The 113,048-nt window shown below is 65.4% G+C and carries 106 protein-coding genes and 4 pseudogenes (2 of these 110 cut by a window edge); 62 read left to right on the top strand and 48 right to left on the bottom strand.

Going from position 1 to position 113,048, the window contains the following annotated elements; all coding sequences use genetic code 11:
* Both rlmKL and CA260_RS06905 read right to left on the bottom strand, forming a co-directional pair.
* Positions 1-130 carry the 5' end (the start) of a bifunctional 23S rRNA (guanine(2069)-N(7))-methyltransferase RlmK/23S rRNA (guanine(2445)-N(2))-methyltransferase RlmL gene (gene rlmKL / locus CA260_RS06910; RefSeq protein ID WP_111981663.1) on the bottom strand. Its footprint begins 2,066 nt before the window's first position, so 130 of the gene's 2,196 nt are visible here — the first part of the coding sequence; its start codon is at positions 128-130; its stop codon lies beyond the left edge, outside the window.
* Positions 127-654 (bottom strand): alpha/beta hydrolase, encoded by a 528-nt coding sequence (locus CA260_RS06905; RefSeq protein ID WP_111983042.1) that lies wholly within the window; start codon positions 652-654, stop codon positions 127-129. The genes rlmKL and CA260_RS06905 overlap by 4 nt, the downstream gene beginning before the upstream one ends.
* 84 nt (positions 655-738) lie before the next feature.
* Here CA260_RS06905 and CA260_RS06900 point away from each other — a divergent pair, with 84 nt between their 5' ends.
* The 4 genes from CA260_RS06900 (at position 739) to CA260_RS06885 (ending at position 3,506) form a co-directional block, all read left to right on the top strand.
* The gene (locus tag CA260_RS06900) at positions 739-1,299 is read left to right on the top strand and encodes an N-acetylmuramoyl-L-alanine amidase (RefSeq protein ID WP_111981661.1); all 561 of its coding nucleotides are present in this window, start codon (positions 739-741) and stop codon (positions 1,297-1,299) included.
* 45 nt (positions 1,300-1,344) lie between these two features.
* The gene (tesB, locus tag CA260_RS06895) at positions 1,345-2,208 is read left to right on the top strand and encodes an acyl-CoA thioesterase II (RefSeq protein ID WP_111981659.1); all 864 of its coding nucleotides are present in this window, start codon (positions 1,345-1,347) and stop codon (positions 2,206-2,208) included.
* A gap of 93 nt (positions 2,209-2,301) precedes the next feature.
* On the top strand, positions 2,302-2,694 hold the full coding sequence (locus CA260_RS06890) for a putative signal transducing protein (RefSeq protein ID WP_111981658.1): 393 nt from the start codon (positions 2,302-2,304) through the stop codon (positions 2,692-2,694).
* A 101-nt stretch (positions 2,695-2,795) separates the two neighbouring features.
* Complete coding sequence (locus tag CA260_RS06885) at positions 2,796-3,506, top strand: arginyltransferase (protein ID WP_111981656.1); 711 nt, start codon at positions 2,796-2,798, stop codon at positions 3,504-3,506.
* A gap of 148 nt (positions 3,507-3,654) precedes the next feature.
* Here CA260_RS06885 and adhP read toward each other — a convergent pair whose 3' ends face one another.
* The 3 genes from adhP to purT form a co-directional block, all read right to left on the bottom strand.
* Positions 3,655-4,692, bottom strand: a complete 1,038-nt coding sequence (adhP, locus tag CA260_RS06880) for an alcohol dehydrogenase AdhP (RefSeq protein ID WP_111981654.1) — start codon at positions 4,690-4,692, stop codon at positions 3,655-3,657.
* A gap of 134 nt (positions 4,693-4,826) precedes the next feature.
* A complete protein-coding gene (locus tag CA260_RS06875) occupies positions 4,827-6,347 on the bottom strand; it encodes an FMN-binding glutamate synthase family protein (RefSeq protein ID WP_111983041.1) in 1,521 nt (506 codons plus the stop codon).
* Positions 6,348-6,506: 159 nt separating this feature from the next.
* A complete protein-coding gene (gene purT, locus CA260_RS06870) occupies positions 6,507-7,688 on the bottom strand; it encodes a formate-dependent phosphoribosylglycinamide formyltransferase (protein WP_111981651.1) in 1,182 nt (393 codons plus the stop codon).
* 147 nt (positions 7,689-7,835) lie between these two features.
* On the opposite strand from purT, the gene CA260_RS06865 reads away from it, so the two are divergent.
* The 5 genes from CA260_RS06865 (at position 7,836) to CA260_RS06845 (ending at position 11,562) form a co-directional block, all read left to right on the top strand.
* Entirely contained in the window at positions 7,836-9,353 is a 1,518-nt protein-coding gene (locus tag CA260_RS06865) for a transglutaminase-like domain-containing protein (RefSeq protein ID WP_111981648.1), read from the top strand.
* Between the two features lie 64 nt (positions 9,354-9,417).
* Positions 9,418-10,287 carry an SPFH domain-containing protein gene (locus CA260_RS06860; protein ID WP_111981645.1) on the top strand — a complete coding sequence of 290 codons (870 nt, stop codon included), beginning with the start codon at positions 9,418-9,420 and terminating at the stop codon, positions 10,285-10,287.
* Positions 10,288-10,527: 240 nt separating this feature from the next.
* Entirely contained in the window at positions 10,528-10,722 is a 195-nt protein-coding gene (locus CA260_RS06855; RefSeq protein WP_111981642.1) for an Arc family DNA-binding protein, read from the top strand.
* Between the two features lie 99 nt (positions 10,723-10,821).
* Positions 10,822-11,019, top strand: a complete 198-nt coding sequence (locus tag CA260_RS06850) for a hypothetical protein (protein ID WP_111981639.1) — start codon at positions 10,822-10,824, stop codon at positions 11,017-11,019.
* A 78-nt stretch (positions 11,020-11,097) separates the two neighbouring features.
* The gene (locus tag CA260_RS06845; RefSeq protein WP_111981637.1) at positions 11,098-11,562 is read left to right on the top strand and encodes a DUF1203 domain-containing protein; all 465 of its coding nucleotides are present in this window, start codon (positions 11,098-11,100) and stop codon (positions 11,560-11,562) included.
* Between the two features lie 6 nt (positions 11,563-11,568).
* On the opposite strand, the gene CA260_RS06840 is transcribed toward CA260_RS06845, so the two are convergent.
* Positions 11,569-11,955 (bottom strand): DUF423 domain-containing protein, encoded by a 387-nt coding sequence (locus CA260_RS06840; protein WP_111981635.1) that lies wholly within the window; start codon positions 11,953-11,955, stop codon positions 11,569-11,571.
* A 49-nt stretch (positions 11,956-12,004) separates the two neighbouring features.
* On the opposite strand from CA260_RS06840, the gene CA260_RS06835 reads away from it, so the two are divergent.
* Positions 12,005-12,643 (top strand): SCO family protein, encoded by a 639-nt coding sequence (locus CA260_RS06835; RefSeq protein ID WP_111981633.1) that lies wholly within the window; start codon positions 12,005-12,007, stop codon positions 12,641-12,643.
* The gene (locus CA260_RS06830; protein ID WP_111981631.1) at positions 12,640-13,113 is read left to right on the top strand and encodes a copper chaperone PCu(A)C; all 474 of its coding nucleotides are present in this window, start codon (positions 12,640-12,642) and stop codon (positions 13,111-13,113) included. Before CA260_RS06835 ends, CA260_RS06830 begins: the two co-directional genes overlap by 4 nt.
* A gap of 38 nt (positions 13,114-13,151) precedes the next feature.
* Here the strand turns inward: CA260_RS06830 and CA260_RS06825 are convergent, their stop codons facing one another.
* The 7 genes from CA260_RS06825 to CA260_RS06795 all read right to left on the bottom strand — a co-directional run bounded on the left by CA260_RS06825 (position 13,152) and on the right by CA260_RS06795 (position 21,840).
* A complete protein-coding gene (locus CA260_RS06825) occupies positions 13,152-14,048 on the bottom strand; it encodes a cytochrome c oxidase assembly protein (protein ID WP_111981629.1) in 897 nt (298 codons plus the stop codon).
* 49 nt (positions 14,049-14,097) lie between these two features.
* Positions 14,098-16,005 carry a GldG family protein gene (locus CA260_RS06820; protein ID WP_111981627.1) on the bottom strand — a complete coding sequence of 636 codons (1,908 nt, stop codon included), beginning with the start codon at positions 16,003-16,005 and terminating at the stop codon, positions 14,098-14,100.
* Positions 16,002-16,736 (bottom strand): ABC transporter permease subunit, encoded by a 735-nt coding sequence (locus CA260_RS06815; protein WP_111981625.1) that lies wholly within the window; start codon positions 16,734-16,736, stop codon positions 16,002-16,004. Before CA260_RS06815 ends, CA260_RS06820 begins: the two co-directional genes overlap by 4 nt.
* Positions 16,733-17,665, bottom strand: a complete 933-nt coding sequence (locus tag CA260_RS06810) for an ABC transporter ATP-binding protein (RefSeq protein WP_111981623.1) — start codon at positions 17,663-17,665, stop codon at positions 16,733-16,735. Before CA260_RS06810 ends, CA260_RS06815 begins: the two co-directional genes overlap by 4 nt.
* A gap of 165 nt (positions 17,666-17,830) precedes the next feature.
* Entirely contained in the window at positions 17,831-19,186 is a 1,356-nt protein-coding gene (locus tag CA260_RS06805) for a polyketide cyclase (protein ID WP_111981621.1), read from the bottom strand.
* A gap of 630 nt (positions 19,187-19,816) precedes the next feature.
* Entirely contained in the window at positions 19,817-20,458 is a 642-nt protein-coding gene (locus tag CA260_RS06800) for a response regulator (RefSeq protein ID WP_026635939.1), read from the bottom strand.
* A gap of 152 nt (positions 20,459-20,610) precedes the next feature.
* Complete coding sequence (locus CA260_RS06795) at positions 20,611-21,840, bottom strand: sensor histidine kinase (protein WP_111981619.1); 1,230 nt, start codon at positions 21,838-21,840, stop codon at positions 20,611-20,613.
* A 201-nt stretch (positions 21,841-22,041) separates the two neighbouring features.
* Between CA260_RS06795 and CA260_RS06790 the strand changes: the two genes are divergently transcribed.
* From CA260_RS06790 to CA260_RS06745, 10 genes are all read left to right on the top strand, one after another.
* Positions 22,042-22,665, top strand: coding sequence for a GNAT family N-acetyltransferase (locus CA260_RS06790; RefSeq protein WP_111981617.1), 624 nt, complete (start codon positions 22,042-22,044; stop codon positions 22,663-22,665).
* Positions 22,662-23,441: a septum site-determining protein MinC gene (minC, locus tag CA260_RS06785; protein ID WP_111981615.1), complete on the top strand. Its 780-nt coding sequence runs from the start codon at positions 22,662-22,664 to the stop codon at positions 23,439-23,441. The genes CA260_RS06790 and minC overlap by 4 nt, the downstream gene beginning before the upstream one ends.
* Positions 23,442-23,484: 43 nt before the next feature.
* Entirely contained in the window at positions 23,485-24,300 is an 816-nt protein-coding gene (gene minD / locus CA260_RS06780) for a septum site-determining protein MinD (RefSeq protein ID WP_111981613.1), read from the top strand.
* 5 nt (positions 24,301-24,305) lie between these two features.
* Positions 24,306-24,572 (top strand): cell division topological specificity factor MinE, encoded by a 267-nt coding sequence (gene minE / locus CA260_RS06775; protein WP_111981611.1) that lies wholly within the window; start codon positions 24,306-24,308, stop codon positions 24,570-24,572.
* Positions 24,573-24,645: 73 nt separating this feature from the next.
* Positions 24,646-25,158, top strand: a complete 513-nt coding sequence (locus CA260_RS06770) for a hypothetical protein (RefSeq protein ID WP_111981609.1) — start codon at positions 24,646-24,648, stop codon at positions 25,156-25,158.
* 249 nt (positions 25,159-25,407) lie between these two features.
* Positions 25,408-26,766: a nodulation protein NfeD gene (locus CA260_RS06765; protein WP_338065722.1), complete on the top strand. Its 1,359-nt coding sequence runs from the start codon at positions 25,408-25,410 to the stop codon at positions 26,764-26,766.
* Positions 26,767-26,789: 23 nt separating this feature from the next.
* A complete protein-coding gene (locus CA260_RS06760; RefSeq protein WP_111983039.1) occupies positions 26,790-27,545 on the top strand; it encodes a slipin family protein in 756 nt (251 codons plus the stop codon).
* A 69-nt stretch (positions 27,546-27,614) separates the two neighbouring features.
* Positions 27,615-28,169: a YaeQ family protein gene (locus CA260_RS06755; protein WP_111981607.1), complete on the top strand. Its 555-nt coding sequence runs from the start codon at positions 27,615-27,617 to the stop codon at positions 28,167-28,169.
* 8 nt (positions 28,170-28,177) lie between these two features.
* Complete coding sequence (locus tag CA260_RS06750; RefSeq protein ID WP_111981605.1) at positions 28,178-29,440, top strand: TIGR03862 family flavoprotein; 1,263 nt, start codon at positions 28,178-28,180, stop codon at positions 29,438-29,440.
* Between the two features lie 99 nt (positions 29,441-29,539).
* On the top strand, positions 29,540-30,571 hold the full coding sequence (locus tag CA260_RS06745) for an HDOD domain-containing protein (RefSeq protein ID WP_238149631.1): 1,032 nt from the start codon (positions 29,540-29,542) through the stop codon (positions 30,569-30,571).
* A gap of 292 nt (positions 30,572-30,863) precedes the next feature.
* On the opposite strand, the gene CA260_RS06740 is transcribed toward CA260_RS06745, so the two are convergent.
* The 3 genes from CA260_RS06740 to CA260_RS06730 form a co-directional block, all read right to left on the bottom strand.
* Entirely contained in the window at positions 30,864-31,856 is a 993-nt protein-coding gene (locus tag CA260_RS06740) for an LLM class flavin-dependent oxidoreductase (RefSeq protein ID WP_111981603.1), read from the bottom strand.
* 351 nt (positions 31,857-32,207) lie between these two features.
* Positions 32,208-33,383, bottom strand: a complete 1,176-nt coding sequence (locus CA260_RS06735; protein ID WP_111981601.1) for a YncE family protein — start codon at positions 33,381-33,383, stop codon at positions 32,208-32,210.
* Between the two features lie 46 nt (positions 33,384-33,429).
* A complete protein-coding gene (locus tag CA260_RS06730) occupies positions 33,430-34,239 on the bottom strand; it encodes a creatininase family protein (protein WP_111981599.1) in 810 nt (269 codons plus the stop codon).
* A gap of 191 nt (positions 34,240-34,430) precedes the next feature.
* Between CA260_RS06730 and CA260_RS06725 the strand changes: the two genes are divergently transcribed.
* Positions 34,431-35,513, top strand: a complete 1,083-nt coding sequence (locus tag CA260_RS06725; RefSeq protein ID WP_111981597.1) for a linear amide C-N hydrolase — start codon at positions 34,431-34,433, stop codon at positions 35,511-35,513.
* 215 nt (positions 35,514-35,728) lie between these two features.
* On the opposite strand, the gene CA260_RS06720 is transcribed toward CA260_RS06725, so the two are convergent.
* The 4 genes and pseudogenes from CA260_RS06720 to CA260_RS06705 all read right to left on the bottom strand — a co-directional run.
* Positions 35,729-35,941 carry an oxidoreductase-like domain-containing protein gene (locus tag CA260_RS06720; RefSeq protein ID WP_111981595.1) on the bottom strand — a complete coding sequence of 71 codons (213 nt, stop codon included), beginning with the start codon at positions 35,939-35,941 and terminating at the stop codon, positions 35,729-35,731.
* 4 nt (positions 35,942-35,945) lie between these two features.
* Positions 35,946-36,713: a class I SAM-dependent methyltransferase gene (locus CA260_RS06715; protein ID WP_111981593.1), complete on the bottom strand. Its 768-nt coding sequence runs from the start codon at positions 36,711-36,713 to the stop codon at positions 35,946-35,948.
* 88 nt (positions 36,714-36,801) lie between these two features.
* Complete coding sequence (locus tag CA260_RS06710; RefSeq protein WP_111981591.1) at positions 36,802-38,199, bottom strand: M20/M25/M40 family metallo-hydrolase; 1,398 nt, start codon at positions 38,197-38,199, stop codon at positions 36,802-36,804.
* Positions 38,200-38,309: 110 nt separating this feature from the next.
* A pseudogene (locus CA260_RS06705) lies at positions 38,310-38,828 on the bottom strand (2'-5' RNA ligase family protein); the annotation flags it as partial.
* A 253-nt stretch (positions 38,829-39,081) separates the two neighbouring features.
* On the opposite strand from CA260_RS06705, the gene CA260_RS06700 reads away from it, so the two are divergent.
* The 3 genes from CA260_RS06700 (at position 39,082) to CA260_RS06690 (ending at position 40,603) form a co-directional block, all read left to right on the top strand.
* Positions 39,082-39,483, top strand: coding sequence for an ExbD/TolR family protein (locus CA260_RS06700; protein ID WP_111981589.1), 402 nt, complete (start codon positions 39,082-39,084; stop codon positions 39,481-39,483).
* A 200-nt stretch (positions 39,484-39,683) separates the two neighbouring features.
* Positions 39,684-40,043 (top strand): hypothetical protein, encoded by a 360-nt coding sequence (locus CA260_RS06695; protein WP_111981587.1) that lies wholly within the window; start codon positions 39,684-39,686, stop codon positions 40,041-40,043.
* Between the two features lie 32 nt (positions 40,044-40,075).
* The gene (locus tag CA260_RS06690; protein WP_111981585.1) at positions 40,076-40,603 is read left to right on the top strand and encodes a Spy/CpxP family protein refolding chaperone; all 528 of its coding nucleotides are present in this window, start codon (positions 40,076-40,078) and stop codon (positions 40,601-40,603) included.
* A 46-nt stretch (positions 40,604-40,649) separates the two neighbouring features.
* On the opposite strand, the gene CA260_RS06685 is transcribed toward CA260_RS06690, so the two are convergent.
* Complete coding sequence (locus tag CA260_RS06685; protein WP_111981583.1) at positions 40,650-41,309, bottom strand: 2'-5' RNA ligase family protein; 660 nt, start codon at positions 41,307-41,309, stop codon at positions 40,650-40,652.
* 98 nt (positions 41,310-41,407) lie between these two features.
* On the opposite strand from CA260_RS06685, the gene CA260_RS06680 reads away from it, so the two are divergent.
* The 3 genes from CA260_RS06680 (at position 41,408) to CA260_RS06670 (ending at position 43,765) form a co-directional block, all read left to right on the top strand.
* Positions 41,408-42,856: a phytoene desaturase family protein gene (locus tag CA260_RS06680; protein WP_111981581.1), complete on the top strand. Its 1,449-nt coding sequence runs from the start codon at positions 41,408-41,410 to the stop codon at positions 42,854-42,856.
* 103 nt (positions 42,857-42,959) lie between these two features.
* A complete protein-coding gene (locus tag CA260_RS06675; RefSeq protein ID WP_111981580.1) occupies positions 42,960-43,424 on the top strand; it encodes a YqhR family membrane protein in 465 nt (154 codons plus the stop codon).
* A 65-nt stretch (positions 43,425-43,489) separates the two neighbouring features.
* Entirely contained in the window at positions 43,490-43,765 is a 276-nt protein-coding gene (locus CA260_RS06670; protein ID WP_111981579.1) for a GIY-YIG nuclease family protein, read from the top strand.
* A gap of 63 nt (positions 43,766-43,828) precedes the next feature.
* Here CA260_RS06670 and CA260_RS06665 read toward each other — a convergent pair whose 3' ends face one another.
* Positions 43,829-46,135: a transferrin receptor-like dimerization domain-containing protein gene (locus CA260_RS06665; RefSeq protein ID WP_111981577.1), complete on the bottom strand. Its 2,307-nt coding sequence runs from the start codon at positions 46,133-46,135 to the stop codon at positions 43,829-43,831.
* A 219-nt stretch (positions 46,136-46,354) separates the two neighbouring features.
* A complete protein-coding gene (locus tag CA260_RS06660; protein ID WP_111981575.1) occupies positions 46,355-47,809 on the bottom strand; it encodes an alkaline phosphatase family protein in 1,455 nt (484 codons plus the stop codon).
* 201 nt (positions 47,810-48,010) lie between these two features.
* Here CA260_RS06660 and CA260_RS06655 point away from each other — a divergent pair, with 201 nt between their 5' ends.
* Together CA260_RS06655 and CA260_RS06650 are read left to right on the top strand one after the other, a co-directional pair.
* Positions 48,011-48,631, top strand: a complete 621-nt coding sequence (locus CA260_RS06655; protein ID WP_111981573.1) for a hypothetical protein — start codon at positions 48,011-48,013, stop codon at positions 48,629-48,631.
* 208 nt (positions 48,632-48,839) lie between these two features.
* The gene (locus CA260_RS06650) at positions 48,840-49,553 is read left to right on the top strand and encodes a DUF899 family protein (protein ID WP_111981571.1); all 714 of its coding nucleotides are present in this window, start codon (positions 48,840-48,842) and stop codon (positions 49,551-49,553) included.
* 139 nt (positions 49,554-49,692) lie between these two features.
* On the opposite strand, the gene CA260_RS06645 is transcribed toward CA260_RS06650, so the two are convergent.
* Complete coding sequence (locus CA260_RS06645) at positions 49,693-50,100, bottom strand: VOC family protein (RefSeq protein WP_111981569.1); 408 nt, start codon at positions 50,098-50,100, stop codon at positions 49,693-49,695.
* A 183-nt stretch (positions 50,101-50,283) separates the two neighbouring features.
* On the opposite strand from CA260_RS06645, the gene CA260_RS06640 reads away from it, so the two are divergent.
* Positions 50,284-50,547, top strand: coding sequence for a hypothetical protein (locus CA260_RS06640; protein ID WP_111981568.1), 264 nt, complete (start codon positions 50,284-50,286; stop codon positions 50,545-50,547).
* Between the two features lie 87 nt (positions 50,548-50,634).
* On the opposite strand, the gene CA260_RS06635 is transcribed toward CA260_RS06640, so the two are convergent.
* From CA260_RS06635 to CA260_RS06625, 3 genes are all read right to left on the bottom strand, one after another.
* On the bottom strand, positions 50,635-51,585 hold the full coding sequence (locus CA260_RS06635) for a Dyp-type peroxidase (RefSeq protein ID WP_111981566.1): 951 nt from the start codon (positions 51,583-51,585) through the stop codon (positions 50,635-50,637).
* A gap of 93 nt (positions 51,586-51,678) precedes the next feature.
* A complete protein-coding gene (locus tag CA260_RS06630) occupies positions 51,679-53,148 on the bottom strand; it encodes an alpha/beta fold hydrolase (protein ID WP_111981565.1) in 1,470 nt (489 codons plus the stop codon).
* Positions 53,132-54,088 carry a virginiamycin B lyase family protein gene (locus CA260_RS06625; RefSeq protein ID WP_111981564.1) on the bottom strand — a complete coding sequence of 319 codons (957 nt, stop codon included), beginning with the start codon at positions 54,086-54,088 and terminating at the stop codon, positions 53,132-53,134. Before CA260_RS06625 ends, CA260_RS06630 begins: the two co-directional genes overlap by 17 nt.
* Before the next feature lie 334 nt (positions 54,089-54,422).
* On the opposite strand from CA260_RS06625, the gene CA260_RS06620 reads away from it, so the two are divergent.
* Both CA260_RS06620 and CA260_RS06615 read left to right on the top strand, forming a co-directional pair.
* Positions 54,423-55,187: an SDR family oxidoreductase gene (locus tag CA260_RS06620; RefSeq protein WP_111981563.1), complete on the top strand. Its 765-nt coding sequence runs from the start codon at positions 54,423-54,425 to the stop codon at positions 55,185-55,187.
* A gap of 100 nt (positions 55,188-55,287) precedes the next feature.
* The gene (locus CA260_RS06615; RefSeq protein ID WP_111981562.1) at positions 55,288-56,223 is read left to right on the top strand and encodes an alpha/beta fold hydrolase; all 936 of its coding nucleotides are present in this window, start codon (positions 55,288-55,290) and stop codon (positions 56,221-56,223) included.
* A gap of 75 nt (positions 56,224-56,298) precedes the next feature.
* Here the strand turns inward: CA260_RS06615 and CA260_RS06610 are convergent, their stop codons facing one another.
* Both CA260_RS06610 and CA260_RS06605 read right to left on the bottom strand, forming a co-directional pair.
* A complete protein-coding gene (locus CA260_RS06610) occupies positions 56,299-58,053 on the bottom strand; it encodes an aspartyl protease family protein (RefSeq protein ID WP_238149629.1) in 1,755 nt (584 codons plus the stop codon).
* 161 nt (positions 58,054-58,214) lie between these two features.
* On the bottom strand, positions 58,215-59,012 hold the full coding sequence (locus CA260_RS06605; protein WP_111981561.1) for a TOBE domain-containing protein: 798 nt from the start codon (positions 59,010-59,012) through the stop codon (positions 58,215-58,217).
* 370 nt (positions 59,013-59,382) lie between these two features.
* Between CA260_RS06605 and CA260_RS06600 the strand changes: the two genes are divergently transcribed.
* The 3 genes from CA260_RS06600 (at position 59,383) to CA260_RS06590 (ending at position 61,873) form a co-directional block, all read left to right on the top strand.
* Complete coding sequence (locus CA260_RS06600; RefSeq protein ID WP_146745292.1) at positions 59,383-60,054, top strand: hypothetical protein; 672 nt, start codon at positions 59,383-59,385, stop codon at positions 60,052-60,054.
* A gap of 119 nt (positions 60,055-60,173) precedes the next feature.
* Positions 60,174-60,977, top strand: a complete 804-nt coding sequence (locus tag CA260_RS06595; RefSeq protein ID WP_111981559.1) for a class I SAM-dependent methyltransferase — start codon at positions 60,174-60,176, stop codon at positions 60,975-60,977.
* 215 nt (positions 60,978-61,192) lie between these two features.
* The gene (locus tag CA260_RS06590) at positions 61,193-61,873 is read left to right on the top strand and encodes a MarC family NAAT transporter (RefSeq protein WP_111981558.1); all 681 of its coding nucleotides are present in this window, start codon (positions 61,193-61,195) and stop codon (positions 61,871-61,873) included.
* Positions 61,874-61,937: 64 nt separating this feature from the next.
* On the opposite strand, the gene CA260_RS06585 is transcribed toward CA260_RS06590, so the two are convergent.
* Positions 61,938-62,918, bottom strand: coding sequence for an alpha/beta fold hydrolase (locus CA260_RS06585; RefSeq protein ID WP_111981557.1), 981 nt, complete (start codon positions 62,916-62,918; stop codon positions 61,938-61,940).
* A 103-nt stretch (positions 62,919-63,021) separates the two neighbouring features.
* Between CA260_RS06585 and CA260_RS06580 the strand changes: the two genes are divergently transcribed.
* Positions 63,022-63,921, top strand: a complete 900-nt coding sequence (locus tag CA260_RS06580; RefSeq protein WP_111981556.1) for a helix-turn-helix domain-containing protein — start codon at positions 63,022-63,024, stop codon at positions 63,919-63,921.
* Positions 63,922-63,994: 73 nt separating this feature from the next.
* On the opposite strand, the gene CA260_RS06575 is transcribed toward CA260_RS06580, so the two are convergent.
* From CA260_RS06575 to CA260_RS06560, 4 genes are all read right to left on the bottom strand, one after another.
* Complete coding sequence (locus CA260_RS06575) at positions 63,995-65,314, bottom strand: hypothetical protein (RefSeq protein WP_111981555.1); 1,320 nt, start codon at positions 65,312-65,314, stop codon at positions 63,995-63,997.
* Between the two features lie 140 nt (positions 65,315-65,454).
* Positions 65,455-66,138, bottom strand: a complete 684-nt coding sequence (locus CA260_RS06570) for a methyltransferase family protein (RefSeq protein ID WP_111981554.1) — start codon at positions 66,136-66,138, stop codon at positions 65,455-65,457.
* Positions 66,139-66,141: 3 nt separating this feature from the next.
* Positions 66,142-67,155, bottom strand: coding sequence for an aldo/keto reductase (locus CA260_RS06565; protein ID WP_111983036.1), 1,014 nt, complete (start codon positions 67,153-67,155; stop codon positions 66,142-66,144).
* 13 nt (positions 67,156-67,168) lie between these two features.
* Complete coding sequence (locus CA260_RS06560) at positions 67,169-68,053, bottom strand: EamA family transporter (RefSeq protein WP_111981553.1); 885 nt, start codon at positions 68,051-68,053, stop codon at positions 67,169-67,171.
* Between the two features lie 65 nt (positions 68,054-68,118).
* Between CA260_RS06560 and CA260_RS06555 the strand changes: the two genes are divergently transcribed.
* Together CA260_RS06555 and msrA are read left to right on the top strand one after the other, a co-directional pair.
* Positions 68,119-68,694 (top strand): CGNR zinc finger domain-containing protein, encoded by a 576-nt coding sequence (locus tag CA260_RS06555; protein ID WP_111981552.1) that lies wholly within the window; start codon positions 68,119-68,121, stop codon positions 68,692-68,694.
* 185 nt (positions 68,695-68,879) lie between these two features.
* Positions 68,880-69,392: a peptide-methionine (S)-S-oxide reductase MsrA gene (gene msrA, locus CA260_RS06550; RefSeq protein ID WP_111981551.1), complete on the top strand. Its 513-nt coding sequence runs from the start codon at positions 68,880-68,882 to the stop codon at positions 69,390-69,392.
* An 85-nt stretch (positions 69,393-69,477) separates the two neighbouring features.
* Here msrA and CA260_RS06545 read toward each other — a convergent pair whose 3' ends face one another.
* Complete coding sequence (locus CA260_RS06545) at positions 69,478-70,608, bottom strand: SDR family oxidoreductase (protein WP_238149628.1); 1,131 nt, start codon at positions 70,606-70,608, stop codon at positions 69,478-69,480.
* Here CA260_RS06545 and CA260_RS06540 point away from each other — a divergent pair.
* The gene (locus CA260_RS06540; RefSeq protein ID WP_238149702.1) at positions 70,504-71,310 is read left to right on the top strand and encodes a helix-turn-helix transcriptional regulator; all 807 of its coding nucleotides are present in this window, start codon (positions 70,504-70,506) and stop codon (positions 71,308-71,310) included. The two genes, CA260_RS06545 and CA260_RS06540, sit on opposite strands and share 105 nt — an antisense overlap.
* A 40-nt stretch (positions 71,311-71,350) precedes the next feature.
* On the opposite strand, the gene CA260_RS06535 is transcribed toward CA260_RS06540, so the two are convergent.
* On the bottom strand, positions 71,351-71,749 hold the full coding sequence (locus CA260_RS06535; protein ID WP_111981548.1) for a hypothetical protein: 399 nt from the start codon (positions 71,747-71,749) through the stop codon (positions 71,351-71,353).
* Positions 71,750-72,495: 746 nt separating this feature from the next.
* Here CA260_RS06535 and CA260_RS06525 point away from each other — a divergent pair.
* Complete coding sequence (locus CA260_RS06525; RefSeq protein WP_238149627.1) at positions 72,496-72,867, top strand: hypothetical protein; 372 nt, start codon at positions 72,496-72,498, stop codon at positions 72,865-72,867.
* Positions 72,868-72,952: 85 nt separating this feature from the next.
* Here the strand turns inward: CA260_RS06525 and CA260_RS06520 are convergent, their stop codons facing one another.
* The 4 genes from CA260_RS06520 to CA260_RS06505 all read right to left on the bottom strand — a co-directional run bounded on the left by CA260_RS06520 (position 72,953) and on the right by CA260_RS06505 (position 76,423).
* Positions 72,953-73,498 carry a DUF488 family protein gene (locus CA260_RS06520; protein ID WP_111981546.1) on the bottom strand — a complete coding sequence of 182 codons (546 nt, stop codon included), beginning with the start codon at positions 73,496-73,498 and terminating at the stop codon, positions 72,953-72,955.
* A gap of 8 nt (positions 73,499-73,506) precedes the next feature.
* The gene (locus CA260_RS06515) at positions 73,507-73,722 is read right to left on the bottom strand and encodes a DUF2945 domain-containing protein (RefSeq protein ID WP_111981545.1); all 216 of its coding nucleotides are present in this window, start codon (positions 73,720-73,722) and stop codon (positions 73,507-73,509) included.
* 197 nt (positions 73,723-73,919) lie between these two features.
* Entirely contained in the window at positions 73,920-75,236 is a 1,317-nt protein-coding gene (locus CA260_RS06510) for a metal-dependent hydrolase family protein (protein ID WP_111981544.1), read from the bottom strand.
* Between the two features lie 206 nt (positions 75,237-75,442).
* On the bottom strand, positions 75,443-76,423 hold the full coding sequence (locus CA260_RS06505; protein ID WP_111981543.1) for a GlxA family transcriptional regulator: 981 nt from the start codon (positions 76,421-76,423) through the stop codon (positions 75,443-75,445).
* Between the two features lie 120 nt (positions 76,424-76,543).
* Between CA260_RS06505 and CA260_RS06500 the strand changes: the two genes are divergently transcribed.
* The 3 genes from CA260_RS06500 (at position 76,544) to CA260_RS06490 (ending at position 78,773) form a co-directional block, all read left to right on the top strand.
* The gene (locus CA260_RS06500; RefSeq protein WP_111981542.1) at positions 76,544-77,185 is read left to right on the top strand and encodes an HD domain-containing protein; all 642 of its coding nucleotides are present in this window, start codon (positions 76,544-76,546) and stop codon (positions 77,183-77,185) included.
* A 139-nt stretch (positions 77,186-77,324) separates the two neighbouring features.
* Complete coding sequence (locus tag CA260_RS06495) at positions 77,325-77,792, top strand: DUF1348 family protein (RefSeq protein ID WP_111981541.1); 468 nt, start codon at positions 77,325-77,327, stop codon at positions 77,790-77,792.
* An 84-nt stretch (positions 77,793-77,876) separates the two neighbouring features.
* A complete protein-coding gene (locus CA260_RS06490) occupies positions 77,877-78,773 on the top strand; it encodes a TolB family protein (RefSeq protein WP_111983035.1) in 897 nt (298 codons plus the stop codon).
* Between the two features lie 115 nt (positions 78,774-78,888).
* On the opposite strand, the gene CA260_RS06485 is transcribed toward CA260_RS06490, so the two are convergent.
* The 6 genes from CA260_RS06485 to CA260_RS06460 all read right to left on the bottom strand — a co-directional run bounded on the left by CA260_RS06485 (position 78,889) and on the right by CA260_RS06460 (position 87,161).
* Positions 78,889-80,001, bottom strand: a complete 1,113-nt coding sequence (locus CA260_RS06485) for a glycosyltransferase family 4 protein (RefSeq protein WP_111981540.1) — start codon at positions 79,999-80,001, stop codon at positions 78,889-78,891.
* The gene (locus CA260_RS06480; RefSeq protein ID WP_238149626.1) at positions 79,998-80,729 is read right to left on the bottom strand and encodes a polysaccharide deacetylase family protein; all 732 of its coding nucleotides are present in this window, start codon (positions 80,727-80,729) and stop codon (positions 79,998-80,000) included. The genes CA260_RS06485 and CA260_RS06480 overlap by 4 nt, the downstream gene beginning before the upstream one ends.
* 598 nt (positions 80,730-81,327) lie before the next feature.
* Complete coding sequence (locus CA260_RS06475) at positions 81,328-81,915, bottom strand: 2'-5' RNA ligase family protein (protein WP_111981538.1); 588 nt, start codon at positions 81,913-81,915, stop codon at positions 81,328-81,330.
* 12 nt (positions 81,916-81,927) lie between these two features.
* Complete coding sequence (locus CA260_RS06470) at positions 81,928-85,395, bottom strand: methylmalonyl-CoA mutase family protein (RefSeq protein WP_111981537.1); 3,468 nt, start codon at positions 85,393-85,395, stop codon at positions 81,928-81,930.
* A gap of 219 nt (positions 85,396-85,614) precedes the next feature.
* Positions 85,615-86,544 (bottom strand): alpha/beta hydrolase, encoded by a 930-nt coding sequence (locus tag CA260_RS06465; protein WP_111981536.1) that lies wholly within the window; start codon positions 86,542-86,544, stop codon positions 85,615-85,617.
* Complete coding sequence (locus CA260_RS06460) at positions 86,541-87,161, bottom strand: TetR/AcrR family transcriptional regulator (protein ID WP_111981535.1); 621 nt, start codon at positions 87,159-87,161, stop codon at positions 86,541-86,543. The genes CA260_RS06465 and CA260_RS06460 overlap by 4 nt, the downstream gene beginning before the upstream one ends.
* 175 nt (positions 87,162-87,336) lie before the next feature.
* Between CA260_RS06460 and CA260_RS06455 the strand changes: the two genes are divergently transcribed.
* Together CA260_RS06455 and CA260_RS06450 are read left to right on the top strand one after the other, a co-directional pair.
* On the top strand, positions 87,337-87,660 hold the full coding sequence (locus CA260_RS06455; RefSeq protein ID WP_111981534.1) for a YXWGXW repeat-containing protein: 324 nt from the start codon (positions 87,337-87,339) through the stop codon (positions 87,658-87,660).
* A gap of 144 nt (positions 87,661-87,804) precedes the next feature.
* Complete coding sequence (locus tag CA260_RS06450; protein WP_111981533.1) at positions 87,805-88,161, top strand: YXWGXW repeat-containing protein; 357 nt, start codon at positions 87,805-87,807, stop codon at positions 88,159-88,161.
* Between the two features lie 56 nt (positions 88,162-88,217).
* On the opposite strand, the gene CA260_RS06445 is transcribed toward CA260_RS06450, so the two are convergent.
* Positions 88,218-88,964, bottom strand: a complete 747-nt coding sequence (locus tag CA260_RS06445) for an AraC family transcriptional regulator (RefSeq protein ID WP_111981532.1) — start codon at positions 88,962-88,964, stop codon at positions 88,218-88,220.
* Positions 88,965-89,105: 141 nt separating this feature from the next.
* On the opposite strand from CA260_RS06445, the gene CA260_RS06440 reads away from it, so the two are divergent.
* From CA260_RS06440 to CA260_RS20865, 16 genes and pseudogenes are all read left to right on the top strand, one after another.
* A complete protein-coding gene (locus CA260_RS06440; RefSeq protein WP_111981531.1) occupies positions 89,106-90,047 on the top strand; it encodes a 4-hydroxyproline epimerase in 942 nt (313 codons plus the stop codon).
* Positions 90,044-91,156 (top strand): NAD(P)/FAD-dependent oxidoreductase, encoded by a 1,113-nt coding sequence (locus CA260_RS06435; protein WP_111981530.1) that lies wholly within the window; start codon positions 90,044-90,046, stop codon positions 91,154-91,156. The genes CA260_RS06440 and CA260_RS06435 overlap by 4 nt, the downstream gene beginning before the upstream one ends.
* The gene (locus CA260_RS06430) at positions 91,153-91,398 is read left to right on the top strand and encodes a 2Fe-2S iron-sulfur cluster-binding protein (RefSeq protein WP_111981529.1); all 246 of its coding nucleotides are present in this window, start codon (positions 91,153-91,155) and stop codon (positions 91,396-91,398) included. Before CA260_RS06435 ends, CA260_RS06430 begins: the two co-directional genes overlap by 4 nt.
* Positions 91,391-92,632, top strand: a pseudogene (locus tag CA260_RS06425) (FAD-dependent oxidoreductase); the annotation flags it as partial. The gene CA260_RS06430 and the pseudogene CA260_RS06425, both read left to right, overlap by 8 nt.
* A gap of 313 nt (positions 92,633-92,945) precedes the next feature.
* Positions 92,946-93,851: a dihydrodipicolinate synthase family protein gene (locus CA260_RS06420; protein WP_111981527.1), complete on the top strand. Its 906-nt coding sequence runs from the start codon at positions 92,946-92,948 to the stop codon at positions 93,849-93,851.
* Position 93,852: 1 nt separating this feature from the next.
* The gene (locus tag CA260_RS06415; protein ID WP_111981526.1) at positions 93,853-95,448 is read left to right on the top strand and encodes an aldehyde dehydrogenase (NADP(+)); all 1,596 of its coding nucleotides are present in this window, start codon (positions 93,853-93,855) and stop codon (positions 95,446-95,448) included.
* Positions 95,445-96,653, top strand: coding sequence for a M24 family metallopeptidase (locus CA260_RS06410; RefSeq protein WP_111981525.1), 1,209 nt, complete (start codon positions 95,445-95,447; stop codon positions 96,651-96,653). Before CA260_RS06415 ends, CA260_RS06410 begins: the two co-directional genes overlap by 4 nt.
* Positions 96,654-96,774: 121 nt before the next feature.
* Complete coding sequence (locus tag CA260_RS06405) at positions 96,775-98,529, top strand: DUF885 domain-containing protein (RefSeq protein WP_111981524.1); 1,755 nt, start codon at positions 96,775-96,777, stop codon at positions 98,527-98,529.
* A gap of 152 nt (positions 98,530-98,681) precedes the next feature.
* On the top strand, positions 98,682-100,091 hold the full coding sequence (locus CA260_RS06400) for an amino acid permease (protein ID WP_111981523.1): 1,410 nt from the start codon (positions 98,682-98,684) through the stop codon (positions 100,089-100,091).
* 35 nt (positions 100,092-100,126) lie between these two features.
* Positions 100,127-101,329, top strand: coding sequence for a glycoside hydrolase family 27 protein (locus CA260_RS06395; protein ID WP_111981522.1), 1,203 nt, complete (start codon positions 100,127-100,129; stop codon positions 101,327-101,329).
* A 185-nt stretch (positions 101,330-101,514) separates the two neighbouring features.
* Complete coding sequence (locus CA260_RS06390; protein ID WP_111981521.1) at positions 101,515-103,476, top strand: glycoside hydrolase family 127 protein; 1,962 nt, start codon at positions 101,515-101,517, stop codon at positions 103,474-103,476.
* Between the two features lie 176 nt (positions 103,477-103,652).
* Positions 103,653-106,562, top strand: a pseudogene (locus tag CA260_RS06385) (TonB-dependent receptor).
* Positions 106,563-106,795: 233 nt separating this feature from the next.
* Entirely contained in the window at positions 106,796-107,899 is a 1,104-nt protein-coding gene (locus tag CA260_RS06380) for a Glu/Leu/Phe/Val dehydrogenase dimerization domain-containing protein (protein WP_111981520.1), read from the top strand.
* A 105-nt stretch (positions 107,900-108,004) separates the two neighbouring features.
* Entirely contained in the window at positions 108,005-110,167 is a 2,163-nt protein-coding gene (yccS, locus tag CA260_RS06375; protein WP_111981519.1) for a YccS family putative transporter, read from the top strand.
* Positions 110,168-110,253: 86 nt separating this feature from the next.
* The gene (locus CA260_RS06370; RefSeq protein WP_111981518.1) at positions 110,254-111,411 is read left to right on the top strand and encodes an isovaleryl-CoA dehydrogenase; all 1,158 of its coding nucleotides are present in this window, start codon (positions 110,254-110,256) and stop codon (positions 111,409-111,411) included.
* Positions 111,412-111,703: 292 nt separating this feature from the next.
* A pseudogene (locus CA260_RS20865) lies at positions 111,704-112,258 on the top strand (transposase); the annotation flags it as partial.
* 392 nt (positions 112,259-112,650) lie between these two features.
* Here CA260_RS20865 and CA260_RS06365 read toward each other — a convergent pair.
* Positions 112,651-113,048, bottom strand: the 3' portion of a protein-coding gene (locus CA260_RS06365; RefSeq protein WP_111981517.1) for a class I SAM-dependent methyltransferase. The gene runs 469 nt beyond the window's last position; only the last 398 of its 867 coding nucleotides appear in the window; its start codon lies beyond the right edge, outside the window; the stop codon is at positions 112,651-112,653.

The raw sequence follows: 113,048 nt of genomic DNA, 5'->3' as shown, positions 1-113,048 counted from the left end.
CCGTGGCGAGCGTGCCTGCGAAATGCACGCCGGCCAGCGCCTCGCGCACGTCTTCCGCGCCAAGCGCGACCAGCTCATCGCGCAGCAGGTATTCCAGGCCCTTGGGGCAGGTAGCGAAGAAGGCGCTCATGCCGAAGCCGCCACGGTTTCGAGGAACAGGCGGAACTGTCCGACGATGTGGTCCACGCTCGCGCTCAATCGATGATCGTCATCGACCACCACCAGCGGCAGCCGCTTGCGCTGGGCAAAGGCGAGCACGCCTTCGGGGGGGCAGATGTCGTCCTGCCAGCCGTGGTAGAGCAGCGTCGGCACGCCGGCGCGCAGATCGAACGCCTGGCGATAACCCGGGATGTCGCTGGGCGTAGCCAGCAGGAACAAGCCGGCCACCGGCCGCTGCAACGACGCCAGGCCCGACACGAACGAGCCCATGCTCGAACCCACCAGCACGGGCGGCCGGTCCAGCATATCGACGGCGGCGATCAGGCGCGCCACGCGCGGATCGATCGAGCCCGCGTAGCCACGCCTGTCTTCCTCGCGATAGTCGGGTCGCTGGGTGGTCCAGCCAAGGGATTCCGCGAAAGCGGCCAGCACGCTGACCTTGGTGGCATCCGGGCCCGAGTCCGAGCCGTGCGAAAGAATGATCTGGCCGCCCATCGCGGTCTCCGAAAACTGCATCAAGCCGTGCATCGTAACAGGCGCGGTTCCGGGCCATCGGCCACCGTGCGAGACTTCACGTCCATGACCGTCATCGACCAGCCCCTGCCCTACGTCCACCTGCTGCCCGAGCGTCCCCCCGAGGCCGTGGAAGTGGTGGTGATCCATTGCACCGAGCTGCCCGACCTTGCCATGGCCCGTGAATACGGCGAACGCGTGCTGTACGAAGACCGGGGTACCGGCGCCAGCGGCCACTATTACATCGACCGCGACGGCAGCATTTACTGCTATGTGCCCACCACCCGGGTGGCGAACCACGTGCGCGGGCACAACCCCCATTCCATCGGCATCGAGCTGGTGAACCTCGGGCGTTACCCGCACTGGTGGGATTCACGCAACCAGACCATGACCGAGCCTTATCCGGCTGCCCAGCTCGAGGCCCTGCATGCCCTGCTGGACCAGTTGCGCGAGGCCCACCCGAACCTGCGCCAGATCGCCGGCCATGAGGACCTGGACACGGCCCGACTGCCCGCTTCCGACGATCCGTCTGTCGAGGTGGCGCGCAAGCTGGACCCGGGCCCGCTGTTCCCGTGGAACGAGGTGCTGGAACGCAGCGGCCTGGAACGCACCGGAGCCGGGCACTGACGCCCCGGCTATAATCGCCCGCTAACTTTCGCCCCCGAGTGCCCCATGACGGAAACCAACGTCCGAGAACTGGTCGATCTGCTCGAACTCGAGCGACTTGAGGACAACCTGTTCCGCGGCCAGAGCCGTGACATCGGCACGCACTTCGTCTTCGGTGGGCAGGTGCTTGGCCAGGCCCTGTCGGCCGCCCAGCGCACGGTGGAAACGCCGCGTGAGGCGCACTCGCTGCACGCCTATTTCCTGCGCGCGGGCGACATCAACGCGCCCATCGTCTACAGCGTGGAGCGCACGCGCGACGGCGGCACGTTCTCCTCGCGCCGCGTGGTGGCGATCCAGCACGGCCAGCCCATCCTGAACGGCTCGATCTCGTTCCAGGTGCCGGAGACCGGTTTCGAACACCAGTCGTCGATGCCCGAAGTCCCCATGCCGGAGGACATCGAGCCGATGCAACCGCTGCCGCCGGATCGCCTGGCCAAGCTGCCGGAGAAGCTGCAGCGCTGGCTGGGCGTCGATGCACCGTTCGAATTCCGCCATGTGTGGCCGCAGGACAAGCTGCATCCGGTCAAGCGTCCGCCGTTCCAGCACATCTGGTTCCGCCTGACGGCGCCGGTCGGCGATTCGCCGGAGTTGCACCGCTCGCTGCTGGCCTACGCCTCGGATTTCAACCTGATCGGCACGGCCACCCTGCCGCACGGCATTTCCTATTACACGCACAACGTGCAGATGGCGAGCCTGGACCATGCGTTGTGGTTCCACCGGCCGTTCCGTGCCGACGAATGGCTGTTGTACTCCTTCGACAGCCCGACGGCGCAAGGCGCCCGCGGGCTGGCTCGCGGCCAGATCTTCACCCGCGAAGGCCGCCTGGTGGCCTCTACCGCCCAGGAAGGCCTGATCCGACTTCGCGGCTGAGGGCCCAGGACCCCGTAGTAAAATCGGGAACGGGCGTCATGTCGCCCGCTGATCGGCCGGCTCGGCTCCGGACGGCAAACCAGGGTTTTCTCCATGCGTCAGCTCTATACCTCTCCCCGCCAGGACAATATCGATCGCGTCGCCGCGCTGCTGACCGAGCAGGGCATCGAATGCACCATCGAGAACCGTTCCAACTACAACCGGCCCACGTACCAGCGCTTCAGCTACTCGCAGCGCAACGAAAACCGGGACAACTGGGCCCAGGTCTGGGTGACCCGCGCGGATGACTACACCCGTGCCCGCGCACTGCTGAAGGAGCTGGGGATCGAGCCGGTGGTGCGCCACGGCGAGGAACTGGCCCTGGCCCGCAATCCCACCCCGGAAGGGCGTCGCCAGAGCGTCGCCACCCGCGTTCGCCGCATTGTCATGCTGGCGATGGCGGGTGCCTTCGTCGTCCTCATGTTGCGTTATATGGGCGTGATCTGAACGGTCTCAGCCTGAACCGACAGCCTGATTGGTCACGCTGACCTCATCTATCGGCATTTTCCTACTCACATGACAGGGCTGACCGGACATAGAATCGGTGCATGCGCTCTGATCGTGTCCGCCTATTCCAAACGCTGCCGCACACCTGCGGCTACTTTGCCGAGCGCACGGCACAGAACCTCGTGATCGATCCGGCGGCACCGCAGCTGGACCAGTTGTACGGTCCGGCGCTGGAGCGCGGCTTCCGTCGCGCCGGCGGGCATCTGTACTACCCCTATTGCAGCAACTGCCGCGCCTGCACGCCCTGCCGCATCGACGTGGCGCACTTCGCGCCGGACCGCTCGCAGCGACGCTGTCTCCGCCGCAATGAAGACCTGCAGGTCGTCGAGTCGATGGCCGGCTACAACACCGAGCGGCATGCCCTGTACGAGCGCTACCTGCGCCAGCGACATCCCGGCGGCGGCATGGACGAGGCGGACGCCAGCGATTTCCGACGTTTCCTGACGGCGCCGTGGAGTCCCACGCTATTCCTGGAGTTCCGCCACGGCTCGCGCCTGCTCGGTGTCGCCGTGACCGATCTTTGCCTACAAGGCCTGTCGGCGGTCTACACCTTCTACGACCCGGACGAAACCGTTCGTGGCCTCGGCACCTACGCCATCCTGCAGCAGCTGGCTCTGGCCAAGCGCCGTGGGCTGCCGTGGGTGTACCTGGGTTTCTGGATCGCCGGCCACCCGAAGATGGACTACAAGCGGCGCTTCCGCCCGCTGCAGATCCGCACCAGCGAAGGCTGGGTGGAGATGCCGGAGAGCTAACTCCGGCGATCCCGCCAACCCCTGTAGGAGCGCACCCAGTGCGCGACCGCGGCGCCATGCAGTCGCCGCAGTGTCGGGCTTTCGCCAGCGCATCATGCAGCACACATGTTGCGTTGATCGCGCACAGGGTGCGCTCCATCAGGGTGACTTACGGCGTGCCGATGTCGAGCACCACGCGTCCCTGGATATGCCCTTCGCGCAGCCCTTGCAGCACGTCGTTCACGTCCTCCAGCTTCCGTCGCTCGATCGTCGGTACCACCTTGCCTTCGGCGGCGAAGGCGACGGCCTCGGCCAGGTCCTTGCGCGTGCCGACGATGGAGCCGCGGATGGTGAGGCGCTTGAGCACGACATCGAAAATCGGCGTGGCGAAATCGCCCGGCGGCAAGCCGACCAGGCTCATGGTGCCGCGGCGACGCGTGAAGCTGAGCGCCTGCGAGAACGCCTTCGGCGACACCGCCGTGACCAGCACACCGTGCGCACCACCGCCGGTGGCATCCAGTACTTCTTCGACTGCTTGCGGACTGCGTGCATCGACCGTCGCGGAGGCGCCAAGCTTGCGTGCGAGGTCGAGCTTCTCTTCGGCCACATCCACCGCCACGACGTTCAGGCCCATCGCGGTCGCGTACTGGATGGCCAGATGGCCAAGTCCGCCGATGCCTGAAATGGCGATCCATTCGCCCGGACGCGCCTCGGTCTCGCGAATGCCCTTGTAGGTCGTCACTCCCGCGCAGAGGATGGGCGCCATCGCGGCGTAGTCGATGTCCTTCGGCAGTCGCGCCACGTAGGCGGCATGGCCGATCGCGTACTCGGCAAAACTGCCGTTCACGCTGTAACCGCTGTCGTGCTGTGCCTCGCACAGCGTTTCCCAGCCGGTGATGCAGTATTCGCAATGCCCGCACGCGTCGTGCAGCCAGGCGATACCCACCGGGTCGCCGACCTTCAGGCTGTCCACGGCATCGCCCAACGCGACTACCACGCCGACGCCTTCATGGCCGGGAATGAAAGGTGGTTGCGGTTTTACCGGCCAATCGCCATCCACCGCATGCACATCGGTGTGACAGACGCCGCTGCTGACGATCTTTACCAGCACTTCGCCGCGCCCAGGCGTGGGCACGGGCACTTCCTCGATACGCAGTGGTTCGCCGAAGCGGTGCGCGACGGCGGCCTTCATGGTCTTCGGTGCCATGAGCAATCTCCTTGAGGTCATGGAGCGCAGCTGACCGTCGCATCATGCGATTCGGCGTGGCTGCGCGATGGCTGCCTCAAGATGCCGTCCCCGCCGTGATAGACGGGTGACCTGGATCAGTCAGCTGTGACGCCTCAGGAGTTGACGGCGGCCTGCGGCATGACGGGATACGGATGCAGCTTGACCAATGGCACGGAAATGCCGTCGTCACCCACCACGCGGCAGTGCGTGCGATCGAGTTGCCGTGGCTCTTCCACGCCGCAGCTGTGCGCGATGATGCCCACCTCGTGCATCACGTTGGTGGCGTAGTGCGCCACGCGTTCGCCCTTGTCGGCGACCACCAGGCCGCGCTGCAGTTTCGGGTTCTGCGTGGTGATGCCGGTGGGGCACGTATTGCGATTGCATTGCAGCGACTGGATACAGCCCAGCGCCAGCATGAAGCCGCGTGCGGAATTGACGAAGTCCGCGCCCATCGACAGTGCCCATGCCACGTCGTACGCGGTGATGCATTTGCCCGAGCAGATCACCTTGATGCGTTCGCGCAAGCCTTTCACGATCAGCATGTCCACCAGCATCGGCAAGGCCTCGTGCAACGGCAGGCCCACGCCTTCCATCAGGGTCTGAGGCGCCGCGCCGGTGCCGCCTTCGGAGCCGTCGACGATGATGAAGTCGGGCGCGCTTTCGATGCCGCGCCTGTGCACTTCCTCGCACAGCTCCGCGATCCAGTCGACACCGCCGAAGACAGCCTTGAAGCCGACCGGCTTGCCGGTGAGCTCGCGGATGTGGCGAATCGCATCCATCAGCTCCGTCACGTTGCCAATGTCGAGATGGCGGTTGGGACTCTGCGAATCCTGTCCCACCGGAATGCCCCGGATTTCCGCGATTTCCGGCGTCACCTTCGCCGCCGGCAGCAGGCCGCCCATGCCGGGCTTGGCGCCCTGGCCGAGCTTGATGCTGACCATCTTCACCTGCTTGTGCGCGCAAATCGCCAGCAGCTTCTCGTCATCGAGCTTGCCGTCCGGCGTGCGCACGCCGTACTTGGCCGTGCCGATCTCGAAGATGATGTCGCAGCCGCCTTCCAGGTGATAAGGCGCGAGACCACCCTCGCCCGTGTCCATCCAGATGCCCGCCTTGGCCGCGCCACGCGACAGCGCGCGCACCGCTGGCGCGGAGAGCGCGCCGAAGCTCATCGCCGAGATGTTGAAGAACGCCGCGTGCTGGTAAGGCTCACGCGCATACGGCCCGAGGGTCACCGGACGCGGTTCGAGCTTCCGGTCTCCCAGCGCGGGAAATGGCGCATTGACGAAGAACGGCACGCCTTCGCCACGCAGGTCGCGGGTGGAACCGAACGCGTTGGTGTTGTCGACGTTCTTGGCCGCGCGATAGACCCACATGCGCTGCGCACGATTGAACGGCAGTTCCTCGCGATCGCTGGAGTACAGGTACTGGCGAAAGAACTCACCGAGGTGCAGGAACCAGTAACGGAAGTGGCCGATGACCGGATAATTGCGCAACACCGAGTTGCCGGTCTGGTGACGGTCCACGAACCACACCACCATGACGACGACGGCCAGCAGCACGAGCAGCAGCAGGAACAGGGCGGCGAAGGTTTCGACCACCACGACCAGCCAGCGCGCAAATCCCGACGGTTCCATCATTGCCTCCGGTTGTGATCGTTGTTTGTCCACTTCCCTCGGGCGAACGCGGGAAGTGGACTCTGCCAAGCAAGGGCTTCATCGGAATGCTGGCATCCGCGACGGCCGGCGCTGGTGTCCGCTTCCGATCCTCTCCTCAAAGCGCGCGAAAGGGAAGCGTCACAGCTCCACGCGCAGCATGTTCGCCGCCGCGATCGCCTTGGCCTTGGCCGTTTCGATGTCTTCATCGCGCGCGAGCGTGACCGCCATGCGTCGGCGTCCCTTGACCGTGGGTTTGCCGAAGATGCGCAGCTGCGTATCGGGCTGGCTCAACGCCTCCGCCACGTTGAGATAGCGCGGCGCGTCGCCATCGCCTTCCACCAGCACGGCGCAGGATGCCGATGGGCCCAGTTGGCGAATGGCCGGAATCGGCAGGCCGAGAATGGCGCGTGCATGCAGTGCGAACTCGGAGAGATCCTGCGAAATCAGGGTCACCAGACCAGTGTCGTGCGGGCGCGGGCTCACCTCCGAGAAGATCACGTGGTGACCCTTGACGAAGAATTCCACGCCGAACACGCCCCATCCGCCGAGTGCGCCCGTGATCGCCGCAGCCTGGCGCTGCGCCTCGACCAAGGCCGCATCGCTCATGGGCTGCGGTTGCCACGATTCGCGATAGTCGCCGTCCTCCTGGCGATGCCCGATGGGCGCGCAAAAACTCGCGCCATCCTTGTGCTGCACGGTCAGCAGGGTGATCTCGTAGTCGAAATCGACGAAGCCTTCGACGATCACCCTGCCCTTGCCGGCGCGCCCGCCGGACTGGGCGTAATCCCAGGCAGCCTGCAGCTCGTCTTCATGGCGCACCACGCTCTGCCCCTTGCCGGAAGAGCTCATTACGGGCTTGATCACGAACGGCAGGCCGATCTGAGCGGCGGCGTCGCGATATTCGGCCTCGGTCTCGCAGAAACGGTAAGGCGAGGTCGGCAGCTTCAGTTCTTCGGCGGCGAGACGGCGGATGCCTTCGCGGTCCATCGTGAGCCACGCGGCGCGGGCCGTGGGTATCACGCGCAGGCCGCCTTTTTCCAGTTCGAGCAGCGTCGGTGTGTGGATGGCTTCGATTTCCGGCACCACCAGGTCAGGCTTTTCCGCCTCGATCAGCTGGCGCAGCGCGGCGCCATCCAGCATGTCGATCACATGGCTGCGATGGGCCACCTGCATCGCCGGTGCATTTGCATAACGGTCCACCGCGATCACTTCCACGGCAAAGCGCTGCAGCTCGATGGCCACCTCCTTGCCGAGTTCGCCCGAACCCAGCAGCAGCACGCGCAGGGCGCGGTCGGAATAAGGCGTGCCAAACGGCTTCATTCGGTTTCTCTCCGGGGCGGCAAACACGCATTGTAAGCGGCCTGGACGGGACTCGCGGCGACCTTCGTCGCGACCTGCCGGAAGTCCCATTGACGAACGCCTCGAACCGGCATTGACTGTCATTGCCACCGTCCCCGCGGAACGACTATGCGCAACCGGACTGCCATGCTGTTGCTGGTGTTGTCGTTGTGCCCCTCCCCCTGGAGCACCACCCGGGCCGAGGCCGTGGCGTCGCCGGATACGACCTGGATGACCGTGCTTCTCGGCGGCCGCAAGATCGGCCACCTGGAAATCCGGCACGAGCGCGTCGGCGACGTCGTCACCACGACGCAGGACCTGGTGATCGAGCTCAATCGCAGCGGCAGCGGCATCCCGCTGGGCGTGCTGACCCGCAGCGTGGAAAGCAGCGCGGGCGAGCCGCTGGAGTTCTATGCTCGCAGCACGCTGTCCTCTACCGACACCATCGTGGAAGGCAAACGCCAGCCCGGCGGCGACTTCGCGGTGACCACCACCGTCGACGGCAACGCACGCCAGACCCTGCTGGTCTGGCCGCCCGGCGCGATGCTCAGCGAAGGGCAGCGCCTTGCCCTCGTCAACGCCGCGGGCAAGCCGGGCGAGAACTACACCATGGACATGTTCGACCCGGCCAGCCAGGCCGTCGCGCGGGTGGCGATGACGGTGATCGGCAACGAGAAGGTGACCCTGCCCGAAGGCAGCATGATCCTCAGCCACCAGCGCCAGGTGCTGAAGACTCCCCGCGGCTCGCAGACCATGGACCTGTGGCTGGACGACCAGGGCTACGCCCGCAAGGGCATGCTCGACATGCTGGGCCGAAAGCTGGAAATGCTCGCCTGCAGCCGCAAGTGCGCGATGGCGCCGGTACAGAAGATGGACATGTTCCGCGCCGCGATGGTCGATTCGCCGCGGCTGCTGCCAGCCTATCTGCGCAGCTCGTTCCTGCGTTACCGCGTTCGCGCGCCAGCCGGCGGTCCGCAACCGATCATCGGCACCGACGAACAGCACGTCCTCGACCTGGGGCGCGGCAACTGGCTGGTCGACGTGGGCAATCCCCAGCCCGGTGGCCAGGCGCCTCCGACCGCCGAGGACACGCTGCCCAATGCCTGGGTGCAATCGGATGCACCGGAAATCCGTGACCTCGCCAAGCGGGTGGTGGGCGACGCGCGGGACGACCTGCAGAAGATGCGCCGCCTGCGCAGCTTCGTCAGCGACTACATCACCCAGCACGGGCTCGACGTGGGCTACGCCTCGGCGCTGGAGGTGCTGCGCACCCATGACGGCGACTGCACCGAATACGCCGTGCTGCTCGCTGCGCTGGCGCGCGCCGAGCACATCCCGACACGGGTGGTGACCGGCATGGTCTATGCCGACCGCTTCTCCGGCGCTTCGCGCGTATTCGTTCCCCATGCCTGGGTGCAGTCCTGGATCAACGGACGTTGGCAGAGCTTCGACGCCGCCCTGCGCCACTTCGACAGCAGCCACATCGCCCTGGATACTGGCGACGGCGATCCGTGGCATTTCTTCAATGTGGCCAACCTGTTCGGCCAGCTGCACATCGAGGAAATCACCCCGACGGGCGAACTGGCGGGCAACCTGCCGCCACCGACGGTGGGCGAGCCGCCGGTAAGCGCCGGCAATGGCCGGTGAGCGAAGGCACTTGCCGATAGATATCATTTTGATATCAAATCCTCCCAACTAGGGAGGAATCACCATGAACGAGCGTCAGGGTTTTTCGGTTGCGGGCATACCGATGGTCTTTCTTTGCTTCCTGATGGGCCTGGGAAGCGTCGCGTTGTGGATGGAAACGGCCCGCGGCAGCGTGGGCTATCTTGGCCCGGCGGGCGTGCTGCTGATTGCGCTGGCGCTGCTCATGGTGAAGGGCTTCTTCCAGGTGGCGCCCAACGAGGGCCAGGTGTTGCAGCTGTTCGGCAAGTACGCGGGCACCGTCCGCGCGGAAGGCCTGCGCTGGACCAACCCGTTCTGCACGCGCCGTCGCGTCTCGCTGCGCGTGCGCAACTTCGAGAGCGGCAAGCTCAAGGTGAACGACAGCGACGGCAACCCGATCGAGATCGCGGCCGTGGTGGTGTGGCAGGTCATCGACACCGCCGAAGCCGTGTTCTGCGTGGACGACTACGAAAACTTCGTCACCATCCAGAGCGAATCCGCGCTGAGGCAGATGGCGCAGAACTATCCCTACGACGCGCACGACGACGGCAAACCCGCCCTGCGCAGCCACGGCGACGTCATCAACAACCATCTTCGCGACGAGATACAGGCCCGCCTGGACAAGGCCGGCGTGCGCGTGGTCGAAGCGCGCATCAGCCATCTCGCCTACGCGCAGGAAATCGCCCAGGCCATGCTGCAGCGCCAGCAGGCGAACGCCATCGTGGCGGCGCGCGAGCGCATCGTGGAAGGCGCCGTGGGCATGGTCGCGATGGCGCTCGACAAGCTGCGCCAGCAGGGCGTGGTGGAGTTGGACGAAGAGCGCAAGGCCGCCATGGTGAGCAACCTACTGGTCGTGCTTTGCGGCGATCGCGCCACGCAACCGGTGGTGAACGCCGGCACGCTCTATGGCGGTTAAGCGTCTGCTTTCATATTCCAAGTGCCTCGCGTTGCGCTTGCGCTGCCGCCAGTGGGCAGCGCCAGCCTGGCTGGCTGGCCAAGCCGCGCGCTGCCCACTGGCGGCAGCGCAAGCGCAACCCTTCGGGCCGGGTCTGTTTGCCCGCAGGGCTGCGTCATCGCTCAGTCGTGTATCGACATACACTCCTTCGCTCTTCCTTGCCCTTCGCGCAAACAGGTCCCGGCGCGAGGTACTTGGAATATGAAAGCAGACCCCAAAAAGGCCTACCCACTCCGCATCAGCGCTGCCGTACTCGAAGCCATGCAGCGCTGGGCCGACGATGATCTGCGCAGCGTCAACGCGCAGATCGAGTTCGTCTTGCGCGAAGCGTTGCGCAAGCAGGGGCGCCTGAAGAAGGAAACGGCCGAGCCCGTAGCCGACGACGACGCGGACTGAACACACGCGCCTTCTTCTCGGCGCTTCAACGCGTCTTGCACGGCCGCAGCGCTAGGTTTTCCACTTCCTCACATCGCGAGTGACAGCCGGAGAACTCCTATGGCCACCGATTACGCCCCCCTCCCTGACGGCCCGGTCCTTTGCGACAGCTGCTCCAAGGCGGGCAAACAGGTCGAAATGCAACCGCAGGACATGCTTCCGCCCGACGCGCTCGAGTGGGCGAAGCGGGAAGACGCGGAACTGCAGAGTTACCGTTGCCCCGCATGCGAGACGGTGAACGTATTTCGCGTGGATTGAACGCCGCGTCGCAAGAACCGGATAGTGGAAGCAGGACCTGCGCGGCAAGCTGCATGCACCGTTTCAAGGAGCAATGTCATGCACTTCCGCATCACGGGCCTGCCCGCCGAACCCTTCGCCGAACTGTTTGGCCTTTCCGATGAGGCGCTCGCCGAACGCCGCGCGGTGCGCGTCGTGGCCGACCAGCCGCACGGATACCCCTGCCGCGTCAGCCTCACGGATGCCGAGCCGGGGCAGTCCCTGATCCTGCTGCACTACGAGCACCACCCGGTGGATTCGCCCTTCCGCTCCAGCCACGCCATCTACATCCGCGAAGGCGAACAACAGTACGACCGGGTGGATGAAGTGCCGGACCAGCTTCGCCGCCGCCTGCTCTCCGTGCGAGGCTTTGACGGACAAGGCATGTTGCGTGATGCGGATGTGGCCCAGGGCACGGCGCTGGAACCGCTGATCGAACGCCTGTTCAGCGACACGAAGGTGTCCTACCTGCACATCCACATGGCTCGTCCCGGATGCTACGCGGCGCGGGTGGAGCGCGCCTGATCCCGCCTAGCGGGAAGCACGCGACAACTGCGGTGCCAGCGCAACGCCCAAAGCGAGCCAGCCCGCGATGAACGCCACGCCGCCCAGCGGCGTGATGGCGCCAGACCAGCGCGGTGCGCCCAAGGCCAGGGCGTACAGGCTGCCGCTGAACAGCACGATGCCGAACGGAAAAGCCACCAGCGCCATGCGGCGCGCACGTCCGGGGCTGGCGAACGCCGCAAGCACCAGCGCGAGCGCATGCCAGAAGTGATAACTCACGGCGGTGTGCCACAGCTCGCTGCCGCGCGCATCGAGCACGTCGCGCAAGGCATGCGCGCCAAAGGCACCGAACATCACGGCGCTCGCGCCCACGAGCCCGATGAGCACACCAGTGGCAAAGGATGGGTGTCGCATGGATAACGCTTCCCTCAACGGCCGGCGGCCAGTGTCGTATGCTGACGGGATGATTCCCATCCATTTTCGCACGACGCTTCGCCGGGCCAGTCGCCTGGCCCTGGTGTTCTCGTTGCTGTTCGGAAGCCTGCTGCTGGCCGCTTGCCATCGCGGCGATGACGTCCAGTGGCGGCTCACCGATGTCGCCGGGCACATGCCCGACCTGGATTTCCGGCTGGTCGACGACCAGGGCAAGGCCGTCACCGGGCAGGACTACCGCGGCAAGGTGGTGCTGCTCTATTTCGGCTACACCCATTGCCCCGACGTCTGCCCGTTGACGCTCGCCCAGCTGCACGTGGTGATGCAGCGCCTCGGCCCGCTGGCTGACGGTGCGCGCATCCTGTTCGTGAGCGTGGACCCGGCGCGCGATACGCCCGACATCATGCACGCCTATGTGAACGCGTTCGATCCTCGCGCCGTCGGCCTGTCCGGCACGCCTCGGGAGATCGAGGCGCTGAGCAAGCGCTACCGCTCCGCGTTCACCCGAGAGCCCGACAAGGGCGATGGCCAGTACGAGGTGAGCCACAGCTCGGCCATCTACGTCTTCGATCGCGACGGCAAGGCCCGCCTGCTGGCGACGCCGGGCAATCCGCAGGACGATCTCGTCCACGACCTGCACCTGATGTTGAGCCTGGGGAATCGCTCATGATCGTCCGCATCGCACGCACCCTGCCCTTGTTCGCGGCCGGGTGGCTGTTGGCCCTGTCGGCCTATGCCAACGAAGCCGAACACATCCGTGCCACGCAGGCGTGGATTCGCGTCCTGCCGGGCGACCTGCCCGCAGGCGGCTATGTCGTGCTGGAAAACACCGGCGACCAACCGGCCACGCTGCGCAGTGCAAGCAGCGCGCGCTACGGCAGCGTGATGCTGCACAAGAGCAGCTCCGAAGGCGGCGTCAGCCGCATGGCCATGGTGGAAAACCTGGTGATTCCCGCGCACGGCAAGGCCGAACTGGCCCCCGGCGGCTATCACCTGATGATGAGCAAGGCGAATCCGCCGGTGAAAGCGGGCGACGATGTGAAGCTCACTTTCCACTTCAGCGATGGCAGCGTGCTGGACACGGATTTCGCCGCGCGCCCGGCGAACGCCACCGATGCCGGCGACGCCCACGCGCACTGAGTTCCTGCTGCAGGAGCGCACCCGGTGCGCGATGACGCCTACCGAGGCACGGCAGGTTCGCGCACCGGCTGCGTTGCCGTAACGGGCGACGCAGCCTGGCGCCGCGGCCACGGCTTCCGACGAATGCGCCCCTTGCGCGAAAGGCGCAACCATTGCCGCATGGCCAGCAGGCCACCGATGGATTCGATGATCGCCGCCGGCACCCACATGATCACGCCGCCGACCAGCTGTGCCGTGAGCACGTTGAAGGTGAAGGCGCGCCCACAGATTTCGAAGATCGGGTAGAGATCGGTCTTCGAGAACGTGACGATGGCGCCGGCGAGAATCTGCGGCGTCATCGTGATGCCTGGCGAAAGCACGCGCATGCCCGGCGTCATGCGGCCCGGCGGACGCGGCCGGTGGTCCAGCACCAGCCACCAGTAGCTGAAACCACTGACCAGCATCGACCAGTTCATGAAGCGGTAGATGCGCCAGTCCAGCATCGCCAGCGTCTGCATCGATGGAATCAGCCAGACGAGGATGAAGGCGACAAACAGGACCGTCACGACCGCCGGGTTCAGGAACACGGCACTGAACAACCGCCACGGCCACGACCGCAACACCGGGCGAAGCAAACGGACGCGCCACGTCAAGGACAGGCCCTTGCGCAGCACCGTTCCAGGATAGGACGCAACGATCAGCAGCGGCGCCAGGTGATGCAACAGCACCTGCTGGATACGATGCATGAAGAACTCATGCTCGAAGAAGAAATCCAGATAGGTATGCAGCGACACATAGATCATCGCCATGCCGAGCCAGAACGCGAGTTGGCGGCCGATGCCGACCGGCAGGCGACGACAACCGCGCACGTACAGCACGCCGCAGGCCACGAAGGTCAGCAGGAACACCCAGGAAAACTCCCAGGGCACGATCCACTTGATCACGCTTGCCATCATCGAACGAATCCGCGACTCAACGGCGACCGCACATCATAGCCTGCCCGCCTCAGCCTGAGACCCGGCGACGGCTACGGCGCGAACGACGCCAGCCATAGAGCAGGCCGAACAGCGTCACCAGAGACGGCACCAGCACGATGTTGATGAACTTGAGACGCAGCCCCAGCGCGTCGATCTCGGCATTGAACTGGTGCTGCACGTCGCGCAGCTCCTTGTTGATCGCCAGCTGCCGCCGCAGGAACTGCTCGATCTCCGCTCGCTGTTCCGCGCTCGCGGTGTCGGCGCGCGCGGCCTTGGCGGGCTGCAGCTCGCTCAGGCGGGAACGCGTGACGGCCAGCTCGCGCTGCAGCTCCTGTTTCTTCGCCAGGTACTTCTGGTCGGCCGCACTCTGCAACGCCAGCACGCGCGTGAACGGCCGCTGCGAGCTGACCCTGCCGTGGATGGACAGCAGCGCGGAGGAGCCGCTGAGGTTGTCCGCGATATTGGTGACGAAGTCGCCGTTGTTGGCGAGGGCACTGAGCTGCGGCTGGCCGAGCAGGCTCTGCGTATAGGACACCCACAGGCGATCGCTGAGCAGATCGGTATCCGCCACCAGGATCACTTCGGCATTGTCGCCGGAGACGCCCAGATGGCCTGCGAGCTTGGCCCGTTCCGGAAACGCACTGGCGAAGGTGCCGCGCAGGCGTGCCGCGATCACGTAGTGATTGTTGTCCGGCTTGTAGTTGTCCAGCAGGCCGCCCGGATTGTTGATCGACTCGCGCACCCGCTGACTGGGCACGACTTCCGCGTCGGTCGTGCTCTGCATCAACGGCTGCAGGCGCGAAGTGGTTCCCGGCGAGAGATCGAAGTAGCCGGCGCTGGAGATGTTGATGCGCTGCAGGCTGGCGGTGATCACGTCGTCGTGGCTGAGCTCCTGCTGTCCCAGGCCGAGCATCGCCGGATGACTCATCGAGCTGCTGTCGGCCAGCTCGATGCGCAGCGCGCGCGAGCGATCCAGCACGACCTTCTGGGGGTCGTACTGCACGCCCCAGGTCTCGAACAACTTCGCCAGGTCCGAATTGTGGTCGTCGGTGTTGCCGTTGCTGTCCACGAACGGCGTGTTGTCCATTTCCGCCACCGGATCGACGAACACCACCAGATGCCCGCCGCGCAGCACGTACTGGTCGATCGCATAGAGCGCATCCGCCGGCAGGTGCTTGGGGTGGATGACCAGCAGCGCCTTGATGTCGCTGTCGATGCGGGTGAGCTTGCTCGCATCCAGCGCCTTGACGTCGAACTGCTGCCCCAGCTGGCGCATCACCGTCCACGGCTGCTCGCCAATCACCGGATTGCCTTCCACCGGCAGGCTGGTGATCAGCCCCACGTGCGGCTTGGAGGGCTGGTCCAGCTCATAGAGCAGCTTGGCGATGTCGTACTCGAGGAAGGTTTCGCGCGAGGGATCGAGCAGCGGGATGCTCAGTGTGTTGCCTGGCAGGCGCTCTTCGTTCTCGCTCTCGCTGTCCGCGTTGGCCGGCAAGGTATTGCCCACGAGGCCGAAGAAGACGCGCTCGCCATTGCTGCCGCCGTTGATCGGCGTGAGGCCATAGCCTTCGGCACTGACTTCGTCGTCGGAGTACGGCACTGGATCCACGAACTGCAGCCGCAGTCGCCCGTGCGAGCGGGCCACCATTTCCTGCAGCATTTCCCTGACGCGCTGCTCATAGGTGCGCAGCTGCGGCAGATCGCGCGCGGCATGCTCGGAGAAATACAGCGTGAGCTTCAGCGGCGCACGCAGGTTGTCCACGATGTGGGCGGTGCCGGGCGTCAGCGTGTACAGCCGATCGGACGTGAGGTCGATGCGACCCAGCCGCAGCCACCGGCTGCTGCCCAGGGTGATGGCGACGAATACGACGGCAAGCAGCACCAGCGCGGCAAGCAGCACGAGACGGCGACGGGAATGCACGCGCGTCATGCTCATGGCGTCCGCTTCAGGTCGAGCACCAGCACGCCGGCGGTCAACCAGGCTGCCATGCTCAGCACGAAATACAACAGGTCACGCAGGTCCAGCACGCCACGCGCAATCGCCTCGAAGTGGCGAAGCATGCTCAGGTGCGCAAGACCGTTCACCAGCTTCCGCGGCAGCGCGCCCTGGAAGAATTCCATCACCTGCGGCTGCCCCACCAGGATCAACAGGAAGCACACCACCAGCGTCAGCACGAAGGCCACCACCTGGCTCTGCGTCACCGCCGACAGGCAGGCGCCGATCGCGAGGAAGGCGCCGGCCATCAGCCAGCTGCCGATGTAGCTGGCGAGGATCACGCCGTTGTCCGGCGAACCCAGGTAGTTCACCGTGAGCCAGATCGGAAACGTCAGGAACAAGGCGAGGCCGATGAACAGCCATGCCGCGATGAACTTGCCCAGCATCGCCTGGCCCAGCGTGAGCGGCAGGCTGAGCAGCAATTCCAGCGTGCCGCCCTTGGCCTCCTCGGCCCACATGCGCATCGATACGGCCGGCACCAATACCAGGTAAAGCCAGGGATGCATCACGAAGAACGGCTGCAGGTCGGCCTGCCTGCGCTCGTAGAAATCACCGGCGTAGAAGGTGAGGATGCCGGACATCACCAGGAAGATCACCAGGAACACATACGCCACCGGCGTGACGAAGTAGCTGCGCAACTCGCGCCGCATCACCGCAGCAACGGGACTCATGCCTTGCCCTCGGCGCCGGTGGTGATGTGGCGGAACACTTCGTCCAGGCGGCCTCGTTCCAGCTGGATTTCCGACACTTCCAGCCCTTGCTGGCGCAGCAGGGTTTCCACCGGCTCCAGGATGCGTTCGCCCGGACGCGGGAACACGGTGATGCGCCCGTCCAGCGGATCCACCTCGATCGACGCCACCTGCGGCAGGCGGCCCAGCATTTCCTGCGACACGCCGCTGCCCGGCGCGCTGAACGACACCGCGCCGTGGTAACGCGAACGCGCCTCCAGCTCGGCCGGCGTGGCGTCGGCCAACAGCTTGCCGTTGGCGATGATCACCACGCGATTGCAGAGCGCATGCACTTCTTCCAGCAGGTGCGTGGAGATGAGGATGGTGCGGTCCCGCGCCATCGCGTCGATCAGCTGCCGCACGGTGTGCTTCTGGTTCGGGTCGAGGCCATCGGTGGGCTCGTCCAGCATCAGCACCTGCGGGTTGTGCACGATCGCCTGCGCCAGGCCTACGCGGCGGCGCAGGCCCTTGGACAGCGTGTCGATGCACTGGTCGAGTACGCCTTCCAGTTGCAGGCCACCCACCACGCGCTCGAAACGGCGATAGCCCTCCTCGCGCTGCAGGCCGCGCATGCGGATGACGAAGGTGAGGAACTCGCGCACCGTCAGCTCGCCATAGCTCGGTGCACCTTCCGGCAGATAGCCGAGCGCGCGCTTGGCCTTCAGCGGCTCCTTGAGCACATCGTGGCCGCAGACACGCGCCGTGCCCGAACTGGGCGCGAGGAAGCCGGCGATCATGCGCATCACCGTGGTCTTGCCGGCGCCATTGGGGCCAAGGAGTCCCAGCACCTGGCCCGGTTCGGCGCGGAAGCTCAGCGAATCCACGGCGGTCAGGGCGCCGTAGCGCCGGGTGAGCTGTTCGGTTTCGATCATGTCCGGTCGAGGCAGGAGGCGGCCGCGCGATGCGCAAGGCCTTCGTGGATCAGCGAGTCGACCTGCAATGTAACCGAAAAGTTCGCCGTTACCGGTCGATGCACGCATCAGAAATGAAAAGGCCCTTCGCGAGGAAGGGCCTTTTCGATGCATTGCCTGGGCGGCTTACTTGCCGGCGGTGCCGGCTTCGGCAGGAGCCGCGGCCGTACCGGACGAAGCCGGAGCCTGCTGGTCGGTGCCCTGGTCCAGCGACGGCGGCTTGATGCCGGCTTCCTGTTCCGGGGTCTGTTCCGGCGCCCAGCTCAGCGGCAGGTACACGTCGAATTCGGCGTACTGCGTGACCTGGTCGCCCTGCTTCACTTCCGGCTTGGCTTCGATGTCGTAGAAGCGGTTCACCACTTCGTCGAACTTGTAGCCGTGGGTCTGCGCATAGGCCTTCATCAGGTCGCGGGTCTGCGGCACGCCGGCGGCGGTGCCATTCCACACGGCCTTGAGGGCCGGGCCACCGAAGGCCAGGAACGCGCGCACGTCGTTGTCGACGATCAGGCGGCCGAAGCGGTCATGGCCACCCGGGGTGTTGTCGGCCGGGTTGGCGGCAGCGGCATCGCCACTGGTGCTGGCGCTGGCGGCGTTCGACAGGTCAGGCGACTTGGCGGCAGCGAGCTCCACGGTCTGGCCACCGACATTCAGGCTGGTCGCGCTGATCGGCATGGCCACGTCGAAGGAGTAGGTCTGGTCGCCGTAGTTGGTGGTGTAGATGATGCGCGGACCGGTGGTGGTCACGCCCAGCTTCTTGGCGGCCGCCTGGATCTGGCCGACGGCCTTGTCGGTCGCATCGTTGAGGGCCTCGAGGCCACCCTTGCGCTCGATCGAGGTCGACACCAGCAGCACCGGCGTCGGCTGGGTCTGCTCGATGTACGGGATCAGCTTGGTGTAGTCGACGTTCTGCACGCCGGCCAGCACGTTCTGCAGGTTGTTCAGGGTGAACTGGATGAAGGCATCCGGGTCGCCATGAATGTAGAGGTTCGAATAACGGTTGATCAGGTTGAAGCCGTAGGCCACGTCATACGACCAGGTGGCCTTGGTCAGCTGGCCACGGCTGCCCTGACGCTCGAGGTCGAGCGTGAAGTGCTTGTCGTTGCCGCGCCAGTCGTTGTCCAGGTTCCAGACGATGGAAGCCTTGCGGGCCTGCGCGTCGACCTTGTCGAAGCTCGGATCGGCCGAAGCGATGGTCAGCTTGCCGTTGCCGACCTTCTCGTCCTGGCTGGACCAGGACACCTCGGCACCCGGGCCATAGGCCTTGCCGGAGAAGTCGAACTTGATGTTGCGGTCGTACTCGCGCTGCACGGTGTATTCCGGGAAGCGGCGGAAGTTGCTCAGCACGTCATAGACCTGACGCATGTCCTTGCCGATGACCAACGACCTTTCCACATGGCCGCTGCCAGGCATAACCACGCCCACCACCACCGCCACGACGGCGACGATGACCAGGGCAACAATAAATTCAAGAACACGCATCATTCCGGGGTTCTCCGCACGTCTCTCTGTATACGGCACTAAGGGCAGTCGAGTCGCCGGAGACCGGCCAGCCACGGGAAATTCCCGAAGAATTACGTCGTGACGGGGGGTCGGCCAGCGCCGAAGCCACCGATACTACTTGTTCACGCGCAGGAACGCCATCCGGCTACTGAGGCGACACTGAGCCCGTATCGCCATCGTCACCCGCCCTGTCTGTTCGCAGGCCACAGGGCCGTTGGTGAAGGCAGACTGGCCGTCTGTCGAGCCAACGGACCGAAGGCATGCGGACAGACAGGGCGGGCCCACGGGGTGATGCCTGGAAGGCCCGCCGACTGCGCCGCGCGGCTTGGCAAGACGGCCAGTCTTCCCGGCGCCACGCGACACACCCGGCGGGCCTTCCAGGCATCATGACGATGGCGATACGGGCTCAGTGTTGCCTCATTGGCCTTCCAGACGCCCGCGAATGGCTGTGGCACTAGGGCTGGCGGCGTAGCGTCAGACCTTACGCATGCACACGGGAAAGCTGCATGGGCCTTCGCCCTGTACCGGCGCCGGGCCGGCGCCTGGAGAGGTTTGCATGGATGCCGCGACGGCTTCCGAGGGACGGTGCCCGCCTGCGGGCGGGCCTCGCGGTCAGACGATGCCCAGCTCCAGCGCCTTCAGCACGGCGCGGGTGCGATCACGCACGCCCAGCTTGGAAAGGATGTTGGACACGTGGTTCTTCACGGTGCCCTCGGCCACCTTCAGCGAATTGGCGATTTCCTTGTTGCTGTAGCCGCCGGACAGCAGGCGCAGGATCTCGGTCTCGCGCTCGGTCAGCGGATCGGGCTGCTCCAGGCTGGTGAACTGGTTCTGCATGCGGCCGACGCCGGCGAGCAGGCGCTGGGTGACCATGGGTGCGACCAGTGAACCGCCCGCGGCCACCGTACGCACCGCCTCCACCAGTTGTTCCAGCGAGACATCCTTGAGCAGGTAACCCCGGGCGCCGGCCTTGAGGCCCTGCAGCACGAGCTGGTCGTCGTCGAAGGTGGTGAGGATGATGGTGGGCGGAAGCTCGTTGCGTGCGGACAGGGCCTGCAGCACTTCCAGGCCGCTCATGTTGGGCATGCGAAGGTCGAGCAAAACCACATCGGGCTTGATGCGCGGAATGTCCTGCACGGCCTGCGCGCCGTCGGCGCACTCGGCCACCACGCGGATGTCTTCCGCCAGATCGAGCAGGGAGCGGACACCCTGGCGAACCAGGTTCTGGTCATCGACAAGACAGACGGAAATCATCGTGAATCCTCGAAGCGGTTGCGGCCTGCGTCCGATGCCCGCGGCCAACGGAGAAACAAGCCCGGACCATGCCCCTGCATGGACCGGACTCTTACGATGCGGCTATCCAAGCCCCGCATTCTGGCATGACCCACCAAGCCGGGGTGCATTCTTTACACCGTCCCCAGCGCGGGAGGTTCGAACCGTGACGGCGTATGCGCCAGCTCCGGCGCCTCGCCCAGCGGCAGTCGCACGGTGAGTGCAAAACCCTGCATCAGCGCGGGGTCAACCATGACACTGCCCTCGAACTCGGTCAGGCGCTCGCGCATGCCAGACAGGCCGTTGCCCGGCTTGAAGTTGGCGGCACCGCGGCCGTCGTCGCGGGCGGACAGCTCCAGCAGGTTGGCGTTGACGTAGTCGAAGCGCAGCCACAGGTTGCGCGCCGCCGCATGCTTGGCGGCGTTGGTGATGATTTCCTGCGCGCAGCGCAGCAGCACCTGGGCCCGCCGGGGGTCTTCCACGCTGAAACGCGGTGGCGTCTCCACATGCACGCGCAGGCCGGGCACGCCTTCGATCAGGCTGCGCAGGGCCTGCGTGAGATCGATCGCATCGTCCTGGCGAAGCTCGCTGACCACCTCACGCACGTCCGACAGCAGGTGCTTGGCGGTCACCTGCGCCTTCTGCACGTGTTCGGCCGCCTGCGGATTGACCAGGTGGCTGGCCACTTCCAGGTTGAGGCTGAGCGCGGTCAAGTGATGGCCGACCAGGTCGTGCAGGTCACGCGCGATGCGCATGCGCTCGGCGATGCGGGTGGACTCGGCCAGCAGCGCGCGCGTGGCGCGCAGTTCGGAGTTGAGACGACGCTGTATCTCGCGTTCCTCCGCCTGCAGGCTCGCGATCATCGAGGTGAAGAACACCAGCGCCGAGATGCCCAGGTACATGCACACCTGCAGGACCGCCGTCACGATGGTCCAGCCCATGTAGCTGGCGATGATCGGGATCAGCATCAGGTTCTGCAGCAGCATCCACAGCAGCCCGGCGCCGACCGGCAGCTGCCAGGGCAGCACCACCGCGATCACCAGCATCAGCATGGCCGACAGGCCGCTCTGGCTGAACCAGCCCATCGCCACCGCCGAACCGGTCAGGACCACGAGGCCCAGCAGCTGCGGCAGCGAGGGGTAGCCGACCTGCCGCGTCATGCTCGAGCGGCGCGTCAGCAACAGATAGGTGAGCCCGAAGATCAGGTAGGAGAGCACCCATCCCGTGATGTTCGGGTTGCTCCACCAGGAACTGACCTGCGCCAGGCTCCAGCTGCCAGGCAGCAGCGGCAGGGCCACGCAGAGATAGGTCGTGAGACCGGCATACCGCAGCAGCCGGATGTGGTTGATGTTGGACCATGCCATACGCGCATCATCAGCCGGCGGCGGGCGTGGTGCAATGCGTGAGAAGTCACTCCCCGACCCCTGCCGAAAGGCACGCTTTACGAAGGTTTTACATGGTGCGCCGTGTTATGTGCGGGCGCCGTACGCATGTCATAATGCCGCCCGTTACGTGGGGCCGCTTCAAACGGTCTTGTCCTCGAACCACACAAAGCGGAGCAACGAATGGCCCTTGCCATCCGCGACGTGCGAGAGCACGACCTGGATGCCGTACTGGCGCTCAACAACGCCGCCGGCCGCACCATCCTCGCCCTGGACGCGACCCAACTGCGCTTCTTCTATGACCACGCGGATTATTTCCGCGTGGCCGAGATCGACGGCCACCTGGCCGGCTTCCTGATCGCCCTGCGCGACGGCAGCGACTACGACAGCTCGAATTACCAATGGTTTTCCGAGCACTACCCGCAGTTCGTCTACATCGACCGCATCGTCATCGCCAACGCCTACCGCCGCCATGGCCTGGGTCGCATCTTCTATTGCGACGTGACCAGCTATGCCGAGGTGCGCGTGCCCCTGCTCACCTGCGAGGTGTTCCTGGAGCCGCGCGACGACGTGGTGGTGCTGTTCCACGGCACCTACGGCTTCCAGGAAGTGGGACAGCAGCGCATGGCCACCGAAGGTCCGCAGGTCAGCCTGCTGGCCAAGGACCTGCCCAGCTACGCCTTCGTCCGCGAAACCTACCTGGACCACGACGGCCTGCCCGATGTGCCGTGGCTGGCCGAACGCCAGCGTCCTCTCCATCACCCTGACACCACCCGGCGCCGCCTCGCGGGAGAGCGGCGCCCATGAATGCGCGAATGGATACACAAGAAGCCTGCGACCTCCGTTTCGGCCAGGTCGGCATCGCCAACGTGCGCGTGCGCCGTGCCGATGCCGCCGCCCTCTGCGACGAGCTGGAGCGTCGCGTTCGCGCCGCGCCGCAATTGTTTTCACGCGCCGCCGTGGTGCTGGACCTCAGTCACCTGCTGAACCTGCCCGACGACGGCACGGTCGATGCGTTGCTCGAAGCCGTGCGCAGCGCCGGCATGATGCCGGTCGGCCTCGCCTACGGCACCAGCGAGGTGGAAGCCCTCTCGCGCCGCATGGGCCTGCCGCTGATCGCCAAGTTCCGTGCGGCCTACGAGCCGGCCGACGGCGGCAGCATCGCGCCACCGGCACCGCCTGCCCCGGCGCCCGCCGCCGAAGCGCCGCGACGCGCCGAACCCGCGCGCAGCGAACCGGAGCCGGTCGTCGCGGGACTGGGAGCCCAGCATGTCGACGGCACCGTGCGCTCGGGCCAGCAGGTCTATGCGCGCGAGCGCGATCTCGTGGTCACCGGCACGGTGGCCAATGGCGCCGAAGTCATCGCCGACGGCAGCATCCACATCTACGGCGGCCTGCGTGGCCGCGCGATGGCTGGCGCACAGGGCGATGAGAAGGCGCGCATCTATATTTCCGACTTCCGCGCGGAGCTGGTGGCCATCGCCGGCCACTACCGCGTGTTTGAACAAATTCCGAAGGACCTGGAAGGCCAGTCTGTGCGATGCTGGCTCGAAGGGGAAAAATTGCTGATCGCCAAGCTTTGACGACAGCCCATTACTACAACAAAGCATTTTGCGGAGATGAGCCTTGACTGCTGAGATTATCGTTGTCACTTCGGGCAAGGGTGGCGTAGGCAAGACCACCACCAGTGCCTCGCTTGCCACGGGCCTTGCCATGGCCGGCAAGAAAGTCGCGGTGATCGATTTCGACGTAGGCCTGCGTAACCTCGACCTGATCATGGGTTGCGAGCGTCGCGTGGTGTACGACTTCGTCAACGTCGTCCACGGCGAGGCCACGCTCAAGCAGGCCCTCATCAAGGACAAGCGCTACGAGAGCCTGTACGTGCTGGCCGCCAGCCAGACGCGCGACAAGGACGCCCTCACCCAGGAAGGCGTGGAAAAGGTGCTCGAGGAGCTGGGCAAGGAAGGTTTCGACTACGTCGTGTGCGATTCCCCTGCCGGCATCGAAAAGGGCGCGCACCTGGCGATGTATTTCGCCGACCACGCCGTCGTGGTGGTGAACCCGGAAGTGTCCTCGGTGCGCGACTCCGATCGCATCCTGGGCCTGCTTTCCAGCAAGACGCGTCGCGCCGAGCGCGGCGACGGCGCGATCAAGCAGCACCTGCTGCTGACGCGCTACAACCCGGCCCGCGTGGCCGTGGGCGAGATGCTCAGCGTGAAGGACGTCGAGGAAATCCTCGGCATCAACGTCGTCGGCGTGATTCCGGAATCGGAAAACGTGCTGGCCGCCTCCAACGCGGGCGTGCCGGTGATCCTCGACGAGAACTCCTTCGCCGGCCAGGCCTACAGCGATACCGTCGCCCGCATCCTGGGCGAGGAACGTGTCATGCGCTTCCTCGATGCGCCCAAGAAGGGCTTCTTCCAGCGCGTATTCGGAGGCTGATCGCGATGGGTATTCTTGATTTCCTGAAGCGCAAGCCGGAACCCACCGCAGCCGTCGCCAAGGAGCGTCTTCGCATCATCGTGGCTCAGGAGCGCTCCACCCGCGGCGCTCCCGACTACCTGCCGTTGCTGCGCAACGAGCTGCTCGAAGTGATCAAGAAATACGTCCACGTCGACCTCGAAGCCATCAACATCAACGTCGAGCGCGACAGCGGACACGAGATCCTCGAGCTTTCCGTGGCACTGCCTGATCACGCCAAGCCCGCTGGCTGATGCCATCGTGGCATGGGGCGCCCCGTGCCACGATCTCTCTGCTTCACCGCCGCCCCCGGCGGCCGATGTTTCCATGTCATCCGAATCCCCCATGTCGCCCGCCGAAGCCAGCGTGATGCGCCTCGATGCCATCGGCTTCGACGCGCCGGCTGCGCTGCTGGCGCGCTATGGCCTGCAACTGCAACGCGTCGAATCCGATGCGGCCATTCCCGGCAGTTTCTGGGGCGACGATGAAGCCGGCATCATCGGTACCACCGTGTATGCACGCGGCGACACGCCGGTGCATTCGTTGCTTCATGAAGCCGGGCACCTGATCGTGCTGCCGGCGGAGCGGCGCGCGTCCGTGCACACCGACGCCACCGATTCGATCGCCGAGGAAGACGCCACCTGCTACCTGCAGATCGTGCTGGCGGACGAACTGCCCGGCGTGGGACGCCAGCGCCTGATGACCGACATGGATGCCTGGGGCTATTCGTTCCGCCTCGGCTCGACGCAGGCGTGGTTCGAGCAGGACGCGGAAAACGCACGGCAATGGCTGGTCGCGCATGGCCTGCTCGACGCGCAAGGCCGGCCGGTCTACGGCTGAGGCCGATACGTTTCGTTCCCCGGCGTTGCCAGCCTTCGCAAGCGGAACTGCAATGAGCACGTGACGTCCAGCCATCGACGCGCCGTGATGCGGGCGCCTTGCCGGCGGCATGCGCCCGGGCCGCGGAATCCGCCTTGGCAGACAAGCACGCGCCTTCGCACGTTGAAGGGGATGCCCTCCGCGGTGTCTCACACAGGCAAAACATTCCCGGGTGCACTCTGAAGCCGAGCGTCGAGGAGGCGCCGCGTGATGCGATGGCTCTTGATGTCGGCCGGCGTTTTGCTGGCGCTGGCGACCGTGATGGCAGCCGGACAGGCCGCCGGAGGCCCCGCGCGTGCCGGCGCCTTTGCCGCCCGCATCGAACTCACCGGCCCCATTGGACCCGCCAGCGCCGAATACGTCGACAACAGTCTGGAGCGCGCGAACCGCGATGGCGCTACGGTGGTCGTGCTGCAGATGGACACGCCCGGCGGTTTGTCCGATTCCATGCGCTCCATCATCGCCAGCATCCTTGCAGCCCATCAGCCCGTACTGGGCTATGTCGCGCCATCGGGTGCGCGGGCCGCTTCGGCGGGCACTTACATCCTCTACGCCTGCCAGGTGGCGGCGATGGCGCCGGCGACACATCTGGGCGCCGCCACACCGGTATCGCTGGGCGGCGCCAGTCCATTGCCGATCGGCAATACGCCGGCGCCATCGGGCACGGCGCCGACGCCGTCCCCTGACGCGGAAACCAACAAGGTGCTCAACGACGCCATCGCCTCGATCCGTTCGCTCGCGCAGCTCAATGGACGCAATGCCGACTGGGCCGAACAGGCCGTGCGTGGCGCCGCGACGCTCACGGCCGACGAAGCACTGCAGAAACATGTGATCGACTTCGTCGTCGGCGATACCAGCACGCTGCTTGCACGCGCCGACGGACGGCGCGTGCGCGTCGCTGGCACCGACATCACATTGCATTCGGCGGGCCTGCCCATTCGCGATTACGCGCCCAACTGGCGTACCCATCTGCTCGACCTCGTGACCCACCCCACCATCGCCTACCTGCTGCTGCTCGCCGGCATGTATGGGCTGGTGATCGAGGCGTTTCATCCTGGCGTGCTGCTGCCGGGCGTGGCCGGTGCGATCTGCCTGCTGGTGGGGCTCTATGCGTTGCAGCTGCTGCCGGTGAACTACGCGGGCCTCGCGTTGATGACGCTCGGCATCGGCTTGATCGTGGCCGAAACGCTCGCGCCCTCGGTGGGTGCTATCGGCATCGGTGGCGTGATCGCCTTCGTGATCGGCTCGATCATGCTGTTCAACCGTGGCGTACCGGGCTATGCCGTGAATCTCGGCGTGATCGGCGGCATCGCCTTTTCGGCGATGGCGCTGCTCGTGCTGTTGCTGCGGCTGGTACGCCGCTCGCGACGAACGCGATTGTTCCACGGCGACACGCAGATGCTGCTGGCCACCGGCGAGCTGATGCAGGCGATTGGCCCCGATGGCGAGGGCTGGGCGCTCATCGGTGGCGAGCAATGGCGCGTGCGCTGCGAATCTGCCCTGCCCGCCGGCGCGCGTGTGCGGGTCGTGGGCCGTGATGGCCTGCTGTTGTGGGTAACTCCGGCCTAGGTCGAACTCAGGAGACGATGCTCATGTACGGCTTCTTCGGTGTGATCGTGGTGTGGGTGCTTGCCTTGCTGTTCATGTCGATCAAGGTGCTGCCCGAGTACCAGCGCGGCGTGGTGCTGACGCTGGGCCGCTACACCGGTACGAAAGGGCCGGGCTTGTTCATCCTCGTTCCCTTCGTGCAACGCATGATGCGCGTGGACCTGCGCGTGACGGTGATGGACGTGCCGCCGCAGGACGTGATCTCCCGCGACAATGTCTCGGTGCGCGTCAATGCCGTGGTGTATTTCCGGGTGGTGGAACCGGACAAGGCGATCCTGCAGGTATCCGACTTCCTGCAGGCCACCAGCCAGCTCGCGCAGACGAGGTTGCGCTCGGTGCTCGGCCAGCACGATCTCGACGACATTCTTTCGCAGCGCGATTCGATCAACCACAGCCTGCAGCAGATCCTCGACGAAGCCACCGACCCCTGGGGCATCAAGGTGAGCAATGTCGAGATCAAGGACGTGGATCTCAACGAGACCATGGTGCGCGCCATCGCACGCCAGGCCGAGGCGGAACGCGAGCGGCGCGCGAAGGTGATCCATGCCGACGGCGAACTGCAGGCCGCGGAAAAGCTGCGCGATGCCGCCGCCATGCTTTCCCAGCAGCCGCAGGCCCTGCAGCTGCGCTACATGCAGACCATGGCCGACATGTCCAACAGCGGCAAGGCGTCGACCATCGTGTTCCCGCTGCCCATGGATCTGGTCAAGCCACTGCTGGATCTGCTGCCCCGCAGCTGATTTATCGCGGTGAAGCGGTGGATCGCGTCGGCCAAGTACAATGGGTGGTTACCTCCCGCAGGCACCCTCATGGCCCTCAACGCCACCATCTACAAGGCCGAGCTCCAGGTCAGCGACATGGACCGGCACTACTACGCGACCCATGCGCTGACGGTGGCGCGGCATCCATCCGAAACGGCCGAACGCCTGATGGTGCGCCTGCTGGCCTTCGCGCTGTACGCCGACGAACGCCTTGAGTTCGGCAAGGGCCTGAGCGACGACGATGAACCGGCGCTATGGCGCAAGGCGTACACCGGCGAGATCGAGCAGTGGATCGAGCTCGGCCAGCCCGACGAGGCTCGCATCCGCAAGGCATGTGGCCGCGCGCAGCACGTGGTGGTGATCAATTACAGCGGCCGCAGCGCGGACATCTGGTGGGACAAGATCGGCAGTTCGCTGAGCCGCAACCGCAACCTCACCGTGCTGGATATTCCTGCCGAAACGGTGGACCTGCTGGCGGCCATGTCCGAGCGCGGCATGCGCCTGCAATGCCTGATCCAGGATGGCCAGCTCGAGATCATGAGCGACACGGCGAGCGTCTCGGTCGAGCCGCAATCGCGCATGGCGGCCACGCCGCCGAACTGACGCCGCTCATGTCTTCTGCCCCGCACACCCACGTTCGCCTCGCCATCATCGGCGGCGGCCCCGCTGGCCTGATGGCGGCCGAAACGGCGCGTGCGGCCGGCATCGAGGTCGATGTCTTCGAGGGCAAGGGTTCGGTGGGCCGCAAGTTCCTCATCGCCGGCAAGGGCGGCATGAACCTCACGCATGGCGAACCCAAGCCCGACTTCGTGCAGCGCTATGGATCGCGGGCGAAGGAGGTGAGCCAATGGCTGGACACCTTCGACGCCGACGCCCTGCGCGAATGGGCGCGCGGGCTGGGCGTGGAGACCTTTGTCGGCAGCTCGGGCCGCGTGTTTCCCAGCGACCTGAAGGCCGCTCCGCTGCTGCGCGGCTGGGTGCATCGCCTGCGCGAGAGCGGCGTGCGCTTCCATGTGCATCACCGCTGGCTTGGCTGGAATACGGACGGCACCTTGCGCATGGACACGCCGGAAGGCGAACGCATGATTCGCGCGGACGCCGTGGTGCTGGCGCTGGGCGGCGGCAGCTGGCCGCAGCTCGGTTCCGATGGCACGTGGCAACCATGGCTCATCGAACGTGGCGTGCCGGTCGCACCGCTGGTGCCGTCCAATTGCGGCTTCGACATCGGCTGGACCGACCACCTCGCCAGCCGTTTCGCTGGCGCGCCGCTGAAACCCGTGGTGATCCACCTGGCGGACGCCCACGGCCGCGAGCACGCCCGGCAGGGCGAATGCGTCATCACCGCCACGGGCATCGAGGGCAGCTTGATCTATGCCTTTTCCGGCCTGCTGCGCGATGCCGTCGCCGCACATGGATCGACCACCGTGACGCTGGATCTCGCCCCCGATCGCACACTCGATCGCCTGCGCGCCGACCTCGCCAAGCCGCGCGGCAGCCGCTCGATGAGCGAGCACCTGCGAAGACAGACCGGCCTGGCGGGCGTCAAGGCAGCGCTGCTGCACGAAGTGCTGGACCGTAACCAGTTCCATGACCCCGAGGCCCTGGCGCGCACCATCAAGCGCCTGCCACTAGTGCTCAAGCAGCCTCGTCCGATCGAGGAGGCCATTAGCAGCGGCGGCGGCGTACGCCTGGAAGCGCTGGATGGCCACCAGATGCTTGCCGACCTGCCCGGCGTGTTCTGCGCCGGCGAGATGCTGGACTGGGAGGCGCCGACCGGTGGCTACCTGCTCACCGCCTGCTTCGCCAGCGGTCGCCTTGCGGGCCTGGGCGCGGCCCGCTGGATCCAGCGTTTGCGGGCAGACGCGCCGGCTTGAGCATCCCGTCGCAGGTCCGCCGATCGAGCCTACATGTTTGCCTGGCCATGCCGATACAGAAGCGGAGCGGAGGCGTGAGTCGAGGGAGACCGAGGGGCGATGATGGGTTACTGGTGGCGGTTTTTCGCACGTGAGCGCGGCCCTGCAACGCCGGCGCCGCGTCCGGCTGCGCTCGGGCGCGATACCTCGGCAAGCCTCGACGACACGGGCCTCCGCTCCCTGACCTGCAACGACGTCGAGGAGCGCTTCCACCGTTTCATCCTCAACCTGCCGGTGAACGCCGGCGATCACGCCAACCTGGGCCGCGAGCAGGTGCTGCTGCAGCGGCTGGGCGAACTGTGCGACAGCGGCCGTTTCGATGTGCGCACCCTGCCTCGCATGCCCACGGTGCTGCCGCAGCTGATGCGCGCCATGAAGAGCGACAACCTCAACGGCGCGCAGCTGGCCAACCTGATCCGCCGCGACCCGGTGCTGGTGGGCGAAGTCATGCGCGTCACCGGGAGCGTGGCATATCGCACCGCCCACCCCATCGGCAGCCTGCAGCACGCCGTGGTGCTGCTGGGCCAGGTCGGCCTGCGCCATGTGGTGTCGGTCTACGTGATGAAGCCCATCCTGATGGCGAGCGCCGGCGCGAACGGCCAGGTAATCGGTCAGCGGCTATGGGACCACGCGGAGCGCTGTGCGCATGCCGCCGTGTTCCTCAGCAAGGGCCAGTGCGATCCGTTCGAAGCACAGTTGGCCGGGCTGGTCGGCTATACCGGGCTGGGCGCGATGGCACGGTTGCTCGACAAGGACCTGGGCCAGTCCCTGCCCGCCTGCTCGCCCGCCTTCATCGCCGGCTGCGCGCGCATCGCTGCCCGGCTCAGCGTGCAGGCCGGCCGCCACTGGGATCTGCCGCCGGTGGTTCTCGATGCGCTGGTGGAGCACGCGGAAACCATGCCCGAAGCCATGGAGCAGCCCATGAGCCGCGTACTGCATGCTGCACAGCGACTGGCCATGTGCCAGCAGCTCACCGAGCATGGCCTGCTGGATGGCGAAGCTGGCTACACCGACAACGCGATCACCCAGTTCCCCGCCCAGTTGCTCGCGCGTTGCCGCCAGGATCTGCGGCAGAATTTCGCCCAACCCTGAGTTGCGCCGCAGTCCTTTGTAGGAGCGCACCCAGTGCGCGATAAACCTACGGAGCGGTGACAACGCAACGCCGCGGTCGCGCACTGGGTGCGCTCCTGCAGCTGTCGGCTGGTCAGGACGACGCCATCACCTTCCGCGACTGCTAATTAGGGGAAACCCAGGGAGCACTTCACCCGGCCTGAGTCGCCTTTGTCTCCCTGTAGGAGCGCACCCTGTGCGCGATAAACCTGCACCACGATGGCAACCATGCGCCGCGGTCGCGCACTGGGTGCGCTCCTACCGATATCGGCGGCTAGGCGGCCATCTCCTGCCGCAGCTTCGCCACCATATCGAAGGAACGGCACCGCGCTTCGTGCTCGAACACATTGGCGGTGACCATCAGTTCGTCGGGGCGGTGCCGCGCCACGAACGCTTCAAGGCCTTCCTTTACCGTGTGCGCATCACCCACCACGGCGCAGGCCAGTGCGCGTTCGACGCCGAACTTTTCGGTGGGCGTCCAGTAGGTTTCGATGTCGTCGATCGGCGGAGGAATGAGACCGGGCCGGCCGCGGCGCAGGTTGATGAAGCTCTGCTGCTGCGTGGTGAACAGGCGCCGCGCCTCGGCATCGCTGCCGGCCGCCACCACGTTGATGCCGAGCATCGCGTACGGCGCCTGCAGGCGCGCGGACGGTCGGAAATCACGGCGGTACAGCGCCAGCGCCTCGTCCATCGCATCCGGGGCGAAGTGCGAGGCGAAGGCGAACGGCAGGCCCATGGCAGCCGCCAGCCGCGCACTGAACAGGCTTGAGCCGAGCAGCCACACCGGTACCTCGATGCCGGCCCCCGGCACGGCGCGTACCGGCTGATCGGGCGTCGCCGGCTGGAAATACGCGAGCAGTTCCGCCACGTCCTGGGGGAAGGCTTCGGCGCTGTCGAAGTAGCGGCGCAAGGCGCGTGCGGTCGGGTGGTCGGTGCCTGGCGCGCGGCCCAGGCCCAGGTCGATCCGGCCGGGATAGAGCGACGCCAGCGTGCCGAACTGTTCGGCCACCTGCAGCGGCGCGTGGTTCGGCAGCATGATGCCGCCCGCGCCCACGCGTATGGTCGAGGTGCCGCCGGCCACATGACCGATCAGCACGGCCGTCGCCGCGCTGGCGATGCCGGGCATGTTGTGGTGTTCGGCCAGCCAGTACCGGGTATAGCCCCATTGCTCGGCGCGCTGCGCCAGATCGAGGGTGTTGGCGAACGCCTGCGTGGCGTTGCTGCCCTCGGTGACCGGTGCCAGATCGAGTACGGAAAACGGAATCATGCGGCCTCCTCGGCGTGGAAGCCTTGGATGTGGGGACGCCGGCTCCGATTGCCAGCGCCCCGCCGACTCGGCTCTAACGCCAGCCGCGTTGCTCGATGCGGCCGCAGCGCGTGCATTCACGGCGACCTGGCTCGGGGCGCTCCCACTTGTGCCGGAACACCCGGCACAGCCACTGCCCGATTCGCTGCCTGCCCCTCATCCATCGCTCCGTGATTCATGGCAAAAATGTGATTCTCATCACACTTTAACCAGGAGGGCCGGAAAAGGCGACAACCATGCGATGCCACGGCGGCAAGAAAAACGCCCGCCTCTTTCGAGCCAGGCGTTGGCGTTTCCGCGTGAGGAAAAACCTCAGCGCACGATGCCGGTATGTCCCAGCGAGTAACGGCCCGGCTGCGGCCACACGGTAAGACCATGCGGCTCCTGGCCCACCTTGATGGAACGCACCTGGCCGCTGGTGGTGTCGATCGCATACACCACGTCATCGAAGCGGCCGGACAGCCATAGCGTCTTGCCATCCGCGCTCACGTTGCCCATGTCCGGGCTGCCGCCGCCAGGGATCGGCCAGTTCGCCACCACCTTCTGCGTCTTGAAGTCGATCACCGAGACGCTGCCCTTGCCGTGTTTGGGACCATGGATCTTGTTCGAACCGCGGTTGGCGACATACAGCTTGCTGCCGTCGCGGCTCGGGTAGAGGCCATGCGTGCCCACGCCGGTCTTGATGAAACCGACCTGCTTGAAGGCGTCGCCGTCGATCAGATAGACGCCATCGGCCATCATGTCGGCCACGTAGAAGGTCTTGCCGTCAGCGGAGGCGCGGATGTCCTGCGGCATGCCCTTCTTGGACAGGTCGAGGTAGCCCAGCACCTTGCGGTTCACCATGTCGATCTTGGTGAGCTTGCCGGTGAACTCGCAGGTGAAGATGGCATAGCGGCCGTCGATGGAGAACTCGGCGTGGTTGATGCCCTTGCACTCCGGCGCCGACAGGCTCGAGTGCAGCGCCATGGTATGCGCGTCGCGGAAGTCCAGGCGCGCGTGCGCCTCGGCCACCACGATCGCTTCCTTGCCGTCCGGCGTGAAGTACATGTTGTACGGGTCATCCACCGCGACCGCCTTGCCCGGCTTGCCGGTACGCGGATCGATCGGCGTGAGGCTGCCGTCGTTCTTGCGCTCGGCGTTGTTGGTCGCCCACAGCGTGCGCATGTCCCACGACGGCACGACGTGTTGCGGACCCTCGCCGACCTTGAACTTGTCCACCACCTTGTAGGTGGCCGGATCGATCACGTACACATCGTTGGAACGCAGGTTGGGCACGTAGATGCGCGGCAGGTCCTTGGCGACCTCGGGGCTCACATGGCCGAGGCCGGACTCGCTGTACATGTTGGCGGGGTTGACCACCGCCGGCATGCCGGGAACGGTGTTGACGGACGAAGCCGCCAGGGCATTGCCGCCGATGCATGCGGCAGCGAGCGCGAACGGGACGAAGCGGGACAGGCGAAGGGAACGCAGGGAATGAGCGATGGCCATGTGCGGACAGCTTGTATGGAGGTGGGAGGGTGCCCCTGAGAGGGCCTCAGCGCCCCTGGGTGGCTTTCTTCAGGGCGTCGACGGTATGTAACACAATAGCATCGATGCCCAACTGACCGAGGTCGGCCGAGGCACGGCGGGGATCGCCGCCGTAGACGCCGTCGGCCTGCCCGAGCTTCGGGCCGTGCTGTAGCGTGTCCAGACGGACCATCTGCGGCGCCACGGCCAGCTGCAGCGAGGTATCGGCCAGGCCCGCATGGGTGCCGATCTCGTCGTCACGATAGCCACGCTGACGCAACTGCTGCGCATAGCCCTCGGACGAGCTGGCGTAGTACTCCGGCGGCACGATGGCCCTGGCCTTGCCGGCCCATGCCTTGTTGAGCTTCGCCGCCACGCGGTCCAGGTCCTTCTGGTAGCCGCCGTGGTCACCGAGGAACACGACGTTGCGGAAACCGTGCACGGCAAAACTCTGGGCGGCCGATTCCAGCATCTGCTCGAAGACCGCATCCGGCACGGTGATCGTGCCGGGAAAGCGCATGTGCGAACTCGGCGGCGCCACGCCACCCTCGGGCACGTAGGCGACGACGGGTGCCACCAGCGCGTTGCCCAGCCGCTCGGCGATCTTCTTCGAGAGATAAACGGCACGCGCGTTGTGCTTGCCGACCGCGATGCCCGGGCCGCTCTGCTCGGTACCGCCGATGGGAATGATGATGGTGGTCTTGCCCGCATTCACCTGGTCGCGAATCTCGGTCCAGGTGAGGTCTTCGAGCAGGACGGTATGCGGCGCCTGGGCAAACGTGGCGCCCGAAGCCAGCAGCAACAGGCCGCCCAGCAGGGCGAGCAATCGGTAGTGCATCGGAACATCCGCTCGAACGAGGCCCGCAGTGTAAAGCGCCCCCAGTAGGAGCGCACCAGCACGCGATCGCGGCATTCATCCCGCGTAGGTCATTGCGCGCAGGCCATGCCCTGGAAGCGAGTGGCCAAGCAATACGGTGCCTTCATCGCAGCCGTGCTCTCTTGCCGACACATTCTTCGCAGGGGTAGCTCATGTACCGTCATCTGCTGGCTTTCGCCGCGGGGCTCGCTGCGACCGTCCTCGCCTTCCCCGCCCTGCCCTGCACCCGCACGCTCTATGTCGGCGCCGACAACACGGTGATCACCGGTCGCAACATGGACTGGTCCGAAGACATGGGTTCGAACCTGTGGATCTTCCCTGCGGGCATCAAGCGCGATGGCAACGCGGGGCCGAACTCGCCTGCCTGGACCTCGCGCTACGGCAGCGTGATCACGGCCGGCTACGACATCGGCAGCGTCGACGGCATCAACGAGAAAGGCCTGGTGATGAATGCGCTGTATCTGGCCGAGACCGACTACGGCGCACCCGACCGCAAGCGGCCGCACATGGCCATCAGCCTGTGGGGCCAGTACGTCCTGGACAATTTCGCCAGCGTGGACGAGATGGTGAAGGTGCTGGCGAAGGAGCCATTCCAGATCATTGCCCCGCCGCTGCCCAACGGCAAACCGCTCACCATCCACATGTCGATTTCCGATGCGAGCGGCGACTCGGCGATCTTCGAATACGTGCACGGCAAGCTGGTGATCCATCATGGGCGCCAGTACAAGGTCATGACCAACTCGCCGATCTACGACAAGCAGCTGGCGCTCTACGAATACTGGGAAAGCATCGGTGGGCTGACATTCCTGCCCGGTACCAATCGCGCCGCCGATCGCTTCGCGCGCGCCTCCTTCCTGCTCGACGCCGTGCCCAAGCAGCTCGACCCGAACTACATCGCGGGCGTGCCGAACCAGTCCTACGCCTATCAGGCGGTGGCCGAGGTGATGAGCGTGCAGCGCGCGGTGAGCGTGCCGCTGGGGATCAGTACGCCGGACCAGCCCAATCTTTCGTCCACGATCTGGCATACCGTGGCTGACCAGAAGAACCTCGTCTACTACTTCGATTCGGCCACGCGGCCTAATACGTTCTGGGTCGACCTGCACAAGCTCGACCTCAGGCCCGGCGCACCGGTGAAGAAGCTCACGATGGCAAACGGGCAGGTGTATTCCGGCGAGGTATCGGGGCAGTTCGTGGAGACGCCATCGTTCAAGTTCATGCCGGCACCCGCGCCGTAGTACAGGGACGCATCACCGTGGGAGCGCACCCAGTGCGCGACCGTCCCGCGGCGATGTATCCCGTGATTGGTTCTCGCCCTTTCCCATGTGCTGCGATGTCCTTGCAGGCATGTCGCGGACAGGGTGCGCTCCCACAGAGGTAGAGTCCACGTCGGTGCTACCAAACGGCGATCGCGCACTGGGTGCGCTCCTCCAGGGAGAGGGTTCGCGTTGGATTACTCGGGAGACTCGTCCGGATGGCGTTCCTTCCAGGCGGCCAGTGCGTCGCGATAGCGGCCCATGGCTTCGTCGTAGAGGTCGAAGATGCAAGGTACGCAGCCCTGGCCGCAGCAGTCTTCGTCGTCGGGGCGTTGGGGACGCGTGGGAGGCGGATCGTTGGAGGGCGCCGGAGCGCCCTCCGCCGTGGTGGGACGTTGTGGATCAGTCAAAACATTAGCCAGGCTTGCGGAAACGGTAGACGAACTGGTCGGTGTGACCACGGATCGCCTTGTCGAAGACCTTGATGTTATGCGGATCGGCCGGGTTGCGCAGCACATCGCTCTGGCCGTCGAACTTGAAGCCGACCGATTCCACCTGCTTGCGCACAATGGCGGGATCGATGCGATGCAGCGTATCGGTATCGCGCATGCCCGAGCCTGCCTCGGCCACATGGTCGATGATCACGAACAGGCCACCCGGCTTGAGCGAATCGAACACCTGCTTGTCGAACACGGCGGGATCGACGTTGCCCATGAACTTGTCGGGATAGTCGTGGTAGTTCTGCGAGGTGAACACCAGATCCACCGGCTCGGACACCTTGAACTCCTTGGCCGGCACCATCAGCACGCCGACGTTGGCGTAATGCGGATCGGCCACCAGCGCCTTGGACGTCTGCACATCGGACTTTGCCTCGATGCCGTATTCGTTCGGCCACACCGAATAGACCTTGCCCTTGGGCCCCACGATGGCGCTGAACACGCGCGTGAAATAACTGCTGCCCGGGATCAGGTCCACCACCACCTGGCCAGGCTTCACCTCGGCGAAGGTCATGAGGTCGGCGAGCTTGCGGCGATCGTCGTCGCCGACGTCGCTCTTGCGGGCGGGATCGTTGATGGCCGCGGTGACGTAGGCGGGAACATTCGAGTGCGCCGGCGGCGCGGCCACCGCGGTGGCGACAGGCAAGGCGAGAGCAACCAGCACGGCTAGAACGGTCGGACGCATGACGAACTCCGTAGTCAGGTGTGGGGGCGCCATTCTGCGCCCCCACGGGAGAAACCGCACCAGGAATTTCGGCATACCACGCCGGCGCTCACTTCGTGCCGGACTTGCCAGCCACGGTGGTGAGCAATACGTGCCAATAGGCCAGGTCATCGTAGAAGCCCTTCACCGGCACGCGCTCATTGAGGCCATGCGCGAACGCATCGCTGGTCTTCATGAACATGCCGTTGACGCCATAGGTGGGAATACCCACGGCGCGGAAGTACAGGCCATCCGTGGCGCCCGATTCCTGGATCGGCGTAATGGCCACGCCCGGGCGGATGGCATGCACGGCCTTGGTGACCGCCGCCATCACGTCCGGCCGCAAGGGGGAGGCATCGCTGGCGATGGCCTTGCCGACCAGCTTGACCTCGACCTTGGAACCCACCTGGTCCTGCAGCGCCTTCTGCACCGTGTCGATGGCCACACCGGGGAAAATCCGGCAGTTGATGGTGGCCGTGGCCGATTGCGGCAAGGCGTTGTCGGCATGGCCGCCGCGCAGCAGCGTGGCCACGCAGGTCGTGCGCGTCTTGCCTACCTCGGAAGGTTCATCGGCCAGCACCGCGGCGGCGGCTTCATCGTGCGGGTCTTTGGCAAAGGCCCGCATCGCCTCGCCCAGCTTGCCCTGCGTGGTGGCACCCAGTGCCTTGAACGAAGCGATGGTGGTGTCGTTCCACATCACCGGGAACTGGTAGGCCTGCACCTTTTTCAGCGCATCGGCCAGCTCGTAGATGGCGTTGTCCTTGCGCGGCAGCGAGCTGTGGCCACCCGCGTTATGGGTGGTCAGCTCGAAACTGGCGTAGGCCTTCTCGGCCGTCTGCACGCCGAACACCAGCGGCTTGCCCGACTCGCTCAGCTCGCCGCCACCGGCGTCGGTGTTGAGCGCGTATTCCACGTCGACCAGGTCACGATGGTTCTTGACCAGGTCTTCCATGGTGTCCTGCGAGGTTTCCTCATCGCCGGTGTAGATGATGACGAGGTCACGCGTGGGCACGAAATGTTCTTTCTTCAGGCGGATGAAGTTGGCGGCGAGCACGGTGACGCCGCTCTTGATGTCTTCGGTGCCGCGTCCATAGAAATAGCCGTTCTCTTCGACCAGCGTGAACGGATCGCGCTGCCAGTCTTCCGGCTTCGCCGTCACCACGTCCATGTGCGCCATCAGGCCGATGGGCTTGCCGCCGCTGCCGTCGCCCCGGTAACGCACCACCATCGCCACGGTTTCGCCGTGAGGAATGATATGGATGTCCGAATCGGGAAAGCCCGCTGCGCGGAACTGGTCGGCGAGGTACTTGGCCATCACCGGCACCTGTCCCTGGCCGATCTCGGTCTTGAACGCGATGAGGTGGCTGAAGATGTCGCGCGCCTGCGCCTGGTTGGCATCCAGCGTGGCGGCCGAGGCCGGCGCGGCGACGGAAAGGGTCAACAGCGAAGCGAGCAGCGGTTTGAGCATGGCGCCTTTACCAACGTCGGAAGGAGCCGTGAGTATGTCCTGTTACCGCCGCCGTGGGTGCGACTGCCGGGATTTTTTTGCGGTGGATGGCCTGCCAGACGTCCGCACGTCTATGGCGACCGGAAGCGCCACGTGCCCAGGACGCGGTAGTCTCCGCCGCCGACGATGCTGTGCAACAGGCTGAAACCCTCGACCTGCCAATGGATCGGCTGCACCGGCACTGCCTGCGGCACCGCACCACGGTTGTAGGCAAACGTGACGTGCGGAGTGAGGCTGCGCGAAAGGTGTGCGCCCAACCCTGCACGCAGCAATGCGTCACGCAGGTCCTGCCACAAGGCTTGCAATGCCGATGGTGTTTGCGTGCAACGCAGCACGCAGGGCGGCTCGCGACCATGGAAACCGGACGCGCTGTCCAGCACCAGCTCGAACGGCTCGGCCCGCACTGTCCCTGCCGCATGCAGGGCCGCCCTGGCGATGTCTTCCCGCATCAGGGGATGGTCGCCGAGAAAATGCAGCGTCGCGTGATACCGCGCCGGCCGGATCATGCGCGCGCGCAGGTGCTGCGCGATCGCCGCGCCGGCAGCGGCATGTTCGATGCGCTGGCGCACCGCCTCGTCCGGCAGCAGGGCGAAGAAGAGGCGATGGACCTGCGTGGGTCACGATCCACCGCCGAGCAGGTCGGCCTGTGGCGGATGAGGTGGCTGGCGACGGGAGTTCATGGGCGACAGGCATCGGAGACGGGCCCAGGTTACCGCAACCTTCGCCGTCGCCGACCCGGGACTACCGCCATTTGGCCGTGCGGTTCTATGCTGGAGCTGCCGGCGCGTCCCCACGTTCCGGCGTCCACATCGATGCCACATCACGCCGTCAGGAGGAAGAACCATGGCTTTCTCTGCACGTGTTTCGGCTGTTCCCCTTGCGCAAATCAACGTCACGCCGCTGGTGGATGTCCTGTTGGTATTGCTGGTGATCATGATGATCACCTCGCCGGTGCTCACCCACAAGCTCAAGCTCGACCTGCCACAACCTGGAAAGACGACGCGCGTGGAAACACCGCAAGCCATCCGTTTGGCCATCCATGCGGATGGTTCGATGTACTGGAACGATACCCCGGTCAACCCTGCCATGCTGGAAGCGCAGCTGGCCCTCACCACGCATGGGGCATCGCCTCCCGCTCTGCAGATCGACCCGGCCGATGGCGCCTCCTATCAGGTCGTCGCTGCCGTCATTGCCAGCGCAAAACGGCAGGGCATGGACAAGATCGATTTCGTCGCCGCCCGCTGAACGAGGACGAGGACGCCCCCCTGCCCGGGGCGGCGCTCCTGAGCGGCAGATGAAATCGTCCATGCGCGCTCACGCCGCGCTGACATAAACAAACGCCGGCCGAAGGCACAGCCGGCGAACCCCTTGCATTGGGCCGCCGTGCACGTTGGCCCGCCTACTCTCGGGACATGCCATACACCGCGTAGCCGGAGGGCATGTCGATGAAAATCCGCAACAACAAACTGTCTTGGGTCGTTGCGCCGCTCGTGACCGCCGCATGGCTTGCGCTGCCGCTGCAGGCCGTGGCGCAAGACCGCTATCACCACGATCACGTGCCTCCGCCGCCGCATTACGAGCACGACCGCTACGGCCACTACGATCGCGACCACCGCGAATATCACGAATACCACCACGACCATGACGACACCGGCGCCATCGTCGCAGGCGCACTGCTGGGTGTCGCCGCTGGCGCGGTGATCGTCAACTCGAATACGCCACAGCCACCGCCGACAGTCGTGTATACGTCGCCGCCGCCCCCGCCACCGCCGGGCGTCGTCTATTACGAAGACGATGGTTATTGATCCGCAATGTTCTATGGAAGAAGGAGTCCGCCATGAAAACCCCACTTCGCAGCGTGACGCTGCCGGCGTTGATTGCCTTTGCACTGGCCACCGGCCCGGCGCTGGCCCAGCAAACCTCTGGTCCGCAGCTGCCGACCTCCACGCCACCATCCACCAAGGACCACGCACAGAAGCATGCCGACGCCGTTGAGCGCCGCATCGCCGATCTGCACGCGCAGCTGAAAATCACCGACCAGCAGGCCAAGCAGTGGGATGCGTTTGCGCAGACCATGCGTGACAACGCGCGCAAGGCCGACGAGGCCTTCCGCGAACGGGCGCAAAAGCTGCCCGGCATGAAGGCGCCCGATGCGATGAAGTCGTATGCGGACCTTACCGAGACCCATGCCGACAACATGAAGAAGCTGGCCTCGGCGTTCAGCGATCTCTATGACGTGCTTTCGCCCGAACAGAAGCAACTGGCCGACCAGATGTATCGCCATCCGGGCGGCCATATGGGTGAACCGGGCAAGACCGGCAAGGCGCACACGCCCGCCAGTGCATCGTCATCCACCAAGCCGTAACCAGGGCGCTCACGTGGCACGAGGCACGGCCATCGCCGTGCCTCGTTCATGTCGGGAGCGCGGTTTCCCCTAGAGGCCAACGGCGTTCGACCCGCAATGGTCCCATCGGGTCACGCGCGGCATAGGTCACGTAATGCAGCTCGGTTGCCGCCAGCGCAACCAGCGGAGCGCCAAAGGCCGCCAGCCGTTGACGTAGCGTCGGTGCATCCACGCGTCGGCGATAGAGCCCCAAGGTGATGTGCGGCACATACGGGGCCTGCCTGATCTCACGACTGACGCTTCCCAGCAACGCGCGCCACCGCGCCACCTGCCCCTCGCCGTCGTTCACGGGAATGAAGGCGGCGCTGGCAAAACTGTCCGGTTTCGCCAGCGGCAGCGCTACGCACTGAAGCTCGCTGCGACGAAGCAAGGCCCGTTGCCGTCGCAGCATCGCGGAGGAAAAATCATCGTCGGCACGACCACGCGCCTGGTGGAATCCGCTGACGAAGACGGTCATGTGCGGCTGGCGCAAAGGACTTGGATGCAGGATATCGGCAAGCGCCTCGCGTACCTTGGCCACGTAGTCGAGCAAGTCGGGCTGTACCATCGGCAAGACCCAGACGCCGTAGCGCTTTCGGCCGCGATGCCACTCGGGGTAATCGCGCAGCTCCGCGACGAGCGTCTCGACGGGGCCGTTCTCGGTATTGGAAAACAACATGCCGGCCATGTTAGCCAAGGCCGCTCCGCCCTGCATTTCACGCGATGGCCGAATGCGTTTTCGCTACAGTATGGCGGTCGCAGGGCAAGCGCCCAGGGAGGACACGGATGAAGGCCCATCACGTCGCCATTATCGGCGGAGGAGTCGCCGGCCTCGCCGCCGGCGTGCGGCTTGCCAGCCAGGGCGTGCGGGTGAGCCTGTTCGACGCGCGCGATGCGCTCGGCGGCTGCTGTTCCACCAGCATGCTCGATGGCTACCGCTTCAACAACGGCGCGCTGTTCGTGGCCGTGCCAAGGCTGCTGGACCACGCGTTTGCACGCCTCGGCATCGACCGCGCCTCGGCACTCCCCATGCACCGGCTCGATACGCCGCAAGCCTCGGTGCTGCCGGATGGCACGCTGGTCGTGCTTGGCGACAGCCAACGCGTGCGCATCGAGGGGCCGCAGGGTGATGCGCGCACGTCCACGCTGCTCGGCGAGATCGAACGTTGCGTACGCAAGTGGCGTCCCCTGCTTCAGGTCTTCACCGACGACCTGCTGACGCAGCCCCTTTCCCTGCGCCACCTGCTCGCGAAAACCTGGCGTCACCTTCCCAAACTGCGTGGCAGCCTCGCCGATGAGCTGCGCCGGAACTTCAGCGATCCGCAGGCGCGCGCCGCGATGGCGGCCGTCACGCTCTACACGGGACTGCCTGCCGAGCACACACCGGTTTTCCAGATCGTCGGCCTGGTGTCGATGCTCGAGGATGGGCTCCATCTTCCCGTCAACGGCATGGGCGCCATCACCGACGTGCTGGAAGCGACGCTGCGCCGGCTCGGCGGCGAGATACGCACCAACGCGCCGGTTGCCCGCATACGTGTCGAGAACGGCCGCGTGAACGGCCTGTCGCTGGCCACCGGTGAAGTCGTGGTTGCCGACGCGGTCGTGTCCACGGCCACGGGCATGGCCACCTTCCTGCAACTGATCGACCCCGCGCTCGTACCCTCCGCCATGCGTCGCAAGGCACAGCGCGCCCCGCTGTCGCAGCGCACGCTCGGTATCCAGCTCGGCCTGCGCAATCGGGTGTTGCCGCGCGCGTACTCGGTCAACCACGTTCCGCTCATGGACGAGCAGAAGGCATTCCTCGCGCCACAGCCCGGAGGCGTCCGCTGGTTCAACTACACCGTTCCGACGCTGGTGCTCCCCGAGCTTGCGCCGCAGCACGGCAGCGTGGTCGAGATGTTTGCGGCCGTCGACGAAGCGCTTCCGCTGGATGCATGGACGGACGACTTCAAGGCCACGGTCGCCGATGCCAGTATCGCCGCGCTCGGCCGGCATGAGCCGTTGGACATCGCCACCACCCGGCTGGTCAGCCCGCGCGACTATGCCGAACGCTGGCATCTGTACCAGGGCGCCATCTACGGCCTGTCTCCCGCCGCGCGCCCCAACCAGCAGTTTCCGCACACGACGCCGATCGACGGCCTGTACCTCGCGGGACAAACCACCTATCCCGGCTTTGGCGTCGCGACGTCGATGTTCTCGGGCATCTTTGCCGCCGATGCCCTATTGGCGCGCTGAGCCCGGATAAAGGTCATATCGCCTCGCCACCAGACAGCCACTAGAGTAGCCACGCCTGGAAGAGCGCCCGCCTCCGCGGGACATCAGCGCCTTGGAGACCGTCATGCCCAGTACGCGTCGTTCCCCCCTCGCCGCCATCCTGTGGGGTGGCTTCATCGCCGGCACCGTAGACATCGGCGCGGCCTCGCTGATCAGCGGCTACAGCCCCGTGGTGATCCTCAAGTACGTCGCAGGCGGTCTGCTCGGTCGGGGATCGCTCGCCGGCGGCATGGGCAACGCAGTCTTGGGCCTGCTGCTGCAATGGATCATGTCCATCGTCATCGCCGCCATTTTCGTCGTGTTCCTGCGCAACCGCGTTGCCAGGCCGAACCTGTGGACGGCCTGGGGTATCGCCTACGGCGCAGTCGTCTTTGCGGTGATGAACTATGTGGTCGTCCCGCTCTCGGCCTTGCACAGCGTGCCGCATTTCAGCGTCTTCAGCTTCGTCGCGAATCTGGCGGCGATGCTGTTGTTCGGTTGGATCGTCGGCTTCTTCGCGAAGCTCATGTTGCGGACCGAAACGGCCTGACCAACGTTTGTCGCGGCGAGGCGAAAGCGGCAGACTGCCGTGCATCGAAAAGATCGTCTCGCCGCATGTCCCCGACCGCACATCCCGTACGTACCTGGTGGCTGTACCTGCTCGAATGCCAGGACGGATCGTTCTATGCCGGCATCACTACCAATGTCGATGCGCGCTATGCAGCCCATGCCGCGGGACGCGGCGCCCGCTACACCCGTTCACATCCACCGTTGCGGTTGATCGGCGCACGCGCATACGAAAGCCGTGCCGCGGCATCGCGCGCCGAATGGGAGATCAAGCAGTTGCCGAAGCACAAGAAGCCCGGCTTTCTGTCCGTCGAGCACGCCTAGCATCGCAAGCTTGCCTGGTGCTCCCATCCCGGCGCGAACCGGGATGGGAGTCGCCATGAGCGATCAGGACGCCTTTTTCAACATCGCCGTCAGCTTGTCGAGCTGTTCGCGATAGCCGTCCAGTGTCTTGGCGGTGACGGCGGCATAGCGGTTCGCTTCGTCCCAGCGTCGTGCTTCCAGCGCTTCGCGCACACCCGGCACGGTCTTCACTTCGTAGCCCGTGAGCATGCCGGGGGCGTAGATCATGTGCTGGAACCACGGGCGGCCGGGCAAGCCGGCGCGATCGGAGAGCGACTGCTCCATGCGGCCGATCAGTGCATTCAGTTCCTGCTGCTGCGAGGCCGGGAACTTCAGGCCCGCGGCGGCACGTTCCTGATAGGCGGCCTCATACGCTTGCGTGCTCGCCTTGAGCTTCTTGACAGCCTCGTCCAGCGGCGCGAGCTTGATGTCGGGCACGTCGGAATCGCGCACCGGGGGCGCCACCGGCCGCGTCGGATCGGACACCAGGGCGAAGGCCTTGCCGTCCAGCAGTTTGTGCTGCTCGTCGGTGTCCTTGCGGGTGTTGTCCGCGAGCTTGTGCAGCTGGCCCAGGTAGCGATCCATCGTGTCGCTGAAATCGCTGAAGCGCAGCGGCAGCACGTTCGCGTCGGCCATGCGCAGCACCACGTGGCCGGCGACCTTGGACAACGCCACGCCGTATTCGAATGACGGATCGCCGAAGCGCACGTAGTGATCGAACGAGTCGTACTGCGAGTGGTAGATGCCGCCGTTGTCGTCTTCGCCGCCGAAACCCAGGTCGAGCGAGGCAATACCGAGGTGCTCCAGGAACGCGCTGTAGTCGGAACCCGAACCGAGCGCACCGATCGGCACGTCGCCGCCTGCCGCCGCCAGCTTCGCGTTCTCCTTTGCCTCGGGCTTGGCGTCCTTCTCGCTGCCGTCCACCAGCACGCGCGCGCGCATGCGTTCGCGCACGCTCACCTTGGTCTCAGGATCGGTCACGCCGTCGGCGGCCTGGTTCACCAGATGCTGCAGCGAGTGACTGCCTTCGGCGCGCAGGAAGCCACGGCCGTTGGTGTCCGAGTTGAGATAGAGCACGGCCTTCTGCTTGAGCTCGTCCGCATGCGTCTCCGCCCATTCGGTGGAACCGAGCAGGCCGGGCTCCTCGCCGTCCCAGCTCGCGTACACCAACGTGCGCTGCGGCTTCCAGCCCTGCTTGTAGAGCGCGCCGATCGCCTTCGCTTCGGCGAGCAACGCGACGTTGCCCGCGAGCGGATCCCAGGCACCGAACACCCAGCCATCGTGGTGATTGCCGCGCACGATCCACTGGTCGGGTTCGGTGGAACCCTTGAGCACGGCGATCACGTCGTAGATCGGCTTCTGTCCCCAGTCGGACTGCACGGTCAGGTGTGCCGGCGCGGTGCTGGGCCCCATGTGATAGGTCAGCGCCAGCGAGCCGCGCCAGTTCGACGGCGCCACTGGCCCGGTCAGCGACTTCAGCAGCGGCGTGGCATCCGCATAGGAAATCGGCAACACGGGAATCTTGAGGATGGTCTTGGCGTCCTTCAGCGCAAGGCGCTTGGCATTCGCCGTGGAACCGTATCCCGGCGTCAGCGGATCACCGGGATACTGCTGCATGTCGGCCACCGACCCGCGCTGCACGCCATCTTCCGGGCGCCAGCCGCCGTCAGGATAGGTATCGCCATGCGCGTAACCGTCGTCATGCGGATCGGAATAGATCAGGCAGCCCACTGCGCCATGTTCCTGCGCGAGCTTGGGCTTGAGGCCACGCCAGCCGCCGCCGTAGCGCGTGATGACGATCTTGCCGCGCACGTCGATGCCGCGCCGCGCGAGTTCCTTGTAGTCATCCGGCATGCCGTAATTGACGTACACCAGCGGTGCGGTGACATCGCCATCGCCACCATAGACGTTGTACGGCGGCAAGGCATTTTCGCGGATGCCCGAGGTGGCATCACCGGCCACGGCCGGCTCGCTCAGCTTGGCCGTGAACGGCTTGGCGCCCTTCAGCTCAAGCGCCACCTTCCTGGGCGTGGGATAGAGCACGTTGAAGGTCTCGATGTGCGCGTCCCAACCCCACTCCTTGAACTTGGCCAGCATGAACTCGGCATTGGCCTTGTCGTGCGGCGAGCCCACCTGGTTGGGTTGCGACGACATCTGCTTGAGCCATTCGCGCTGGTCGGCCGGATCGAGCAAGGCGTCGAAACGCTGCTCCAGGCTTTGCTGCGCCGTTGCGCCTTCCTGGGAAAATCCCAGCATGCCGTTGTCGTGGTGGGGCTCGTCCGCGCCCATGGCGCTGCCCATCATCGCCATGAGGCTGGCCGCCAGCAGCGGCCGGATCGTCAATCGGGTCATGCTTTCTCTCCCCAGATGGTCATGCCAACAAGCCACGACGCCGACATCGGCCGGCGCCTTCGCCGCCGAGGCCTCCGAGGTCCGGAACGCCACGACAGCACGCGAAAGACTGCCACGTCAGTTATAGCAAGCACCGCGTCGCCATCACCTAGGACAGAGGTCACGGTTTGACAGCATGGACGTCCGGACGTTGAGCCGGCCGCAAGAGGCTGTGAGGCATCACCTCGAAGCACTGGCGGGACGTGAAGCCTTCCAGGCCGCCAGGCGTTCGTCGATGTAGCGGTCGTACTCCGCTTCGGTGTGCAGGGCGGGCATGGCGTGGGCGGTATTGCCGTGCGCATCGGGCACCGGCAAGGCTGAGACCAGTTCGGCATACACCTGCTGCAGGTGCGAAGGACGGCCGGCGGCGGGGTTCGCCCCCTTGGAGACAGGTGGCGTGATGCCCGCGAGCGGATCGTCCGTGCGCGGAGCCTGCAGGCTGAGCGCGGCGCTGACGTCCGTTGCCGCGGCATCGCGCGCGGTAAGGCTGGGGATCGACCAGCGCGTTTCCACCGTGCGCAGGATCGAGGTGTGGTCGAACGGCATGGCACCCGCCGGTGCCCGCAACACCGTTCCCGGGGGAATCCATGGCGAGATCAGCAGCGTGGGCACGCGCGGGCCGAAACGCCTGAAATCGAAGCCGAACTCGCCGGTGCTCGCATCGGGCGGCACGGCGTTCGTCGGCGGGGGCACATGGTCGTAGCACCCGCCATGTTCATCGTAGGTCACGATCAGCAAGGTCTCGTTCCACGCCGGGCCATGCCGCAACGCGGTGTAGACATCGTGGATGTACTGCTCGCCCAGGGCGACGTCATAGTTGGGGTGCTGGCTGTTGCCGCTGGAGCCCCAGCTGGGTTCGAGAAAGCTGTAGCCCGCCAGCGTGCCGTTGGCGGCGTCGGCCTGGAAATCCGCGAAGTGACCGAAGTTGGCGTCCGGTGCGTCGACCAGGTCGGGAAAGCTCATGCGCGTCAGCGGATCGGCCGTATAGCCGTAGATTTTCCAGGAGACGTTCTTCTTGCCAAGCGAGGCGTAGATGGTCCCTGCAGTGAATGACTTGGTCTTGTCGTCCATATGCCCCTGCGAGGTGCCGGCATGCACGAACGCGCGGTTGGGCAGTGTCTCGGTGGGCGCGGCGCCAAACCAGTGATCGCATACGGCGAACCCGCGCGCCAGCGCACAGAGCACCGGCAGCGTCCTGGGCGTATGCATGCCCATGATGTCCGCCGCCACGGTGCCGGGCAGGATCGACCACTTTTGCTTCGCTTCCCACGCCAGCGTGCTGTCGAAATTGCTTACGAAACCCTGGTTGGACGCCACGGGCGGCACCGGCGCGGTGCTGCTGCCGAACAGCTGCGCATTGGTGGCCGCATAGCCCTCGCCCGGATCGGCGCCCGGCATGTAATAGGTGCTGGCGGTGCCCGGGGCGATCTCGAACACCTCGACCGGTGCAGCGCCCGATGCCCCCGGGTTCGATTCCCTGCCCGTCAGCCCTTCGAAAGGCTGCCCCGCCGCAGACACATTGCCGTTGTCGGCATAGAGATAGCCGAGCATGTGATCGAACGAGCGGTTCTCGAGCATGAGCACGACGATATGGTTGATCGCCGCCAGGGAGTGCGGGCTCTTCTTCTTTGGCATGGGCATGCCTCCGTGCCGTGGCTGACGGGCCCCCTTTCGATTTCCCGGGGATTGCAGCACGCATGCATGTCCATAGCGTGACCTGCGACTGACCCGCGCGAAGCGAACGGAAGCGCCCGTTCAAGCTTCCGGCAGAAGCGCCGATACATCGGACATGCTTCGATTACGGGTGCGCATGGCGCCCCATTGCGCGGGAACGACATGCTGCAATCGTCACCGAACATCGCCTACCTCAAGGCCGCCTGGGCCGCATTCGCCGGCATCAGCGGCAGCAACGCTGGCCAGAGCTACGAAGCGGCTGGCCTGAGCTTCGCTCGCATCAATCACTCCACGCTGGTGCTCAAGGATCGCGTGCAGGTGTCGACGATGCCGCTGCATTACACGCGGCACGAGCTGCGCACGGGTTTCCTCGGCCGCATCGAAAACGAAGTGCGCAAGGCCATCTCGCAGATGGAAGCCGTGCTGCTGCGCGAGCTGTGCATTCCCTACGGCCACGAGCTGGTGGTGGAACTCGAAGAAGGCCTGCGCCAGCTTCGCCGTCGCGGCCATCGTTCGCTCAGCATCCTGATCCGCCCCTGCGATTACGAAGCATTGGAAACCCGGGCACAGATCGAAATGCGCGTGTTCCTCGACTCGCCGCGTGCCTGCCTGTTCGCCAGCCTTTCCGATGCCAGCGGCATGAAGCAGGTCGACGTGCTTGCGCAGGCCCCCAAGCGTACCCGCGTACCCCGCGCCGCCGGCTATGCCGAACTGGCGCAGCAGATGGCCGAGACGCTCAACGCCGCCGTGGCGCCCTACCTCAGCGAGCGTCTCGCTGCCTGACGCGACGCCGTCTGCGAGGCCCTTGCGAAAAGGGTCACGCTCCGGCCGCCAACGGGCTGGAAAGGTCTCCCAGGGCGCCGACCCGGGGCCATGTCGAATTCGAACCACCTCGTTCGTCTCCCTTGGGAGACGCCTTCAACCGGCGAACACGCCGGAGCGAGCAGCGTCGCGCATCTGCCAACCACTGCTGCCGTCGAGGTCATTCAACATGAACGATGTAGCCACGCTCGTCCCTGCCGCCGAACTGGTGCGGCGCAACGGCATGCGCTTTCCCCGTGAAAGCGAAGATTACCGCCGTGCCCGCAACGCCCTGCTCGCCGAGGAGATCGAACTGCGCCGACAGATCGAACGCGTGGCCGAGCACCGTCGCGCGCTTCCGCCCGGCCCTGAAGTGAAAGGCGATTACCGCTTCATGGGTGAAGCGGGCCCGGTCGATTTCGCCGGCCTGTTCGGCGACAAGCAGACGCTGGTCACCTACAGCTACATGTTCGGTCCGCAGCGCGAACGCCCCTGCCCCATGTGCACGTCGCTGCTCGCCGCGTGGGACGGTGAAGCGCGTGATATCGGCCAGCGCGTCTCGCTGGCGGTGATCGCGCGTTCGCCGATCGATCGCCTGGTGGCGTTCAAGCGCGAACGGGGCTGGCAGGCGCTGCGCCTGTACTCCGACCTCAACGGCAACTTCAGTCGCGATTACCACGCCATCGGGGACAACGACAGCGACGAACCCGCGTTCAATGTGTTCACCCGCCGCGACGGCGTCGTCCGCCTGTTCTGGGCAGGTGAAATGGGCTTCGCCACCGCGGACCCGGGCCAGGATCCGCGCGGCGCGCCGGACCTGATGCCGCTGTGGACGGTACTCGATTGCACGCCGGAGGGACGCGGTACGGACTGGTATCCCAAGCTGGACTATCCGCACGGCTGAAGCACCGCGGGCGCGCACCCAGTGCGCGAAAAGCCAACGGAGCGGTGAAGCCGTAACCCCGCGGTCGCCCATTGGGTGAGCTCCTACAAAAAGCAGCCGCATCTCGCCTTGCCTTCACGCAAACGGCCCACGGCGGTTCTCAGGGCATCGGCTTCATGCAGTTGACCATCCATGCCTTGCCGTAGCGGTCGGTGAGCATGCCGAAGCGCTTGGCCCAGAAGGTTTCCGCGATCGGCATGGTCACGTTGCCGCCTTCCGACAACGCCTTGAACACGCGCTCGGCCTCGGCTTCGCTGTCGACGGTGATGTTCACGCAGCCACTGGCGCCCTTGTTGCCCGGCGGGCCATCGGCGCCCATCACGGTACCGCCCGCGCTTTCCAGCGTGTTGTGCATGATGCGCCCGTGGGTCTCCTTGGGCATGTCGCCGGCCATCGGCGACTCGCCGTAGGTCATGCGGAAGGTAATGGCTCCCTGGAACACCTTGGCATAGAAATCGAACGCTTCCCTGCACTGCCCGTCGAAGTCCAGATAGGGGATGAACTGCATGGCTGGCTCCTCACGTGTGGTCGGCATCGCCGTCGGCGACCCTTGAATACGACGAACACCCTCGTCTCGGATCGACACGATGGTGGGACGCCCGGTGTCATGGGTGCGTCACGGTCGCCGGGCACCCTTGCAGTCCTGCGAATCGCCGGGCAATCTTTCACGTTTTCACCAAGCGGAAGCGTCATGTCCAAGCAAGAAAACATCCTCCAGATCATCCCCGCGACCGGCTGGGTCGCTGTCTACGACGTGGACGGCGTGGAAACCGCCGAGTCGGTCGTCTGCTTCGCGCTGGTGGAAGGCGACGGTCGCGGCGTGCGTGCGATGCGCGCCGACGGCAAGCGCATCGCGTTCGCCGACGAAGCCGCCAACTTCCTGCGTGTGGAAGAACTGGCCGACTTCGAAGATGAAGACGAAGAAGAGGAAGGCGACGAGGAAGACGAAGAGTAAGCCACCGCTTCCTCTTTCTCGATGTCGCCGTCTCCAGGGCCGCCGCGCGCCAACGCCGGCGGCCCTGTTCGTTGAAAGAGCCACGTGCTAGCCGCTGGAATCCCTACCGCGCACCTGCGCGCTTTCCAGGAACGTGGCCGACGGCACGAAGAACAATGAACCCGTCACGGCACGGCTGAAATCCAGCAGGCGGTCGTAGTTGCCGGGCGGGTTGCCGATGAACATGTTGTCGAGCATCCGCTCGATCCGGGCCGGCGATCGGGCATAGCCGATGAAATAGGTGCCGTATTCGCCCTTGCCTGCGTTACCGAACGGCATGTTGTCGCGCATGATTTCCAGCGACTCGCCGTTCTCTTCGATGCTGGTGAGCACGTTGTGCGCATAGCTGGGCTTGTCGGCCTCGTCGAGTTCGACATCCGAAAGCTTCCTGCGGCCGATGATCCTCTCCTGCTGTTCCACCGGCACCGCGTTCCATGCCTTCAGGTCATGCAGGTACTTCTGCACGATCACGTAGCTGCCGCCCGCGAATACCGGGTCCTCGTCGCCGATGAGGGTGGCTTCCGCGGCTTTCAGGTCCACCGGATTCTCGGTGCCATCGACGAAGCCGAGCAGGTCACGCTCATCGAAATACTTGAAGCCGTGCACTTCGTCTTCCGTTTCCACGAACTCGCCGATGCGGGACATGATCGTCCCGGCGATTTCGAAGCACAGGTCCATGTGCGTCGCGCGGATGTGGAAAAGGATGTCCCCCGGCGTCGACACGGCATGGTGCACGCCCTTGATCTCGCGGAACGGATGCAAGCCGGCCGGCCGCGGGCCTTCGAAGAGCCGGTCCCATGCTCCCGAACCAAAGCCCATGACGCACGACAGGCGACGATCAGGCTTGCGAAAGCCGACCGCACGCAGCAATCCCGCCAGATCGTTGCATAGCGCCTGTACCGCGAGGTCGGCGCGCGGATCGGCGTTCAAGGTCACCACCAGGAAAATGGCGGAATGCGTGAGTCGATCAGTGACCGGCTGCGAAAGAACGGTGGGCACGATCTGCTCCTGCTTGAGGGGTTTCGTTGCAACGTGGGTTGCAGGAAGAGATTGCCACAAAGGCGGACTCAAGCAGAGCGGACCGTCGCCAGGCTATGTCGTCTTGAACGGTGGCAGTGGAACCGACGGACAGGTCGATGGGTGCAGCCTGGCGATCGAACCGCTACGCACCAGCTGCTCGTACAGCGTGGCGACGCAGGGATTCCAGTCCGTGTGGCCCTGCCCCTTGGCCACGACCTGCACCGCCTGGGAGAACCCCGCCATCACGCGTGGGGTAAACCACAGCGGCGTGCCGCCATCGTGGTCGCCGGTGACGAACAGCGAGGGCACGGAGCTATGCACGGGCTCGCGGTAGCCAGCCGGCAGCGTGGCCCGCGGCCAGGGCCGGCACGCTGCCTGTTGCTGGCGCACGCGGTCGTCGCCGAGGAAGGTGCCCCGCGATTGCGGCTCAACCTCCGCCTCCCGGATGAAGGGGATGTCCTCGCTGCAGGTAATGGCGAACAGCAGGCCAAAGCTGAAATCCGGATCGCTCTCCTTCGCCACGATACCGTCGGCCATCGTGCTCCAATCGCCCTGGTAGGCGCGATGGATCGTCCATGGCAGCGTCGCTGCGTCATCCGGGTGATAGAGCATGCTGCGCAGCCATTCGGCCACGCGCCCCCTGTGAAGCGTCCAGGTTCCGTCATGGCCAGGTACGGGAACACGCACCGTGCCGGCGTCGAGCATCGCGATCACGTCGCGGAACTCATCCTTGAAGTTCGGAAAGGCCGCGCTGCAGGCGGCATCCGCGGCACAGTCCTGGAAAAGTTGATCGAGCGCCGATTGCGCCGTCCTTGCCATGGTGATCGGCGTGGCAACATCCACCGGCACCACGCTGCCGACGTAGGCCGTACGCACGCTGCGTGGATAGGCACGCAGATACACCTGCTCCGCCCGCGTGCCGTACGAACCGGCAAAGAGATTGAGCGGCCCGTAACCCAGGCCGCGACGAACCTGCTCAAGATCGTCCGCGAAGCGCGCGTAGATGTACTGGCTCAGGTCGGCGTTCTTCCGCAACCGCTGCTCGCAGGCTTCGACGGCATCCAATGGAAACAGATCCTTCAGGCGCACGCCCGGGTCGCGCGTGGCCGCGAGGTCGCAATGCAGCGCACCGGATCGCCCGGTTCCCCGTTGATCCACCAGCAGCAAGTCGCGATCCTGCAGCAGGGATGCAAACTGCTGCACGTAGCCGCTTGCGGCGCTGATCGCCGACTCGCCGGGGCCGCCCATCAGCAGCACGATGGGGTCGTCATGCTTTCGTTCGATGGCCGGAACGACGGCGATGCCGATCGAAAGCTGGCGCCCGTGCGGTGCATCGGGATTTTCCGGAACACGAAGCGACCCGCACCGCGCAGGCCGTGCCACGTCGGGCAGCGTGCACGGGGCAAGCTCGATCGACGTCGCGGCGTGCGCGGCCCTTCCACCGCACAGGCCAAGCACGATGGCGAGCAGTCCCAGGCGCCAGGCCATGCCATGCGCCATGGCGCGCGTATCGGCCGATGTCATTTCACTGGCCAGCGGCATGCGTATCGTAGCGAAGCAGGCGATCGATCCCCGAGCCGGACAACCACACCTCGCCCTTGCGCCCCATCATCTGACGAACATTCGTGTTCGCCTGCGGAAATGTCAGCACGTCGAAATGCTCGGTCCGAGGGTCGAAACGCACCAGTGCGTTGGCGGTCCATTCGCTCAGCCACACGATGTCCCGGTCATCGACGAAAATCGCGTAGGCGTGGGGGCCCTGCCCCGGCAACGCCCACTCGCGCCATTGCTGTTTGGCCGGATCGAACATGCCGAGCTTGCCCGCGGTCCACTCGCTGACCCACAGCCGTCCTTTTGAATCCGACCACACGCGGCGTGCGCCCTGGTTCGGCGTCGGCGGCTCGATCACCTTGGTCGCGCCGCTCGCGGGGTCGATGCGACCGAGATAGCTGCCGGCGAGCGATGCGTAGTACAGGCCACCGTCCGGCGTGACGGCAATGCCGTAGGGGCCACGCCCACGCGGCGCATCGAACACACGCATGCGTCCGCTGGCCGGATCGAGTTCACCGTAGATGCCGTTCTGGCCGGTAAACCACACATGCCCGTGCCTGTCGAACACAGCCGTGTTCAAGTTGCCGTCGGCGCGATCCTTGGGGAGCGGAAAGCGCGAGACGGCCAGCGTCTTGGCATCCACGCGCACGATCGCGTTCAGGCCGCCATCGGTGATCCATGCGGCGCGATCAGGAGCGACGATGACGCCATGCGGTGCGGAGCCTTCCCCCAGCGGCACCCAATCGGACTTGCCGCTGCGCGGATCCAGCCGTCCCACCGCGCCGCGCGCCTGCGCGGTGTACCACACGGTGCCATCGGGCGACGGCGCGACATCATGCGGTCCACTGCCTGCCGGCACCTCGAAGACCTCGAAAGGTGGCGCATGGGTCTGCGCCGACGCGGCGACGCACATGGCGTACAGAAGAAACATTGCGCCGATCCGCGCCCGTCCACGGGCGGGTGCGACGTGTGCTGCACCGATGCGGTTTGCCCCGGTTATCGCCGGCATGGTCGCCTCCCTCGTTAGAGATGAGTTGCAAGCCTGCAGTCCGCCGCATTGTGGCACTTATCCGGATCGCGCGACGGAACGGCTTCCGCCGAAGCATGTCGTGCTGTGCTCCTAACGACGAATCGGGCAGCACATCCACTCGTTCCATCCGATCGAACATCTTCATCGCGCGCATGGCACGTCATGCGGATATCCCGGGCGCAAGCTGTCTCCAACGACGCTACCGGCGTCCAACATCCACTCATCGGAGAAACCCATGTCACGCTTGCATGAAAAGGTTGCACTGATTACCGGCGCCAGCTCGGGCATTGGCCGGGCGACCGCCAAGCTGTTTGCCGGCGAGGGCGCCAAGGTCGTATTGGGTGCGCGTCGCAATGCCGAACTCCAATCCCTCGTCAGGGAAATCGAAGCGGCCGGCGGTGTTGCCGTCGCCCTGGCAGGCGATGTTCGTTCCGAGGCCTATGCGAAGGCCTTGGTGGAACTCGCCACGACCCGTTTCGGCCGTCTGGACGTCGCGTTCAACAATGCCGGCACCTTGGGCGAAGCTGGCCCGAGCACCGACGTCAGCGACGCGGGCTGGAACGATACCTTGGCCGTCAACCTGACGGGCTCGTTCCTCGGCGCCAAGCACCAGATCGCCCAGATGCTGAAGAACGGCGGCGGGTCGGTGATCTTCACCTCGACCTTCGTGGGACATTCCTTCGCCTTCCCCGGCGTCGCCGCCTACGCGGCCAGCAAGTCCGGCCTGATCGGCCTCACCCAGGCGCTCGCGGCGGAGTTTGGCCCCAGCGGCGTCCGGGTGAACGCCGTATTGCCCGGCGCCGTCGACACCGACATGTATCGCGACATGAACAACACGGCGGAGTCCCAGGCGTTCGTGACCAACCTGCACGCGCTCAAACGTGTCGCCACGCCGGAGGAACTGGCCCGTTCGGTCCTTTACCTGGCGTCCGACGACTCGGCGTTTGTCACCGGCACGGCCACCCTCGTGGACGGTGGCGCCTCGATCACGCGCACGTGACGCGCGCTCCACTGAAGTGACGAGCGGACAAGGCTGGCTATCCACCTCGTCCTTCGCCGGGGACGCAACGACCATCCACCTTTCGCATTGGGAGTCAGCCATGATTCGCCCGCTCATCCTCGCGTGCCTGCTCGCCGTGCTCAGCCTTCCCGCCAGCGCGGACGTGCAGCCCTTCCCTACGTCGTTCCGGGTTCAGGACATCCAGACCGATGGCGCCACCATCCACGTCCGCGTGGGCGGCAAGGGGCCCGCCGTCGTCCTGCTGCACGGTTTCGGCGATACCGGCGACATGTGGGCGCCGCTCGCGGCGGACCTCGCGCGCAACCACACCGTCGTTGTTCCCGACCTGCGTGGCATGGGCTTGTCGTCCCACCCCGAAAGCGGCTACGACAAGAGAACGCAGGCGGCGGATATCCGCAGCGTGCTCACCAGGCTCGGCATCGACCACGCCACCGTCGTCGGGCACGACATCGGCACGATGGTGGCGTACGCCTATGCCTCGCGCTATCCCGACAAGACCGATCGCCTGATCGTCATGGATGCGCCCGTGCCCGGCATTCCACCGTGGGATGAGATCGTGCGTCTTCCCAACGTCTGGCATTTCGATTTCGGCGGCCCGGATATGGAGCGCCTGGTCGCCGGCCGCGAGCGGATCTATCTGGATCGCTTCTGGAACGAGTTCGCCGGCGATCCGTCGAAGGTCGACGAAGCCAGTCGACAGCACTATGCCGCGCTGTATGCCAGACCGCATGCGATGCACGATGCGTTTGCCCAGTTCCGCGCCATCCGCAAGGACGCCGAGGACAACAAGGCCGCGATGGCGACCAGGCTCACCATGCCCGTACTCGCCATTGGTGGCGAGAAATCCTTTGGCGCGATGGAAGCCGTGGTCATGCGCAACGCGGCCAGCAACGTCACCGAACTCGTCGTTCCCAAGGCGGGGCATTGGCTGATGGAAGAAGCACCGGACGTGACGGTGCCGGCCATCCACCATTTCATCGATGGCGAACCGATCGCCTCATCGGCAGCCGACTGAGGACGGCCTGCGGTGTCCGCCTCGCAAAAGGCGGACATCCGTGGCGTTCACTCCACCGGAGTGTGGCCGCGCGCGCTAGGGCCCCGTGGCCGTCAAACCGAACTTGCCTGCCCGCGCTTCGATATTCCCATCGAGCGCGTGGGCGGCGGCCATATCGGCCTTCCCCGCATCCGTCTGGCCCGATCGCAGTTTTGCCAGGCCAAGCCCATAACGCGACCACGCCGAATGCGGCATCTGCGTCAGGGCCTGCTCGTAGGCCTTGATCGCCTCGTCGTAGTGTCCAAGACGGAGTTCGACCAGGCCCAGGCTGTCGAGGTACGACGCGTTGTTGCCATCGCGCCTGAGCGCACGACGGCAATCCTTCAGCGCATCATCGAGCCATTGGTTGCTCAGGCCTCGCGCCCAGCAGCGTTCGTTGAGCGCGGTGCCCAGCATCGCGTCATCGCGGTGCAGTCGTATCCAGTCGTCGAGCAGGGGCAAGGCTGCCGCAGGCTGCTCCAGCTCGACGTAGAGAACGGCGACCGGAAGCGCCCGCGTCGACCCGGGCGGCACCAGGGCGCTCGCAGCCGCGACATCGGACATGGCACCGGCGCGATCCTCGTGCGCGATACGAAGGCGGGCGCGCATCAACAGCGCGTCGACATTCTTCGGATCCAGGTTCAACGACTTGTCCAGATCGCCGATCGCGGCTTCCGGCTGGCGGTTCGCCTCGTGCACCTTCGCACGGGCGACGTAATAGGCAGCCTGCTCGGGCGCCATGCGGATCGCTTCATCGAGATGGGACAAGGCGGCGCTCAACTCGCCACGCGACAGATGCGCCTGCCCCAGCAAGGCGTAGTCCGCCGCGGTCTTGGGCGCGTTGCCGTTTCCATCCGCGACAGCGCCGGATTTTCCGCCATCAGCCGGCGCCGTGGCGAAGGTGAACACGCGCCCGCCGTTATAGGTGAAATAGGCGACCTTCTTGCTGTTGGCGATGAACATGTGGTGGGCAAGCAGAAAATCCACCCCCAGCAACATGTCCGTGTTGTCGCCTATGTCGCCATCGATGATCTGCATCTGGCTGTGCTGGATGGTTTCGGTGCCCACCGAGAACGAATCGACCTTCGCCGTCCATGTCCGCACCGGCCTGCCGCCGATGCCGATGCTGTTGATGCTTGCGGCGACATCCGGCGCATTGAGGTCGACGCCTGCCCGCGTCGCGGCACGGCGGCTCAACAAGGTGGCGGTGGCGCCGGAATCGAGCACGGCGCGCACCGTTTTCCCGTTGATCGTCACGTCGAAGAAGGTTCGCCGGTCGAAGCGATCGCCGGTCGACTTGATCTCGGCGACGTTGTAGTTGCCGTCCTTGACCCAGTACGCCAGCGAAGCCTTTTCGCAATGCTCCGCCTTGAACAAGGTCAGCTTGCCGTGCGCAAGATCGATTTCGAGATCGGCGAGATCGAGCAGGTTGGCGCCGAGCAACCCTTCGCCGGTATCGGTGCCGCCGACGATGAAGGCGATGTTCTTCAGCGTCGTATCGAGTATGCCGAACTCCTTCACGTGCGTTTGCTGCACGGTCGCTTCGCCGCCCACGCCGGTGATGCGATAGCCGAACGGCGCGGGCTGCAAGGGCAAGCCAAGCACCGACGCGTTCGCGCTCGACATGGTGTTGAACGAAGCCCCGGTGTCGATGATGAAGCGCGTGTCCTTCCCGTTGATCTTCACCATGGTCGTTGCCTGGTTGCCGACCATTTCAACGGGCAAGGTGCCGTAATCCTTCAGCTGGCAATCGTCGGCCCAGGCCTGGCTGCCCAACAGCAGGCCCAGGCCGATACCGCAAAGGCGCCACATCCCCATTGCCATCCCCCCGAATGCCATGGTCGAACGCCGCACATGCGCGGCAGCGCCACGATCATAGCGCCCGTGCGAATCTCCGGGATACGCGTATCAGGCCGCAGCACTTCGCGAGGCGAGCGGTGCCGCCCTCGGTTGTTCCGGTGCACGGCGAGATGTCAGACGGCGAACGTGCCCACGATGATGCTGGATGCCTTGATGATGGCCACGACCGCCACGCCTTCCTTCAGCTGCAACGCATCGAGGCTCACGTCGGTGATGATGGCGACGACGACGTTGCCGCCATCGAGCTGGACGCCGACCTCGGCGTTCACCGCGCCACGCTTGACGTAGGAGACCTGCCCCGGCAGCTGGTTGCGCGCGGAAAGCCGCGTCGAAGCGTCGGGCAGGCCGAGCATCACCGACGACGCCTTGATCAGCGCAAACGCATTCTTGCCGGGGCTCAGCCCCAGGTTCACCGAGCTTTCGTGGGTCACGGTGGCCACCAGCCGCTGGCCGCCCTGGATGTCGAGCTGCACGACATCGTTCACGGCGCCATGGTCGACTGAGGCGACGGTCCCGGCCAGCTGGTTCCGTGCGCTCGTCTTCATCATGAAACGCCTCGCCAGTTCGATGTCGGAAAGCGGGTTGTCCGCAATGCTGCTGAGCTGCTTCAGGAATTGCTGGTGGATCGCTTCCATGTGCTGGAAGACCTCGATCAGGCGCCGCGCACGCGGCGTCAGCACCGCGCCGCCACCGCTGCGCCCCCCCACGGCCCGCAGCACGAGTGGCTCGCCCGCCAGGTTGTTCATGGCATCGACCGCCTCCCACGCCCCTTTGTAGCTCATGCCCACTTCGCGGGCAGCGGCGGCGATGGAGCCTGCCTCGTCGATCTTGATCAGCAGCTCGATGCGGTCATGGCCGCCGAAATTGCGACCATTGGCTTCGAAACCGAGCGTTCCCTTGATGGACAGCATGGAACCTGGCTCCTTGTGTGGAACAGCCGAGACGGACGCTGCCAGTGGGCGGCGCTGGACTGGCCAGCCACTTCAGACAACTCCGCAACCTTGGCGAATGCCAAGGCCGAACGTCGGGTCTCCCATAGCCACGTACCTGCCCCTGCCCCACCCCTGTGAGGAACACCAGCCGCGCCTCCCCAGGCATCGACCTATGCAGGGCCATCATGACCGCGAAAGCTTATGCGAGGCTTAGAACTTCACGCGCACGCCCGCGACTTGGCCAGCCGCGCCTGGCCGCCTCGCCCCCTTCCATCGCATGACCATCGGCACCCACGTGACCAATGACTCATGGCGTGCACCGCCCGCCGACCTACGTTGGAGCGGTCGAATGGGGATGGCCATCATGAAGATGAAAGCCTTGGCATGCCTGGTGTTCCTGGCGGGAGCCTCCGGTGCGGCGGCGCACGATGCGCTGCTCACGCAGGCGCTTTCCCGCCCTGCGTTGCCCGCCGGCGAACTGCACGGCAGTTTGCGCACCACCACGATCGTGCGCGGCGGCAAGGAGCCCGAGACGGAGGTCGAAACCGTCGATCTGGACAAGTCGCCCGACAAGGCGCTGGCCTCCTATGCCGAACTCGGGAACGTCATCGGTTCCGATGCCCACCTCGTCAGCCAGGCTGCCGGACGCACCGTTTATGCATTCACGACCCGCCGGCTTCCGCGTGGAAGGACGGGAGGGAGCTACGTGCATGCCGACTCCGATGGCAACGACAGCGACGACCTGTCCGACGACGACCTGTTCAACGGCGAGGCGGAGGTGAGCATCGACGCCCAGGGCGAGCCTTTCATCAGCCACCTGGATCTGCACCTGGCGAAACCGAAAGGCAACCTCCTGGCCCGTACCAAGAAGATCAACGTCAGCTACGCCTTCGCACCGAACGCCACGAAAGAGGCGATGGTGACAACGGCCGTGTCCGTTCATGTCGACGTTCGCGCACTTCTTTTCGTCCATCGGGACGTCCATGCCGAATCGGTGCTGCTGGCCGACGCACCCCCCTGAACGCCGCCAACGGAGGCCCGGCATCCTTGCTGCAATGCCGGGAATCCCCTCCTCCCGGACGAACACCCCACGACCGTTTTAGGCGTAGTCTTGGGTTTCCACGTCAGGAGGGTCGAACCATGTTCCACCGCACCTGCAAGCTGCTCGCGCTGTTTTCCATCGCATGGCTGGGCGTGGCCGCGGCACACGCTGCTACATCCACACCGCCCGAAGTGACGCTGCAGGCCGCCGCCAATGGCGCGTGGCGCTCCGACGCCAACAAGGCGCGCAACACCTATCGTCATCCCGTCGAAACGCTGGAATTCTTCGGCCTGAAGCCGGACATGACCGTGATCGAACTGTCGCCCGGCGGTGGCTGGTATACCGAAATACTGGCGCCCTACCTTGCTCCCCACGGGCACCTGGTGGAGGCCGCTTCGCCCAAGGGCGAGAAATTCAACGCGAAGCTGAAAGCCGATCCTGCCGTGTACGGCCACATCGCCAAGGTCATTCCGTTCGCGCCACCCGGGCAGGTGAGCCTGGGGCCCGCCAACTCGGCCGACATGGTGCTCACGTTCCGCAATGCGCACGACTGGCTGATCGACAGCCCTGAAACGCTGGAAGCCGTTTTCAAGTCCGCGTTCGACGTGCTGAAGCCGGGTGGCGTGCTTGGCATCGAGGAACATCGCGCCAAGCCATTCGGCGATCCGCATGTCACCGCCGGCGCGCTGCATCGCATTTCCGAGGACTACATGATTTCGCTGGGGCTGAAGACCGGTTTCCGCCTCGCCGGCGTGTCGCAGGTCAACGCTAACCCGGGCGATCCCGAAGACATCAACGTGCATCGCCTGCCACCTGACCTTTCCGGTCCGGAAGACGAGCACGCCAGGATGAAAGCCATCGGCGAGTCGGACCGCATGACACTGAAGTTCGTGAAACCCTGACACGGGCCGCCGTCGTGCCGCTATCGGGCCTCTCCTCGCCGGCGATAGCGGCATGATGGATGGCGTGGCTCGACGCCTGCAATGCGGCGCATGAGCGAATCCCCCAGATTGCCACCGAAAGCTTGCGATCGGCTGAGTCGTGGAATCACGATTTGATCATGCGCATCGTTGGATAAAGGCGGCTTCACTCTCCACGTCCACCGGAAATCGCCGCTATGCACGGATTTCTGAACGACGTTGTCGTCGGCTTGCTGGGCCTGACCACCATCGCCAATCCCGTCACCAGCGCCACCGTGCTGCTCGCGTTGACAGGCCGCTATCCGGTGGCCGAACGCAATCGACAGATCACGCGCGCCACCATCTACGTGACGATCGTTCTGCTGATCTGCTTCTACGCCGGCAAGGCGGTCATGAACGTGTTCGGCATCTCGCTGCCCGGCCTGCGGCTGGCGGGCGGATTGATCGTTTCCTACATCGGCTTCGGCATGCTGTTTCCCCCGGCACGGCTGGGCGAAGACGAGGCACAGGCCGAGATGGCGGCGGAAGACCAGACGACGCAGCAGCAACTGCCCGACGTCGCCTTCATCCCGCTGACCATGCCGTGCACCACCGGCCCCGGCACGATCGCCTTCATCATCAGCGCCGCAGCGACCGTTCCGGAACGCGGTTACACCTACAACGTCAATTTCGCCGTCGTCACCATTGCGCTGCTGTTCGCGCTTGAATTCTGGCTGTGCATGCGCGGGGCAAGCCCGTTGCTGCGACTGCTGGGCGAAAAAGGCGTGGACGCGATGGCACGCGTGATGGGTTTCCTGCTGGTCTGCATCGGCGTGCAATTCGCCATCAACGGCATCCACGACCTGCTGACTGCATGGGGCTTCATCGCCGGGACCTGATCGTCGCCGTCGCTTCGTGCGGCGCCCATGTCGTCCGGCCCGCCTCTCGCCCAAGGGCGGCGCGTCAGCTCACGCCCCACAATCGCCGGGCCTCTTCGGCTATCGCCTCCGGGAATTCTTCCTGGAAGAACAGCTTGCCTTGCTCTACGCGTCGCACGCCTTGCGACCGGGGAAAGCTGCGGTCGAGATAATCGGCATCGGCCAGCCTGAAGATGCTGTCGCTGACGCCCCACACCATGCGCACGGGCACTTCGCTGCGCTTCAACGTGGCCTCGATGCCGGCCAGGGGATTGGCGTCGAGCGCGAGATGGAACGCGTGATACTGCGCCCGCCGCAATGGCGAACCGACCAGCGGCGTCACGTAGTAGGCGATGGTCTCCGCGGTCAGCACCTCGGGGCGTGCATACACCGCTGCACCGAAGGTGGATCGTGCGAGCGCCGTGTCGGTCAACCACTGCGCAGTGGTATCGGCGAGTGTGCCTGCCCGCGCCATCTCGATGACGGGCTTCACGCCGGCCGGCGGACTGTCGATCTCCACGTCGCCATTGGTCAGCAGCAGCGACCTCACCCGCGAGGGATGGCGCGCCAGGAACAGTTGCGCGACGGCACACCCGATGTCGCTGGCGACGATATCCACGTGCCGCACCGAAAGGTGGTCCAGCAAAGAAGCGAGCATCGCGACCTGCGCGTCCGCCGCCAGCGATTGATGCTCCGGTACTTCGGAATAACCCAGGCCCATGAAGTCGGGCGCGATGCATCGCCGGTGCGCAGAGAGTCGTTCCAACGCGCCCCGCCACTGGAAGCCGTTGAGCGGCGCACCATGCAGGAACACGGCCGCCTCGCCTTCGCCCCGCTCGACATAGGCAATGCGACCGAACGGCAAGTTCGCATAGCGACGGGAGGCGCGGAACCACGCTGCGTCCATCGAGCCCGCGGTCGCGTCGGAGCCCGGCATGCGCAAGGGTGCGGCCCGAAGCACCGAGGTCCCAAGCACGCCGGCGACCATGCCGACGCCGCTCCACTGCAGGAATTGCCTGCGCTTCATCGTGATGCTCCATCGAGGGTACGAGTCGCCAGCATGGCGAAGCCGCCTCGGCGGCGCGCGCACGTTTGGATGGTCCTGCGCAGGAAAGGATGATTTCCGGCACATGCCGACATCACCGGCCAGGCCTTACAACACCCAGGTGAGCAACGACCGGCCCTCGTGCTACCCCACGCCGACCGCGGCCCCGTCCTCGGGCGACGGGGCGTTTCGCCTTCCCCTGCTCGATGTGTTGACCTCGCCCGTACCCGCCGGCCTGTTTCCCTCGCCGGTGGACACGCGTCACGTGCTCTGTCTGCATCTTGGCGAACCCGTGCCCGTGTCGTACCGCGCAGGTCGCGTCGAGCGGCAAGGCGTCCGCCTGCACGGACAGTTCTGCGTCGTACCCGCAGGCTCCAGCACGCTGTGGACGATGTCGGCTCCCGCGCATTCGCTGCTGTTGAGGCTGGCACCGTCGCTGCTGCGCGACACCGGCGAGAACATGGGATGGGGCGAACGCAACAGCGCGCTCGCGCCTTCCATCCATATCCGCGATCCGCAGGTCGAACACATCGGCTGGATGATGCAGGCGGAGGCGCGCGACGCGTATCCGGGTGGGCGCCTGTTCGTCGACAGCCTGGCCACGGCGCTGGCCGCGCGACTGCTCACCCTGCAGGCGCGTCACCAGCGGCCCGCGGCGGCGGCGCGCGCCCTACCCGCTTGGCGGCTGAACCACGTCATCGAATACATCGAAGCCCATCTGGACCAGGACCTGACCCTCGCCGAACTCGCGGCGGTGGCAGGCTTCAGCGTGTCCCATTTCAAGCCGCTGTTTCGCCAGGCGGCGGGCAAACCCGTGCATCGTTTCGTGCTGGAGCGCCGCGTGGAGCGCGCGCGCTGGCTGCTGCAGGAAGGCCGCGGCAGCATCACCGACATCGCGCACCAGACCGGTTTTGCCCATGCCAGCCACATGGCGCGATGCATGCGGCGACTGCTGGGCGCGACGCCCTCGCAGATCGCCGGGTAGGACGGCTGATCGTCGGAGATCGACTGCAAGCGATGGCGAAGCGACGGTCGCGGACCGCCGCTTCGACGCAAGCTCAGAACTTGTAGGTGATCATCAGGCGGTTGTAGACGAACGCCTCGTTGCCCGGGTTGAGGTTGTTGGTGCCACCGGTCGAGCGCTCCCAGCGATCGCGCAAGGTCAGACCCTTCAGCACGCCATCCATGTTGTAGATGATGTCGAAGTAGAGATCGTGGCTGTTGCCGCGCAGGTCGGTGGTGTACTTCGCGTAGGCCGCTACCAGCTGCAGCTTCTTGTCGAAGAAGCTGTACTGCGCACGCGCCTTCCACGCATGACCCGGCCCTTGTTCCACCAGGCCGCGGATCATCGAGGTGGTAAACAGCGGATCGGTGGCATAGTTGCTCGTGTACGGCGAAATGATCGCGCCCTCGCCCACGGCGCCCGACTGGTTCGACAACTTGTTGTACGCCACGTCGATGCGGCCGTCGCAGATCGACGTACCCAGGTCGGCACCCCACGCCTCCGCACGCACGCGCGTGCCCGCCACGCCGAACAGCTTGGTGTGCGTGTCCACCAGGATGTTGCCGTTGCCGCCGTTCTCGGTGAGGTACTGCAGCGAGAGGAACGGATCGAAGTGCGTATCGGTCTTCAGCGTATAGGTACCGTCCGCATAGCCCATGCGCGCGAAGTCGATGAAGTTGTAGTACCAGGCCTGGGCCTTGATGGCGTCGTGCGTGTAGGTGGTGCCCGCCGCCCATGTGCCATCGGCCTTGGGCGCCGTCGAGGGCAAGGAGCCGTTGTTGCCGTACATGGAATCGCCGTCATACCGCGAGGGGTAGTACAGGTTGTCCGAGTACATGCCGGTGGACGTGCGACTCTTCCATTCGAAAGTGCGGATGGCATAGATGTGCCAGTCCTTGTCCGGCGTGATGTCCACCATCGCCGCGTTGTACGACGAAGGAATCACCCGCGAGTCGTTGTTGCCCATCCACGGCGTGTTGAGGTACTGGTAGCCGCCACGCACCAGGAACCCGTCGCGCTTGTATTGCAGGTAGGCCTGGGTGAAGGCGCCGATCGAACTGTTCGGCCCCATCAGCGAGGTATCGACCTTGGCGATGTTGTCCGAATTCGTGCCCAGCGCATTGGCCGTGGCGAAGGAAAGCCCCGCGCCGAAGCCACCCCATACGCTTCCCGATTGCAGGTTGACCAGCGCCGCCAGCGAGAGCGCATGCGCATCGGGGGTATGTGGCGTGTCGTAAAGGCGATCGAAGTTGTAGAGCCTCAGCTCGCCGTCGATGTGGCCCTTGTCGAAGAAATCATTGAAGCTTCCGCTGTCGGCGTGGGCGGCTGTCGCGCAGATGCCCAACGCCAGGGCGGCGGCTAGCTGGTGTCGCATGCAATCTCTCTCCCTTGTTCCCCACGGGCATAAAGCGGCGTCCTCGAACAGGGCGCTGCCGCGGCGGCGATTGTAATCAAACTGTCATGTTTCGCCTCGTGAAGAAATGTCATGAGCTCATGACGAACGGCGAACTATCGCTACCAGAGGCCCGGCAGCAGGCGAAAGCGCACGCGTGAGGCATAGGCGGCATAGCCGGGCAGCCGCTCCTTGAGCAGTCGCTCCTCGTCCAGCAGCCGAACCACGAGGGCCCATGTCGCCGGCACGGCGCCCAGCCACGCATATGCCGAACCCAGCGCCGCCGGGGTGGCCAGAAAGGCCAAGGCGGATCCCAGGTACATCGGATGCCTCACCCACCGGTACGGGCCGGCGGACGCCACGACTTGCGCTGGAGCCACGCCCACCGTGGCGGCGGCATGGCTGTTGGATCGGAACGACGCGAACACGATCAGCAGCCCCACCACCACCACGCCGTCGGCCACGGCCACGACCGCCGGCGGCATGCCCGACCATCGCCATCGATGGTCCAGACCTGCCAACAGCAAGGTCGCGAGCAGACAGACCGCCGACACCGCCTGGATCACGCGTTGGCTGGACATCGACTCGGCGCCAGGGCCAGCCCGCAATCGACGACGCACCAGCGACGGATCACGCCGGAGGAAATACGCCGTGTTGAAGCAGCTCCCGGCCACGTAAATGCCCGTAAATGCCCACGCCTGCCAGAAGCGCAGCGTTCCCGCCGATACGAACAGCAGCGCACCGAGGACCAGCGTATTCAGCAAGGTCTTGCGCCATGCCTGTGACGGCAGCGTCGGCGTGGTCATCGATCAGGCCCTGCGTTCGGAGGATGTAGCGTTCGCGATCGACGGCGATGGGTGGCCAAGCACCCGATGCGGTCGGTAAGGCGCTTCGAGCAGACTGCACTCCTGGGCCGTCAGCGCCACGTCGAGGGCGTCGACCGCCTGCTCGAGGTGCGCCAAGCGCGTGGCGCCGAAGATCGGTGCCGTGACGCCAGGTTGATGCAGCAGCCACGACAACGCCACTTGCGCCTGTGACACGCCGCGCCCCTCAGCCACCTGTGTCACGGCATCGACCACGTCGTAGTCTTCTTCCGCGTAGTACAGGCCACGCGCAAACGCATCGTTGGCCGAGCGCAGCGATTCGGCGGGGCCACGTGGCCGCGTGAGAAAACCCCTTGCCAACGGGCTCCAGGGAAGCACCGCGATGCCTTCCTCGCGACAGAGCGGAAGCATTTCGCGCTCCTCCTCGCGATAGACGAGGTTGTAGTGGTTCTGCATCGAGATGAAGCGGGCCCATCCCTCGCGCTCGGCAATCATCAGCGCCTTCTGAAACTGCCACGCGAACATGCTGGACGCGCCGATGTAGCGCGCCTTGCCTGCACGCACGATGTCGTTGAGCGCCTCCAGCGTTTCCTCCACGGGCGTTTCATCGTCCCAGCGATGGATCTGGTAGAGGTCGACGTGATCCATGCCCAGTCGCGCCAGCGACGCATCGATGGCCGCCAAGAGGTGCTTGCGCGACAAGCCGCGCTGATTCGGGCCGGGGCCCATGGGGTAGTACGCCTTGGTGGCGACCACGACGTCGTCACGCCGCGCGAAATCGCGCAAGGCACGGCCCAATACGCGTTCGCTCTCGCCGCCCGAGTACATGTCGGCCGTGTCGAAAAAATTGACGCCAAGCTCCAGCGCGCGGCGGATGATCGGTCGGCCTTCCTCTTCGCCGAGGATCCAGGCCTTCGCATCCGGGCTGCCATAGCTCATGGCGCCCAGGCACAGGCGCGATACCTTGAGGCCGCTTCGTCCCATGTTGACGTAGTGCATGGCCATTCCGCGATCAGGCCGGTGGCCGGTGAAGTGCGACGCCCGATGCGACCAGCAGCACCCCCAGCAGCTCCAGCGCGGATGGCATCTGTCGCAGCACGACGATGCCGATGATCACCGCGGTGGCCGGCAGCAGCGCAACGAACAACGCATAGGTCGAGCGTGGCAGCCTGCGCATCGCCAGCTGGTCGAACACATAGGGAATCACCGATGAACTGATGCCCACGACGATGCCGGCGCCCAAGGCCACCGGGTCCAGCAGGGCAGGTGCGGCATCGCGAAAACCCAGGGGAGAAATCGCGATACCGGCGACGATCATCGCCGCCCCCAGCCGGTCGATCGGACTGGTGGCCGGATCGGCGCGGGACACGGCGTGCGCCAGCACGATGTAGAGCGTGAACAGCACCGCGTTGGCAAACGCCCACACGAACGCCTGCGGCGAACCCGCGATGCGCAGCTCGGTCAACAGATAGACGCCGCCGACGGTCAACACGAGGGCGCCCAGGTTGCGCATGGAGCGCGCGCCAGCCAGTGCCAGCGCCACCGGACCCGCGAACTCGATGGCCGCCACCGTGCCCAATGGCAACACGGCGATGGCGCGGTAGAAGCAGTAATTCATGGCGGCAAACACGCCACCGAGCGCCAGCATGGTCCACTGCGCCTGACGCGCTGCCGCAAGGAAGGCTCGCCAGGGCCTGCGCCACAGCGCAAACACCAGCGCCGCCGACACGATCCGCAACCACGCCACGCCGGCGACAGGCACTCGCGCAAACAGCAGCACCGCGAACGAAGGGCCGAGGTAGTGGAAGATCGCGCTGCCGACAAAAAACAGATGCGGGGGCACCCGCCCCGACAGCGGCGTCGAGTCGATTCCAACTTTACCGTCTATATCGCTCATGACGGTGAAGTTTATAGACCTGCATGGCTCACCTGTCAAATGCAAATAGCTGGTAAGATGGATGCATGGAAGCACTCGACCTCGATTCCGGTGATTACGGCGGCACCTACAAGCTCGTGGGCGGGCGGCCGTGCCTGGACTTCGTCAACACGATCAGCTGGCCCGGGACCGAGCGGGAGCACGACTGGTTGTCGTCTTCCGACAACGCCAGGCGCTGGTTCGCGGCCGTCGACCTGCCCTTTCCGCGCGCCAGGACCGTGGACCTGACCGCCCTCCACAAGACACGGCACATGCTCGCGCGCGTACTGCGAACCCTCGCGCATGGCGAGCGGGCGCCTGACACCGCCATCGCCGAGCTCAGCAAGGCCGTGGCCCGCGTCTACCAGCATCGCGTGATCGATCCGCAGACGCTGGCCTGGCACGTGCCTGCGCCGCAGAACGCCACCGAGGCGCTCGCGCCGATCCTGCTGGATGCTGCCGAACTGGTCACCGCGGGAACCCATGAACGCCTGCGCTGCTGCCCGTCCTGCGACTGGCTGTTCGAAGATCAGACCCGCAACGGGCAGCGCCGCTGGTGCGACATGGCCGACTGCGGCAGCCGCGACAAGGCCCGCCGCTACTACCACCGGACCAAGGCCTGACTTCGTCGCGCGAACGCGGGCCCTGACGCGCCGTTTGCACGACACGGACACTGCGCAGGTGTAACCCTTGGCGGCTCTGGAGCGAATTCACAGGCAGACGCTCCCTTGTGCAGCCGGACAAGGCGCACCACCTTGATGGCATGCCGAGAGATCACGCATTACCGACATCGACGGAAGGACAGACCATGACGACCAAGACCGAGATCGCCATCCTCGCGGGCGGTTGCTTCTGGGGCATGCAGGATCTGCTGCGACGTTACCCAGGCATCGTGTCCACGCGTGTGGGCTATACGGGCGGCGACGTGCCCAACGCGACCTATCGCAACCATGGCACGCACGCGGAAGCGATCGAGATCGAGTTCGACCCGAGCCGCATCAGCTATCGACAGATCCTGGAATTCTTCTTCCAGATCCACGATCCGACCACGAAGAACCGCCAGGGCAATGACCTCGGCACCAGCTATCGCTCGGCCATCTTCTATCGCGACGATGGGCAGAAGGCGGTGGCCGAAGACACCGTGGCCGATGTCGATGCCTCGGGCCTGTGGCCGGGCAAGGTGGTGACCGAGATCGCCCCCGCGGGCCCGTTCTGGGAGGCGGAGCCGGAGCACCAGGATTACCTGGAGCGCTTCCCCAACGGCTACACCTGCCATTTCATCCGGCCGGACTGGAAGCTGCCCCAGCGCAAGCAGGCGTAACGGAGAGAGGCATCCGCCGCCATGCCGGCGGATGCCTTTTGCGGGACGGGCCCGTCCCGGCGCGATCTCTCCACGGGTTACACGATCAACCGAAATAGTCGGCGTCGCGCAGGTCAGCGAGCAGGTCCGGACGCATGGGCGTCCAACCCAGTGCGTCGCGCGTATGCTCACTGGAGGCAGCCATGTTCATGCCGACGAATGGCGCCAGCCATTCAAAGTGCGACGGGGCCTGCTCCTTCGATACACTGGTGACCGGCACACCGAGCCGTGTACCCACGGTTTCGGCAATCTGCCTGAAGAAAAGACCTTCTTCGGCCACCGCATGGTAGCGAGCGCCGCTCGCACCACATTCCAGCGCAAGCCGGAACACACGCGCCGCGTCATGGCGGTGCACGGCCGCCCAACGGTTGCTGCCGTCACCGATGTAAGGCGACACGCCGTGCTGGCGCGCAAAGGCAATCACGCGAGGCACGAAACCATGGTCGCCCTCGCCATGGACCGTGGGCGGAAGCCGCACCACCGAAACGGGCACGCCTTCGACGACGTATTTCATCGCCGTTGCTTCCGATGCCCGCGGATAGTGATCCGATGCGGGGATCGGTTCGTCCGTTTCTACGCACACCGGCCCCGACGCCAGCACCGCGAATCCCGAGGTGACGACCAACGGCCGCGCGCTGCCGCGCAACGCCTGGCCCAGCGCATCGATGGCACGGCTTTCCGTCCGCGCGTTCTCGGCGAAGCGCGAAAAATCGTGGTTGAACGCCGTGTGGATCACGCCATCGACACCCTCGACCCCGGCCCGCAAGCTGTCGGCATCTTCCAGCGAGCCTCGGTGAACCTCGGCCCCCGCCGCCTGTAACGCGGCAGCAGCGGCGTCGGTACGCGCCAGGCCCAGCACCGCGTGGCCCGCACGCAACAGCTCGTCGACCACTGCCGACCCCACGAAGCCCGTTGCTCCAGTGACGAATACACGCATGAGCACATCCTCCTGGTTGAGAGGAGCGCTATGCTGGGGACCTTCGACATCCAGGTAAATCTGGTTGTTTATCAGGGTATAAGCACTAACAGGATCGCGATGGCCACGACCAGAGAAAGTCCGCTCGGCACCTTCCTGAGGGAGCGGCGTACTCACCTGGACGCCGCCGCGCTCGGCTTCGAGTCGAAGCGACGGCGTACCAGCGGGCTGCGCCGCGAAGAAGTGGCCCAGCGCGCCCACGTCAGCACCACCTGGTACACCTGGCTGGAACAAGGCCGCGGCGGCGCGCCCTCGGCGCAAGCACTGGACCGCATTGCCCGCGCGCTCATGCTCACGGAGGTCGAGCGCGAACACGTCCACTTGCTCGCGCTGGGACGTCCGCCCGGCACCGGCTACCAGGGCGCCGATGCCGTCACGCCACGCGTACAGCGCGTGCTCGACTCCCTGCCCTACAGCCCCGCCATGGTGCGCACCGCCACCTGGGATGTCGTCGCGTGGAACACCGCCGCGGCCACCGTGCTCACCGACTACGGCACGCTCGAACTGCACAAGCGGAACATACTCAAGCTGCTGTTCTGCGATCCGCGCGCCAAGCAGATGCAGCAGGAGTGGGAAAGCGTCAGCCAGTTCGTGGTCGCCGCCTTCCGCGCCGACGTGGTTCGCGCAGGCGCAAGCGACGAAGTGAAAGCGCTTGTCGACGAGCTGTGCCGGCAAAGCCCAGACTTCGAAGCGCTATGGCGCAACCACGACGTACGCCATTACAGCGACCACGTGAAACATCTGCGCCACCCCATCCTCGGCGAGATCGCCCTCGAACATTCCCAGTTCGCCGTGGACGGCCGTGCCGACCTCTGCCTCGTCGTCTACAACCCGGTGACGGAAGACGATGCGCGACGCATCAGGCAGCTGGTCGATGCGAAGCTGGCGACGCGCGAAGCCTGATCGGAAAGCGCGCGCCTCGCGGCGTTGAGCCCGGCGCAGCTCAGCGCGTCTTCACAAGCCCGAGGTCGGCTCGCGCGAGCCGCCGCACCGTGCTTTCCGTATAGATCACGGCCGACACGTCGAAGCAACGGGAGCCTGCGCCCGAGACCACGATCGCTCCGTTCAAGGTCTTGAGATTCGGCAGGTCACTCGCGCCATGGCCGGCGGACAAATGCAGCTTCGTGCGCGACGACACCGGCCGCTCGACCTCGATGCTCCAGTCGGAGGGTATGTATCGCACCGCCCTGAATTCGCCGCAGGCCAGCGTGACGCGTATGTCGTTGATGCGCAGGTTCGAAGCGGGCGCAACGAGCGATGCGGGCCATGAAACCGTGTACAGCTCTTCGCCCGCAGCCCTCGCTGCCATGAAAGAGAGCGCCAGCAAACCAAAGACCAGCATGCGTACCGTATTAGACATAGTCCCGTGCCGTCGCGTTGATGTTGGTCCATCGATCCGCCTCGTTTGGACGGCTGCCTTGATCGATGTGTTTCGTCCGACCCGATCATTCTTATCGACATCGACGCGCGGCGCTACCGGCGTCGAACATCCACCGTCCGAAACGGGTCGCACGGCATCCATCCTTGCGCCTGCCATACGCTGCACAAGGCAGCCATGAGCATTGATCCACGCAACACGCGGGCTTGCCAGGGCTTTCGCGTCCGTCGAAAAGAAAGGGATGCTTAATGCCTGGCACGTCCATATGGCATGGTTAAGCTGATTGAAAGCATTCGGGGCGCATCGTCCGCCCACTGAGCCAGACGAATGGCGGTCCCGGGCATGCGCTTCTCAAGAGAGCAGTTAGCAGATCGGTTCAGGCTGCTGGACAGCGAGCTCACCGAGCTGAAGGCGTCCGGCTCCGCGGAAGAAGAACTCTGGCGAACCATCGAAGTGAGGACACACGTGCGCGCGTCCTCGATTTCCGACGCAGACAGGCACTGGTGGTGGCAGCAGCTTTACGACCTCACCGAGCGCCACGGTCTTACCGACCTGTGCCGGCCTTGCAACGATCAGGAGGAGGGGCGACCGGCGTGTGAGGTTCGGGGCGAGTACACGTCATGATGGCCGCCCCTCCTCGGGGCCACGATCGACAACGTTCATGAGCAGCACGCCGGCCTGCTGACGGCGATCGCAGGCAATCCCCATCCATGGGCACGGTTCAGCCTTTTGCCGTGGAAAACGCGGCCGTTTCGGAAGCAGCCAGCTTTGCACGGCTATCCTGCCCCTCGGATGAGGCTTGGGATACCGCCATGTCAGCGGATACGAAAACTCCATTCGAACACGTCAACGACGTCGTGGCGCAACTCAAGGAGATGCGTCACTACGCAAAGAACAACGTGGAAACCCTCACGGCGCAGTGGCTGCTCTTCGATGGCGAGCTGAAGAAGCTCAAGCGCTCTGGTGAGATCGATAACCTGATGACGCGCCAAAGCGAGCTGCACGACGCGCTCAACCAGGAAATCGAGGAGCTCGAAAAGCTCGCGGTGACGCTACAACCGCCCCCGGAAGAGAGCCCATAGGCCACATCGTGGGACGCTGCCGGCCGCCGCGCTCCACGGACGTCGTGCGCCGTGGTGGGTTCTTCATGCGCTGTCGCCACCGTCGTCAGGACGATGCGGCCGCGACGGCCGGATAATGGATCGTTCCGTCGGGTTGTAGCACGGCGCCGTCGGTAAACCGCCCTTCGCTCACCTGGCCACGCCCCAGGATGTGCAGCACGGTCTCGCCTCGTGCGATGAGGTAGTCCGTGATGATGCGCCGATGGCAGCGCCACCACACCGCCTCCGAACACATGATGGCGCAACAATGCGCATGGCCCTGCTCGATCAGGTGATCCAGGCCTGTACGAAACTCGCCGGAGAGCGCGTAGTCCGCGTAGTTGTGGAAGCTCTGGTTCGACCAGAATCCATTGACGCCAGCCGGGATCTGCTTCGCCCTGCCGCGGCGGCCACCCAATGCGGCCGCGTGCTCATAGTGGATGCCGAGCGGCGCCAGGCTGCCGGGTAGTACATCCTCGTTGAACTGCGGATGGGTGTACGACCCCGGAAACGCGCGCACGTCCACCAGCAACTGGATATGCGCATCGCAAAGCAGCGCCACAAACTCCTCCACGCTGCGGCTGGAATGCCCGATGGTGAAGAACGCGGCCATGGCGCGGATCAGCCGCGCAGGTGTCGCAACGCGGCTCGCTTGTGGGCCGCCACGTGATCGGTCTTGTCGCTTTTGATCTCGTACTGCGGATCTTCCTTCGACGCGCGATGCGTATGCCCTTTGTAGTCGAAATCGCTCGTGTGGACGGCAATGATGGTGCCCGTCACATGCCCCGCCTCGGAATTCCAGCCGACGTGATCGCCAACCTTGAATGCTTTGCTCATGGTGACATCTCCTGCGATCGCAGGTGCCGGCATGTCACCGGAGGGCGGCATGCCTCATGCCTGTGTTCCCCCACGTTATCCATGACCGCGGGGCTCCGGCGTGAAGATGGCGGACTTGTCCGTCACGCCGATCTTCACGCCCTCCCGGATCTTTTCCGTTCGCCTTCACGTGGCAGACACGCCGAAGATCGCCGTGATCAGCGCTTGATCTCGTTCTTGTCCACCGCTCCGCCCTTCATCACGAAGCCGACGTGCTCGAGCTGCGAAACGTCCTTGATGGGGTCGCCATGGACGGCGATGAGATCGGCGAAATAGCCCGGTGCGACGGCCCCCACCTTGCCCTTCATGTCGAGCAGGTCGGCAGCATTGACCGTGGCGGCCTGGATCGACTGCATCGGGGTCATGCCCCACTTGGTCATGACGGCGAACTGCTTGCCGTTCCAACCGTGCGGATAGACGCCGGCGTCGGTACCGAATGCCATCTTCTCGCCGGCCTTCACCGCGCGCTGGAAGTTTTCGCGCTGAAGGCGGCCCACCATTTTTTCCTTTTCGACGGTGCTCGCCGGAAAACCCTTCTTGGCGTATTCGCTGAGGATGTAATCGTCGTTGTAGACGTCGAAGTCGAGGTAGGTGCCCTTCTGCTTGGCGAGCTTGAGGCCTTCGTCGTCGATCATGCTGCTGTGCTCGACGGAGTCGACGCCGGCGCGAATGGCCATCTTGATCGCCTCGGCGCCGTGCGCGTGGGCGGCGACCTTCCTGCCCCAGCGATGCGCTTCGTCGACCAGTGCGTTCATCTCTTCCTGTGAATACTGCGGCGCGCCCACCGAGCCTTCCGCGCTCAGCACGCCGGCGCTGGCCATGAACTTGATGACGTCGGCACCGTTCTTCACGTTCTCGCGGATGCGATGGCGGATGGCATCGACGCCATCGGCCACGCCGTCGATGCCGTGGAACTCGATCCAGGGCGAGAAGCCGGTGGTGCCATCCGCGTGGCCACCCGTGGCGCCCAGCGGCGGACCGGAGACCAGCATGCGCGGGCCCGGAATATCGCCACGATTGATCGCATTGCGCAGGGCGACGTCGACATAGTCGTCGGCGCCGAGGTTGCGCACGGTGGTGAAACCGGCGTCCAGCGTGCGCTTGGCATAGATGGGAGCGAGGATCGCGGAATCGATCGCGCTGCGCTTGAGGATGGCCTCGTAGTAGTCGCCCTTCACCTCGTTCGGGTCCCCGGTGAGGTGCACGTGGCAGTCGATCAGGCCCGGCAGCAGCGTGGCACTGCCCAGGTCGATGACGTTGGCGCCTGCCGGCACCTGCCCGTCGTAGCGCACCTCGGTGATCTTGTCGCCGTCGATCACCACCAGCGGGTTGTCCCGTACGGTGCCGGATTGCGTATCCACCAGATGGGCAGCGCGCACGACCACCTTGGCCGGCGCGGCCGGTGCGTCATCGGCCAAGGCGATGGTGGACCCGAGGGACAGCGTGATGGCGGCGAACAGGGGCAACAAACGCATGGAAGAACATCTCCGTGGCAATGGGTGTGGATGCTGCGGGCAGACAGCCCGAGCGTGCGCCCTTGCGCCACGACCATGCGATCTCCCCTTCGCCAACATACGCGAAAGCCGCCCGCGGCGACACACCGGCTGCCGATGGTCGTCGAAGCAACGGCACGCGACCGACGCGAGCCGAAGCCACCGCGGCCGACCCCAACGCTACACGGCTATGCGTCGGTCGCGAATGCGGCGTGCCGCTTGCGGTACTCGGCCGGCGTGACGCCCACGTGCTGCATGAAGGCGCGACGCAGGTGGTCGACGTTGCTGAAGCCGCAGTCGGCGGCCACCTGCTTGGGTGCGCATTGGCCGCTGTCCAGCCGGTCACGCGCCGCCGACACGCGGATCGCTTCGACCCAGGCCGCGGGCGTGCTACCCACCTCGGTGCGGAACAGTCGCGCGAAGTGGCGCGGGCTCAGCTGCATGCGCTCGGCGAGCCGTGGCACGCTGTGGTCCTCGGTGAGATGCGTGGCTACCCAACGCTGCAGTTCCTGCAAGGCGGAGCGCCCCGCCGGCATGGCCTCCCCGCGCCGGCTGAACTGCATCTGCCCGCCCGGCCGCTTGAAGTACATCACCAGCTGGCTGGCGACGCGCAGCGCCACCTCGCGGCCCAGGTCTTCGGTAACCAGCGACAAAGCCAGATCCAGGCCTGCGGTGACGCCGGCAGCGGTGCGCACCTTGCCGTCGGCGACGTAGATCGCATCGGCATCCACCTCGACCATGGGGAAGGCCTCCGCCAACCTCGATGCCACCGACCAATGGGTGGTGATGCGACGGCCGTCCAGAAGTCCGCAACCCGCGAGCAGAAATGCGCCGCTGCAGATCGATCCGTAACGACGCGCGCGCCTCGCCCGCTCCGTCAGCCATCGTCGCAAGGCGGACGATGGATCGAGGTCGGGCGCATGCGGTGCGCCGGCCACCAGCAAGGTATGGATCGCGGCATCGGTCTCTTCCCGGATGGTGATGTCGGGGAGGAGCCGCGCGCCGGACGAGCTGCGGATGGGCGCGGCGGACATGCCCGCCACCAACGGCCGGTAATGCTCCTTGCCCAGCTGTGCGTTGGCCTCGGCAAACACGTCCAGCGGGCCGGCCACGTCCAGCAATTGCACGCCGGGCACGGCGAAGATGGCGATGGTATGCACGGTTGCCATGTCGTTGCCTCCACGTCCGAGGGGTGCGCCAAATGTCCGTATTTTACGCATTACTCAAATTGAAGCCACCCAGCAGCGAGCCTAGCATGGGTTGCACTTCCACCATGCAGGAGTTTCCCCATGAACCTGGCGATAGACGGGGTACGCATACCCGACAGCACACTGGCCCGCGAGATCACGACGCTGGTGCGCGATACCGAGACCGATCTGCTGTTCCACCATTCGAGCCGCGTCTACTACTTCGCCGCGCTCGCCGGCCGTCGACGCGAACTGTCCTTCGATCCCGAGCTGCTTTACGCGGGCGCCATGTTCCACGACATGGGCCTGATGCCTGCCCACAGCAGCGCGAACGATCGTTTCGAGGTGGACGGCGCCAACGTGGCGGCGGACTTCCTGCGCAGCCACGGCATTGCGCCGTCGGACGTGTACACCGTGTGGACGGCGATCGCGCTGCACACGACGCCGGGCATTCCGCAGTACATGGATCCCGTGGTGGCGCTGCTGACCGCCGGGGTGGAAATGGACGTCCTCGGCATAGCTTATGAGCAGTACGGCGATGTTGAGCGCGAGGCGATCGTGCGCGCACACCCGCGTACACCGCGCTTCAAGGAGGACATCATCCAGGCGTTCTACGAGGGCATTCGGCACAGGCCCGAGAGCACCTTCGGCAACGTGAAGGCCGACGTGCTCGCCGACAAGGATCCTTCGTTCCGCCGCGGCAACTTCTGCAGCGTCATCCGTTGCTCGCACTGGGCCGGATGAAGGCGCCTCGCCCCTTCGCGCGACGGCCATGGCGGCCCTGCCGCGTGCGGCGGATAATGGCCATCCGGACGCATGCCGCCATGGCAGCGGGCAGCCTTTGTCGCGAGGCCTTCGACTCTTCCCCACTACGAGGTGCGCCATGGAGATCAGACAGCCTGTTCCGCCGTTCACCCGGGAAACCGCCATCCAGAAAGTGCGCATGGCCGAGGATGCGTGGAACAGCCGCGATCCCGAACGCGTGTCGCTGGTCTATACCGTCGACACGCACTGGCGCAATCGCTCCGAGTTTCTCGACGGGCGCGACGCGGTGAAGGCTTTTCTTCGACGCAAGTGGAATCGCGAACTCGACTATCGCCTGATCAAGGAACTGTGGGCCTTCGACGGCAACCGCATCGCGGTGCGCTTTGCGTATGAATGCCACGACGATTCCGGCCAGTGGTACCGCAGCTACGGCAACGAGAACTGGGAGTTCAACGATCAGGGCTTGATGGTGAACCGACACGCCAGCATCAACGACCTGCCCATCGCCGAATCGGAGCGCAAATACCACTGGCCGCTGGGCCGTCGGCCCGATGATCACCCAGGGTTGAGCGAGCTCGGGCTCTGAGTGGCGGGACACCTCACGTCGGATGTTGGCTCGACGCCGGAACGTCCTGCTAGCATCCGGCCACCTCGTTCCGGAATGATCGGCATGAAGCACGCCCTCCTCGTTCTGCTTGGTGCCATGGCACCTCTCTATGGCGTCATCGCAGGGTCGTCGAACGTGGTGAAACCCTGGGCACCCTCTGGCATTTCGAGCGAGCTGTTCGAGTCCCACGCTGCCTTCGATCCGCACTCCGGCGATCTCTATTTCGTGCGCAGTTCCAAGTCGTTCTCGGGGTGGCGCATCCTCACCTCCCACTGCGATGGCAAGGGCTGGACCAAACCGGTGCCCGCGCCATTCGCCGCGGACGGCGTGGAAGCCGATCCGTGGTTCACGCCCGACGGCAAGAGCGTCTATTTCATCTCCACCCGCGTTACCGGCAGCCAGAAGAGCAAGGATCTGGATATCTGGCGTGCCGATCGCGGCGAAGATGGTGGCTGGAAGCCCGCGGTGCGCCTGCCGGCTCCGGTGAATTCCGATGAGGCCGAGTGGTTCCCGCGCCTGGCGCCGGATGGATGGCTGTACTTCGGGTCTAACCGGCCCGGTGGATTCGGCAAGAACGATATCTGGCGCGCGCGTGAAACCTCACCCGGCCATTGGACTGTGGAAAATGCCGGCCCTGCCATCAACACGGCCGGCAACGAGTACGAACCCCTGCCTTCGCCCGACGGCAAGCGGCTCATCGTGATGGCCGATGGCGGCTTGTACGAATCGCACATGACGCCGGACGGTTGGTCGCCACGCGTGAAGCTCGGTCCGGAAGTGAACGTCAATGGCAGCGAGATCGGCGCGCTGTTCTCACCCAGCGGCAATTCGCTGATGTTCGCGCGCGACACGGGCGAACCGAAGTCGGGCGAATTCTTCGTATGGCAGCCGCAAGGTGCGGAAGCATGGCCGCCCGCGTGCGCCGCATCGACGGCACAGGCGGCGACGGCACGCAGATAGCCGTCGCCGGATTGGAACCGCGACGTACGTCATCCTTGACGATCATCGGCCAGGCCGCACGCCACTCGCAGGAGCCGCGGCGGCGCGGCCGGCGATGGGAACGACTACGCGTTTCTTACGTCGGAGCGTGCTGATAGTGGTGCAGCGCTTCGTCGCCATAACGAAGCAGCTGCTCGAAGTCACGCGCAACCGCCGCGTTGCTGAAGTGATCCACCACGTGGGTGCGCGCAGCCGCGCCCATCTCCGCGCAAAGCGACTTGTCGCACAGCGCGAGGATGCGGTCGCGCCAGGCCGGAATGTCGCCAGGCTTGATCAGGAAACCCGTCACGCCATCGCGCATGGTTTCCGGCACGCCGCCAATATGACTGCCAAGCACCGGCACGCCGCAGGCCTGTGCTTCGATGGAGACACGACCGAACGTCTCCAGCTCCACGGACGGAAACGCCAGGAACGAAAAGGCGCGGTGGTAGCGGGCGGTATCCGCCACCCACCCCGTGAAGTGGTGGCGCGTGGGAAAGCCACCCTGGTCGGCCATGCGATGCAGCACCGATTCTTCCGGTCCGTTGCCGACCCAGAGCGCATGCAGCCGCGGATTGATGCGCATCGCCTCATTGGCCGCCTGCATCAACTGGGCAACCCCCTTGCCGCCGTGCATGCGGCCGACGAAACCCATCACGATGTCGTCATCGGCGATGCCGAATTCCCGCCGCACCTGCGAGCACCGCTGCGCATCGGGCTGGAATTCGTTGACGTCCACCGGGTTGTAGGAAATCCACACCCGATCCGCCGGCACGCCCCAACGCAGATAGGCATTGCGTGCAAATTCCGAGACCGCGATGAAGCGGTTGGCAAAGCGCGGCACGCCCCATTCAGAGAGCTTGCTCATGCGTGGATTGCGGTGACGGAACAATGCGACCGGCGTATGCGTCAGTCGTCCGCTGGCGATCAACGGCCAATATTCCTTGCCGAAGTTGCCGATCAGCCAGTCTGGCGAGAACGCCGCGATGCGACGCATCACCATGGAATAGCCACGCAGGTCGTGGACATTGCGGAACGAACTGACAAACGTGGGCACGCCCGCCGCCGCCAGCCCTTCGCCAATAAGCCCCTTGCGCGAGACGATGGCTTCCACCTCGTGGCCCGCCTCGGCCATGGCCTTGGCGAGCGTGACGAAATGCGTTGCCGCGCCGGTGTTTTCCGGATTGGTGCCAACGAAGAGAAGCTTCATGCGCGCTTGTCCTCGTAGCCGCTCATCACCTTCGCCGCGACCTGGGGAAGCACGTGATGTCTCGCCACCTGGATGCGCGGGAGCCGCATGAAGTCGATGGAAGGCTTCGCGTCGGCGCGACCGCGATGGGTCGTCGTCGCCGCGTCGAAACCGGCAGTGCGCACCGCGTCCACGGCACGATCATCATGGTCGCCGTAGGGATAGCAGAACTGGCCGACGCGAATGCCGAGCCGGTCTTCCAGTTCGGCCTTGCTGCCGTGCACTTCGTCGCGCTGCTGCTGCTCGCTGCATTGGCTGAGTCGAACGTGGGTGCGGGTATGCGCTCCCACTTCCATGCCGCCGCCGTGCCAGGCACGCAATTGATCCACCGACATCATGGGCTTGCGCACGCCAAGGCGGTCGGCATCCCACACGTTGTACTGGCCGACGAGGCTGCTCACGACATAGCAGGTCGCGGTGAATCCATGGCGTTGCAGCACGGGCATCGCGGATTCGAGATTGTCCGCATAACCATCATCGAGCGTGATCACGGCAACGCGGCCGTTTTTCTCGCCTCGAAGGTAAGGCATGGCATCGGCCATCGACACGCCGCGATAACCGAACATCTTCAGCATGGCCATCTGGCGTGCGAAGGACGAGGGCGATACGTAGAGGCTTCGATACACGCGAACGTCCTGCGGAACGCGCGCGATGTTGTGGTACATCAGGATCGGGATTCTCACCAGCATCTCTATGGGGAAGGCATCTGGTGAGACATTGTTATGACGCAAACTCGCAAGGCAAGGCGAAAAGCCCGAAATTTCAGCCGAATTTGCCGCTTATTCACCTATTTCGAAAATACTCGCGTCGAAACTGTCGAGCGGCTTTCGATGGGCATATTTTCTTTAGCTTCGCGTAATGTTCGTTCGCGCGGAAAGCGATCTCGCCTGCAGGACACGCCGCTCTTGAAGCTTTCATCAAGCTGTCAATCAAGGCCATGCATGGGCAGAGTCAAAAACAGGAAATCGGGCGTATAGACGTCCAAATGATGCAGGCAATGAATGGAAACCTCTGAATCAGGCGACAATCTCGCATGGCGCGAACGCGCCAGCAGTGCACTCGACGAGGGACCACGAAACCTCGTCGCGCCCCACACTCACAAGCGGGCGGTCGGCGGACAACTTGACTCAAGCGAACGGCACGATTCTGCGATCGAACCGTGCCATCACTTCCGCCGGAAGCGGCGAATGTACGAAGGTCGGGATGCATATCAGCCCGAGCGGCTCGAGCTTTTCGACACCATGGCGCGTGATTTCTCTGGGGCATCGCGCCGCCCCAGTCCATGCGCTAATGCAGAGACCAGCGTCCAATGATCGCGTGCAGGTGCTTGCCTACATGGCTGCGGATGAGCACGAATTCGTCCACATGCCACTCGACCGCCTCAGCCGGGCTGTACGGCGCCTCGACACGATCGGCGTAGAAGAGCGTCACGTGAGGCGCCAGCCGGCCGCCGTCCCAGCCGAACCCGTGATTGAACAGCGCCTTGCCCAGGCCGTCCTTGAGGGCCTGCACGCGCGCGCTGCTCGCCGCATCGCCCCGAAGCACGAGGCACGACTGGCCGGATCCACCGTTGAAGGTATCGAATCCATCCAGGCGCAGGCCGAAAGCCGAGGCCTTCACCTCAGCACCGGCGCGCAGCAACGACTCCTCGAAAGGTGCACGGAGTCGCTTCAGGGCTTTCGGCGTGCACAGCGAAAGATGTAGCCGGTGATCCTCAACCGGTGTGGACCTGCCTACGCGCAAGGCGCGAGTCGCCGACTCTCGCCTTGCGCCGATCTGCTGCTGCGTGTTCCCGTGCGGCATCAATGCGAAGAAGTAGGTGCAGTCGGGCTCCCAACCTTCGTCGCCTGACCATCCGAACAGATCACCAGCCACGCCCTCCTCCTCTTACATGTTGCGGCGATATTCGCCGCCCACGTCATAGAGCGCGTGACTGATCTGGCCGAGCGAGTTGTACTTCACCGCTTCCATCAGCTGCTCGAACACATTGCGACGCTCGCGCGCCGTGTTCTGCAAGGCCTTCAGGCTCTCCGGCGCCAGGCCATTACGGGCCTTGCCGAAGGCGAGCACGTTGTCGATCTGCTGGCCCTTCTCCGATTCGGTGGAGCGGATCAACTCGATCTCGGTGGCGATCTCGCCACCGTGGTCCTTCGGCAGGAAGGTGTTCACGCCGATCAGAGGCAGGCTGCCGTCGTGCTTCTTCTGCTCGTAGTACATCGACTCTTCCTGGATCTTGCCGCGCTGGTACATGGTGTCCATCGCGCCGAGCACGCCGCCGCGCTCGCTGATCGCCTCGAACTCCTTGTACACGGCCTCCTCGACGATGTCGGTGAGCGCATCCACGATGTGGCTGCCCTGCCAGGGATTCTCGTTGAAGTTGAGGCCCAGTTCCTTGTTGATGATCATCTGGATCGCCACTGCGCGACGCACGCTCTCTTCGGTCGGCGTGGTGATCGCCTCGTCGTACGCGTTGGTGTGCAGGCTGTTGCAGTTGTCGAACAGCGCGTACAGCGCCTGCAGCGTGGTGCGGATGTCGTTGAACTGGATTTCCTGCGCGTGCAGCGAACGGCCGGAGGTCTGGATGTGGTACTTCATCATCTGGCTGCGCGCGCTGGCGCCGTAGCGCTCGCGCATTGCGCGTGCCCAGATGCGACGGGCCACGCGGCCGATCACGGTGTATTCCGGATCCATGCCGTTGGAGAAGAAGAACGACAGGTTCGGCGCGAAGTCGTCGATCTTCATGCCGCGCGCGAGGTAGTACTCCACGATGGTGAAGCCGTTCGACAGCGTGAAGGCGAGCTGGCTGATCGGGTTCGCGCCGGCCTCGGCGATGTGATAGCCGGAAATCGATACCGAATAGAAGTTGCGCACCTTGTGGTCGACGAAGTACTGCTGGATGTCGCCCATCATGCGCAGCGCGAATTCGGTGGAGAAGATGCAGGTGTTCTGCGCCTGGTCTTCCTTGAGGATGTCCGCCTGCACCGTGCCGCGCACGTTCTGCAGAGTGTCTTCCTTGATGCGTGCGTAGGTCTGTGCATCGACCAGCTGGTCGCCGGTGATGCCGAGCAGGCCGAGACCGAGGCCTTCATTGCCCTTGGGCAGCTCGCCCGAATACTGCGGACGGCCGTTCGGGAACAGCGACGCGATCTTCTTCTCCGCAGCCGCCCAGCGCGCCGGATCTTCCTTCAGGTACTTCTCGACGTTCTGGTCGATCGCGGTGTTCATGAACATCGCGAGGATGATCGGCGCCGGGCCATTGATGGTCATCGACACCGAGCTGGTCGGCGCGCTGAGGTCGAAGCCGGAGTACAGCTTCTTCATGTCGTCCAGCGTGGCGATATTGACGCCGGAGTTGCCGATCTTGCCGTAGATGTCCGGGCGCGGCGCCGGGTCTTCGCCGTACAGCGTCACCGAGTCGAACGCAGTGGACAGGCGCGTCGCCGCGCCACCCTGGCTGAGGTAATGGAAACGGCGGTTGGTGCGTTCGGGCGTGCCCTCGCCCGCGAACATGCGGGTCGGATCCTCGCCGGTGCGCCGATACGGATACACGCCGCCGGTGTACGGGTAATAGCCGGGCAGGTTCTCGCGCATCAGGAAGCGCAGCTGGTCGCCCCAGTCCTTGGTCTTGGGCGGCGCCACCTTCGGGATCTTCTGGTGGCTGAGCGACTCGCGGTAGTTCTCCACGCGGATGACCTTGTCGCGCACCTTGTATTCATTGACCTCGTCGGTCACCGACTTGTAGCGCTTGGGCCAGTCATGCAGCAGGTGGATCGCCTCGTGACTGAGTTCCTTGATCGCCGCGTTGTAACGCTGGCGCAAGGTGAGCAGCGTGCGATCCGCACCCTCCTCGTGCAGCGCTTCGGACTCGTAACGCGCCAGCTCGCGCGGCAGGTGCGTATCGCCCAGTTCCTTCAGCGACTCGTAGTAGTGCTGCGCCTTGCTGGCGAACTCGGCTTCGCGCTCGATTTCCTTGTTGATGCCACGGCCCTGCTCGGCGATCTCCGCCAGGTAGCGCACGCGTGCCCCCGGGATCAGCACGGTGGCGCGCGGCTCCTTCAGCGTGGTGTCGAGGCTGGGCGACCACTTTTCCGCCGGCAGGCCGAGCTTGTCGCGCAGCAGGCGGCAGAGGTTGGTGAACATCCAGGTCACGCCCGGATCGTTGAACTGGCTGGCGATGGTGGGATACACCGGCACCTGCTCGTCGGTGAGCGTGAACGCGGTGCGGTTGCGCTTCCACTGCTTGCGTACGTCGCGTAGCGCGTCTTCCGCGCCACGCTTGTCGAACTTGTTGAGCACGATCAGTTCGGCGAAGTCGAGCATGTCGATCTTCTCGAGTTGGCTGGCCGCGCCGTAGTCGCTGGTCATCACGTAGGTGGGGAAATCCACCAGGTCGACGATCTCCGAATCGCTCTGGCCGATGCCGGCGGTTTCGACGATCACCAGGTCGTACGGCTGCGCCTTGAGGAAATCGATGCAGTCGCGCAGCACCGCGCTGGTGGCGGCGTGCTGGCGACGCGTGGCCATCGAGCGCATGTAGACGCGATGGCTGCGCAGCGAGTTCATGCGGATGCGGTCGCCCAGCAAGGCGCCGCCACTGCGGCGACGCGTCGGGTCGACGGCGAGCACGGCGATGCGCATCTCCGGGAACGCGTGCAGGAAGCGCAGCAGCAGCTCGTCCACCACCGACGACTTGCCCGCGCCACCGGTACCGGTGACGCCGAGCACCGGCGTCTGCTTGCCGGCCATCTTCCACTGCTTGCGCAGGTGTTCCAGCTCGGCTTCCTGCAGCTCGCCTTCTTCCAGCGAAGACAGCACGTGGCCTACGGCGATTTCGTCGTCGATGTTCACCAGCGGATTGACCACGCCCGACGGGGCATCATTGGCACGCTTCACCGCCGCCGCGCGGGTACGCTTCATGACGTCTTCGATCATCTCGGTGAGGCCGAGCTTCATGCCGTCGTTCGGATGGTAGATGCGCTCCACGCCGTAGGCCTGCAGCTCGCGGATCTCTTCCGGCGTGATGGTGCCGCCGCCGCCGCCGAACACGCGGATATGCGAGGCGTTGTGCTCCTTGAGCATGTCCACCATGTACTTGAAGTACTCGACGTGACCACCCTGGTACGACGACAACGCGATGGCGTCGGCGTCTTCCTGCAGCGCCGCGCGCACGACGTCTTCCACCGAACGGTTATGGCCCAGATGGATCACTTCCGCGCCCTGCGACTGGATGATGCGGCGCATGATGTTGATGGCCGCGTCGTGGCCATCGAACAGGCTGGCGGCGGTGACGAAACGCAACGGACGGGTTTCCGCCTGGGCGGCGCTGGCGGGAACGTGCTGGGCGGGGGAACTCATGGGGACTCCGAAAACGACGTAACGGCAATCCCCTATTTTAGGGGATGGTTACGTTTGGAACATGTTGCGGCGCGGAGGGAGCCTGATCTGCAACGGTTTTCGGCATGTGCGCGCCAAGACCGTGCGCATGGGTATCGTGGAGTCTGCGGTCGCGCACTGGGTGCGCTCCTGCAGGGCAACGCTTTTTGTAGGAGCGCACCCAGTGCGCGATCCCAACCCTCAGCCGTCCCCGAACGGCAGATTCGGCGATGACACCACCCGCTCACCCACCACGTCCCCACGCAGGAACGCCAGCGACGCCTCCATCACTTCCGGCGCATCCAATACCCGGTGATGACCGAGACCCTGCGTGGTAAGCAAGCGGGCCCCGCACCAATGGCGTGCGTACCGTTCGCCTTCGGACCAGGGCACGTCATGGTCATCCATGTCATGCACGATCAGGCCCGGTTGCCCCAGCGTGGGCAGATGGCGATGCACCTGCAGGTCGTGGATGTTGATGCCTGTCATCGCTTCCAGGCTGGCGTGCAGCCGGCCGCGCAGATGCTCGCCCAGATGCACGAACTGGCTGAATCGCTGCGTGGCGGCCACCGGATCGGCCGCCGGCGCGATAAGGATCAGTTTGTCCGCATGCCACGTCTCTCCCTGCGCGAGCGCGGCGGCGGCGCCACCGAGGGAATGCGCGATCACCAGCGCGGCATGGCCGTGGTGCCGCCCCACGCTGCGCACGGTGTCCACGAAGTCCGGCATGGTGCAGTAGCGCCCATCGCTCTTGCCGTGCCCCGGTTGGTCGAACGCGACCAGGGCGTAGCCGAGCGCCCGCAAGGGTTCCACCCACGGCAGATAGCGCAGGCCGAAGCTGGACCAGCCATGCACCAGCAAGGCGTAGGGCTGGGTGGCGGGGTCGCCCCATACATACGTGGCGATGCGCCGACCATTCACCTCGATCACCTGCTCGCGCATCTCCGCATCCGGCTGCGCACGCTCCGCCCGGGCGCGGCTGCTGGCGAACGGTGTCACGAACAGGCGCCGGGCACGTTCGACCGTTCGCGCCGGTGCCAGTCGGCCGCCCAGCGCGAAGCCTGTGCGAACCGCACCCAGCGTGAATTTTCCCGGGCCGTGGTGGCGTTTGCCGGTGGTCGTCGTGGTCATGGCGCAGTCCTCGCCGGGCTGTAGCTGGCAATCAGGCGATCGAAGCCGGCCAGCGTATGCCGGCGCGCCTCGTCGAATCCGAACAGACCCGCGTCGTGATGCAGCCCCAACATCAAGGCGTAGATCTCGAAGGCCAGCTGGGAAGGATCGGTGTCGTTCCGCAGTTCGCCGTTTTCCACCGCGTGGCCGATGGCGCGGCACATTTCCTGGCGCCAGCCGGCCTGTTGACGCGTCACCGTATCCCGCAGCACGCCCTCGCGACCGTCGTACTCGCTGGCCGCGGTGAGCAGCACGCAGCCACTCTGATATTCGAAGGCCCAATCCACCCAGTTCGCCACGATGGCGCGCACGCGCGCCAAACCGCGAGGCAACTTCAGCGCCGGCCATTTCACGCGCTTGAGGAAATACAGCTGTCCGGTTTCCAGCACGGCCAGCTGCAGGTCTTCGCGCGAACCAAAGTGGGCGAAGACGCCGCTCTTTGACATGCCCACGTCCTGCGCGAGCGCGCCGATGGAGAGGCCTTCCAGACCTTCCCTGCGAGCCAGCTCATAGGCGTGCTCAAGGATCAGTTCACGGGTGGCGGCGCGCTTGCCGGCAACGGGGGTAGCAGTGTCCATGCCGAGAAAATAGCACGACCGTTCGTTCTATTTCCATCAAGAAAAGCTGAACGCCATTCGCACCGCAGCCACGGCGAACCTGAACGAGGACTCGGGAGGCCGTCAACAGGGGCCGCGGCCCTCCGTTTTCCGCGACTGAGGCCGCACGGTGCGGCCGACGTCCAGGGAGATCTCCATGTCGAATACCACCCGCAAACTCGCCCTGCTTGCTGTTCTCGGCATCGCCAGTGCCGGCGCGGTCTATGCCCCGACCGCTGCAGCCGGCGTGTCTGTCGCGGTCGGCATCAACGTGGCCCCGCCGCCGCCGCGCTACGAGGTCGTGCCGCCGCCCCGCGTCGGTTACGTGTGGGCGCCGGGCTACTGGCGCTGGGAAGGTCATCGCCATGTCTGGGTCGGCGGCTATTGGGTGCGCGCCCGTCCGGGCTACGTCTATCGCCCGGCCCACTGGCGGCACGACCGCGATGGCTGGCGCTTCCGTGAAGGCTATTGGGGCCATTGAATCGAGCCGACTCCATGGCTCGTCGCAAGTACTTGCCTGAAAAGCAAAAACTAACGTCACCGAGGCCTGCCGACGGAAAGGCAGGCCTCAGCCAGACCCGTCATCGTCCCGCGACTTTTTCCCAACCCAGAGGTGGTTTGCACCATGTCGATACGCCTGATCGCTCTTTCCGCGCTCACCCTGCTGGCCAGCGGCTGCGTAGTCGAGCAGCCCGCTCACCGCCCGCGCCCGGTCGTGATCGAGCGTGAACCGGTCGTGCAGCGCGAATACGTCGAAGTCGTGGCTCCGCAGCCGCCGCCGGTGGAAATCGTGGAACGCGAGCCGGCGCCACGCCCTGGCTACGTCTGGGCTCGCGGCTACTGGCACTGGAACGGTCACCAGTACGTGGCCGAGCACGGCCACTGGGAAGCGGAGCGTCCGGGCTACCACTACGTGCACCCGCACTACGAGCGCCACAACGATGGCTGGCATTTGAACGTCGGCGTGTGGGTCGCCGGCTGAGCATGAAGCTTGTCGCACGTCATCCCGCCGGGGTGACGTGCGCTTTCAGGGATCGATCAGGACACACGTTCCGCCACGGGCGGCCGCCGGCCATTGGCCGGTGCCATCGCGAGGGCACGATAGTCGCGCGGGGTCATGCCCACCGTCGCCTTGAACTGGCGTGCAAACGCACTCTGGTCGGCGAACCCGCACGCCAGGCCGATCGCGGCGACACTGTCTTGGCCATGCAGGCGTCGCATCGCCTCCTCGATGCGCAGCTTGGTCTGCAGCTGCTGCGGCGTGAGCTGGAAGACCTTGCGGAAATGCCGCTCCAGCTGCGCCACCGAAAGATCCGCCAGCTCCGCGAGCTTGGCCACGCGCACGCCTTCGGCGTAGTGCTCCTGCAGATGGGCCAATACACGCCGCAAACGCACATATGTGGGATGCCGGCCGTCCGGCTTGCCCAAGTCGCGTGAGATGCCGACGATGCCCTGCACTTCCCCGCGCTGCCGCAGCGGCCGCTTGCAGGTGAGACACCAGCCTGGCACGCGGTTCGGGAACATGTGCACTTCGAGCTGGTTTTCGATCACCTCGCCTTCCAGCACGCGCTGATCCTGCGTGGCGTAGGACCCACCGAGCGATTGCGGGAACAGCTCGGTCACGTCGCGGCCGATCACGTCGCTTCGATGCTTGAGCCCGAGTCGGCGGACCAGGGTGAGGTTGGCGTGCGTGTAACGCCCGTCGCCGTCTTTCACGAAGAACACCACGTCGGGCAGCGCGTCGAACAGCGCTTCGAGTTCGTCGGCTGAAATCTTCATCTCCATCGAAACTCCCTGCTGTGCGCAAACCCATGCTGCAACTGCAGCATAGCCTCTTCGCGAGGTTTTTCATTGTGCCGATTTCCGCATCGACCGGCGACAAGCGTTTCTAGACGCCCAAACGGATGCGACGCGAGGATAGGCACCATGCATACCATCGACGTGATCGACTCACATACCGGCGGCGAACCGACCCGCGTGGTCATCGCCGGCTTCCCCGACCTCGGCAGCGGCACGCTGATGGAGCAACGCGAGCGCTTCCGCCGCGATTTCGATCGCTGGCGCAGCGCCATCGCCTGCGAACCGCGCGGGTCGAACACCGTGGTCGGCGCGCTGCTGCTGGCGCCGCAGACGGCCGAGGCATGCGCGGGCGTCATCTACTTCAACAACGTCTCGTACCTGGGCATGTGCGGCCATGGCACCATCGGTCTCGTGCGCACCCTGCAGCACATGGGCCGCATCGGCCCCGGCACGCACAAGGTCGAAACACCGGTCGGCATCGTGGGCGCGACGCTTCACGAAGACGGTCGCGTCACCATCGACAACGTCGAGAGCTACCGTCACGCCAAGGACGTCAGCGTCGAGGTGCCTGGCTACGGCACGGTCACCGGCGACATCGCCTGGGGCGGCAACTGGTTCTTCATCACGAAGGACACGCCGCTGCCGCTGGAAATCCATCACCAGCGGGAACTCACCACGTATACCGAAGCCATCCGCCGCGCGCTCGAGGCCAATGGCATCACCGGCGCCGACGGCGGCGAGATCGATCACATCGAGGTCAACACGAAGTCTCCGGTCGTTGGACTGGACGGCCGGAACTTCGTGTTGTGCCCCGGTCTCGCCTACGACCGCTCGCCCTGCGGCACCGGGACCAGCGCGAAGCTGGCCTGCCTCGCCGCCGACGGCAAGCTGGCGCCGGGTGAAAGCTGGCAGCAGGAAAGCATTCTGGGCAGCGTGTTCGAAGGTCGCTATACGGCGGGTACGCAAGGCGTGCGCCCGCAGATCACCGGCACCGCCTTCGTCGTCGCGCGCAGCACGCTGTTGTTCGACGAAGCCGATGCCTTCACCTGGGGCAGCGGAGCGGAATGAGCGGCGCCGTCGCCAGCTACGACCTGATCGTCATCGGCGCCGGCATCATTGGCGCCAGTTGTGCCGACGAAGCGAGCGCGCGGGGCATGCGAGTCGCTCTCATCGAGCCCGGCCCGATCGGTGGTGGCGCCACGGCGGCCGCCATGGGTCATCTGGTGGCGATGGATGACGATCCGGCCGAACTCGCGCTGGCGAACTATTCGCTGCGTCAGTGGGAAGCCTTCGCCGATCTGCGCGAGGCGGAATTCAGCCGTTGCGGCACGCTGTGGGTGGCGCGCAACGACAACGAACTGGCCGCCGCGGCGACGCGCGTGGCGCGCTTGAATGCAGCGGGCGTCGAAGCCCGCGTGGTCGATGCCGCGACACTGTACGAACTGGAACCGGCGCTGGTGCCTGGACTGGCCGGTGGTTTGCTGGTGCCGCGCGAAGCCGTGGTGTACCCGCCGCGCGTGGCGAATCATCTGGTGAAGCGCGCGCAATCGCGTGGCGCCCGGTTGTATGCGGGTCGGCGCGTCTTGTCATTGCAGCGCGGCGGTGCGCAACTCGACGACGGCACGCACCTTTCGGGGCCTGTGTTGGTCGCCACCGGCTGCGCGCTGCCCGCGTTGTTGCCGATGCTGCCAATACGCGGACGCAAGGGTCATCTCGTCATCACCGATCGCTATCCCGGTCTCGTGCGCCACCAACTGCTGGAACTCGGTTATGCCGACAGCGCCCACGGCGACGCCGACAGCAGCGTCGCCTTCAACGTGCAGCCTCGTCCCACCGGGCAGATCCTGATCGGCTCCTCGCGCGAATTCAGCGCCACCGACGCGACGGTATCGCCATCGATGGTGCAACGCATGCTCGAACGCGGCTTTGCCTTTGTGCCCAGGCTGCGCGAGCTTCAGGCTGTGCGCATCTGGACCGGCTTTCGACCGACCACGCCGGATGGACGCCCCTATCTCGGCGCCGTGCCCGGTGCAACGGACCAATGGGTGGCAGCCGGCCACGAAGGGCTGGGCGTCACCACCGCGCTGGGCAGCGCAAAACTCATGATCGACCTGATCCAGGGGCGCCAGCCCGCCATCGATCCGGTGCCCTATGCGCCGCAAAGGATGGCGGCATGAGCGTATCGGTGAAGCTCAGCGTGAATGGATCGCTGGTGGAGGTTCCTGCAGGCGCCAGCGTGGCTGCTGCCGTCGCGCAGGTGACGATGCGATTCCGTCGTTCGGTGAGCGACACACCGCGCGCACCGTTGTGCGGCATGGGCGTGTGCTTCGAATGCCGCGTGCAGGTGGATGGCGTAGCCCATGTGCGTGCGTGCATGACACCGGCAAGCGAAGGCATGCAGGTGATCACCGATGCCTGATCGTTACGACGTACTCGTGGTAGGCGCCGGCCCCGCCGGCCTTGCGGCCGCCCAGACGGCCGCGGCACATGGCGCACGCGTGGGCTTGCTCGACGCGCAGCCGCGCCCTGGTGGACAGGTGTGGCGCCACGATGTGCGCCGCCAGGCACCGCGCGCCGCACGCGACGCCATCGAAAAACTGCAAAGTGTGGATGTGCTGGCGAGCCACAGCGTGGTCGCCGTCGAGGCGTCGACGCTGAGGGTGGAAACACCGCAGAGCAGCCGGCTGATAGGTTACGGCTCGTTGATCCTCGCCACGGGCGCGCGTGAACTACTGCTGCCCTTCCCCGGCTGGACGCTGCCCGGCGTCACCGGCGCAGGCGGCCTGCAGGTGCTCACCAAGCAAGGCTGGCCCGTGGAGGGAAAGCGCGTGGTGGTCGCGGGCAGCGGACCGCTGCTGCTCGCCGCCGCCGATACGCTGCGCAAGCACGGCGCACGCGTGCTCGGCATCTTCGAGCAGGCACCCGCCGCCACCGTGCGCGCCTTCGCGAGGCAACTGCGTCATTGGCCCGCACGCGCCGTGCAAGCGGCCGGGCTGCGCCTGCGGCTGGCGGGCGTGCCTTATCGCTTCGGTTCTTTCGTACGCCGTGCGCACGGCGAAGACACCGTGCAGCGCATCGACATCGAAATGCCGAATGGCCCGCAAACGCTCGAATGCGACCTGCTGGCCGTGGGCTACGGCCTGGTGCCAAACACCGAACTCGCCCAGATGCTCGGCTGCGCCATGGACTATCTCGGCCCTCATCCTCACGTGAGCGTCGATCGATTGCTGCGCACCAGCGTGGAAGACGTCTATGCCGCGGGCGAAGCCGGTGGCATCGGCGGTCTCGCGGTGGCGCGTATCGAAGGTGCCATGGCGGGACACGTCGCCACCGGCCACAGCGTCGCGGCCCATGCCTTGCTTCCGCAACGCGATCGCGAACGACGCTTCGGTGCGCTGCTGGCCCGGCATTTCGCGCTCGATCCACGCCTGCACACCCTCGCCGCCGACGACACGCTGATCTGCCGCTGCGAAGACGTGACGCTGGGCGAACTCGACGGCTTCACCGACGCGCGTGCCGCCAAGCTCGCCACGCGTTGCGGCATGGGCGCGTGCCAGGGCCGCATCTGCGGCACGGCGCTGGCCGAACTCGGACGCTTCCCGCGCAGCGGCGCACGTCCTCCCATCTTCCCCGCCCGTCTGGCCACGCTGGCCGGGCTTGGAGCCTATTCACGATCTCTGCATGGCCCGCGCCGGGAGCTGTTTGCCCGCAGGCCAAGGAAGAACGAGGGCGTGTATGTCAATACACAACCGAGTGATGACGCAGGCATGCAGGCAAACAGACCCGGCCCGGAGGGTTGAGCCGGTGAGCCCGCCAGACATCGGCGCGCGGCTCGACCTGACAGCCAGTCAGGCGCTTCGCCACGCACCGCTCCCTGGCGGGCTCACCGGCTCAACGCGGGCCATGCAGAGATCGTGAACAGGCTCTTACCCTTCCTTCTGACGACGCATACCGAGGTAGCTGATCATGAGCAACGCATCCATCTGGCACGGCGTGATTCCCGCCATCACCACGCCGTTCACCGCCGACGGCCAGGTCGATCACGACTTCCTCGCCAAGCACGCGCGGACGATGATCGACGATGGCTGCAAGGGCATCGTCCCGCTCGGTTCGCTGGGCGAAGCGGCCACGCTCACCTTCGACGAAAAGCTCGCCATCATCCGCACGCTGGTGAAGGCGCTGGAAGGCCGTGCGCCGGTGATCCCGGGTATCGCCGCCCTCTCCACCGACGAAGCCGTGCGCCTGGCGCGCGAAGCGAAGGCGCTCGGCGCTTCCGGCCTGATGGTGCTGCCGCCCTACGTGTACTCCACCGACTGGCGCGAAATGGGCGCTCACCTGCGCGCCGTGATCGCGGCCACCGATCTGCCCTGCATGCTCTACAACAACCCGATCGCGTACAAGACGGACTTCTCGCCCGAGCAGATCGCCGAGCTCGCCAACGAATTCCCGAATGTGCAGGCGGTGAAGGAATCTTCCGGCGATGTGCGCCGCTTCGCGGCGTTGCGCTCGCTGCTGGGCAATCGCCTGGAACTGCTGGTCGGCATGGATGACGCCATCGTCGAAGGCGTGGCAATGGGTGCCCGTGGCTGGATCGCCGGCCTGGTGAATGCCTATCCGAAGGAATCGGTGAAGCTGTTCGAACTGGCGCGCGACGGCGGTGCCGATGCGACCGCCGAGTTGTACGCTTGGTTCCTGCCCCTGCTGCGCCTGGACACCGTGCCCAAGTTCGTGCAGCTCATCAAGCTGGTGCAGGCGAAGGTCGGCATGGGCAGTGAGCGCGTACGTGCACCGCGTCTGGCGATGGACGGTGCCGAGCGCGAGGCCGCGCTTCGCGTGATCGATCATGCCATCGCCCACGCACCGGTGATCTGACATGGCCGTACAACCCCTGTTGATCGATGGCGAATGGCGTGCGGCACGCCAGCTGCTTGGCGAGTTCCGCGCGGAAAACCCCACCACGGGCGAAGCGATCGGTCCGAGCTATCCGATCTGCGGCGCGACCGATGTGGAGGCGGCGTTGAGCGCCGCCTACGCGGTGGCGGACGAACTTGCCGCCACGCCGCCGGAAAACATCGCGAACTTCCTCGAAGCCTATGCCGCCGGCATCGAAGCGGACGCCGAGATGCTGGTGGAGCTGGCCAACGCGGAAACCGCCCTGCCCAGGCAGCCGCGTCTTTCCGCAGTCGAGCTGCCACGCACCACCAACCAGCTGCGACTCGCCGCCAAGGCGGTGCGCAACCTCGCCTGGACCCAGCCGGTGATCGACACCGCGGCGAACCTGCGTTCGCATCGCGCACCATTGAACAAGCCGGTGCTGGTGTTCGGGCCGAATAACTTCCCGTTCGCGTTCAACGCGATCGCGGGCAGCGATTTCGCTTCCGCCATCGCCGCGCGCAATCCGGTGATCGCCAAGGCCCATCCTTCGCATCCGGCCACCAGCGAACGTCTGGCGCGACTGGCCTTCGCAGCATTGCAGCAGGCCGGCCTTCCGCCCGCGACCGTGCAAATGCTCTACCACTTCGACAACGCCATCGGCACGCAGATCGCCGGCGACGCCCGCCTCGGGGCCATCGGCTTTACGGGCAGCCGCGCCGGCGGCCTGGCGTTGAAGGCCGCCGCGGACGCTGCCGGCGTGCCGGCCTATGTCGAGCTTTCCAGCGTGAATCCGGTGTTCCTGCTGCCTGGGGCACTGGCCGAGCGTGGTACGGCATTGGCGCAGGAATTCTTTGCGTCATGCACGATGGGCAGCGGCCAGTTCTGTACCAACCCCGGCGTGGTGATCGTGCAGCACGATGCCGCCGGCGACGCTTTCGTGGCCGAAGCGACCAAACATTTCGCTGCCGCTGCGCCCAGTGTGTTGTTCTCGCGCGGTGTGCTCGATCACCTGCAAGGCAGCGTCGCCACGCTGCGCAAGGCGGGCGCGGAACTGCTGGCTGGCGGACAGGCTGGCTCTCCGGGCTATCGCTACGCACCCAGCTTGCTCAGCGTCGATGCAGACCATTTCCTGCGCGAACCGAAGGCCTTGCAGACGGAGGCGTTCGGTCCGGTCAGCCTGCTGGTGCGCGTGAAGGACGTGGAGCAGATGGCGCAGGTCGCGTCGGCCTTCGAAGGCAACCTCACCGGCACGATCTACACCGCCAACGACGGTAGCGACGACAACACCTGGGCGAAAGTCGCCCACGCCCTGCGCCCGCGCGTGGGCCGCCTGATCGGCAACCGCATGCCCACCGGCGTGGCGGTCAGCCCGGCGATGAATCATGGCGGCCCGTATCCCAGCACGGGCCATCCGGGTTTCACGGCCGTGGGCATGCCTGCAGCGATCACGCGCTTCACCGCCCTGCACTGCTACGACAATGTGCCTGAGCACCAGCTGCCGCCGGAACTGCGCGATCGCAACCCGGGTGGGCTTGCCCGCTGCATCGACGGCGTGTGGTCGGCAGACGACCTCGGGCACGGAGCCGGCGCATGAGCACGGCCGGCCAGATCGGCGGCCTCGATCTCGCCACGGCGCGGGCTTCGCTCGCTCCGTGGTCGGCGCCGGCAGCGGCCATTGGCGCCGACGAGTACCAGCAGCGCCTCGAGCAGGCGCGTCGCCTGATGCGCGAGCAAGGCGTCGATGCGGTGCTGGTTACCGCGGGCACGTCGCTGCGGTATTTCAGCGGCATCCCGTGGGGTGCGAGCGAACGACTGGTCGGCTTGCTGGTAACGCAGCGCGGCGCTCCCATCGTGATATGTCCCGCCTTCGAAGTGGGTTCGCTGGAAGCTGTGCTGCTGATCCCTGCCGAACTGCGCCTGTGGGAGGAGCACGAAGATCCACAGCAGCTGGTGACGGATGCGCTGCACGAACGCGGCGCCAGCAGCCTCGCGCTCGATCCGGCGGCACCGTATCTCGTGGCCGAACGCCTCCGCGCCGTGCTCGGTGGCAAGGCGCTGACGGAAGCGACCGCGATCATCGACGGCTGCCGCATCTGCAAGTCGCCCGCCGAACTCGCGCTGATGAAGCAGGCCACGGCGATGACCCTGCAGGTCCATCGCCTCGCCGCCGGCCTCATGCGCGAAGGCATCAGTCGTGGCGAGCTCGTGCGCTTCATCGACGAAGCGCATCGCGCGATGGGTGCGGACAACGGCTCCACTTTCTGCATCGTGCAATTCGGCCAGGCCACGGCGTATCCGCATGGCGTGCCCGGCGAGCAATACCTGCAACCCGGCGAGCTGGTGTTGATCGATACGGGCTGCACCGTGCAGGGCTACCACTCCGACATCACGCGCACCTATATCTTTGGCCAGCCCAGCGCCGATCAGGCGCGCATCTGGCAACTGGAGCAGGCCGCACAACAGGCCGCGTTCGACGCCGTGCGTCCGGGCGTGACCTGCGAAGCGGTGGACGCTGCCGCACGCAAGGTGGTCGAGAAGGCCGGACTCGGACCCGACTACCGCCTGCCCGGCATCCCCCATCGCACCGGCCACGGCTGCGGCATGAGCATCCATGAGACGCCTTACCTCGTACGCGGCAACCAGACGCTGCTGGAACCCGGCATGTGCGCCAGCAACGAACCGATGATCGTGGTGCCCGACCGCTTTGGCGTGCGGCTGGAAGACCACTTCTATGTCACCGAGAACGGCGCCGCCTGGTTTACTCCGCCCTCGCCTGCGATCGACCAGCCGTTTGCGTGATGCCGACACTCTCCTGTAGGAGCGCACCCAGTGCGCGAAAACCCGACGAAGCGGCAACGCCAAAACGCCGCGGTCGCGCACCGGGTGCGCTCCTACGGACATCTCCACGAAGGACAGCGACATGAAGCCTCTCATCCTCGCCCTTGCCTGCACGCTCTGCCTTGCCACCTCGCTCCCGACGCGTGCCGACGGCGATGCCACCGCCCGCTTCCATGCGATCTACACCAGGGAATGGGCCTGGCGACAGGCGCAGTTCAAGGGCGCGGATGACGAGGACAACAACGGCAGCAAGCTCGCCGACCACTTGCCGAAGGTCGACGCCGCCACGCAGGCGATGCGCGAGCAGTACTGGGCCGATGTGCTCAAGCAGCTCGACACGATGTCGCCGAACCAGCTGAAGGGCGACGACCCGGTCAACTACGCGGTGTATCGCAACCAGATCCAGACCCTGCTGGCTGATCAGCATTTCCGCACCTGGGAAATGCCGTTCAACAGCGATACGGCTTTCTGGACCAACCTGGGCTTCACGGCGCGCCGCACGCTGCGCACCGCCGAGGATTACCGCCACTACATCCGCCAGATGCAGGACATCCCGCGCTACTTCGGCGAGCAGACGACCAATATGCAGGCTGGCCTCGCCCGCGGCTTCAGCGTGCCGCGGGTGACACTCACCGGGCGCGACCAGTCGATCGCCGACGTGGTGAACGCCAAGGGTGACGACAACCTGTTCTACACCCCGTTCCGCAAGATGCCCGCCACCATTCCCGCCGACGTGCAGGCACAGTTACGCGCGCAGGGGCGCGAGGCGATCCAGCAATCGGTGATTCCTGCCTACGCGAAGCTGCTCGACTTCATGCGCAACACCTACATGAAGCAGGCGCGCACCACGCTCGCCGCCGAATCGATGCCGGACGGCAAGGCGTTCTATCAGTCGCAGATCCGCGAGTACACCACGCTCGACATGACGCCGGACGCGATCCACGAGCTGGGCCTGAAGGAAGTGGCGCGCATCCGCAAGGAGATGGACGAGACCATCCGCGACAGCGGCTTCAAGGGCAGCTTCCCAGAGTTCCTGCACTACCTGCGCACCGATCCGAAGTTCTATCCCAAGACCGCCGACGAGCTGTTGAAGGACGCCGCGTGGATCGCCAAGCGCGTGGATGGCAAGGTCGGCAACTATATCGGCCGCCTGCCGCGACAGCGCTTCGCCATCGAGCCGGTGCCGGCGGATCTCGCCCCGTTCTATACCGGCGGCCGTGGCGGCCCGGGCGTCTATCTGGTCAATACCTATGACCTGCCCTCGCGCCCGCTGTACTCACTGACCGCACTGACGCTGCACGAATCGGCGCCGGGCCACGCCTTCCAGATGCCGCTGGCGGCCGAGCATGAAGGCCTGCCGGACTTCCGTCGCTACACCTACATCTCCGCCTATGGCGAGGGCTGGGCGCTGTATTCCGAGCGCCTGGGCGTGGAGATGGACATGTACGACTCGCCGTACGACCGCTTCGGCTACCTGAGCTACCAGATGTGGCGCGCCGCCCGCCTGGTGGTCGACACCGGCATCCACCACACGGGCTGGACGCGCGAGCAGGCGCAGGCCTTCATGCGTGACAACACCGCGCTGAGCGAGCACGAGATCGAGACCGAAGTGGATCGTTACATCGCATGGCCGGGCCAGGCGCTGTCGTACTACCTGGGCGAACTCGCCATCGTCGATGCACGCGCGAAGGCGGAGAAGGCGCTGGGTGAGCATTTCGACCTGCGCGCTTTCCACGACACCGTGCTCTCGCTCGGCTCGGTGCCGCTGCCGGTATTGCAGCAAGAGGTGGACAAGTTCATCGCGGATGGCGGCAAGTCGCCGTACGCCGCGAAGTAGTCAAAGCAGCTCAATAACGGAGCAACTCGCCAGGGAAGACGCGACGCGCTTCTGCTTGCATAGCCCTGCGGCCACAGACCGTGGCAGCGATGAAGCGAGCGGAGGACCGACGTTCCATACCAATCGATAGCACGCGACACGGGGAGTAGCGGATGGGCCTGATCAACGACATGCTTCGGCGCAAGCCGGTGGAGGCATTGCAGGGCGAGGCCGCGAGGGGCGGCAGTGGCCTGCGTCGCGTGCTGGGCCTGTGGCAACTGACGGCCATCGGCCTTGGCGGCATCATCGGCGTGGGCATCTTCGTGCTCACCGGCACCGTGGCGGCCACGCAGGCCGGGCCTGCCGTGCTCGTCTCCTTCATCATCGCAGGCATCGCCAGCGCGGCCGCGGCGTTGTGCTATGCCGAGTTCGCGGGACTCATCCCCGTTTCGGGCAGCGCCTACACCTACGGCTATGCCGTGCTCGGGGAGTTCGCCGGCTGGATCATCGGTTGGGACCTCCTCCTCGAATACGCGTTGATTGCGGCCGTGGTCGCGGTGGGCTGGTCGGGGTACATGCAGGCCCTGCTCGATGCCGCCGGCCTGCCGCTGCCGGTATGGGCGCAAGGTGCCTGGGGCAGCGCGCCCGGCTGCGTGGTGAACCTGCCGGCCATCATCATCTCCGTGGTCATCACCACCCTGCTCGCCGTGCGCATGGAATGGGGGGCGCGCTTCAACACGCTGATCGTGTCGATCAAGATTGCCGGCGCCGCGCTGATCGTCATCGCCGGCGCGGCGTACGTGAAGCCGGAACGCTGGCATCCCTTCATGCCGTTCGGCATGCATGGCGTGGTGACCGGTGCCGCCGTGGTGTTCTTCGCCGTGTTCGGCTACGACATGCTCACCACCGCGGCGGAGGAATCGCGCAACCCCCAACGCGACCTGCCGCGCGCCGTGTTGCTGTCGCTGGGCATCGCGATGGTGTTGTACATCGCCATCTGCCTCGTACTTACCGGCATCGTTCCATACACCACGCTCGACAATGCCGCGCCGGTGGCGAATGCCTTCATCCGCATCGGCATGCCGTGGACGATGGTTGTGATCTCGCTGGCGTCCGTGTGCGGCATCACCAGCGTGATCTTCGCCAACCTGATGGCGGGCGCCCGCATCGGCTTCAGCCTCGGCCGCGATGGGCTGCTACCCTCGTGGTTCGCCGCCGTGCATCCGCGTTGGCGCACGCCGCATCGCTCCACCCTGCTGCTCGGCGCCGTGACCGCCGTAGCCTCCGGCCTGTTTCCGCTGGATGAGCTCGCCAAGCTGGTAAACATCGGCGTGCTCGGCGCCTTCATCGTCATCTGCACGGCCGTGGCGGTATTGCGCTGGCGCCAGCCCGAACTGCACCGCCCGTTCCGTACGCCGCTGATGCCGCTGGTACCGATCATCGGTGTAGGTTTCTCGTGCTGGCTGATCTGGGGCCTGCCCATCATCACGTACGTGCGCTTCGCCATCTGGCTGCTGCTGGGTTGCGTGCTGTACCTGAGTTATGGCCGGCACCATAGTCGCGTGGCTGCAAACGCAGCCTGACATTTCGCACCGCTCTTCTGACGACGAGGTGAACCATGCGATTGTCCCGTTGTGTTCTGTTCGCGTTGACCATGGCACTGGGCTCGGCATGCGGCAGCGCGTTTGCCGATACCGTCGCGGCCACGCCCCCGATGGGCTGGAACAGCTGGAATTTCTTCGCCGAGAAAGTCACTGACGCCGATGTACGTGCGGCCGCCGATGCCCTGGTGAGCAGCGGCATGCGCGACGCCGGCTACGTCTACGTGAACATCGACGACGGCTGGCAGGGCCAGCGTGATGCCAAGGGCGTCATCCACCCTAACGAGCGCTTTCCCGACATGAAGGCGCTGGCCGACTATGTCCATTCGAAAGGACTGAAGCTCGGCATCTACACCTCGCCCGGCCCCAAGACCTGTGCCGGCTTCGCCGGATCGCTGGGCCACGAGGCGCAGGATGCGAAGACCTACGCCGCCTGGGGCGTGGACTATCTCAAGTACGACTTGTGCAGCTTCATCGAGGACCAGATGAAGGCCAAGGCGCCCAACGACCCCGCGCAACAGATGCGCCTGATGGTCGACGCCTACGAACGCATGCATGCCGCCTTGACGGCGACGGGCCGGCCCATCGTCTATTCCCTGTGCCAGTACGGCTGGGACGCGGTGTGGGAATGGGCGCCCGGCGCCAAGGTCGGCGGCAATCTCTGGCGCACCACCGGCGACATCACGCCCGAATGGGATCGCATCTATGCGATCGCCTCGCAACAGGCGGGATTGGCGAGCTATGCCGGTCCGGGGCACTGGAACGATCCGGACATGCTTGAAGTCGGCAACGGCAAATTGACCGCCGCCGAGAATCGGGCGCACTTCAGCTGGTGGGCGATGCTGGCCGCGCCCTTGCTCGCGGGCAACGATCTTGCGCATATGCCAGTGGAGGTCAAGAACATCCTGGCCAACCGCGACGTCATCGCCATCGACCAGGACACGCTCGGTAAACAGGCCACACGTGCGTACGCCGAGGGCGAGGTCGAGGTGTGGACGCGCCCGCTGCAAAACGGTGCGATGGCGATCGCCATCTTCAACGTGGGCAGCGCCCGCTATGACACGCATCCTTTCCGCCTGAACCTGTCGAAGCTTGGCTTGCATGGCCCTCAGCAAGGCAAGGACCTGTGGAGCGGCAAGCCGATATCGCTGTCCGATCAGCAGGCCATCGCGCTGGCTCGCCACGACGTGTTGCTGGTCCGCCTGGATGCGCCGCGCTGAGGCGTCGGCGCACACATGGCCGCTCGTGCAGAAGAGACCGTCTGCGACTATGCAGGATTCCGCATGCCGTGCCGTCAAATGACACAAGACGACCTGCTCGTGTGACGGCACGATGAAATCCTGCGTAAGCGACGTTCGAAACACGTCATCGTTCCATGATGTCCGGCCATGCCTCGGGGAGAGTCATGCAACAGGATCGTGATCATCGCAGGCGATTTCTCAAGCAAGCGGCCACTGCGCTGGCGTCGTTGGCGGTCGTGCCCCGCGCCTTCAGCCTCGCGCCCGATGTCGCCGACACCGCCACGCCCATCGGCGCGGCGAATGGCAACGTCGTGCGCGAACAACCCGTGTATCGCATGCGGCCCTTTGCGCTTGGCCAGGTCCGTCTCCTGGACAGCGACTTCTCGCGCGCCGCGGCGATCAACCAGCGCTATCTGCACAGCTTGCCGGTGGATCGGCTGGCGCACAGTTTCCGCGTGCACGCCGGCATCGCTTCCAGTGCGAAACCCCTGGGCGGCTGGGAGAAGCCCGACTGCGAGTTGCGAGGCCACTTCAGCGGCGGCCACTATCTCTCCGCTGCCGCATTGGCTTATGCCACGGTGGGCGACGCCACGCTCAAGCAGCGTGGGGACGAGCTGGTCGCGGCGCTCGCCGCCTGCCAGCAGCCCAATGGTTACCTGAGCGCGTTCCCCGAAAGCTTCTTCGACCGCCTCAGCAGCGGCCAGAAGGTGTGGGCGCCGTTCTACACCATCCACAAGATCCTCGCCGGCATGCTCGACATGGTCGAGCACACCGGCAACAAGCAGGCACTGCAGGTAGCGATCGGCATCGGCAACTGGACGGTGCGCTGGCTCAACGGCTTTTCCGATGCAGAGATGGCGCACATCCTGAAGACCGAGTACGGCGGGATGAACGACGCCATGGTCGAGTTGTACGCGATCACCGGCAACAGCCGCTATCTCGATGCCGCGCACCGCTTCGACCAGGTATCGCTGTTCGATCCATTGGCGGCGCATCGCGATGAGCTGCAGGGCCTGCACAGCAACACCCAGATACCCAAGGTGATCGGCGCCGCCCGACGCTACGAGCTCACCGGCGAGCCGCGCTACCGGCGCATCGCCGAGTTCTTCTGGGAAACCGTCACGCGAAATCGCACCTACGCCACCGGCGGTTCCAGCAACGACGAGTTCTGGAACACCGCACCCGGCGACCTCAAGGGCCAACTGGGGCTGTACAGCGCCGAGTGCTGCGTGGCCTACAACCTTATGAAGCTGACGCGCCACGTGTACGCGTGGAACGGCGACCCGCGCGCGTTCGACTACTACGAGCGCACGCTATACAACGCGCGACTCGGCACGCAGGACGGCGACGGCATGAAGTTGTACTACTACCCGCTGCAGCCCGGCGCGGCGAAGTTCTACAACACGCCCACCGACTCCTTCTGGTGTTGCACCGGTAGCGGTGCGGAAGAGTTCGCCCGCTTCAACGACAGCATCTACTTTCGCGACGGCAACGATCTTTACGTCAACCTGTTCATTCCCTCCGAACTCGACTGGCCAGAACAGAAGCTGCGCTTCCGCCAGGAAACGGCCTTCCCCCGCGAATCGCTGACACGTTTCCGGCTATCGCTCAGCGCGCCATCCACGTTCGCGTTGAACCTGCGCGTTCCTTCATGGATCGGACCGGGTGCACGCGTGCGGCTCAACGGCCAGGCGCTGGATGTGTTCGCCTCGCCCGGCAGCTACCTCACGATCAAGCGCGAGTGGCACGACGGCGATCGCCTCGAACTGGATCTCCCCATGCAGGTGACACGCATGGCGTTACCCGGCGACGACAGCCTGCAGGCGGTGCTTTATGGACCGCTGGTATTGGCGGCGCGCCTGGGCGACAAGGGTCTGACCCACGACATGCAGTACTGCGGCTACGACGCGGCACCCAAGCCCGAACCCAAGCCATGGCCCGCACCACGCGTCACCGACAAGCAAGGCGACGAGGTGCCCTGGTTGCGCGTGGCATCCGCGCAGGATCTCTGCTTCGAAGCCCAGACGAGTGACGGCACGCTCGCCGTCACGCCGCTCAACCAGGTGCACGGCGAACGCTATGCCGTGTACTGGCAATCCGAACCCGGCGCGCACGGCAACAGCTAAGCACGCCAACAGCCCGTCGACGTCGTGACGGGTCCAAGGGGCTGAACGACACGCGTCGTGCATCTCCATCACGGCAACCGCAACGGTTGGGTCGCACCCGACACGGCCTTGTGTTGCCCGCAGAAAGTGCCGCGTCTTACCCCATTCCCCTGCAGTCATGTCACGCGAGGAACTCCATGCATTCGACGCACGATCTTCCGCTCAAGCATTCGCCCTGTCGTCCACGATCGCGCACGCTCGACGTTGCCGTGAAGTCGGCGCTCGTGTCGATGCTGTTCGCCGCCGCTGTTCACGCGCAGGATGCCGGCCCCACGCCGCCACCGGCAAACACCGACCAGCCGTCGACGGACAAAGCCAAGACGCTTGAAGGCGTCACCGTGACCGGTTCGCGCATTCGCCGCGTCGACGTGGAGACGGCCAATCCCGTCGTCACGGTCGATCGATCGCAGATCGCCGCGAGCGGCAAGGCGACGTTGGGCGACGTGGTGCAGGAGCTGCCATCGATCGCCGGCAATGCCACCAACGCAAACACCAACAATGGCGGCGGCACCGGCGCGGCCACCATCTCGCTGCGCGGCATGGGCGACAAGCGCACGCTGATCCTGGTGAACGGCGTGCGCCTCGCCTACAACGACGTCAACAGCATTCCCGCCAACATGATCGATCGCGTCGAGGTGCTGAGCGACGGCGCTTCCGCGATCTACGGCTCGGATGCGATCGGTGGCGTGGTGAATTTCATCCTGCGCGACAAGTTCGACGGCGTGCAGTTTTCCGGCGATTTCGGCGAGAGCGGCCATAGCGACGGCTTTCGCCGCCACTTTTCGTTGACTGCCGGACACACCGGCCAGCGTGGCAGCATCGTGGCTGGCATCGAGCACCAGAGTCTCGATGCGGTATCAGCGAGCGACCGCGCGTTCTCGCGCGATGCGCTCAATCTTTCCAACGGCCAGGTGATCGTCAGCGGCTCGTCGGCGACGCCGGTGGGTTCTATCACTCTGCCGCGCTCGGTAGCGTCGCAGGTCGGCTGCTCGTCGCGCGTATCGCTCAACCCTGGCGTCAGCGGCGCCACGGCGCTCAACGACTATCACTGCTACACCAACGCGGACACCTACAACTACCAGGGCGACAACATCCTGCAAACGCCGCAGAAGCGCGACAGTGTTTTCCTCATCGGAAAGTACAAGGTAACGGATGCGATCGAGGCTTACGGCAATTTCTACTACACCAGGACGCAGTCCGATTCGCAGATCGCGCCGGTGCCGGTATTCGCCAACGGCGACAACTTCGTGGTCTCGGCGCAGAACTACTACAACCCGTTCGGCGTGAACTTCGGCACCGATCGCATCACCGGCGACAGCTACGGCGATTTCAACACGCGCTTCACCACGCTGGGTTACCGGCGCTACACGTACAAGACCTACAACATGCAGTTCACGCCCGGCCTGCGTGGCAGCTTCGGCGACAGCTCATGGCAATGGGACGCCAACTTCAACTACGGCAAGGTGCGGCAGAAGTCGGTCAACTACGGTTTCCTCGATTACGAGGGACTGCAGCAAGGCCTGGGGCCCTCCTATCTCGACGCAGGCACCGGCAAGGTCACGTGCGGCACGCCGGGCAATCCGGTCGCCAATTGCACGCCGATCAACATCTTCAACGTCAGCGATCCGACCACCATCGCGGCCCTGCGCGCCATCCAGCGCGACCCCACCGCCACATCGGACTACATCGTCAAGCAATTCGAGGCGAACGCAAACGGCAACCTGTTCACCCTGCCCGCCGGCGATGTGAGCCTCGCCACGGGACTGTCCTATCGCAAGGAGAGCACCTCGACCTGGGCCGACCCGCTCGCTGTGGGCGATGCCAACGGCCTGTGTGGCGTCGTGGAGTTCTGCACCACGGTGCTTTCCGGCAGCTTCAACGTGAAGGAAGCCTATGCCGAGGCGCTGGTGCCTCTATTGGCCGACAAGGCATGGGCGAAGGCGCTCAACGTGACGCTGGGGTCGCGCTATTCCGACTACAGCACGGCCGGCAGCAATACCAGCAGCAAGGTCGCACTGGAATGGCGGCCGGTGGAGGATTTGCTGTTCCGCGGCACCGTTTCGCAGGTGTTTCGCGCACCCAACATCAACGAGCTCTACCAGGGCATTGCCAACGACGCGCCGACGGTCAACGACCCGTGCAATTTCTACACGGGCGGCCACGCCGCCGCCTGCGCCAACGTCCCCGTGGACGGCAGCTACCAGCAGGCCAATCCGCAGATCTCCGCCAAGGCATCCGGCGCCGTGGCCGCCGGCTACCAACTGAAGCCGGAACAGGGCAAGTCGTTCGACTACGGCGTGGTGTACGACCCGCAGTGGCTGCCCGGGCTGTCGCTCAGCGCGGACGTGTGGCGCATCAACCTCAACGACACGATCACCACCATCTCCGCGCAGACGGTGCTCAACCAGTGCTACGGCAATGCGGCCAGCCCGTTCTGCGGCTTCATCCATCGCTTCGACACCGGCAACATCAACTACGTCGCGGAGCCCACGGTGAACCTGGGCGCCCTGTCGACCAAGGGCGTGGACGGCACCGTGGCGTATCGCTTCGACGAGACGCGCTTCGGCCGCTTCAACCTGCGCCTGGATACCACCTACGTGGCGCGCTATGACGTGAACCCCGATCCGTCCGATCCCACCGCGGTGACCATCCACAATGCCGGCAAGTACACCTATGCCTACGGCAATTTCCCGCGCTGGCGCGGCCTGGCCACCTTGAACTGGACCCGCGGCCCATGGAGCGCGAGTTGACGCATGCGTTACATCGGCCGCACCCAGGTCGGCAGCGCGGACGAACAGCAGCAGCTGTCGGCCGACCTGTCGATTCCCGCCGTGGTGCGCAAGGTCGGCGCGTACACCTATCACAATGTCCAGGCCGGCTATGACTTCGAACCCTGGCACACCCGGCTGGATCTGGGCATCGACAACCTGACCGACAAGCAGCCCCCCCTGCTCTACCAGAACAACGTGACCAACTCGAACACCGACGTAGCAACCTACGACGTCATGGGCCGCTACTACTGGATCCGGGCGACCGTGACCTTCTGACCCGGGCTGGCGTACGGGCGCAGCGCCGCTTTTTGCCCGTACGCCAGCGACTTGCGGCGACGCAGCAACCCTTCGCCCGGGGACGTACTAAACTATCGGACTAAATTCATCGCCCCGACCACTGGTCGGGGTTTTGACTTTAAGGCTGTTGTTAGTACCCCTGGCGGGCCACCCCGCCTCCATTCCTGCGGCGTCCTCCCCACAGCGCCGCCAAACGTGGAGTTTGCGTTCCAATGATTTTCGAAACCATCGCCAAGACGGGTCACGAAGAAGTCGTCTTCTGCCACAACAAGGATGCCGGCCTGAAGGCCATCATCGCGATCCACAACACGGTGCTGGGCCCGGCACTCGGCGGCCTGCGCATGTGGCCGTACAAGAGCGAGCAGGACGCGGTGAACGACGTGCTGCGCCTGTCGCGCGGCATGACCTACAAGAACGCCGTGGCCGGCCTGAACCTGGGCGGTGGCAAGGCGGTGATCATCGGCGATCCGAGCAAGGACAAGTCCGAGGCGCTGTTCCGCGCGTTCGGCCGCTTCGTCAACTCGCTCAACGGGCGCTACATCACGGCCGAAGACGTCGGCATCGACGTCAACGACATGGAATACGTGTTCCGTGAAACCGAATACGTGACCGGCGTGCACCAGGTGCATGGCGGCTCGGGCGATCCGTCGCCGTTCACCGCGTTCGGCACGCTGCAGGGCCTGATGGCCGCGCTGCAGGTCAAGCACGGCAACGAAGACGTGGGCAAGTACAGCTATGCCGTGCAGGGTTGCGGCCACGTGGGCAGCGAGTTCATCAAGCTGCTGCGCGAGCAGGGCGCCAAGGTGTTCGTCACCGACATCAACAAGGATGCCGTGCAGCGCTGCGTGGACGAGCTGGGCTGCGAAGCCGTGGGCCTGGACGAGATCTACGACGTCGACGCCGACGTGTACTCGCCGTGCGCCCTGGGCGGCACGCTCAACGAGCAGACCATCGACCGCATCAAGGCGAAGATCATCTGCGGCGCGGCCAACAACCAGCTGGCCACCGACGCGATCGGCGACGAGCTGCAGCGCCGTGGCGTGCTGTACGCCCCGGACTACGCCGTCAACGCCGGTGGCGTGATGAACGTGTCGCTGGAAATCGACGGCTACAACCGCGAGCGCGCCATGCGCATGATGCGCACCATCTACTACAACCTGGGCCGCATCTTCGAAATCTCCAAGACCGAAGGCGTGCCGACCTACCGCGCGGCCGACCGCCTGGCCGAAGAGCGCATCGAAGCCATCGGCAAGATCAAGCTGCCGACCATGGGCAATCACGGCCCGCGCTTCGCCGGTCGCATGCGCGGCCAGTAAGCACGATCGCAAGCCCCGGGAAACGCCGGCCTTGCGCCGGCGTTTTTTTTGCCTGCAGTACGGCGACGCTGGGCATGATGCAGCGCATCATCTATCCTGCTCATCGTGACTTCCGCACCCGCCCTCGCCCAACGCTGGCGCCGCCTGCGCGGCTCGGACCGTTTTGCCGAATGCGTGCGCGTGCTGCTTGCGCTGGGTGGTGCGGTGGCCTGGTGCTTCGGTGACGGCCGCAACGATGCGGTGGTCCCGCTGCTGCTCGGCGTGATCGCGTGCGCGCTCGCGGAAACCGAAGACCATTGGCGCAGCCGCGCAGGCACCCTCCTTCTCACGCTCGCCTGCTTCGCGGTCTCCGCATTCTCCGTGCAATGGCTGTTTCCTTATCCCGCGTGGTTCGGAGTGGGATTGCTCGCGTCGACGTTCGTCCTGGTGATGCTGGGCGCGATCAGCGAGCGGTACGCGACCATCGCCGGGTCCACGCTGCTCCTGGCCGTCTATACGATGATCGGCGCAGACGCGGCATTGACGGTACCGGGCAACCCTTGGCAGCAACCGCTGTGGCTGCTGGCCGGCGCCGCCTGGTATGGCGTGCTCTCGCTGCTGTGGAGCGTGCTGGCCCCGCAACAGGCGGTGCGGCAATCATTGGCGCGGCTGTTCGAGGCGCTGGCCGATCTGCTGGAAGGCAAGGCGGCCTTCTTCATGCCCGTCCATGGCGTTGACCGCGAGGCGCTGCAGGTGACGCTCGCCGCGCGCAACGAGCGCGTGGTGGAAGCACTGAACGATGCACGCCTGATGTTGATCGATCGCATCGGCTCGCGGCGGCCGCGTGGCACCAGCGCCGCCATGCTGCGGCTCTACTTCATCGCGCAGGACGTGCACGAGCGCGTCAGCTCGTCCCACTACCCCTATGACGCGCTCGCCGATGCACTGTTCCACAGCGACGTGCTGTTCCGCTGCGAACACCTGCTGCGGCTCGAAGCCGACGTCTGCCGGCAGAAGGCCGACACCTTGCGATGGCAGGACGATGCCGAGGCCAGCGCATCCACCCGCGCCGCATTGGACGACCTGCATGGCGCGATGCACGCCCTGCGCGGGCAGCCGCAGGCGCTTGACGAACCCTTGCTGCGTTCGGTGCAGGCGCTGGTCAACAACCTCGAAACGTTGCATCGCCAGCTGGAGGGCACGCATGCCATTGGCCTGCCGTCCACACGCCATGGCGGCCTGCTGCAGAACCCTGCCCCGCAGTCGTTGAAGGAAGCGTGGGAGCGCGTACGCGAACACCTCACGGCGCGTTCGTTCCGGTTTCGCCACGCCCTGCGACTGTCGTTGGCACTGCTGGCCGGCTACGTCGTGTTGCACCTGGTGCATCCGCGCCACGGCTACTGGATCCTGCTCACCACGTTGCTGATCTGCCAGCCGAGCTACGGCGCCACGCAGCGACGCCTGGTGCAGCGCGTGGTCGGCACGGTGGTCGGCCTGGTGCTGGGCTGGGCCGCGCTGCAACTGGTGCCGTTCGGCCCGTGGCAGATGCCGTTGATCGTGCTGTCCGGCGTCATCTTCTTCGCGGCGCGATTGCGTCGCTATCCCACCGCGACGGCGGCCATCACGCTGTTCGTCGTGCTGTGCTTCAATCAGGTCGGCAATGGTTACGAGGTGATGTGGCCTCGCCTGCTCGACACGCTGATCGGCGCGGCGATCTCGGCGCTGGCGATGCGGTTGATCCTGCCCGACTGGCAGGGCCGCCGTCTCGACGACGTGCTGGCCGATACCGTGCGCTGCGACGCGCACTATCTCGCGCGCATCCTGGCCCAGTATTCCAACGGCCGGCACGACGACCTGGACTACCGCATCATGCGACGCGATGCGCACAACGCCAACGCGGCACTGAGCAGCCTGCTGGCGAACATGTTGCGTGAGCCGGGGGAACACCGGCGCGCCAACGAACTCCTGCTGCGTTTCCTGGCTGCCGCCCAGACGCTTCTGGGCATGCTTTCGGCCTTGGGAGCGAACCGGCAGGTGATCTCTTCCGGCCCGGCGCGCGACGCGGTCGAACGAGCGGGGGCGCGCACCGTGGAAGCGCTGCAACAACTGGCCGACGCGCAGGCCAACGGCCTGGAGGCCACGAGCGCCACCGATGACGAAGCCTTCGCGCAAGCCATGGCGATCTGCGACAGGAACGAAACGGCTCGCCTGGTGCTGGGTCAGCTGGCCCAGGTCATGAGCCAGCGCGACCGCCTCGCTGAACTCGCCAACGCGTTCCACGCCGACTGATCCATGACGGGTTGTGCGACGCGCAACGGCTCGTCATCGCCGTCGCGTTACCATTTGCTCCTTGATTGAATTCGGAGTTGGCTGGCATGCGTCCGTTCCCGCTGGGTGAAGACATCGATCTGCTGCGCGAGAGCGTGCACGCGTTTGCGGAAAAGGAGATCGCGCCCCGCGCCGATCACATCGACCGCGACAACCAGTTTCCGGCGGACCTGTGGCGCAAGTTCGGCGACATGGGCCTGCTCGGCATCACCATTCCGGAGGAATACGGCGGCAGCGGCATGGGCTTTCTCGCGCACCTGGTGGCGATGGAGGAGATCTCGCGCGCATCCGGTTCGGTCGGCCTTTCCTACGGCGCACATTCCAACCTGTGCGTGCAGAACATTTTCCACAACGGCAACGAAGCGCAGCGCCGCAAGTACATTCCCAAGCTGTGCTCCGGCGAGTTCGTCGGCGCGTTGGCGATGAGCGAACCCGGCGCCGGTTCCGACGTGGTCGGCTCGATGAGCTGCAAGGCGGAAAAGAAGGGCGACGTGTGGGTCGCCAACGGCTCGAAGATGTGGATCACCAACGGCCCCGACGCCGACGTGCTGCTGGTCTACATGCGCACTGCGCCGCGCGTCGCGGGCAGCCGCTGCATGACGGCCTTCATCGTCGAAAAGGGCATGAAGGGTTTCAGCACCGCACAGAAGCTCGACAAGCTCGGCATGCGCGGCTCCAACACCTGCGAGCTGGTGTTCGAGGACTGCGAGATTCCCGCCGAGAACATCGTCGGCGAAGTGAACGAAGGCGTACGCGTGCTGATGAGCGGGCTGGACACCGAACGCCTCGTGCTCTCCGGTGGTCCGATCGGCATCATGCAGACGGCACTGGACATCACCCTGCCCTACGTGCGCGAACGCAAGCAGTTCAACGCGCCGATCGGCACCTTCGGCCTGATGCAGGGCAAGGTGGCCGACATGTATACGGCGCTGCAGTCGTCACGCGGTTTCGCTTACATGGTCGCGCAACAGTTCGACAGCAACGTGAGGTCGCGCATCGACCCCGCCGCCTGCCTGCTCAACGCCTCGCAGAACGCGGTAAAGGTGGCGCTGGAAGCGATCCAGGCGCTGGGCGGCAACGGCTACATCAACGAATTCCCGGCCGGCCGCCTGTTGCGCGACGCCAAGCTCTACGAGATCGGCGCGGGCACCAACGAAATCCGCCGCATGTTGATCGGCCGCGAGTTGTTCCACGGCAAGGCCTAGATGGCAAGCGCTGTGGGAGCGCATCCTGTGCGCGATCGCAGTGTGCCGGCGTCACCGCGCGGTGGGCTTTTCGTGCACTGGGCGCGCTCCTATGAGGGGTAGCAGGCGATGCTTCTGCTAGCACTCGCTGCTAGCACTCGCTGCTAGCACTCGCTTCTACCACACCCTCTACCCAAAGGTAGAGGAGCGAGCCGCGGCTTCGCTTCAAGTCCTCGGCGCTGTGGCGCGTTGCAGCGTGGCCGCTGTCTACCAAAAAGGCGGCAGCCATTCAGGCTTCTCAAGCTTCAAGGCTTCCCTACGGACTGCTGCCAGCTCATCAGATCAATGGATAGGACTGAGCACGCGTTCGGTCAATCCGATTTTCCTCGGCGTCCGTCGCCGCATGGCCGAAGAATGTGAACGCCGCCCGCCCTTTCATGGCGAAGTGGAAGTTGATGAAGCGTTCTTCGGGCCATGGCACGTGCGTGGCAAACGTGGGCGTGGCGCATCAAAGGAAACATCGTCTTCGGCATGCTTAAACGCGACGATTACGTCCACACGCAGATCGTCCCCAACCGTCGCGCATGTGGCGCTCGACGGCACCATTATTTCGAAATGTTTGAACAGCTGCGGCGGCTTGGTCGATCTGAGCTACGCAAAACATCTGCGCGTTCGTTATAGCGAGGATCATTTTGCTGACGAACCTAATCACATCAACGGGACGGAAAGCTTCTGGAGTTATGCCAAGCGTCGGCCTGCCAAGCTCAATGGACTATCCAAATGGACCTTTCTGCTTCATCTAAAGGAATGCGAATTTCGCTCCAAACACCAGCGTGAGGATGTCTATCGCGCCATACTCGCGATCTTGCACGTCCACCGAATAGGCGCATTTGCTTCCCAAGATCCAAAGATGGTGACCCGAGCCCCAGGACTAGCTTTGCGTCGCCAACAGCAAGTCGAGACGCCGTCACGTAGGCGGTAACCGGGTGGTGACACATCAAAGAAGAGGCCGAGCTCCGAATGCTCGGACCTCAGCTCCTGTAGAGCTTTTCGGTCTGTGCCATGATTGCGAGTCGCCGTCGTTCAGGCGAGAAGGTTGGGGGAATAGAGGCACAAGCTGGACCGCTACTCGCCCACCTCCATACAAACGCGACCGCACGCACCCACGCACCGACGATCTTCGCGCGGGAGGCAGATTCAGCAGCTTAAATAAAAAAGCACTGATAGCTGCAGGTCACAAATGCGCCCGCTGCTCAAGGCTTATGTCTTGGGCGTCAGGAAGATGTATCGCTGTAACGAATCCTCCAGCGACCGGTCTGTCGCAACGATCTGCCATTCAGGCACACTCGCCTCTAGCCATGCCAGGGTGAACGATGTGTCGCCGTAGGTTATGTCGCCATCGACAGCCTCGCGGAAATGGGGACAGAACGCAAATCCGGTGTCATTGTGCTGTCGAACCAAATCACGCTTCTGATTCGGCGTCGTATGACTGTCGTTCGCCCAGTATTCCTCGGGACGAATGGTGATCAAAAGCACGCCATCGGGCTTGATATGCTTACGCAGCGCGCTAAACGAGGCCAGCGTCGCCCGCTCCGACAGATGCGTAAACACTGAGAACGCGTAGATCAGGTCGAAGGTGCGGCCACCAACTGGAAGTG

This window comes from Dyella jiangningensis, from assembly GCF_003264855.1.
In the GTDB taxonomy this organism is placed as follows: Bacteria; Pseudomonadota; Gammaproteobacteria; order Xanthomonadales; family Rhodanobacteraceae; genus Dyella; species Dyella jiangningensis_C.
The sequence above is the reverse complement of the archived record's forward strand: the minus strand, read 5'-3'. Positions and strand labels throughout refer to the sequence as shown.

Coding starts and splice junctions, on each gene's coding strand:
- CA260_RS06905 (WP_111983042.1), bottom strand. CDS start 654: ATGGGCGGCCAGATCATTCTTTCGCACGGCTCGGACTCGGGCCCGGAT.
- CA260_RS06900 (WP_111981661.1), top strand. CDS start 739: ATGACCGTCATCGACCAGCCCCTGCCCTACGTCCACCTGCTGCCCGAG.
- tesB (WP_111981659.1), top strand. CDS start 1,345: ATGACGGAAACCAACGTCCGAGAACTGGTCGATCTGCTCGAACTCGAG.
- CA260_RS06890 (WP_111981658.1), top strand. CDS start 2,302: ATGCGTCAGCTCTATACCTCTCCCCGCCAGGACAATATCGATCGCGTC.
- CA260_RS06885 (WP_111981656.1), top strand. CDS start 2,796: ATGCGCTCTGATCGTGTCCGCCTATTCCAAACGCTGCCGCACACCTGC.
- adhP (WP_111981654.1), bottom strand. CDS start 4,692: ATGGCACCGAAGACCATGAAGGCCGCCGTCGCGCACCGCTTCGGCGAA.
- CA260_RS06875 (WP_111983041.1), bottom strand. CDS start 6,347: ATGGAACCGTCGGGATTTGCGCGCTGGCTGGTCGTGGTGGTCGAAACC.
- purT (WP_111981651.1), bottom strand. CDS start 7,688: ATGAAGCCGTTTGGCACGCCTTATTCCGACCGCGCCCTGCGCGTGCTG.
- CA260_RS06865 (WP_111981648.1), top strand. CDS start 7,836: ATGCGCAACCGGACTGCCATGCTGTTGCTGGTGTTGTCGTTGTGCCCC.
- CA260_RS06860 (WP_111981645.1), top strand. CDS start 9,418: ATGAACGAGCGTCAGGGTTTTTCGGTTGCGGGCATACCGATGGTCTTT.
- CA260_RS06855 (WP_111981642.1), top strand. CDS start 10,528: ATGAAAGCAGACCCCAAAAAGGCCTACCCACTCCGCATCAGCGCTGCC.
- CA260_RS06850 (WP_111981639.1), top strand. CDS start 10,822: ATGGCCACCGATTACGCCCCCCTCCCTGACGGCCCGGTCCTTTGCGAC.
- CA260_RS06845 (WP_111981637.1), top strand. CDS start 11,098: ATGCACTTCCGCATCACGGGCCTGCCCGCCGAACCCTTCGCCGAACTG.
- CA260_RS06840 (WP_111981635.1), bottom strand. CDS start 11,955: ATGCGACACCCATCCTTTGCCACTGGTGTGCTCATCGGGCTCGTGGGC.
- CA260_RS06835 (WP_111981633.1), top strand. CDS start 12,005: ATGATTCCCATCCATTTTCGCACGACGCTTCGCCGGGCCAGTCGCCTG.
- CA260_RS06830 (WP_111981631.1), top strand. CDS start 12,640: ATGATCGTCCGCATCGCACGCACCCTGCCCTTGTTCGCGGCCGGGTGG.
- CA260_RS06825 (WP_111981629.1), bottom strand. CDS start 14,048: ATGATGGCAAGCGTGATCAAGTGGATCGTGCCCTGGGAGTTTTCCTGG.
- CA260_RS06820 (WP_111981627.1), bottom strand. CDS start 16,005: ATGAGCATGACGCGCGTGCATTCCCGTCGCCGTCTCGTGCTGCTTGCC.
- CA260_RS06815 (WP_111981625.1), bottom strand. CDS start 16,736: ATGAGTCCCGTTGCTGCGGTGATGCGGCGCGAGTTGCGCAGCTACTTC.
- CA260_RS06810 (WP_111981623.1), bottom strand. CDS start 17,665: ATGATCGAAACCGAACAGCTCACCCGGCGCTACGGCGCCCTGACCGCC.
- CA260_RS06805 (WP_111981621.1), bottom strand. CDS start 19,186: ATGATGCGTGTTCTTGAATTTATTGTTGCCCTGGTCATCGTCGCCGTC.
- CA260_RS06800 (WP_026635939.1), bottom strand. CDS start 20,458: ATGATTTCCGTCTGTCTTGTCGATGACCAGAACCTGGTTCGCCAGGGT.
- CA260_RS06795 (WP_111981619.1), bottom strand. CDS start 21,840: ATGGCATGGTCCAACATCAACCACATCCGGCTGCTGCGGTATGCCGGT.
- CA260_RS06790 (WP_111981617.1), top strand. CDS start 22,042: ATGGCCCTTGCCATCCGCGACGTGCGAGAGCACGACCTGGATGCCGTA.
- minC (WP_111981615.1), top strand. CDS start 22,662: ATGAATGCGCGAATGGATACACAAGAAGCCTGCGACCTCCGTTTCGGC.
- minE (WP_111981611.1), top strand. CDS start 24,306: ATGGGTATTCTTGATTTCCTGAAGCGCAAGCCGGAACCCACCGCAGCC.
- CA260_RS06770 (WP_111981609.1), top strand. CDS start 24,646: ATGTCATCCGAATCCCCCATGTCGCCCGCCGAAGCCAGCGTGATGCGC.
- CA260_RS06765 (WP_338065722.1), top strand. CDS start 25,408: ATGCGATGGCTCTTGATGTCGGCCGGCGTTTTGCTGGCGCTGGCGACC.
- CA260_RS06760 (WP_111983039.1), top strand. CDS start 26,790: ATGTACGGCTTCTTCGGTGTGATCGTGGTGTGGGTGCTTGCCTTGCTG.
- CA260_RS06755 (WP_111981607.1), top strand. CDS start 27,615: ATGGCCCTCAACGCCACCATCTACAAGGCCGAGCTCCAGGTCAGCGAC.
- CA260_RS06750 (WP_111981605.1), top strand. CDS start 28,178: ATGTCTTCTGCCCCGCACACCCACGTTCGCCTCGCCATCATCGGCGGC.
- CA260_RS06745 (WP_238149631.1), top strand. CDS start 29,540: ATGATGGGTTACTGGTGGCGGTTTTTCGCACGTGAGCGCGGCCCTGCA.
- CA260_RS06740 (WP_111981603.1), bottom strand. CDS start 31,856: ATGATTCCGTTTTCCGTACTCGATCTGGCACCGGTCACCGAGGGCAGC.
- CA260_RS06735 (WP_111981601.1), bottom strand. CDS start 33,383: ATGGCCATCGCTCATTCCCTGCGTTCCCTTCGCCTGTCCCGCTTCGTC.
- CA260_RS06730 (WP_111981599.1), bottom strand. CDS start 34,239: ATGCACTACCGATTGCTCGCCCTGCTGGGCGGCCTGTTGCTGCTGGCT.
- CA260_RS06725 (WP_111981597.1), top strand. CDS start 34,431: ATGTACCGTCATCTGCTGGCTTTCGCCGCGGGGCTCGCTGCGACCGTC.
- CA260_RS06715 (WP_111981593.1), bottom strand. CDS start 36,713: ATGCGTCCGACCGTTCTAGCCGTGCTGGTTGCTCTCGCCTTGCCTGTC.
- CA260_RS06710 (WP_111981591.1), bottom strand. CDS start 38,199: ATGCTCAAACCGCTGCTCGCTTCGCTGTTGACCCTTTCCGTCGCCGCG.
- CA260_RS06700 (WP_111981589.1), top strand. CDS start 39,082: ATGGCTTTCTCTGCACGTGTTTCGGCTGTTCCCCTTGCGCAAATCAAC.
- CA260_RS06695 (WP_111981587.1), top strand. CDS start 39,684: ATGAAAATCCGCAACAACAAACTGTCTTGGGTCGTTGCGCCGCTCGTG.
- CA260_RS06690 (WP_111981585.1), top strand. CDS start 40,076: ATGAAAACCCCACTTCGCAGCGTGACGCTGCCGGCGTTGATTGCCTTT.
- CA260_RS06685 (WP_111981583.1), bottom strand. CDS start 41,309: ATGGCCGGCATGTTGTTTTCCAATACCGAGAACGGCCCCGTCGAGACG.
- CA260_RS06680 (WP_111981581.1), top strand. CDS start 41,408: ATGAAGGCCCATCACGTCGCCATTATCGGCGGAGGAGTCGCCGGCCTC.
- CA260_RS06675 (WP_111981580.1), top strand. CDS start 42,960: ATGCCCAGTACGCGTCGTTCCCCCCTCGCCGCCATCCTGTGGGGTGGC.
- CA260_RS06670 (WP_111981579.1), top strand. CDS start 43,490: ATGTCCCCGACCGCACATCCCGTACGTACCTGGTGGCTGTACCTGCTC.
- CA260_RS06665 (WP_111981577.1), bottom strand. CDS start 46,135: ATGACCCGATTGACGATCCGGCCGCTGCTGGCGGCCAGCCTCATGGCG.
- CA260_RS06660 (WP_111981575.1), bottom strand. CDS start 47,809: ATGCCAAAGAAGAAGAGCCCGCACTCCCTGGCGGCGATCAACCATATC.
- CA260_RS06655 (WP_111981573.1), top strand. CDS start 48,011: ATGCTGCAATCGTCACCGAACATCGCCTACCTCAAGGCCGCCTGGGCC.
- CA260_RS06650 (WP_111981571.1), top strand. CDS start 48,840: ATGAACGATGTAGCCACGCTCGTCCCTGCCGCCGAACTGGTGCGGCGC.
- CA260_RS06645 (WP_111981569.1), bottom strand. CDS start 50,100: ATGCAGTTCATCCCCTATCTGGACTTCGACGGGCAGTGCAGGGAAGCG.
- CA260_RS06640 (WP_111981568.1), top strand. CDS start 50,284: ATGTCCAAGCAAGAAAACATCCTCCAGATCATCCCCGCGACCGGCTGG.
- CA260_RS06630 (WP_111981565.1), bottom strand. CDS start 53,148: ATGCCGCTGGCCAGTGAAATGACATCGGCCGATACGCGCGCCATGGCG.
- CA260_RS06625 (WP_111981564.1), bottom strand. CDS start 54,088: ATGTTTCTTCTGTACGCCATGTGCGTCGCCGCGTCGGCGCAGACCCAT.
- CA260_RS06620 (WP_111981563.1), top strand. CDS start 54,423: ATGTCACGCTTGCATGAAAAGGTTGCACTGATTACCGGCGCCAGCTCG.
- CA260_RS06615 (WP_111981562.1), top strand. CDS start 55,288: ATGATTCGCCCGCTCATCCTCGCGTGCCTGCTCGCCGTGCTCAGCCTT.
- CA260_RS06610 (WP_238149629.1), bottom strand. CDS start 58,053: ATGTGGCGCCTTTGCGGTATCGGCCTGGGCCTGCTGTTGGGCAGCCAG.
- CA260_RS06605 (WP_111981561.1), bottom strand. CDS start 59,012: ATGCTGTCCATCAAGGGAACGCTCGGTTTCGAAGCCAATGGTCGCAAT.
- CA260_RS06600 (WP_146745292.1), top strand. CDS start 59,383: ATGGGGATGGCCATCATGAAGATGAAAGCCTTGGCATGCCTGGTGTTC.
- CA260_RS06595 (WP_111981559.1), top strand. CDS start 60,174: ATGTTCCACCGCACCTGCAAGCTGCTCGCGCTGTTTTCCATCGCATGG.
- CA260_RS06590 (WP_111981558.1), top strand. CDS start 61,193: ATGCACGGATTTCTGAACGACGTTGTCGTCGGCTTGCTGGGCCTGACC.
- CA260_RS06585 (WP_111981557.1), bottom strand. CDS start 62,918: ATGAAGCGCAGGCAATTCCTGCAGTGGAGCGGCGTCGGCATGGTCGCC.
- CA260_RS06580 (WP_111981556.1), top strand. CDS start 63,022: ATGCCGACATCACCGGCCAGGCCTTACAACACCCAGGTGAGCAACGAC.
- CA260_RS06575 (WP_111981555.1), bottom strand. CDS start 65,314: ATGCGACACCAGCTAGCCGCCGCCCTGGCGTTGGGCATCTGCGCGACA.
- CA260_RS06570 (WP_111981554.1), bottom strand. CDS start 66,138: ATGACCACGCCGACGCTGCCGTCACAGGCATGGCGCAAGACCTTGCTG.
- CA260_RS06565 (WP_111983036.1), bottom strand. CDS start 67,155: ATGCACTACGTCAACATGGGACGAAGCGGCCTCAAGGTATCGCGCCTG.
- CA260_RS06560 (WP_111981553.1), bottom strand. CDS start 68,053: ATGAGCGATATAGACGGTAAAGTTGGAATCGACTCGACGCCGCTGTCG.
- CA260_RS06555 (WP_111981552.1), top strand. CDS start 68,119: ATGGAAGCACTCGACCTCGATTCCGGTGATTACGGCGGCACCTACAAG.
- msrA (WP_111981551.1), top strand. CDS start 68,880: ATGACGACCAAGACCGAGATCGCCATCCTCGCGGGCGGTTGCTTCTGG.
- CA260_RS06535 (WP_111981548.1), bottom strand. CDS start 71,749: ATGCTGGTCTTTGGTTTGCTGGCGCTCTCTTTCATGGCAGCGAGGGCT.
- CA260_RS06525 (WP_238149627.1), top strand. CDS start 72,496: ATGGGCACGGTTCAGCCTTTTGCCGTGGAAAACGCGGCCGTTTCGGAA.
- CA260_RS06520 (WP_111981546.1), bottom strand. CDS start 73,498: ATGGCCGCGTTCTTCACCATCGGGCATTCCAGCCGCAGCGTGGAGGAG.
- CA260_RS06515 (WP_111981545.1), bottom strand. CDS start 73,722: ATGAGCAAAGCATTCAAGGTTGGCGATCACGTCGGCTGGAATTCCGAG.
- CA260_RS06510 (WP_111981544.1), bottom strand. CDS start 75,236: ATGCGTTTGTTGCCCCTGTTCGCCGCCATCACGCTGTCCCTCGGGTCC.
- CA260_RS06505 (WP_111981543.1), bottom strand. CDS start 76,423: ATGGCAACCGTGCATACCATCGCCATCTTCGCCGTGCCCGGCGTGCAA.
- CA260_RS06500 (WP_111981542.1), top strand. CDS start 76,544: ATGAACCTGGCGATAGACGGGGTACGCATACCCGACAGCACACTGGCC.
- CA260_RS06495 (WP_111981541.1), top strand. CDS start 77,325: ATGGAGATCAGACAGCCTGTTCCGCCGTTCACCCGGGAAACCGCCATC.
- CA260_RS06490 (WP_111983035.1), top strand. CDS start 77,877: ATGAAGCACGCCCTCCTCGTTCTGCTTGGTGCCATGGCACCTCTCTAT.
- CA260_RS06485 (WP_111981540.1), bottom strand. CDS start 80,001: ATGAAGCTTCTCTTCGTTGGCACCAATCCGGAAAACACCGGCGCGGCA.
- CA260_RS06480 (WP_238149626.1), bottom strand. CDS start 80,729: ATGCTGGTGAGAATCCCGATCCTGATGTACCACAACATCGCGCGCGTT.
- CA260_RS06470 (WP_111981537.1), bottom strand. CDS start 85,395: ATGAGTTCCCCCGCCCAGCACGTTCCCGCCAGCGCCGCCCAGGCGGAA.
- CA260_RS06465 (WP_111981536.1), bottom strand. CDS start 86,544: ATGACCACGACGACCACCGGCAAACGCCACCACGGCCCGGGAAAATTC.
- CA260_RS06460 (WP_111981535.1), bottom strand. CDS start 87,161: ATGGACACTGCTACCCCCGTTGCCGGCAAGCGCGCCGCCACCCGTGAA.
- CA260_RS06455 (WP_111981534.1), top strand. CDS start 87,337: ATGTCGAATACCACCCGCAAACTCGCCCTGCTTGCTGTTCTCGGCATC.
- CA260_RS06450 (WP_111981533.1), top strand. CDS start 87,805: ATGTCGATACGCCTGATCGCTCTTTCCGCGCTCACCCTGCTGGCCAGC.
- CA260_RS06445 (WP_111981532.1), bottom strand. CDS start 88,964: ATGGAGATGAAGATTTCAGCCGACGAACTCGAAGCGCTGTTCGACGCG.
- CA260_RS06440 (WP_111981531.1), top strand. CDS start 89,106: ATGCATACCATCGACGTGATCGACTCACATACCGGCGGCGAACCGACC.
- CA260_RS06435 (WP_111981530.1), top strand. CDS start 90,044: ATGAGCGGCGCCGTCGCCAGCTACGACCTGATCGTCATCGGCGCCGGC.
- CA260_RS06430 (WP_111981529.1), top strand. CDS start 91,153: ATGAGCGTATCGGTGAAGCTCAGCGTGAATGGATCGCTGGTGGAGGTT.
- CA260_RS06420 (WP_111981527.1), top strand. CDS start 92,946: ATGAGCAACGCATCCATCTGGCACGGCGTGATTCCCGCCATCACCACG.
- CA260_RS06415 (WP_111981526.1), top strand. CDS start 93,853: ATGGCCGTACAACCCCTGTTGATCGATGGCGAATGGCGTGCGGCACGC.
- CA260_RS06410 (WP_111981525.1), top strand. CDS start 95,445: ATGAGCACGGCCGGCCAGATCGGCGGCCTCGATCTCGCCACGGCGCGG.
- CA260_RS06405 (WP_111981524.1), top strand. CDS start 96,775: ATGAAGCCTCTCATCCTCGCCCTTGCCTGCACGCTCTGCCTTGCCACC.
- CA260_RS06400 (WP_111981523.1), top strand. CDS start 98,682: ATGGGCCTGATCAACGACATGCTTCGGCGCAAGCCGGTGGAGGCATTG.
- CA260_RS06395 (WP_111981522.1), top strand. CDS start 100,127: ATGCGATTGTCCCGTTGTGTTCTGTTCGCGTTGACCATGGCACTGGGC.
- CA260_RS06390 (WP_111981521.1), top strand. CDS start 101,515: ATGCAACAGGATCGTGATCATCGCAGGCGATTTCTCAAGCAAGCGGCC.
- CA260_RS06380 (WP_111981520.1), top strand. CDS start 106,796: ATGATTTTCGAAACCATCGCCAAGACGGGTCACGAAGAAGTCGTCTTC.
- CA260_RS06370 (WP_111981518.1), top strand. CDS start 110,254: ATGCGTCCGTTCCCGCTGGGTGAAGACATCGATCTGCTGCGCGAGAGC.